Source organism: Pandoraea pnomenusa (genome assembly GCF_040391475.1).
In the GTDB taxonomy this organism is placed as follows: domain Bacteria; phylum Pseudomonadota; class Gammaproteobacteria; order Burkholderiales; family Burkholderiaceae; genus Pandoraea; species Pandoraea pnomenusa_C.
In genome coordinates this window covers 115078-211099 of record NZ_JBEBXS010000010.1, presented here as the reverse complement: position 1 = coordinate 211099, position 96022 = coordinate 115078, and the positions used below count along the sequence as shown (strand labels likewise).

Sequence of the window (96022 nt, the reverse complement as noted above, 5' to 3'; positions counted from 1 at the left end):
CGCCCAGAATCACGGCGCCGACGGAGTCGCGCTCGAGGTTCAGTGCCAGACCGAACGTGTTGCCCGGGAATTCCAGCATTTCGCCCTGCATCACGTCCGACAGACCGTGGATGCGGCAGATACCGTCAGTCACCGAGATCACGGTGCCTTCGTTACGGACTTCGGCGCCGCTCTCGAGACCTTGAATCCGGCTCTTGATCAGTTCGCTGATTTCAGAGGGATTGAGTTGCATATGTGCTCCTGATATTCAATTCTTGCCGTCGCAGGCGTATCGCGCCGGCCTCAGGCCGTCAGCGACGTCCGCATAGCCGCCAGGCGGGCGCGCACCGAAGTGTCCAGCACCTCGTCGCCAACCACCACACGCACGCCACCGATGAGCGACGGATCTACCGTCACCGTCGGGTTGAGCTTGCAGCCGAACTTGTGCTCGAGGCCCTTGACCAGCGAGGTCAGTTGCTCACCTTCGAGCGGGAAGGCGCTTTCGATCGTGGCATCTGCCGAACCGGCAGCAGCGTTCTTCAACGCTTCGAACTGTTCGGCGATTTCCGGCATGGCAGCCAGACGGCCGTTCTCGACCACAGCGGCGACGAAGTTGCGCACTTCGGCGTCGGTCGATTTCACGGCGGCAGTCAGCACGTCGACAACTTGCGACGGCACGACCTTCGGATCGTCGGCCAGGTTGGCCACTTCGGGCAGCGCTGCCACTTGCGCCAGTTCGCGCACGAGCTGCGACCAGCGATTCAGATCGCCGGACTTGGCCACGCGGAACAACGCTTCGGCATACGGACGAGCGATGGTTGCGAGTTCGGCCATGATCAGAGCTCTGCCTTGAGTTGGTTCAGCAGGTCGGCGTGGGCCTTGGCGTCAACTTCACGCTTCAGGATCTGTTCTGCGCCCTTCACTGCCAGACCGGCAACTTCCTCGCGCAGCGTCTCACGGACCTTGACTGCCTGGTTCTCGGCTTCTGCCTTGGCGTTGGCGATGATACGAGCCGCTTCGGCTTGCGCCTGCGTCTTGATCTCGTCGGCCACAGCCAGTGCGCGCTTCTCGGCGTCGGCAATGCGCTTCGCGCCTTCGTCGCGGGCTTCCGCGAGGGCTTGCGTGGAGCGCTTGTTGGCGGCATCCAGTTCAGCCTTGCCCTTGTCGGCGGCAGCCAGACCGTCAGCGATTTTCTTCGCGCGTTCGTCGATAGCCTTGATCAGCGGCGGCCACACGAACTTCATCGTGAACCACGCCAGGATCAGAAACACGACGGTTTGCGCGAACAGAGTTGCGTTGATGTTCACGGTGTTTCCTTTCGGTGATGCGAGTCGATTGGCAAAACAGCGCGCCCCATTGTGCCTGCTGGCTTGGGCGCGCCGTTCATGTCCAGTTGGTCGCGCGGATCATTGCGCGACCGGCCGAAAGTAACTTAAGCGAGCTTCGACAGCAGCGGGTTCGCGAAGGCGAACAGCATGGCAACGCCCACGCCGATCAGGAATGCAGCGTCGATCAGGCCGGCCAGCAGGAACATCTTCGTTTGCAGCGGGTTCATCAGCTCAGGCTGACGTGCGCATGCTTCGATGTACTTGCCACCCATCAGTGCGATACCCAGACAGGCACCGATAGCACCCAGACCGATGATGATACCGATACCGATAGCGGTCAGACCCTGGATGTTGGCGATGAAAGCTTGCATGATTACTCCTTATGGATAGAGACTTGAAACTTGAAAATTTGAAAAACTTGAAACTCGGAAAACTCGTAACTACCGCAACAACCGATCAGTGATGGTCGTGCGCCTGGCCGAGGTACACCAACGTCAGCATCATCATGATGAACGCCTGGAGCAACACGATCAGGATGTGGAAAATCGCCCATGCGGTGCCGGCAATGACGTGACCGACAAAACCCAGCACCGACGCATCTGCGCCAAAGCTCCAGATACCGCCCAGCAGCGCGATCAGCAGGAACACCAGCTCGCCGGCGTACATATTGCCGAACAGTCGCATACCGAGCGACACGGTCTTGGCACAGAATTCGATGAGGTTGAGCAGCAGGTTCGGGATCCACAGCAGGAAGTGATTACCGAACGGTGCGGTGAACAGCTCGTGCATGAAGCCGCCTGCGCCCTTGATCTTGAAGCTGTAATACAGCATCAGGATGAGCACGCCGACAGCGATACCGAGCGTGCCGTTGAGGTCGGCCGTCGGCACAATGCGGTGGTGCGTGATGATGGAATCGAGGCCGACCCAGCGGATGATCGTCGACGGCAGGTCGACGGGCAGCAGGTCAAGCGAGTTCATGAGCGCGACCCAGACAAACACGGTCAGCGCGAGCGGTGCGATGAAGGCACGGTTGCCGTGCACGATGCTCTTCGACTGGTCTTCCACCATTTCGACGAGCATCTCGACCGCGGCCTGGAAACGGCCCGGCACGCCCGAGGTCGCCTTACGGGCAGCCAACCACAGCAGGAAGCAGCCCAGAACGCCCATCGCGATCGACCAGAACATGGTGTCCCAGTTGATGATCGAAAAATCGACGATGCTAGTCTGATGCGAGCTCGCGAGGTTCTGCAGGTGGTGCGAAATGTACTCCGACGGGTTCGGAGCGTGGCCGGCTTCTACTGACATAGCGATCAAACACCCAATTATGAAAATCCGCACACGGTAGCGTGTCGACGCGTGAGCGGGTGTTTCACCGCTACTTCAGTGCCATCGCCAGCCAATAGGCTTTCAGCGTCAGCACAAAGGTGACCAGGAACGCTACCCAGTGAACATTTGGGTAACCGAACGCTACTGCCACCAACAACGCGATCGTCGTGACTACCTTGACCGCTTCTCCCATCACCAACGAACCGACGGAGAGGCGATCACCTGACATTCTTAACCGCAGCGCAAACAATGCGCCCGGGATCCATCCGATCATTCCGCCCAGCCATGCGGACACCGCCGCGTCTCGTGGCGATGCCGAGAGCAACCACCAGGCAAGTGTCGCTACCAGCGACAGTAGTACCTGGGCTCCCACCACCCTGAATGGAGTCACACGGGATGCGCGCCCCACATCGGGACCGAACAGGCGCTCGGCCTGCGCACGCGTGAGCGGAACGATTGTTTCTTGCTCCTGCTCGTCGTCCCAAACCTCTGATGATGCATGTGCCGGCGCTTGCGGTTTCGGTTCCAAGTTCGACCGTTTTTCGTCGGTCATCTCGTAGCCTCCCCGCCCGACTCGTGCAAAACGAATGGGCTCTTCAAGCAGATAAATCCGCGAGATTTTACGGGACATTACGAACGCCAGTCAATCTAAACGCACAACAAATTCGCCGAAATTGTGCAGTGCATGCTTCGATTTGGCGCCAACTCTCATGGAGCGCGATTTTACTCATGGTGCAGCGCGGCATTCCGCGTAAACGCCGCACGATCGCGCCACCTGAGAGACATTCCACGCGCGATCAGACCCATTTCAGGGCAACGAACCCCAACACGAGTGCCACCACGTAAAACGGGACGGAAAGGCAGTGAAAGTGCCACCAGATCTGTTTCGATTTCGCCATGCGCAACGCGATCAGATTGGCCAGCGAGCCGACGGCCAGACCGAACCCGCCCACGGCTACGCCGTGCGCGAGTGCAGGCCAGTTGTGGCTGTACTCGGCGAGCAGAATCGCCGCAGGCACGTTGCTGATGAACTGTGAGAGGACGGCAGCACCCGCATAGGCCATCGTCGCCCCGCCGAAGTCGAAGTGCCCCAGCGCGGCGCGCACCTCGGGCAAGCCCGCCAGCCCGCGAAGCACGACGAACATCAGCACGAAGATCGCGAGCAGCAGCCAGTCGATGCCGAGTACCGCGTTGCGTCGCACGGCGAGTAGCACGACCACCACGGCGGCACACGCCCAGGCGGCAAATCCGTGATCGGCAAGCGCGACGAAGCCCGCGAACAGCACCAGCGCGGTCCAAAGCAGCGGCCACCGCACGTTGTGCCTGGGGCCGTGTCGCTGGAAATGCAGCGCGCGCGAGTCGAAGGCAAACGCGCAAATCGCGAGCAGTACCGCCATGAGCGCCAGCGTGAGCGGCGTCATCATGACGACGAAGGCACCGAAGCTCATGCCGCTTTGCTGCCAGAGGAAGAGATTCTGAGGATTGCCAAACGGTGTCAGGCTCGATCCGGCATTCACCGCGAGGGCGAGGAAGATGATCAGTCGCTCGATACGTACGGGGGCAATACGGGCAAGCGATTGTGCGAGCGGCACCACGGCGAAGAGCGCGACATCGTTGGTCAGCAGCGTCGAGAGCGCGGCAGCGAACGTCACCATCAATAGCGCGAGACGTCGCTCCGTGCGAAACGCGCGCAGCAATCGTTGTGCGAGCCAATCGAGAAAGCCGCTCTGGTCGATGGCTCGCGTGAGCATCAGCAGCCCCGCGAGCGTGAGGATCGTGTGCTGGTCGACGCGAGCGAACAGCGCGCCCACGCTCGCCGGCCGCACGATCTGCAGCACCACGAACGCCGCGAGCAGGATGAGCAATACGGGATCGCCGCGCACGCGCTCGAACGTCGACCGTAGCGCACGTTTGACGCGCGCGCCGAACGTACCGTGAGCGGACGAGGTGTCAGCCGCCGGACGAGGCGTCGCAGTCGGCGCCGCCGCCGTCTCTTTGTCTACCGGGTCGCCGGTGGATTCGCTCACGACGAAACAATCAGGATACCGAACTTACTCGGCGCGAATGCGCGCGAGAATACCGTCGAGTGCATCGAGGCTGCCGAACTCGATGGTGAGTTGTCCGGCGCCCTTGCGGCCGACCTTGATCTTCACGCTCGAGGCGAGCAGATCCGACAGCTCTTCTTCGAGACGCGTGACATCGCGACCGCCCTCTTCCGCAGGACGACGGCGAATGCCATCTCCCTGCGGCTTGAGCGATGCGTTGACGATGCGCTCCGTGTCGCGCACCGACAGGCGCTTGTTCACCACCTGATTCGCCAGCGTGATCTGCGTGGCGGCGTCGACGGCGAGCAGCGCACGCGCGTGCCCCATGTCGAGATCGCCTGCGAGCAGCATCGTCTGCACCGGCTGTGCGAGATTGAGCAAACGCAGCAGGTTCGACACCGCGCTGCGCGAGCGACCCAGCGACTCGGCAGCCTGCTCGTGCGTGTAGCTGAATTCACCGAGCAAGCGTTGAATGCCCTGCGCTTCTTCGAGCGGATTCAGATCTTCGCGCTGAATGTTCTCGATGAGTGCCATCGCGGCCGCGGCTTCGTCGGCGACGTCTCGCACGAGCACCGGCACTTCGGACAGCCCCGCGATACGCGCCGCGCGAAAACGTCGCTCGCCCGCAATAATTTCGTACTTCTCACCATCGACACGTCGCACCAGAATCGGCTGCATGAGGCCCTGCGCGCGAATGCTTGCGGCGAGTTCCTGCAATGCGCCCTCATCCATGCGCGTTCGCGGTTGATACTTACCGGCCTGAAGACGCTCGAGCGCCATCACCGAAGGTGCTCCCTCGGCGCTCGTCTCGCCGGCCCCGTTATGGTTGTCGGCGTGCGCGCCGAGCAGCGCTTCGAGGCCGCGGCCCAGGCCCTTTTTTTTCAGTGCGTTGGTCTTGGTCGCCATGACAATGCGTTCCTGCGCGTATGCGCCTTACATAGTTTGAATGCGCGCGATCATTTCCGCGCCGAATTGCAGATACGCTTTCGCGCCGCGTGAAGCGGGATCGAAAACGACACCCGGCATGCCGTAGCTCGGCGCTTCGGCGAGCCGCACGTTACGCGGAATGATCGCGTTGAAAACCTTGTCGCCGAAGTGCTCCTTGAGCTGCTCCGAGACTTGCTGTTGCAGCGTGATACGCGGGTCGAACATGACACGCAGCAATCCGATGACCTTCAGGTCGCGGTTCAGATTCGCGTGCACCTGCTTGATCGTGTTGACGAGGTCCGACAGCCCCTCGAGCGCGAAGTACTCGCATTGCATCGGGATGATCACGCCATGCGCGGCACACAGGCCGTTGAGCGTGAGCAGCGAGAGTGTCGGCGGGCAGTCGATGAGGACGAAATCATAGGCGTCGTCGACTTTGGCGAGCGCCTGCTTGAGGCGGGTGTCGCGGTTCTCCAGCGAAACGAGCTCCACGTCCGCCCCCGCCAGTTCGCGGTTCGCGGGCAGCAGGTCGTAGTTGCCCGACTCCGAGCGTTGGCACGTCGTCGCCACGTCGACGCCGTCGACCAGCACTTCGTACACGCTCGCTTCGAGCGACCCTTTGTCGATACCGCTGCCCATGGTCGCATTGCCCTGCGGATCGAGGTCGACCAACAGGACTCGCTGCCCGTGCGACGCCAGCCCGGCAGCGAGGTTCACCGTGGTGGTCGTCTTGCCGACGCCGCCCTTCTGATTGGCCACGCAGAAAATTTTCGCCATGCCGATGTAGTCCTCCGAATGCTGCCTTGTTGATGCGGTTGATGCGGTTGGTGCGATTGATTCAGATGCTGCCGGGATGAAACCCGGTCCTGCAAACAGGTATTGCCGCACGCCGAACGGGGTGTCCCGTCAAATCGATTACCTGAGCAAAGCTCAGTTTTTCGCTTGCTGGCCTTTCTGGCCTTGGCCGGCGTCAGACACGCCGGCGCGTAGTGCTTACGGCGCGCTCGCCTTCTGGGGCGTCAACACCAGCTTGTCGGTGTCATAGCCTTGCTTGCGGAGCTGAGCACGCATTTGATTCATGGTGTCGACGTCGATCGTCGGTGTGCGCGAGAGAATCCACAGATACTCGCGGCCCGGCTCTCCAACGGCGGCATACTGGTAGTCGCCGTCGAGCACGATAACCCAGTAGTTCGCCCAAAGCCAGGGAATCCAGCGCAGCCAGTCGGGTGCAAACGTGACCTTGAAGCGCGCCGTGCCGGTGCCCTGCCCATCCGTACGCGCGAGACCGGCATCGCTGACCCAGGTCCCGTCTTCCTTGCGACACTTGTTCGTGACTTCGATCTTGCCGTCGGCGCGTGCCTTGTACTCTGCGGTCACGTCCGACACACATTTTCGCTCGAAGAAATTCGGATAGCGTGCTATTTCGTACCACGTGCCGACATAACGCGTCTTGTCGATCTTTTGTACGGGACGCACGCGGGTCGTGAGCGATTCCTGCCCGGATTGCGCCCAGGCGACGGCGGCCATCACCGAAAAACCGACCATGACGGCCCCGGCCCAGCGGGTCATCTTGTTCATGCGCTCACCTTCACGCGGAGCAAATGGCGCTCGGCGTCGAGAAACGGTACGTTCAGCGCCAGGCGCTCGACCAGCGAGAAGCCGTCGGGCAAGGCCAGCTCGCCTTCGGCGGCCACGCCCTTCATCGCCCAGAAGCTGCCGCCAGGGGCGAGCAGGTTGTGGGCAAGCGACACGAAATCGGTCAACTCGGCGAAAGCACGCGAGACGATCGCGTCGAATGCGGCAGGCACTTCCTTGCCCACGACAAGCGACTCGACCCGGCCGGTGACGACCGTCAGGTTGGTCAGCTTGAAGGTGGCACGCGCCTGGGTAAGGAACGCCGTCTTCTTATGGACGATGTCGTTGACCGTCACCTGCCAGTCGGGACGCACGATGGCGAGCACCACGCCGGGCAGGCCGCCGCCTGAGCCAACGTCAAGGACACGTGAAATCGGCTCACGGTCGAGGCGCGGCAGAATGGACAGCGAATCGAGCAGATGCTTGACGACCATCTGCTTCGGGTCACGAATGGAGGTCATCTGCAACGAAGCGTTCCACTTCGCCAGCAGTGCCTGATAGTCGAGCAGACACGCCTGTTGTTCGGCATCGAGCGAAAGCCCGAGCTGCCGGATACCGTCAGCCAATAGCGCAGCGAGTTCGTTGCCGCCGTGACCGGCGGTATGGCGCGAAGACGTCATCGAGTCTCCGCGTCAGGCTGCGTGCTGGTCACCGCCGTCGGCGGGACCTGCATCGGGAGTCGTATTCTCCGGCGCGCGACGGCGTCCGAGCCCTTTCTTGAGGTGAATCATCAACAGCGAAATCGCGGCAGGCGTCACGCCGGAGATGCGCGAGGCCTGTCCCAAGGTTTCGGGACGCTGCGCGTTGAGCTTCTGGCGGACCTCGATCGACAGCCCACGAACATCGTTGTAGTCGATGTTGGCAGGCAGCACGGTGTTTTCGTTGGCTTCCTTGCGGACGATCTCATCGGCCTGACGGTCGATGTAGCCCTGATACTTCACCGCGATCTCGATCTGCTCGCGAATCTGGTTGGCCTGAATCGGATCGTCGGAGAGCACGCCTTCGGGCGCCAGGCGACCGCCCTGCACGGCCATCAGTGCGTCGTACCCGACTTCCGGGCGGCGCAACAGATCGGCCAGCGAATACTCGTGATCAATGGCCTTACCGAGCAACGGCTCGGCGTCTTCCGCCGGGAACGTCTTCGGATTCACCCACGTGGTTTTGAGACGTTCTGTTTCACGTGAAACAGCATCGCGTTTGCGGCAGAACGCCTCCCAACGGATATCGTCCACCACACCAAGCTCGCGACCGATTTCGGTCAAGCGCATATCGGCATTGTCTTCCCGCAGCGACAGGCGATACTCCGCGCGGCTGGTGAACATGCGATACGGCTCGGACACGCCACGCGTAATCAGGTCATCGACGAGCACGCCGAGGTAGGCTTGATCGCGGCGCGGGCACCAGGCGTCGCGTCCCTGCACTTGCAGCGCAGCGTTGATCCCTGCAAGCAGGCCCTGTGCGGCGGCTTCTTCATAGCCGGTCGTGCCGTTGATCTGTCCGGCGAAGAACAGGCCGGAAATGACGCGGGTTTCAAGCGAGCTACGCAGGCCACGCGGATCGAAGTAGTCGTACTCGATGGCGTAACCCGGGCGCAGGATGTAGGCATTTTCCATGCCCTTCATCGAGCGAACCAGTTCGAGCTGCACGTCGAAAGGCAGGCTCGTAGAAATGCCGTTGGGGTAGAACTCGTTGGTCGTGAGGCCTTCGGGTTCGAGGTAGATCTGGTGCGACGTCTTGTCCGCGAACCGATGAATCTTGTCTTCGATGGACGGGCAATAGCGCGGCCCTACCCCCTCGATGACGCCGGTGTACATGGGCGAGCGGTCGAGCCCGGCGCGGATGATATCGTGCGTGCGTTCGTTGGTATGCGTCACCCAGCACGGCACTTGGTGCGGATGCTGTTCGGGGCGGCCAAGGAACGAGAAGACGGGCACCGGATCAAGGTCACCGGGTTGCGCTTCGAGCACGGAGAAGTCGATGGATCGGCCGTCGATACGCGGTGGCGTACCGGTTTTCAACCGACCTTGCGGCAACTTCAACTCTTTGAGGCGTGCGGACAGGCTGACAGCCGCCGGATCACCGGCGCGCCCGCCCACGTAGTTGTTGAGTCCAACGTGGATCTTGCCGTCGAGGAAGGTCCCGGCGGTCAGCACCACGGCACGGGCACGGAAGCGCAATCCGACCTGCGTAATGGCGCCAACGACCCGCTCTCCCTCAACCATCAGGTCTTCCACAGCCTGCTGGAACAGCCAGAGATTCGGCTGATTCTCGAGGCGATGACGGATGGCCTGCTTATAGAGAAGACGGTCGGCTTGGGCACGCGTCGCACGCACGGCCGGGCCTTTGGACGAATTGAGGATACGGAACTGGATGCCGCCCTCGTCCGTAGCCGCGGCCATGGCGCCACCCAATGCATCGACCTCTTTGACGAGATGCCCCTTGCCGATCCCGCCAATGGAGGGATTGCAGCTCATCTGGCCGAGCGTTTCGATGTTGTGGGTGAGCAGAAGTGTCTTACAGCCCATGCGGGCCGAGGCGAGCGCAGCCTCAGTGCCGGCATGGCCGCCACCTACCACGATCACGTCGAACTCGGTCGGATAAAGCATCTCAATTTTGCCGCGTGCGGCAAACTCTCTGGATTCGGTAATTGCGGAATTATAGCGGTATTGCGCTGCATCATTTGTAACCACGACGATGTTTCACGTGGAACGTGCGTGGAAAACGACGGTTTTGGGGACGGTTCCACGTGAAACATCTTCGTCACCGGTACTATTTCCATTAGCCGGAAGGATACGACCGAAGGATTGTCGGGGCCGTTTCACGTGAAACATGCGATGGCCTTCCGAACACTCGCTTCGTCCGCGGGTGATCGACGCGCTCCGCCGGCAACACTACACATCGATAAGCTCCAGCCTCTCTCGCTTCCGGGCTACGGAGATTGCCGGCACCCCGACTGCGCTCCAACTTAAAGTCGCTCCGTCAGAGCACCGCCAATCTCCGCCACGCAATCTTCCGGGGTGAAACCATCTAGGAATTCAGGGTCTCTGTTTCACGTGAAACGTACGATGTATTCCGGCCCTCGCTCCGTTCGGCGTTACCCGGTACGTTTCGACAGCTACACCCCATCCTTTCGATGCCCCTCGCCTTCTCCCACTTCCGAGCCGCGGAGATTGCCGGCACTCCGACTGCGCTCCGACTTAAAGTCGCTCCGGCGGAGCACCGCCAATCTCCGCCACGCAATCTTCCGGAGTGAAACCATCGGGAATTCAGGGCCTCTGTTTCACGTGAAACGTCCGATGTATTCCTGCCCTCGCTCCGTTCAGCGTAACTCGGCACGCTTCGACAGCTACACCCCATCCTTTCGATGCCCCCTCGCCTTCTCCCACTTCCGGGCCGAGGAGATTACCGGCACGCCGACTGCACCCCAACTTAAAGTCGCTCCGTCAGAGCACCGCCGATCTCCGCCACGCAATCTTCCGGGGGTGAAACCATCGAGGAAGTCAGGGTCTCTGTTTCACGTGAAACGTACGATGTATTCCGGCCCTCGCTCCGTTCGGCGTTACCCGGCGCGCTTCGACAGCTACACCCCATCCTTTCGATGCCCCCTCGCCTTCTCCCACTTCCGGGCCGAGGAGATTACCGGCACGCCGACTGCACCCCAACTTAAAGTCGCTCCGTCAGAGCACCGCCGATCTCCGCCACGCAATCTTCCGGGGGTGAAACCATCGAGGAAGTCAGGGTCTCTGTTTCACGTGAAACACCACCGCCTCACTCTGCCAATGGAGACGGACTAGTTACAAGCGAGGCGCACGGTCGAGAAGCGCACAACGGCAACACTTAAATGCCCCAGCGCGTACGACAGTCTCAACGTGTATTAGCTAACCGCAGAATTCCGATGCAGCCCGCCCGGATGAAATTCCGAGATCCCTGGTGAAACGATCGGTGCACGTGCGGGCGGCCTGTCTTGGCAAGGGAAAATCGATGAGTGGGGATTAGAAGTGCCCTGACGGAGCGACTTAAGAGTTGGCGCGCCGTCAGGGTGCCGCCAATCCCCACCCAGACGTTCGCAGAAGGATACTCCGGACGCAGCAGGTCGTAGTGTCCCCGCCCCGATACCGCCGCCAGAAAAATACCGCAAATGTCCTCAAAACCCCAAAAGCGAAACTGGCCCGCAGACATCGAAAGCACATCGCCCGAGCCGATCATCCGACGACTTTATCCACACCCGCAGCACGCCTGCAAAACTTCGATTCGTAATTTGCTTTTCTGTGGATAACCTGAAGTCGGTTTTGTCCGAGAATTTTCAAAAAATCTCGCAACCCCTTATTGCGGCAGTGCGCCATAGATTTCAGTTACCCACAACTATCCACAAGCAACTGTGAATAAGTGAGTTCGCGCAGTCTGGGGATAACGCGACAATCCGTGCCGGAATAAATGGGGACGGATACCGACTCACAGCGCATGCGTCGACGCTCGGGACGAAAAAAAACCCGCCGAATTGGCGGGCCTTTCTTCCAGCATTTCCAGTCATCAACGAAGTCGCATCATGCAGCCTTCTTCGCCAATCCCAGATAGGTCTCAATCACCTTGGGATTGTTCGCCAGCTCCTGTGCCGGGCCTTCCAACGCAAGCTCACCCGTTTCGATCACGTAGCCGTAGTCGGCCACCTGCAAAGCCGCACGAGCGTTCTGTTCAATGAGCAGCGTCGCCACGCCCGTCTTACGCAAGTCACTGATGATATGGAAGATTTCCTTCACGATCAGCGGTGCCAGGCCCAGGCTCGGCTCGTCGAGCATGAGCAGTTGCGGCTTGGCCATCAACGCGCGGCCCACCGCCAGCATCTGGCGCTCGCCACCGGAGAGCGTCCCCGCCTGTTGAACGCGACGCTCCTTGAGGCGCGGGAACAGCGCATAGACCACTTCCATCTGGTCCAGGAAGTTCTTCTCCCCCGCGCGCTTGCGACGGTAGGCGCCCAGCAGCAGGTTGTCCTCGACGGTCATGGTGGAGAACAGCTCGCGCTTTTCCGGCACGAGGCACATGCCGCGCGATACGCGGGCTTCGATGGTCAGCGCCGACATCTCGTGACCGAGATAGGCCACACTGCCCTTGCTCGATCCGTTGTGCGGCAGCGCGCCCATGATGGCGTTGAGCATCGACGACTTGCCTGCCCCGTTCGGACCGATCACGGTCACGATCTGGCCCGCTCCGACGCGCAAATGCGCCCCATGCACGGCCTCGACTTTGCCGTATGCGACAGCGAGGTCCTTGACCTCCAGAATTGCGTCTGCCATCACTCCACTCCTCCAAGGTACGCTTCGAGCACCGCCGGGTTTTTCTGCACGTCTTCCGGCAGCCCCTCGGCGATCTTGGTGCCGAACTCCATCACCACCAGGTGGTCGGTCAGATTCATCACGAAGTCCATGTCGTGCTCGACCAGCAGCACGCTCATGCCCTCGTCCTTGAGCTTCTTGAGCAAGTCACCGAGCGCCTGCTTCTCCTTGTAACGCAGGCCGGCTGCCGGTTCGTCGAGCAACAGCAGCGTCGGATCGCACGCCAACGCCCGTGCAATTTCCAGAATACGTTGCTGACCCAGCGCGAGACTGCCGGCTTCGTCGTACATGTGCGCCCCAAGACCCACACGCTCGATCTGCTTCTTGGCTTCGTGCAGCAGCATGGCCTCTTCGTGACGGTCCAGACGCAGCACGCTGGACCACACACCGCCTTGCGGACGACGACGCAGGCCGTTCTTGTCGCGCAGATACGCGCCAATGGCCACGTTCTCAAGCACACTCATCTGCGGCATGAGGCGCACGTGCTGGAATGTCCGACCGATGCCGCGCTTGACGATCTCGCGCGACGGCAGGCGATCGATGCGCTCACCCAGGAACGAAATCTCGCCGCGAGTGGCTTGCAACACGCCAGTCACGAGGTTGAAGGTGGTCGACTTGCCCGCACCGTTCGGACCGATCAGGCCGACGATTTCCCCCGCCTTCACCTGGAACGACACGTCGTTCACCGCCACGAGACCGCCGAATTCCTTGCGAGCCTTCTCGAGCTTGAGCACGACCTCGCCCACAGCCGGCTTGGGCCGATGGCCCAGCGGCTCGGCCTGCTCCGGCGCCTTGGCCACACGTCGCGCCGGGAAGATCTTCCCGAAGAACGGCCACACGCCATCACGAGCGTATTGCAGCAACAGCACCAGCAAGATACCGAAGACGATGGTCTCGAAGTTGCCGTTGGCACCCAGCAGCACCGGCAGAATGTTCTGCAGGTAGTCCTTGAGCACCGTCAGGATCGCTGCACCCAGCACGGCGCCCCAGACATGCGACACGCCGCCGACCACAGCCATGAACAGGTATTCGATACCGTGGTTGAGGTTGAACGGCGTGGGGTTCACGGCGCGCTGCAAGTGCGCGTACAACCAGCCGGAAATTGCGGCGAGCACGGCCGCGTAGACGAACACGACGACTTTCATCCACGCGGTGTTCACGCCCATCGCTTCGGCCATTACGCCGCCGCCCTTGAGCGCACGAATGGCACGGCCGGAGCGCGAGTCGAGCAGGTTCTTGACGGACACCACCGACAACACGACCACGACCCAGATGAGATAGAACATCTGACGGCCACTCGCCAGCTCGAGGCCGAAGAGGTTGATGGTCGGGATATCGTTCAGGCCGTCGTACTTGCCCAGGAACTCGAGGTTACCGAACAGGTAGTACAGCGAGAGGCCCCAGGCGATCGTGCCCAGCGGGAGGAAGTGGCCCGACAGGCGCATGGTGATGGCACCAATGACGAGCGCCGCGGCCGCCGTGATGACGATACCGACGATCAGGCCCAGCCACGGCGATGCGCCGAAGGCCGTCGTCAGATAGGCCGTCGCATAGGCGCCCAGACCGACGAACGCGGCCTGACCGAACGAGGTCATGCCGGCCACGCCCGTGAGCAGCACGAGGCCGATGGCCACAATGCTGTACAGGCCGATGTAGTTGAGCAGCGTCACCCAATACTCAGGCAAACGCACCGGTGCAGGCAGTACCGGCAACACGGCCAGCAATACCAGGAAAATCAGGAAGTATTTGTTTTTCATTCTGTGGTCCGCCCCGGCTTATTCCTCGTCTTCTTCCACATGCTTGCTCGTGAGCGACAGCCACAGCAGCACCGGAAGGATCAGCGTGAAGACGATGACCTCTTTGTACGCACTCGCCCAGAACGACGAGTACGACTCCAGCAGGCCCACGAGAATGGCGCCGAGCGCCGCGAGCGGGTAACTCACCAGACCGCCGATGATCGCGCCCACGAAGCCCTTGAGGCCGATCAGGAAGCCCGATTCGTAGTAAATGGTGGTGATCGGTGCGATGAGAATGCCGCACAGCACGCCCAGCACGGCCGCCAGCGTGAACGCCAGACGCCCTGCCTGCACGGTGCCGATACCCACCAGACGCGCGCCCAGTCGATTCACGGCCGTCGCGCGCAAGGCCTTGCCCGAAAGCGAACGATCGAAGTAGAAGTACAGCGCGATAATCATCACGACCGACACGCCCACGACCCACAGGCTCTGGCCGGAGACCATCACGGAGCCGATGTTGAAGCTCGCGTCGGAGAACGCCTGCGTGCGCGAACCTTCGGCCCCGAACATCACCAGACCCAGCCCCGTAAGGGCGAAATGCACACCGACCGAGACGATCAGCAGCAACAGCGTGCTGGCTTCGGCCAGGGGCTGATAGGCCAGGCGATAGAGCATCGGTCCCATCGGCACGACCAGCAGCAGCGTGATGGCGATCTGCACGAGCATCGGCAGCGTCATCGGTGCCAGCGCCTGGACGACGAAGAACACAGCGATCGGAAACACCAGATATTTGCCCGCAAACACCGGTACCAGCCGTCCGGCCAGCTTGCGGCGCTCACTGTGACGCAACACGCTCGCCGTCTCGACGATGAATGTGCATACGCCCATCGCAACGAGCAACCAGCTCGTCAGCGGAAACTTCTGGGTTTGCAGTGCCGCCAGCGTGAGCGCGCCATACGACACGAACTCGCCCTGCGGAATGAAAATGACGCGGGTAACGGAGAACACCAACACGAGCGCCAATGCCAACAAGGCATAAATCGCACCCGTGGTGATGCCGTCCTGCGCCAGGATGGCTGCAATCGAAAGATCCATGCTCCTCTCACTTCGTTTGAGTACTTCTTGAACCGGCTGGCGAGACAGCCGGTGTGATGCACGGTGCGGCGCGCTGCCGCCCCCGTTCCCCTTCAGTTCGACGCACCCCAACGTTTCCCTCTCGGGTCCCCGTGCGGCAGTGCAGCGAATTATGAATTGTATAAATCGTTATGCATTGGTAAAACCCGGGTGATTACTGAGGCGGCAACACGGAACTGTCTGGTGTCTCCTGAATCCCGATGCCCCACATCGTCGTAATCACCCGCCTTTTCGCGGGCTTCGCTCGATTTCAGCCCGCTTTCGCCCGATTTCGTCCCGCTTACGCGGCCGGCTTGCGGCGACGGCGCGGCTTGGTCGGCAGCGAAGGCGCTTCCGCGAGCACTTCCGGCGGCAAGGCTTCGCGCACGACGTCGAGCAACCGGTAGATGTCGGCGAGCGTGTCGCGCCCGACCTTGTCTTCCAGATAGCGGTAGCGCTCCTCGACCAACGGGCCGAGCTTCTTGCACAGCGCCCGGCTCGACGGCGTAAGCGACACCATCACCCGGCGCTGGTCGGCGGCCACGCGGCGACGCATGATGAGGCCGGACGCCTCCATGCGCTCGAGCATGCCCGACAGACTGGGACTGAGAATGCAGCACTCGCGTGCGACCTGCCCGATCTCCATCTCCCCGGAATCGCTATCGTTGACGGCCCGTATGACACGCCATTGTTGTTCCGTGATGTCGTAACAATTGAGCAAGGGCCGGAACAGCCCCATCACCGCCTCACGCGTCTGTAGCAACACCAGAGATAGATTGCGGTGTTCGAATTCACCCGTCATGGATTTACGCTCGAAAGGATCGCGCTCAGCCCCCCGGCTGCGCGATCAGGTTGGGACAATGCGGCCTCTCATGTGCCGCTCGTGTCGCATGTCCTGCCGTCTCTTTGCGATGCGCGAAACTACCACGCTCAAAAAAAACGGGCGCGAACGCCCGTTCTTTCGGCCCGAACGGTCAGTCCGGGCCGTGATTCCGCAATACTTCGGATACGACAACGGGGCATGCCTGCGTGCTATAGGCAGCCCCGACGCGTATCAGTTCGCCAATTTCCACTTGCCGTCGACGATTTGCACCATCACGCGCGAGCGTTGATCCAGACCGTTGTGGTCGTTCTTGCTCATGTTGAAGATACCGGCGGTGCCCGGCATGTCCTTCACGTTCTCCAGCGCTTCGCGCAGGGCGGCACGGAATTCCGGCGTGCCCGGCTTGGCCTTCTTCAGCGCAACCGGAATGGTGGCTTGCAGCAGCAGGCCGCCGTCCCAGGCGTGACCGCCGAAGGTCGAGATCGAGCCGGCGCCGTAGGCCTTCTCATACGCAGCCTTGTACGCAGCGGCCGACTTCTTCACCGGGTTGTCGTTCGGCAGTTGCTCGACCACGAGCAGCGGGCCGGCCGGCAGATACGTGCCTTCGCAGTCCTTGCCGCAAACGCGCAGGAAGTCGTTGTTGGCCACGCCGTGCGTCTGGTACATCTTGCCCTTGTAGCCGCGCTCCTTGAGCGTGCGCTGCGGCAGTGCCGCCGGCGTGCCCGAACCGGCGATCAGCACGGCATCCGGATTCGCGCCCATGACCTTCAGCGCCTGGCCGGTCACCGAGGTGTCGGCACGGTTGAAGCGCTCGTTGGCCACGATCTTGATCTTGTTCAGATCGGCGGCCTTCTGGAATTCCTTGTACCAGCCCTCACCGTACGCATCCGCGAAGCCGATGAACGCGGCCGTCTTCACGCCGTTGTCGGCCATGTGCTTGGCAATGGCGGTGGCCATCAGAATGTCGTTCTGCGGCGTCTTGAACGCCCACGTGCGCTTGGCGTCGACCGGTTCGACGATCGCGGCACCGGCGGCCATCGAGATCACCGGGGTCTGCGTCTCGGCAGCCACGTCGACCATGGCCAGCGAGTTCGGCGTGACGGTCGAGCCGAGCACGGCGTCAACGTGATCTTCGCTGATCAGCTTGCGCATGTTCTTGACGGCGGTCGTGGTGTCGGTTGCGTCGTCGAGCACGATGTATTGCACGGTCTGGCCGGCAATCGTCTTCGGCATGAGCGAGATGGTGTTCTTCTCGGGAATGCCCAGCGAAGCCGCCGGACCGGTCGCCGACAGCGACACACCAATCTTCACCTGGGCGTTTGCAACGCCCGCGACCAGCATCATCGCCGATGCCATGCACAGCAACTTCAGTTTCATTTGGGTCTCCTCACAAAAATTTCGAATTCGTTTTTTTAGCCGCGATGCGACCGCTTTTGTGTGCGGTTGCGCGTCGCTTGTGCGTCGCTCTTGCGTCGCTCTTGCGTCATTAACCGACCGCGCAGTCGGCAAATCGTCGCCCATCTTACGGGCACCTTTGCCGTTTCGTAAAGTGCGGTTTCCCCACATGTGGCATCGAGCACAGCTGTCGCTCGACGCCCGCAGGCATGTCACGGACATCGTCAGGCGCGCAAAAACGCGTCGTAGCCGGTCTTCACGATCAGCACGGCGAGCACGAACAGGAACATGCGCCGTACGAAGCCCACACCGTGCCTGAGCGCGAGACGGGTGCCCACCTGACTGCCCAGCACGTTCATGACAGCCATGCCCGCCCCGACCTGCCACCACACGTGCCCACCCATGCCGAAGAGCCAGAGCGCGGCGAGATTGGTCGCCACGTTCACGATCTTCGACGACGCCGACGCGTTGACGAAGTCCTGACCGAACAGGCGGACAAACAGGAATACCAGGAAGCTGCCCGTGCCCGGGCCGAAGAAACCGTCGTAGAAGCCGATGGCGCCGCCCACGACGATCGCCATGAGGGTCACCCTTGTCCCGCCCTTCACAGGGGCGTGAACGGTGCCGAAATCCTTTTTGCGCAGCGTGTAGATCGCCACACCCACGAGCACGAACGGCAAGAGCTTGCGCAGCACGTCGGCGGGAATGTGCGTGACCGCGTAGGCACCGCAGAACGAGAAGACGAATGCCGCCACGGTCGCGGGCACCAGAATGGCCCAGCGCAACTGCACACCGCGAGCGTAGCGCACGGCAGCTGAGGCCGTGCCCCAGACGCCCGCCATCTTGTTCGTGCCGAACAGCACCGGCGGCGCAGCATTCGGAAATACGGCAAAAAGCGTCGGCACCGAGATCAGTCCACCGCCACCGACCACGGCGTCGACCAGCCCGGCCAGAAACGCCCCACCCGCGAGCATCAGCAAGTCGCTCAGCGCCCAACTCGTCAACATACATTCCCCATACATTCGCGCCGGCATTGCCACGGCGACCCGGCGCCATTGGCGCGATCGGTGAAAGCAGCGAGCATAGCGTTTTTCGCTGGCGTTGCGCGCATTCAGGCGATGTGATTCTCGTACTACGGCGTGAAACGTGGGAAAGACGCGGAGAAACTGCGGGGAAGCCTTCGATAACGCGCGGAAGGTGGCGTTCGAGGTGGGGTACACATGTGTGCGAAGCAAGCGCACTCGGCTGTCGACACTGCGGCGGGCGCCGGCGGACGATGACGTCGCACGACGGCGACGCACAATATAAAAAGCGCTGTTGGAGTCTTCTCCAACAGCGCTTTCCTTTTTGGCGGTGCGCGTTTTCGCGCTTATTGTCTCCTCGTTCCTCGCCCCTATATCCTGCTGTGACGCGAACTGAGGGAGAGAATAAAGGAGCACCCGATGCACCACAAGTCAGCATTTACCCCTACAAATTAGGTTTTTTCCGACATACACGCGCCAGGGTGGCGATCGGACGCCCCACCGCGGTGCGCCCGTCCCCTGCCAACCCATCGCTTACGACGACTGCGACATTCCGCGGAAGAAGCGGCTGCGCGCCACCAGTTCGCCCACCAGGCCGCGCCGGAACGCCAGCACGCAGATGATGAAGATGGCACCGATCACGATCGTCACCGACTCGCCGAGCGTCTGGAACCACGTGACGCCGGTGGCCGTCGCCAGCCAGTTGCCGATGTCACCGAGCTTGTTCTCGAGCACGATGATGACCACCGCCCCCACGACCGGCCCGAGCATCGTGCCCAGCCCGCCCACGAGCGTCATCAGGATCACCATGCCCGACATCGTCCAGTGCACGTCGGTGAGCGTTTCGAAGCCCAGCACCACGGTCTTGGTCGACCCGGCCAGGGCCGCAAGCGTTGCCGACAGCACGAACGCCAGCAGCTTGAAGCGATCGACGTCATAGCCCAGCGAAATCGCACGCGGCTCGTTTTCCTTGATCGCCTTGAGCACCTGACCGAACGGCGAGTGCACGATACGCATGATCAACAGGAAGCCCAATGCGCAGATCGCCAGCACCACGTAGTAGAGCGTGAGATCCGAGTCGAGCGGCAGCACGCCGAACAGGCTGCCGCGCGGCACGCCTTGCAGACCGTCTTCCCCGCCCGTGAACGGCGCTTGCAGGCACAGGAAGTACAGCATCTGCGCGAGTGCGAGCGTAATCATGGCGAAGTAGATGCCCTGACGACGAATGGCCAGCAACCCGATCACCAGCCCCAACACCGCTCCGGCGATCACCCCTGCGAGAATGCCCACTTCCGGCGTGAAGCCCAGATTGCGAATCGCGTAGCCGGTCACATACCCCGCGCTGCCGAAGAAGGCGGCGTGACCGAACGACAGCAGCCCCGTGAAGCCGAGCAGCAGGTTGAACGCACAGGCGAAGAGTGCGAAGCAAAGCACCTTCATGACGAAGACCGGGTAGGCGCCGGCGAACGGCGCCACGATCAGCGCGAGCAGCAAAAGCGAATACAGCACCCGTTGTTGCATCTGTTGTTGCATGGTCTGCCCCTTACTTTTGTTTGCCGAACAGCCCAGCCGGGCGCAGCAGCAACACGATCACCATGATGACGAACACCACGGTCGCAGACGCTTCCGGGTAGAACACCTTGGTAAAGCCTTCGATCACGCCGAGCATCAGACCGGTGACGATCGAGCCCATGATCGAGCCCATGCCGCCGATCACGACCACCGCGAACACGGTGATGATCATCGACTGCCCCATGAGCGGCGAGATCTGGATGACCGGCGCGGCGAGCACACCGGCGAACGCCGCGAGCGCGACACCGAAGCCGTACGTGAGCGTGATCATGAGCGGCACGTTCACACCGAACGCTTCCACGAGCTTCGGGTTCTCCGTGCCGGCGCGCAGATAGGCGCCGATCTTCGTCTTCTCGATGACGAACCAGGTCGCGAAACACACGATCAGCGAGGCCACCACGACCCACGCGCGATAGTTCGGCATGAACATGAAGCCGAGGTTGGTCGCGCCCGAGAGCATGTCGGGGGCGTCGAACGGCTGGCCCGATACGCCATAGATCGAACGGAACACGCCTTCGAGTACGAGCGTGATCCCGAACGTCAGCAGCAGGCCGTAGAGGTGATCGAGCTTGTAGATCCAGCGCAGCATCGTGCGCTCGATCACAATCCCGACGAGGCCCACCACGATGGGGGCGAGAATCAGCATGACCCAGTAGTTCAGGCCGAGATAGTTGCCGCCCATCCAGGCGAGCATGGCACCCAGCATGAACAACGCGCCGTGCGCGAAGTTGATCACGTTGAGCAGACCGAAAATCACCGCCAGGCCGAGGCTCAGCATGGCGTAGAACGAGCCGTTCACCAGTCCCAGCAGCAGTTGGCTCAACAGCGCCGGCAGGGGGATGCCTAGAAAGTCCATCGAAATCGATTCTCGGGGAGAAAGGTCGCGACGGGACACACGTCCCGCCGCTTGGATTGCATCGCGTTCAGACTGCGCTTACTTGAGCTTGCAGGTCGACTCGGCTTCGGTCGTGAACGCCTTCTCGCCCGGGATCGTGGCGACCACCTTGTAGTAGTCCCAAGGTGCCTTCGATTCCTTCTTCGACTTCACCTGCATCAGGTACATGTCGTGGACCATCGTGCCGTCCTTGCGGATGTAGCCCTTGCTGAACATGTCGTCGATCTTGATCTTGTGAAGCTGATCCATGACCTTGTCGGCGTCGGTCGTGCCTGCCGCCTGCACTGCCTTCAGGTAGGTCATCGTGGCCGAATAGTCGCCGGCCTGCAGGCTCGACGGCATCTTCTTCATCTTCTCGAAGTAACGCTTGGCGAAGGCACGCGTCTTGTCGTCCTTGTCCCAGTACCAGCTGTCGGTCAGGTACATGCCTTCGGTGTTATCCAGACCCAGCGAGTGGATATCGTTGATGAACACGAGCAGACCGGCGATCTGCATCTTGCCCTTGATACCGAACTCCTTCGCGGCCTTGATCGCGTTGATCGTGTCGCCACCGGCGTTCGCCAGACCCAGCACCTGCGCACCCGACGACTGCGCCTGGAGCAGATACGACGAGAAGTCCGACGCCGAGAGCGGGTGACGCACGGCGCCCTTGACCGTACCGCCGTTGGCCTTGACCACGTCGGCCGTGGCCTTCTCGAGCGCGTGACCGAACGCGTAGTCGGCCGTCAGGAAGTACCACGACTTGCCGCCCGCCTTCACCACGGCCGAGCCCGTACCGCGGGCGAGCGCCACGGTGTCGTAGGCATAGTGCACGCCATACGGCTGGCACTGATCGTTGGTGAGGGCATCCGACCCGGCACCCACGTTGATGTAGACCTTCTTCTTCTCGGCCGAGACCTTGTTCATGGCGAGGCCCGTACCCGAGTTGGTACCGCCGATGAGCATGTCCACGCCGCCGCGGTCGAACCACTCACGTGCCTTCGACGCCGCCACGTCGGCCTTGTTCTGGTGATCGGCGGTGACCAGTTCGACCGGCTTGCCGAGCACCTTGCCGCCGAAGTCGGCGATGGCCATCTTGATGGCTTCCGCACCACCCTGGCCGTCGATGTCGGTGTACAGGCCCGACATGTCGGTAATGAAACCGATCTTCACCGTATTGCCATCGGCATGGGCCTGCGAGGCCATTGCCGCAAAACCGAACGCAGCCGCAACGGCCAACGCCTTCATCCGCATCGTCATCTTCGTCTCCTTCGTGGATTTGATCGCCTGGGTCCATCGCCCGACGCGCACACGCATCGGGTAGCTCACCTCATACCCCCAACAACTCGTGCAGCACCGGCATCTTCGTTTCCAGCTCCGGAGCGCCGAAGCGCTCCACGATCTTGCCGTGCTCCATCACATAGAAGCGATCGGCCAGCGGAGCCGCAAAACGGAAATTCTGTTCCACCATCACGATGGTGTAGCCCCGTGACTTGAGCGTGGTGATCATGCGCGCCAACGTCTGCACGATCACCGGCGCGAGGCCTTCGGAGATTTCGTCGAGCAGCAGCAGGTTCGCGCCCGTGCGCAGAATGCGCGCCACGGCCAGCATCTGCTGCTCACCGCCCGACAGGCGCGTGCCCTGACTGTGGCGCCGCTCCTTGAGGTTCGGGAACATGTCGTAGATCTCGTCGAGCGACATGCCACGCCCGCCGTCTTCGCGACGATTGCCGCTCATGCCGATATACGGCGGCAGCAAGAGGTTTTCCTCGCACGAGAGGCTCGCGAAAATGCCGCGCTCTTCCGGGCAGTAGCCCACGCCGTGGTGCGCGACCTTGTAGGTCGGCAGATGAATCGTCTCTTCACCGGCGATGCGGATCGAGCCCTGACGATTGCCCGTGAGGCCCATGATCGCGCGCAGCGTGGTCGTGCGTCCGGCGCCGTTGCGGCCGAGCAGCGTGACGACTTCGCCGCGTCCGACCGTCAGATCGACGCCGTGCAGGATGTGCGATTCGCCGTACCAGGCTTGCAGACCTTCGACTTCCAGCGCCGGCACATTTGCGCCAGCACTTCCGTTGCCATTACCGTAGGTAGACGTTTTCACGCGTGGGCTCCCTGCAATTCGCCGTCCGCGGTGCCCATGTAGGCCTCCATCACCTGCGGATTCTTCGAGACTTCGTGATACGGCCCTTCGGCGAGCACTTCGCCGCGCTGGAGCACGGTGATGGTGTCGGAAATACCCGCGATCACGTTCATGTTGTGCTCGACCATCAGGATCGTGCGTCCGGCCGACACTTTCTTGATGAGTGCCGTGACACGATCGACGTCTTCATGCCCCATGCCTTGCGTGGGCTCGTCGAGCAACATTAGTTCGGGTTCCATAGCAAGCGTGGTTGCGATTTCAAGTGCACGCTTGCGACCGTAGGGCAGCTCCACGGTGAGGGTGTGGGCGAACTCGGTGAGGCCGACCTCGGAGAGCAGTTCCATTGCGCGCGCATCGAGTTGACGCAGCGTGCGGCTGCTGCTCCAGAAATGGAACGCGGTGCCGAGATTGCGTTGCAGACCGATGCGCACGTTCTCGATCACGGTGAGGTGCGGGAACACGGCGGAGATCTGGAACGAGCGGATGATGCCGCGTCGGGCGATCTGCGCGGGAGCCTCGCGGGTGATGTCTTCACCGTTGAAAGTGATCGAGCCTGCACTGGGCACGAGGAATTTCGTGAGCAGGTTGAAGCAGGTGGTCTTGCCGGCGCCGTTCGGTCCGATGAGTGCGTGGATGGTGCCGCGCGCGACGCGCAGGTCGACGCCGTTCACCGCGGTGAAGCCACGGAACTCTTTCGTGAGTCCGCGGGTTTCGAGAATGTAATCGTTGTTCGCCATGTCTCCTGCCACATTCCTGGTTGGCGGTGCGAGGCGTGTGTGGGGCCCGGCACCATCGTCTGTGACAACCGCGAGGCAGCCGGATGACGTCACGTTATGTCGTCGTCGGCGAAGTGCCCCGCGTCCCGCATGCGGCGCCGAATTCTTGGTTCGGTCGCACATAGGGAAACGTTATTGTGTGTGGTTTGCTGCAACGCGATCATTGGGATTTGCACTAAGCATCTCTCCCTTCGAAACGCGCATGTTCACACGCATCGAAGAACGTTCGGTCACATGCTGCAACCGTGCGCAAAGCCCTTATGGCACAAGGCTTTTGCGGCACACGCAAATGCGCGTTCGATAGCTTGCGGCGATCAACGCGTGCCCCTTGCCGCGCGGACATTAGGTATTACTACGTAAGATTTTGGCGACTGTCTGGAAATCCGGAATCGCCGAAAAGCGGCGAGCGTGACAAAGCCGCCCGAGCCAAGGGCCTTGTATTGGGTCCATCCGTTGTTGCCCGGCTCGGGCTCGCTTTCGGGTCACTCACCGCCCGGCTTTGCGCGCCGCGCGAATCATGTCGCTCGCCCGTTCGGCAATCATGATGGTTGGCGAGTTCGTGTTGCCCGACGTAATCACCGGCATGACCGACGCGTCGACCACCCGCAGGTTCTGCACGCCGCGCACCCGCAGTTGCGCGTCGACCACCGCGTCAGGATCGTCCGCGCGTCCCATGCGGCAGGTGCCGACCGGATGGAAAATCGTCGTGCCGATGTCGCCCGCCGAACGCATCAGGTCTTCGTCGCTCTGGTACGACGGTCCCGGCAGATATTCGCGCGGCTCGTAACGCGCGAACGCCGGCGCGCCCACGATGCGACGCGTCAACTTGATCGCATCCGCCGCCACGCGCAAGTCCGACTCCGTCGACAGATAATGTGGCGCGATGCTCGGCGCAACACGCGCATCCGGCGACGTCAGATGCACGTTGCCGCGCGAGGTCGGGCGCAGGTTGCACACCGACGCCGTGAACGCATTGAACTTGTGCAGCGGATCGCCGAACTTGTCGAGCGACAACGGCTGCACGTGATACTCGAGATCAGGACGCGCCACGTCTTCGCGACTGCGCGCAAACGCGCCCATCTGCGACGGCGCCATGCTCATCGGCCCACGCTGTGCGAACGCGTACTGCATGCCGATCTTCAGCTTGCCGAGCAGACTGTTCGCCGTAGTGTTCAACGTCTTCACACCACGCAGCTTGTACACCGTGCGCAGTTGCAGATGGTCCTGCAGGTTCTCGCCCACGCCCGGAAGATCCGCCACGACATCGATGCCGAAACCGCGCAACCGTTCGCCGCTGCCGATGCCCGAGACTTCCAGCAAATGCGGTGAATTCACCGCGCCCGCCGCGAGGATGACTTCAGCGCGAGCCAGCGCGGTGAAGTCCTGATTCCCGCCGCGATAGGCCACACCGGTGCAGCGCGTGCCCTCGAACAACATGCGGCTCACGCTCGCGCCCGTGATCAGTGTCAGGTTCGGCCGTTGCGACGCCGGACGCAGAAACCCCTTCGCCGCGCTCCAGCGCACACCACGCCGCTGATTCACTTCGAAGTAGCCGATGCCGAAGTTGTCGCCACGATTGAAGTCGTCCGTCTTCGGAATGCCGATCTGCTCGGCGGCATCCGCAAACGAATCGAGCACACGCCACGACAGACGCTGCTTCTCCACCCGCCACTCGCCGCCGCTGCCGTGAAATTCCGTGCCGCCCTTGTAGTGGTCTTCGCTGCGCTTGAACAGCGGCAGCACGTTGTCCCAGCGCCAGCCGTCGTCGCCGGTCGCGTCGGCCCACACGTCGTAATCCTCGCGCTGCCCGCGCATATAGATCATGCCGTTGATCGACGAGCTACCGCCCAGCACCCGCCCGCGCGGATATGCGAGGGAGCGGCCGTTCAGGCCATCTTCCGCCTGCGTGCGATACAGCCAGTCGGTGCGCGGGTTGCCGATGCAATAGAGATAACCGACGGGGATGTGAATCCAGTGATAGTCGTCCTTGCCGCCCGCTTCGAGCAGCAACACGCTGACGTCGGGGTCCTGCGTGAGGCGATTGGCCAGCACACACCCGGCCGAGCCGGCACCCACGATGATGTAATCGAAGCTCTCGTGCTCCGCTGCCTGCTTGCTCATTCCCGCATGTCTCCGTCGGTGGCGCGACACTCGCCATGATGCGGTGCCGTCTCTGGTGCGGCACCCGAGTGGGGTGGACTGTCGCCACCCGCATCGGGTTCATTTTTGATTATTTCGCCACCGGCATGGTGAATTCCGCCCCCTTGGCGATGCTGTCCGGCCAGCGTTGCATCACGCTCTTGAAGCGCGTGTAGAAGCGAATGCCCTCCTCGCCGTAGGCATGATGGTCACCGAACAACGAGCGCTTCCACCCACCGAACGACTGCCACGCCATCGGCACCGGAATCGGCACGTTGATCCCCACCATGCCGATCTTCACCTGACGCGAGAATGCACGCGCCACGCCGCCGTCGCTCGTGAAACACGATACGCCATTGCCATACTCGTGCGCATTGATGAGGTCGATGGCGGCCGCCAGATCCGGCACACGCACCACCGCCAGCACCGGCCCGAAAATCTCCTCGCGGTAGATCGTCATTTCCGGCGTGACGTGATCGAAAAGCGTACCGCCAAGGAAGAAGCCCGCTTCGTGACCCGGCACCTTCAACCCGCGCCCGTCGACGAGCAGGCTGGCGCCCGCGCTCACGCCGTCCGCAATGTAGCCTTCGATCTTCGCCTTGTGCGCACCTGTCACGACCGGGCCCATCTCGGACGCATCGTCCACGCCCGGGCCGACGCGCAACGCCTTCACGCGGGGCACCAGCGCGTCGACGAGACGATCCGCCACCTGGCCCACGGCCACCGCCACGGAGATCGCCATGCAACGCTCCCCGGCCGAGCCGTACGCGGCACCGATCAAGGCGTCGACCGCCTGATCGAGATCGGCGTCGGGCATCACCACGAGGTGATTCTTCGCGCCGCCGAGCGCCTGCACGCGCTTGCCGCGCCGCGTGCCTTCCGTATAGATGTACTCGGCGATCGGCGTGGAGCCGACGAACGACAACGCCTCCACATCCGGGTGCGCCAACAGCGCGTCGACGGCCACCTTGTCGCCCTGCACCACGTTGAACACGCCGTCAGGCAAACCGGCTTCACGCAACAGGTCCGCGATCAGCAGACTGGCCGACGGATCACGTTCGGACGGCTTGAGCACGAACGTATTGCCGCACGCCAGCGCGATCGGGAACATCCACATCGGCACCATCACGGGGAAGTTGAACGGCGTGATGCCCGCACACACCCCGACGGGCTGGCGCAGGTGCCAGTTGTCGATCCCGCCGCCGATGTTGTCGCTGTGCTTGCCCATGAGCAGGGCCGGCGCGCCGCAGGCGTATTCGACCACCTCGATGCCGCGCGTGACTTCGCCGCGCGCGTCGGAGAACACCTTGCCGTGCTCTCGCGTGATGATGCGCGCGAGTTCGTCCTGATGCTCGTCGAGCAGCGCCTTGAACTTGAAGAGCACCCGCGCTCGCTTGAGCGGCGCCATCTCCGACCACGACGGCAACGCCGCCTTGGCTGCGGCGACGGCGGCATCCACTTCCTTCACGCTGGCCATCGCCACGCGGGCGCACACGCGACCTTCCGCCGGATTGAAGACATCGGCGAAGCGCTCGCCGTCGCCCGTCACCTGTCGTCCGCCAATGAAGTGCTGCACCGTCGGAATATCAGCATTGCTCATGTTCATCTCCCCGATCTCGCCTGATGTCGGCCGTATCAATGCGGCCTTTGGGTCTGCTTTGCCAGACGCCTGCCCTTCGGCGTGCGCCACGATAGGCCTCAAGCGTACTGCGGCGCCCCGTTGCAATCCAATGAGAAAAAATCAAAAGCAATATAAGCTCTGCTTATGTCACCTCCCGATTCGCGCGTGGGGAGGCGTCGCTCATGCTTGCCGCCGGGCTTGTTGGCCTCGTCGACTCGCTTATTCGCTCATTCCCTCATCCTCTTTCCCAGCCCCGGATGGCCGCCGCATGGAACTCGCCCACCTTCGCGCCTTTGTCGCCATCGCCCACGAAGGCAACCTCACCCGGGCGGCGCAGCGCCTGCATCTGACACAACCGGCCGTCAGCCTCCAGGTGAAAGGGCTTCAGGAGGCCCTGCGCCTGACGCTCTTCACCCGCACCGCGCAAGGCCTGGCGCTCACGCGCGACGGGCAGGCGCTGCTGCCGCTGGCCGAGCGCATGCTCGCGGCGCTCGCCGACCTTCAGCAGGCTGCCGGAGCGCTGCGCGATACCGTGCGCGGGCGGCTTCGCATCGGCACGATCCTCGACCCGGAGTTCACCCGACTGGGGGCGTTCCTCAAGCGTCTCGTGGAGTCGTACCCGCAAATCGAGACGGCGCTGCGCCACGGCATGTCGGGCTCGGTGCTGCAACAGTTGGGACGCGGCGAACTCGACGTCGGCTTCTATCTCGGGCGTCCCGATCCGGAGCGCTTTCACGCCATTACGCTCACACCGTTTTCGTATCAAGTGCTGGCCCCGGCGGGCTGGCGCGAACGGGTGGCCCGACGCGGCTGGCGCGAACTCGCCGCCCTGCCGTGGATATGGACACCGCCCGAGTCGGCACACAACCGGCTGCTTACCGAACTGTTCGGCGCACTGGGCGTGTCGCCCGCGAAAGTGGCGGAAGTGGATCAGGAGCCGTCGATGCTCGATCTGGTGAAGTCCGGCATCGGCCTGTCGCTGGTGCGCGACTCGATCGCGCTGCGCGAAGCCCGGGCGCACGGCCTGGTGATCGCCGACGGCGTGGCCGTGCCCACCGAACTCACCTTCATCACGCTCGCCGCCCGGCGCGAGGAGCCCGCCATCGCAGCCGCGCTGCAACTGGTCGCCGCCGTGTGGGCGTAGGACACGATTCCGGCGCATAATCCATGCCTGCCCAGGCTTGCGGCGTTGCGACATTCGAAACGTCAGAAGAAGCCGAAATCCCCGCAAATCATTCCCACGACATGGCAAGTCCCCCTTTGACCTGCCCTGCCGGATATTCACCAACGCTCTAGAATTTAAGTCTGTCTTCGAGGAGTCGATCATGTCTGATGTGCGAATGGAACGCGATACCTTCGGCGAGATTGCTGTACCCGCCGACCGCCTGTGGGGTGCCCAGACGCAGCGTTCGCTGCAAAACTTCAAGATTTCCAGCGAGAAGATGCCGCGCGAACTCGTGCGCGCGCTCGCTCGCGTGAAACGCGCCGCCGCCGAGGTCAACAAGGGCCTGGGCGTGCTCGACGCCAAGAAGGCCGACGCCATCATCAAGGCGGCCGACGAAGTCGTCGCCGGCCAGCATGACGACGAATTCCCGCTGGCCGTGTGGCAGACCGGCTCGGGCACGCAGTCGAACATGAACATGAACGAAGTGCTCGCAAACCGCGCCAGCGAACTGCTGGGCGGTGTGCGCGGTGAAGAGCGTCTCGTGCATCCGAACGACGACGTGAACAAGGGCCAGTCGTCGAACGACGTCTTCCCCACCGCCATGAGCGTGGCCGCCCTCGACGCCCTCATCAACCATCTCAAGCCGAGCGTGAGCCAGTTGCGCGACACGCTCGCCGCCAAGGCTCGCGCCTACGGCGACATCGTCAAGATCGGCCGCACCCACCTGCAGGACGCCACCCCGCTCACGCTCGGTCAGGAAATCTCCGGCTGGGTCGCGCAGATCGATCATGGCCTGAAGCACGTCGACGATGCCCTGCCGCACGTTGCCGAACTCGCGTTGGGCGGCACGGCCGTCGGCACGGGGCTGAACGCCCATCCCGAATTTGCGAAGCAGGTCGCCGACACGCTCGCGCGCGACACCGGCCTGCCGTTCGTCACCGCCCCGAACAAGTTCGAGGCGCTCGCTGCCAACGACGCCATCGTCAACGCCCACGGCACGCTGAAGACGCTCGCCGCCAGCCTGATGAAGATCGCCAACGACGTGCGCTGGCTCGCCAGCGGCCCGCGCTGCGGCATCGGCGAGTTGCAGATTCCGGAGAACGAACCGGGCAGCTCGATCATGCCGGGCAAGGTCAACCCGACCCAATGCGAAGCCATGACGATGCTGTGCTGTCAGGTGCTGGGCAACGACGTGGCCATCAACATCGGCGGCTCGATGGGTAACTTCGAGCTGAACGTGTTCAAGCCGATGCTCATCCACAACTTCCTGCAAAGCGTGCGCGTGCTCGCCGACGGCGCCGTGAGCTTCAACGACAACTGCGCGATCGGCATCGAGCCGAACCGCGCACGCATCAGCTCGCTGCTCGAAGAGTCGCTCATGCTCGTGACCGCGCTCAACCCGCATATCGGCTACGACAAGGCCGCGCAGATCGCGAAGAAGGCGCACAAGGAAGGCACCACGCTCAAGGCCGCCGCACTGGCCCTGGGGCATGTCACCGACGAGCAGTTCGACGCCTGGGTTCGCCCCGAGCAGATGGTCGGCAAACGCTAAGCCCTCGCTGCCTGCATGCCGATCTCTCCCCTGCCGCCGCTGCATTGTCTGATCGCGTTCGATGCCGCCGTGCGGCACGCGAGCTTCACCCGGGCGGCAGCGGAGCTCAATCTCACGCAAAGTGCCGTCAGCCGTCAGGTCGCGCAGCTCGAGGACTTTCTCGGGCGCGCGCTCTTTACGCGCGAACATCGCACGCTGCGTCTCACGGTCGCCGGGCAACGCTACGCCGAGCAGATCCAGCGTCTGCTCGGTGAATGCGCCGAAGCCACCGCCGATCTGATGAAACGACGCGGCGACCTCGAACTCACGGTCGCCTGCTCGTCCGGCGTGGCCGTGTTGTGGATGACGCCGCAACTGATGCGCTTTCGCGCCGCCCACCCGGACATCAAGATTCGCGTGATCGTCAAAGACGGCATCACGACGCTCGCCGCATCGGAATTCGATCTCGGCGTGTATTACGTGCGCAACGATCTCCCGCCGGATTTCGCCGGACGGCGTCTCTTCGACGAAGAAGTGTTCCCTGTCTGCTCGCCCGCCTATCTCGACGGACGCCAGCTCGCCCCGGCCGATCTCGTGAGCGAGACCCTGCTCTACATCGAGGACGGCCAGCGCAAGTGGATGTCGTGGCCCGACTGGTTCGAATTGCAGGGTGTGGCCGTGACGAAATTCCCGCGCATGGTGAGCGCCAATTACTACCCGCTGCTCGTGCAGATGGCCATCGAAGGCGGCGGTCTGGTCATGGGCTGGCGTCACATGATCGACCCATGCCTGGACGCAGGCCTGCTCGTGCCCGCGTGCGACGCCACCGCGAGCCTGGGCGGCGGCTACTATCTCGTGTGGCCTGCCGAGCGCCACGAGCATGCCGCAGCGCGCATTTTCCGCAACTGGATCTACTCGCAAACCCGTTTCCCATCATAGGGGTTACGGAAGATTCGGAAAGTTGCCATGCGCTGGACGCATGGCAACATGCAGAATTATCGTTTGGCCTGACATTTTGTCTGCACTACTTTGTGGTGCATCCGCGCACGTTCGTCCGCCCCCCGGGCAAGCGTGATCCGACAATAAAGCAGGCGTATTACCGGCATGACGTGATGTAGCGCACGCAACGGACGCCGCCCATCCTCCGGGAGACCCAGATGCAGGCGACCTTAGCCGTGCCTCAAGACAACCTGGCCCGCCAGCGCCGTCACGCCATCGTGGCGACGGTGATCGGTAACGGCCTAGAGTGGTTCGACTTCACTGTCTACAGCTTCTTCGCAGCCATCATCGCGAAGCAGTTCTTCCCCACCGGCGACGAGCTGTCGTCGTTCCTGCTCGCTGTGGCGACGTTCGGTGTGGGCTTCTTCATGCGCCCGGTCGGCGGCATCGTGCTCGGCATCTATTCCGACCGCGTGGGCCGCAAGGCAGCGCTCTCGCTCACCATTCTGCTCATGGCCGCCGGTACGGCGATGATCGGCCTGGCCCCGACGTATGACCAGATCGGCCTGGCCGCACCGCTGATCATCGTGCTCGCACGTCTGCTGCAAGGCTTCTCCGCCGGCGGCGAGATGGGTGGCGCAACGGCGTTCCTGACCGAATATGCGCCGCCCAACCAGCGCGCCTACTACTCGGCATGGATTCAGTCGAGCATCGGCTTCGCGGTGCTGCTGGGGGCCGCGGTGGGCACGTTCGTGACGACCGAGCTCGACAAGGCCTCGCTCGAATCGTGGGGCTGGCGCGTGCCGTTCATCGTCGGCATGCTGATCGGCCCGGTCGGCTTCTACATTCGTAACAAGATCGACGAGACGCCGACGTTCCAGAACGCCGAGAAGTCGGATACGCCGCTGCGCGACGTGTTCGCCCAGTACCCGCGCGAAACGCTGGCCAGCTTCTCCATGGTCGTGCTGTGGACGATCTGCACCTACGTGCTGCTGTTCTACATGCCGACGTATGCCCAGCGCGTGCTGCATCTGCCCGCCTCGTACGGCTTCACCGCCGGCATGGTCGGAGGCGCGATGATTCTGGTGTTCGCACCGGTGGTGGGACGTCTTGCAGATCGCTATGGCCGCCGTCCGTTCCTGTCGGGCTCGGCGCTGTTGATCCTGCTGCTCGCCTGGCCGATGTTCACGTATCTGAACGTGGCACCGGGTCTGTCGTCGCTGCTCACGTTCCAGATCGTGTTCGGCCTGCTGATCGCCTGCTACACCGGTCCGATTCTCGCCGCGTTCGCCGAGCTGTTCCCGGCGAAGGTGCTCTCGACGGGCCTGTCGGTCGCCTACAACTTCGCCGTGACGATCTTCGGCGGCTTCGCGGCGCTGATCATCACGTGGCTGATCGCCCGCACGGGCAGCAACATGGCCCCGGCGATCTACGTGATCGTGGCGGCCACCATCAGCCTGATCGGTACGCGCTTCGTCAAGCCACTGCCGAAGACCACGACCTGAGCCATTCCCCACGAAGGCGCGCCCCGTACCCACACTGCGGCGCGCCTTTTGTATTACATCAAGGAACTCCACCATGTCCGTTACCCTGCTTCGCGGCGGCAATGTGCTCGACGCGGCTGCCGGCCGCCTGCTCGAGCGTCACGACGTCGTCATTGAAGGCGCGCGCATCACGGCGCTCAGCGCCACGCCGCTCGACATTCCCGGCGCCACGGTGATCGACGTCACCGGCAAGACCGTCATGCCCGGCATGATCGATTGCCACGTGCACGTGCTCGCCTCGCATCCGAACCTCGGCACCAACGCCAGCCAGCCGAACGTGCTCACCGTGCTCAAGTCGCTGCCGATCATGCAGAGCATGCTCAACCGAGGCTTCACCACCGTGCGCGACGCGGGCGGTGCCGACTGGGCACTGCAACAGGCCATCGAGCAAGGCGTGATCCCGGGCCCGCGCATCTTCCCGTCGGGCAAGGCGCTCTCGCAGACCGGCGGTCATGGCGACTTCCGTCCGCGCAGCGACACGCTCGAGCCGTGCTCGTGCGCGTTCCGCGCCGGGGCCATCGGACGCGTGGTCGACGGCGTCGATCCGATCCGTCTCGCCGTGCGTGAGGAAATCCAGAAGGGGGCGACGCAGATCAAGCTGATGGCGTCGGGCGGTGTGGCATCGCCGGTCGATCCGATCGCGAACACGCAATATTCGGAAGACGAGATTCGCGCGGCTGTCGCGGAAGCGGAAGCGGCACAAACGTATGTGATGGCCCACGCCTACACGCCGAAAGCCATCGCGCGTGCCGTGCGATGCGGCGTACGCACCATCGAGCACGGCAATCTGTGCGACGCGGAAACGGCGAAGCTCATGGCCGAGAAGGGCGCGTATGTGGTGCCCACGCTCGTGACCTACGACGCGCTGGCCAAGGACGGTGCGTCGCTCGGTCTGCCGCCGGAATCGGTCGCCAAGGTCGAGAGCGTGCAACGCGCCGGACGCGAATCGCTCACGATCTATCGCGACGCGGGCGTGAAGATGGGCTTCGGCTCCGACCTGCTCGGCGACATGCACAAGTACCAGTCCGATGAGCTGACGATCCGTGCCGACGTGCTCGGTGCCGCCGACACGCTGCGCTCGGCCACGGTGATCGGTGCCGAGATTGTGAACCGCGCGGGCGAACTGGGCGTGATCGCCCCGGGCGCGCTGGCCGACGTGCTCGTGGTCGACGGGAATCCGCTCGAATCCATCGACGTGCTGACCGGTCAGGGTGAAGGCATCCAGTGGGTCTTCAAGGACGGCAAGGTCGCGAAGCGACCCGCCTGAGACCCGCTCCGTACTGCCGTCGGCTGCGGGCTGCAACTAGCGGTTCGGTGGTCTGAAAACGCCGCGACGATTTTGACGTCGCGGCGTTTTTTTTCGGCTTGCACGAGTGCCGGTGGCGCGCGCTCGTGTTCGATATTCGATAACCCACTCCCGCAAAACTCGACGGCGAAACCGATAGCGCGTCGCTCCAATCTCCCGAAGAATTTGCAAACGCCGCCGCAAGAAGCGAGCAATCTCCGGAACGAATCTGTCGCGACATCGAGAGCAACATCCCCGCACGGTACTCATCATGACTCAGGGCATTCCGAGACGCGCCAACAGCTATGCGGTAACACCGCTATCACCGACGTCCAGCGTCGAGTCCGTGGTCGGTCCGTCGCGTCGTGAGCTTGAAACGAGCATCGTCGCCAAGCTGGAGAGCGCCAAGAACATTGCATGGGACCTGGACGGCCGTCGCTTCGACGTGCTGCCGGTCGAGCAGATCAATCGCGCGCTCGAGCGCTTCACGGCGACCCTGGAGAAGGTCGACAGGACGGTTTGGGACATGGCCGTCGTCCCGGGGCGTCATAAGAATCCGCTCCACTGGTTCCGCCAGTACACGCGCACCGAACGGGACCTTCCCGGCACTGCGACGTTGTCACGATCGGCGCGCATTCTTCACGACAGTCTCACCCGCGTGGACAGCGCACTGGGCACGCTTCTGGAGGCCACCAGCGCACTCTCCGGTCGCAAGCCATCTGAAGCCGACATCCTCGCGCTCGCCGACCTGCAAAGCACGGTGAGAAGCCACCTCGACGCCATCCGCGAATCGCTCCCGACGTCAAAGAATCGTTTCAACCTTAAGACGCTGATGACCGGACTGTTGGTTGGCGTAGGCGTGGCGCTCGCCATCGGCGGGATCGTCGCGTCTGGCGGCACCCTCGGGATTGTGCTGGCGGTGATCGGCGTGGTGCTGACGATTGCCGGTGCGGTAAATACCACGCTCAACCAACGCTTCTATCAGCGAGATCGCGGCTGGGATACGTTCGAATCGCTCATCAACAAGCTGCACGACCTGACAATCAACCAACTGGACCAACGCATGCACTCAGTCAACAGCTACCACGTACAGGCCAGCCTCGGTCTAATCCAGCGAGATACGACCGAGATCAGAAGCGAACTTGCACAGTTCAGGGCCGAACAGGGGGCGGTGAACTCACTACTGGCTCAAGATACGGCCGGGCTCAGGAGCGAACTTGCGCAGTTCAGGGTCGAACAGGGGGCGGTGAACTCGCAACTGGCCAAACGCACGGACTCGTTCAGCACGAGTCTGGCCGACACAAACTTGTCGACGCGCGGCATCGACACCCGTGTGCTTGGCGTGCAGTCGTCCCTCGACGACCTGAACCGCAATTTCAGCGAGATGACGGCAGCGTTTGCCGAAATGCGACGGGACTTCGCAAACGCGCGGCCCACCGGCCAGTAACGCCACACACACTGCGGACAAAGAAAAAGGGCAGTCCCTCCGGACTGCCCTTCCCTGCTTGAGCGCAACGCGTTTATTTCGCCTTACTTCTTCCAGCCCGGCGTGACGAACACCGAGCGCACATCGTCGAGCGTTTGCGAAACGGTTTCGCGAGCGCGTTCCGTGCCGGCGCGCAGCATGTCCCACACGTAGTCCGGGTTCTTCGCAAATTCCTCGCGGCGCTCGCGCATGGGGCGCAGCATTTCCTGCAGACGCTCCTCGAGACGTGCCTTCACCTTCGAGTCGGCCAGACCACCGCGCACATAGTGATCCTTGAGGGCTTGCAGGCCTTCCTTGTCTTCGTCGAAGGCGTCGAGGTAGGCGAACGCCACGTTGCCTTCCAGATGGCCCGGATCTTCCACCTTCAGGTGCAGCGGGTCCGTGTAGCACTTCTTCACGGCGGCGCGAATCTCGTCGGGCGTCGACGAAATGTTGATCACGTTGCCGAGCGACTTGCTCATCTTGGCCTTGCCGTCGATGCCCGGCAGGCGTCCGATCGGCGGCACCAGCGCCTTCGTCTCGACGAGAATCTCGCGATCGGCCAGACGATTCAGGCGGCGCACGATTTCGTTCGTCTGCTCGATCATGGGCAACTGGTCTTCACCGACCGGCACGAGCGTGGCGCGGAACGCCGTGATGTCTGCGGCCTGGCTCACGGGATACGTGAGGAAGCCCGCCGGGATATCGCGCTCGAAGTTGCGCAGGCCGATTTCCTGCTTGACGGTCGGGTTGCGCTCGAGGCGGGCGACCGTAACGAGGTTCAGGTAATAGAACGTGAGTTCGGTCAGCTCCGGCAGCCATGTCTGCACGCAGATGGTGGTCACGTCCGGGTCGATGCCGACGGCCAGATAGTCGAGTGCGACTTCCGAGACGTTGCGGTGAACCTTGCCGCGATCGTCCGTGTTATCGGTGAGCGCCTGCGCGTCGGCCACGAGCACGAACTGCTTGTACTCGTTCTGATACGCCACGCGGTTCTTCAGACTGCCGACATAGTGACCCAGATGCAGCGGCCCCGTCGGGCGGTCGCCCGTGAGGATCACCTTGCGATCCGCAGGTGCCTTCGAAACACTCATTTTCCTCTCCGTAATCAAGCGCTTATGGTGATTCCTCTGCCCTTCGGTCGGCGAACGGTCTCCCGTTACTGCGCCGCGCCGTGCGTCCGTTTCACCCAGTTTGCGTTAACCATAACCCCCGAATGGTAGCGCGTCGGCAGGATGGCGGTGCGGAAACGCGCGGTCGAACGATGGTCCCGCGCAGATTCGTGCCGTTCGACGCGCCATGAAAAACGGGGGCCGAAGCCCCCGTGTCACGCATTAACGTGCCTTTCGTCGATACGCTTAACGCGACGTCACCACCGGAATACCCTTGAGCGACTTGCCGCTGCTGCGCGCGTGGGCGAGTGCCTGTTCGACGGCATCGCCCGTGGCGGGCGTCACGCCCAGACGGCCGGCAATCGTGGCCTCCACGCGTTTGGCCATCGCCAGGTTCGCCAGCTTCACGTGCCCGTAGCCACGGACCTTCGCCGGCGCCTCGGCCAGCGCAATCGCGTCGGCCATCGTCTCGGATGTCAGCCCCGCCAGCGCACGCTCCATCGTCGTGCGATAGTCCGCGATCAACTGGCGCTCCATACGGCGCTCCAGCGTGTAACCGAAGACGTCGAGCGCACCGCCACGCAGACCGCGCAGCTTCGCCATGCCGCGAAGCACCGGCCACAGCCACGGCCCGATCGTCACCTTCTTCGGCAACGCACCGTCCTTGCCGCGCGCGATCAGCGGCGGCGCCATGTGGAACTCCAGACGGAAATCGCGGCCCGGCTTGCCCTCGAATGTCTCGCCCAATGCGTCGGTAAAGTTGGTCTGCGCATACAGGCGCGCCACTTCGTACTCGTCCTTGTAAGCCATCAGACGCGAAAGCTGCTGTGCCACCGCACGCGTCAGACGTCCCGGCGCACCCGACACACGCGTCTCGGCGTCCGTCACCTGCTTCACGAACGCGGTGAACTGTGCGGCATACGCCGCGCTCTGGTACTGCGTGAGCAAATCCACGCGATGTGCGATGAGCGCATCCAACGTCATGTCGTCGGCGACCGGCGCATGCACCGGGGCATGCGCAGACTTGGCCGTGGTCTCCGTGAGCGCAGCCGGATCGCCCGCAGCCAGGCGGCCAATCGCGAGCGCAAGCTGGTTCATCGGCACAGCAACGTTGTTCAACTCGATGGCGCGTTGCAGCGCATCCAGCGACACCGGCACCAGCCCCAGTTGCCACGCGTAGCCGAGCATGATGATGTTCGAACCCATCGTGTCGCCGAGGAAGCGCTGCGCAAGCGCCTGCGCATCGCACGCGTCGAGCTTGTCGTTACCCGCCGCGTGACGCATCTTCTCGAGCAGCGCGCCAGCATGAAGATTGGCGTCAGGGTTCTGCACGAACGTCGCGTTCGGGATCGCATGCGTGTTGACCACGACGCGAGTGCGATCGCGACGCACGGTTTGTAGTGCATCGGCGCTCGCACCGACCACCATGTCGCAAGCGAGCAGCACATCGGCCTGCTGCGTATCGATACGCACCTGATTGAGCGCCTGCGGCGTGTTCGCGAATCGGACGAACGACAGCACCGCGCCACCCTTTTGCGCAAACCCCATGAAGTCGAGGACCGAAGCGCTCTTGCCTTCGAGGTGCGCCGCCATCGTGATCAGCGCACCGATCGTGACCACACCGGTTCCGCCCACGCCCGTGACCATGATGTCGAACGGTGCGTCGCCGGCCAGCGCGGTGGGCTGCGGCAAGGCGTTCAGACGTCCCTCGAACGCGGCCTGATCGAACGCCGCTGCCAGTGCCTTCTTCAACTGCGCGCCCTTGACCGACACGAAGCTCGGGCAGAAGCCGTTCACGCAGGAGAAATCCTTGTTGCACGACGACTGATCGATGCGACGCTTGCGGCCAAGCGCGGTTTCCACCGGCTCGACCGACAGACAGTTCGACGCCACGCCGCAATCGCCGCAGCCTTCGCACACGGCTTCGTTGATGAACAGGCGACGGTCCGGATTCGGGAATTCGTTTTTCTTGCGACGGCGACGCTTCTCGGCCGCGCACGTCTGATCGTAGATCAGCACGGTCGCGCCCGGGATCTCGCGCAGCTCGCGCTGTACGGCGTCGAGTTCGCTGCGGTGATGGAACGTGGTGCCCTTCGGGAACTGCCCCTCGTGACCGACGTACTTCTCCGGCTCGTCGCTCACCACGACAAGCTTAGCGATACCCTCCGCTTCGACCTGACGCGCAATCTGCGGCACCGAGATCGAGCCGTCGACCGGCTGGCCGCCCGTCATCGCCACGGCGTCGTTGTAGAGAATCTTGTAGGTGATGTTCGCCTTCGACGCCACCGCCTGACGAATCGCCAGCAGCCCCGAGTGGAAGTACGTGCCGTCGCCCAGATTCTGGAAGACGTGCGGACGTTTCGTGAAGTGCGAATGCGCCGCCCAGTCCACGCCCTCGCCACCCATCTGGATCAGGCCCGTGGTGTCGCGGTCCATCCACGACGCCATGAAGTGACAGCCGATCCCCGCCTGCGCGATGGAGCCCTCGGGCACCTTCGTCGACGTGTTGTGCGGACAGCCCGAGCAGAAGTACGGCACCCGACGCACGCCGTCGGCCGCGTTCGAGAGAATCTCATGCGCCACGAGATCGACCACGCGTTCGCGACGGTCGAGTGTCGGGCGGTGCTTCGCGAGCCACTCGGCAAACACCGGCAGCACACGCGACGGACGCAGTTCGCCGAGCGCCGAGAGCAGCGCGCGACCGTCGGCATCCGTCTTGCCGAGCACGACCGGACGAGCGCCCGTCGTGCGGTTGTAGAGGTACTGCTTGATCTGCTGCTCGACGACCGGGCCCTTCTCCTCGATCACGAGGATTTCCTTCAGGCCGCTGACGAAGGCGTCCAGACGCGACATGTCGAGCGGGAACGACAGGCCCACCTTGTAGATGCGCACGCCGGCGGCTTCGAGATCGTCGACAGTGATGTCCAGTCGGCGCAGCGTCTCCATCAGGTCCAGGTGCGCCTTGCCGCACGTCACGATGCCGATGTCGGCATGCGGCGCCGGAGCGATCCACTTGTCGATGCTGTTCACGCGCGAGAACGCACGCACGGCGTCGAGCTTGTCCGCCAGACGCGCTTCGAGCGCCAGGCTCGGCAGATCGGGCCAGCGGTTATGCAGGCCGCCTGCAGGAACCACGTAATCCTGCGGTTCCGCCCAGTCGGTGCGGATCTTGTCGAGATCGACCGTGCCGCGCGACTCGACCGTCTCCGAAATGGCCTTCAGCCCTGCCCATGCGCCCGAAAAGCGCGACAGCGCATAGCCGTACAGACCGAATTCGACAAGCTCGCCAATATCGGCCGGGTTCAGCACCGGCATGCTCCACGACATCATCGTGAAGTCGCTCTGGTGCGGCATCGATGACGACACGCAGCCGTGGTCGTCGCCCGCCACCACAAGCACGCCGCCATGACGCGACGCGCCATAAGCGTTGCCGTGCTTGAGCGCATCGCCCGCGCGATCGACGCCGGGCCCCTTCCCGTACCACATGCCGAACACGCCTTCGACGGTGCGATCCGGGTCGGCTTCCACGCGCTGCGTGCCCATGACCGCCGTGCCACCCAGCTCTTCGTTGATGGCAGGCAGGAACTTGACGTTGGCCGCATCGAGCAGCTTCTTGGCCTTCCACAACTGCTGATCCACGCCGCCAAGCGGCGAGCCGCGATAACCGCTGATGAAGCCCGCAGTGTTCAGGCCGCGTTGGGCGTCGAGCTGGTGCTGCATCAGCAAGATGCGCACGAGGGCCTGCGTGCCCGTCAGGAAGATCTGGCCACGACGCGCCGTGAGCGCATCGGAGAGCTGGTAATCGGGATGGGCCAGGGGGGTGGCCGTCGGCGTCGCCAACGCGGCGCGCATGGGGGCATTCATTGTGTATCTCCTGATCCCCGCAGCGCGCCGGACGGTCGGTGACCGCGGCGTTAGCCTGACTTCGGGGGCTTATGTTCTGTTCGTCTCAGCGCGATGTACGGATAGTGTGGACACGCGCCGGTATGCAAGCAGTGTATGGGGAGGCAGGAGAAAGATTTTTACTATTTCACTCGTTTCGGCGCACAATAAGAAACGTTCATTTCGCAAAAGGCGGATCTGAGAAATGGAATTACTCGATAACTTTGCGCGGCAGATTCTGCGTCTGCTGCAGATCGACTCGCGCCGCTCGGCGCAGGAACTGTCCGAAAACGTCGGCCTGTCGGCCACCCCCTGCTGGCGGCGTATCAAGGACATGGAGCAAAGCGGCGTGATTCAGCGTTATACGGTGCTGCTCGACCGCGAAAAGCTCGGCCTGCACGTCTGTGCACTGGCCCACGTGCAGCTCACGCGTCACACCGAAGGCGGCACGGAGCAGTTCGAGCGCGAGATCCGCACGTGTCCGGAAGTCACCGAGTGCTACAGCACCACGGGCGAAGCCGATTACATCCTCAAGATCGTGGCCCCCGACATCAAGGCCTACGACGCATTTCTGCACGAACACATCTTCCGGCTCCCGGCCGTGGCCAACGTCAAGACGAGCGTGGTGCTGCGCGAAATCAAGTTCGATACCAGCCTGCCGATCTGACGACCCCTCTCGCTTCGCCGCCTTACGGCGTGTTCCCAATTGTTGACATTGCGCGACAACGCCCTTGACGTATCGGGGCTTCTTCGTTAAAAATGCAAATGATTCTCATTTGAGTTTCAACAAAAGCACTTCGTCCCAAGGCCGAACATCTGCGGCCGGGTGGCACGAAATATTTCGCCAGCCGCGCCTGCCAGCGTGTTCACAAGCGTTCATTGCAACGCTGTTCACACGCCGATTGCCACGAGCGCTCGCCAGCCAGAAACGGGGTTTTCTAGCATTGGGAGCCAGCAGTGAAGCAGTCGTCGAGCGGCGGGGGCCGCGCATTTGTCATCACCACGCGCCAGGGATATGGCGCCAACGGTTGCGCCCGCACCGATCGCGATTCCGATCGCGGCGGCGTCACCGAAGCCTCGCAGCGCCGCAAGGCGTTTGCGACCCGCCGGCGTCTGCATCCGCTCGCAGGCGCGGTGTTTGCCGCGTTCTGGTTGCCTGCCGCCTTCGCGCAACAGGCACCTCAGGTAGCGGCTGACGGCCAGACCCCTTCGGTTCAGGCCGCCCAGCCGGTGGCAGCGTCGTCCCAGACGCTCCAGCTCGCGCAGGCATCGCCCAACGCACCGTTGCAGCTCGCCGAAGCCAATCTGCGTGAGGTGAACGTGACAGCGACGCGCACCCCCACCGAAGCGGAACGCACACCGGCTTCCATTTCGGTGATCACCGACCAGGATCTCGAAGAACAGCAGGCGCAGGACATCAAGGAAGCACTGCGCTACGAGCCCGGCGTGACCGTGCGCCGCGCGCCCTATCGTCCCGCGTCGGCTGCCGCCGGTGGCGGGCGCGACGGCAATTCGAGCATCAACATCCGGGGTCTCGAAGGCAATCGCGTGGCGCTGTTCGAAGACGGCATCCGCATGCCCTCCTCCTACGCCTTCGGCCCGCTCGAAGCCGGCCGGGGCGATTACATGAGCATGGACCTGCTGCGCCGCATCGAGATTCTGCGCGGCCCGGCCTCGTCGCTCTACGGCAGCGACGGCCTGACCGGTGTCGTCAACTTCCTCACCAAAGACCCGCAAGACCTGCTCGACGTGTTCGGCAAGTCGACCTATTTCTCGCTGCGTCCGTACTACAACTCGATGGACCGCAGCTTCGGCGCCACCGCGCAGGCCGCCTGGGGCGGCGAGCGCTGGCAGGGCATGGTGATCGTCGACGGCAACAAGGGGCACGAGCTCGACAACAAGGGCACGAACAACTCCGCCTCCACCGCGCGCACGACGGCCAACCCGCAGGACAGCAACGGCAACTCGGTGCTCGGCAAGCTGGTCTTCAAGGCCACGCCGTTCTCGACGTTCAAGCTCACGGGCGAAAACGTGCGTCGCCGCGTCGATACCAACGTGTTGTCCGCGATCAACCCGCCGACCACGCTGGGTCTGACCACGAGCGACCGTCTGGAGCGCAATCGCGTCAGCCTCGATTACGACTTCAAGGACGCGTCGCAGGCGTATGTGCAGAACCTTCACGCGCTGCTCTACTTCCAGGACGCGAAGAACAACCAGTACTCGTACGAGAAACGCACGGCGGGCGATCGCACGCGTGACAACACGTACAAGGAACGCACGGTTGGCGGCTCGCTCCAGGCCGAGAGCAACTTCATGACGGGCCCGCTCGCGCACAAGCTCGTGTACGGCACCGATGCGAGCCTCGCGTACATCACCAGCTATCGCAACGGCACGATCCCGGGCGTGGGCGAGTCGTTCCCGAACAAGGCGTTCCCGGACACCGACTACACCCTGTTCGGCGCCTATCTGCAGGACGAAATCCGCTACGGCGCGCTCACCGTCACGCCGGGTATCCGCTACGACGCGTACTGGCTCTCGCCGAAGCAGAACGATCCGCTGTATGTGTCGCAAACGGCGTCCGGCCAGCTCGTCCAGCCGACCTCGTCGAACGACTCCGCGTTCTCGCCGCGTCTGGCGATCATGTACGAAATCGCACCGTCGCTGATTCCGTACGTGCAGTACGCGCGCGGCTTCCGCACGCCGACGCCCGATCAGGTCAACAACGGCTTCTCGAACCCGGTGTTCGGCTACATGTCGATCGCGAATCCCGACCTGAAGCCGGAAACGAGCGACACGTTCGAACTCGGCCTGCGCGGCCGCCTCGCGACCACGCTGGGCCCGGTCACGTACAGCACGGCCGTCTTCGCGGGCAATTACCGCAACTTCATCTCGCAGCAGAACATCAGCGGCTCCGGTCGTCCGAACGATCCGCTCATCTATCAGTACGTGAACTTCAGCCGCGCCCGCATCCAGGGTTGGGAAGGCCGTGCCACGTGGGCGCTCAAGGGCGGTGTGACACTGCGCACGGCGATGGCCTACACGCACGGCACGACCGAAGACAACGGCGCCGCCAGCCAGCCGCTGAACACCATCAATCCGTTCTCGATGGTCGTGGGGGTGCGTTACGAGCCGAACAACACGTGGTTCGCGCAAGCCGACCTGCTCTTCCAGGCCGCGAAGTCGCAAAGCCAGATCGCGAAGTCCTGTACGTCGGGCACACAGCAGAACCAGAACTGCTGGGCACCGCCGTCGTCGTTCGTGCTCGATGTGTCGGGCGGCTATCACATCAACAAGTACGCCACGGTCTATGCGGGCATCTACAACGTGTTCGACCGCAAGTACTGGAACTGGTCGGACGTTCGCAACATCGCCGAGAACTCGACCGTCAAGGACGCCTACTCGGCACCGGGCCGCAGCGTGGCTGTGAGCCTGAAGCTTCAGTACTGATCGCCGTACCCCGTCAGAACCTGCGCCGGCGTGCGCGCCCTCGCTTTCCGGGCTCACACCGGCGCATGCCAGCCACTGCCAGCAAACACGCAATCAAGGAATCGCCATGATGAACGCTCAAAACGCCACCTCCGCCGCCCACCCGGCACTCCCCGCGCTCGCCGACGTCACCCGTCTGCGCAGCGAATTCCAACGAGTGAAGACCGAACAGAACCTGCGCGATCGCGACGCCGCCGCCGCACTTGGCGTGTCCGAATGCGAGACTGTCGCGGCGTTCGTTGGCGAGCATGTGGTGCGCCTGCGCCCCGAGTTCACCGAGATTGTCGAAGCCCTGCCCGCGCTGGGTCGCGTGATGGCGCTCACGCGCAACAACGCGGCCGTGCACGAGAAAGACGGGCAATACGAAAAGCTCTCGCATCAGGGCACCATCGGCCTCGGTCTCGGCAAGGATCTGGACCTGCGCATCTTCTATCACCAGTGGGCCTACGGTTACGCCGTACAAACGCCTTCGGAGAACGGTCCGCGCCGCTCGCTGCAATTCTTCGACAAGGCCGGCACGGCCGTGCACAAGATGTTCCTGCGCGATCACAGCGATGTGCCCGCGTATGACGCACTCGTCGCCCGTTTCCGTTCCGACGATCAGACGCCGGGCCAGCACGTCACGACCGCCGACGCACCGAAGGCCGAAACGCCGGACGCCGATATCGACGCCGCCGCCTTCCAGCGCGACTGGCTCGCCATGACGGACACGCACCAGTTCTTCGACATGCTCAAGCGTCATGGCGTGTCGCGCGCGCAGGCGTTGCGTCTCGCGCCGGAAGGCCATGCGCAACAGGTGAGTGCCGCATCGGTGCGCACGTTGCTCGAAGACGCTGCGGGCACGGATCTGCCGATCATGGTGTTCGTCGGTAACGCGGGCATGATCCAGATTCACACCGGCCCGGTGAAGAACATCCGCGTGATGGGCCCGTGGGTGAACGTGCTCGATCCGGGCTTCAATCTGCATCTGCGTGAAGACCTCGTCGACACCGCGTGGATCGTGCGCAAGCCGACGTCCGACGGCATCGTCTCGTCGCTCGAATTGCTCGACGCCTCGGGCATGGTCATCGCCATGTTCTTCGGCGAGCGCAAGCCGGGGCACGCCGAGCTCGAAGGCTGGCGCGAAACCCTGGTGCGCGTGGCACAGGCCGACGGCAAGCAAACGGCCGCGGGGGTCGACGCATGAACGCGCGCCGCGATGCCCATGGCGTGTCGCGACGCACCTTGCTGACCGGCGGCGCTGCGCTGGCGGCAGGGGCGTGCGTGGGCACGTTGCTCCCGGCGGCGCTCGCGCATGCGGCAGCGCCCGCGAAGGCCGCGCCGAAGCGTGTCGTCGTCGCGGGCGGCGCCCTGACCGAGATCGTCTACGCCCTCGGGGCGCAGGATCGTGTAATCGCCAACGATCTCACGAGCTTGTATCCGGAGGCGGCGACCAAACTGCCGAAGATCGGCTATCTGCGCACGCTGTCGGCCGAGGGCGTACTCTCGCTGCACCCCGATCTGCTGCTGGCCGGCGCGGAAGCCGGACCGCCCAACGTCCTGTCGCAGATCGCGGCGGCAGGCGTACCCGTGAAGCGCTTTACGCACGGCTATACCGCAGAACTCGTGCGCGACAACATTCGAGACGTCGCGCTCGCGCTGGGCATGTCCGAGTCGGGCAGTCGCGTGGCGGGCAACTTCATGTCTGACTGGCGCAGCGCGCGCGAACAGGTCGAGCAACGTTACGGCATCGCGCGCAGGCCCCGCGTGCTGTTCATCCTCGGTCATACGGGCAATCAGGTGATGGTCGCGGGACAGGACACGGCGGCCGACGCCATGCTCGCCTACGCCGGCGCCGATAACGCACTGCGCGGCTTCACGGGCTATCGCCCGCTGACCGCCGAAGCGGCGGTTGCCGCCCAACCGGATGTGCTGCTCACGACCACGACCGGACCGTCGCCCACCGATCCTGCCGCCACGCTGCTCGCGCAGCCGGGCCTTGCGAATACGCCCGCCGGGCGCGCGAAGCGCGTAGTGAGCTTCGACGCCCTGTATCTGCTCGGTTTCGGCCCGCGCCTGCCGCAGGCTGTCGCCGAACTCGCGCAGCGCGTGCACGCCACTTGAACGCGTCCCGGCACCGCCGCCCCGGCGCGGCGAACCGGGGCCCTGATCCGATCGCGCCCGCCTCCGAAAGACTTTGCCAGTGAACGAAGCCATGTCAGCCGCTCCCCCGCTTCCCAACCCGCTGCCGTCCGCCAAGCCTGACCCGGCGCGTACCCCGGCGCCCGCTGCCGGGCGCGCCGGTGCCGCACGCCGCCGTCCTCCCCGATGGATCGTCATGACGGTCCTCATCGGGCTGCTCGCGCTCGCCGTGCTGGCGGCGCTGTGCGGCGGGGCGTATCGCATTGCCCCGGGCGAGGCCATCGCGGCCCTGTTCCGCAGTGCGACGGGCGACTTCGTCCAGGATCAGGCGCGCAACGTGATGTTGCAGATCCGTCTGCCGCGCATCGTGCTCGGCATTCTGGTCGGCGCGGGCTTCGGCGCAGCCGGGGCCGCGCTACAGGCGCTCTTTCGCAACCCGCTGGCCGACCCCGGCCTCATCGGCGTGGCCAGTGGCGCCGCGCTGGGCGCTGCGGGGGTCATCGTGCTCGGCAGCGTCATGCTGCCGGCGGCGCTCGCCGCTTCGCTCGGCCTTTGGCTGTTGCCCGTGGCGGCATTCGTTGGCGCGCTCGGCGTAACAGCGCTCGTCTACCGTCTCGCGGCGGGACGCGGACGTCTGGCGCTCCCCCTGTTGTTGCTGGCCGGCATTGCCATCAATGCGGTCTCGGGCGCGGCCATTGGCTTGCTGACGTATCTCGCCAACGACACCCAATTGCGCACCCTCACCTTCTGGACACTCGGCAGTCTCGGCGGCGCCCAATGGTCGATGCTCGCGGTGATCGTCTGGCCGGTGGCGCTGGGCATCGTCGCGCTCGCGACGCAGTGCCGCTCGCTCAACGCGTTGTTGCTCGGCGAGGCGGAGGCGCTGCATCTCGGTGTGGCCGTGCAGTCCGTGAAACGGCGCGTGATGGTGGCGTGTGCCCTGTGCGTCGGCGCCCTGGTCGCGTCGAGCGGCATGATCGGATTCATCGGCCTGATCGCCCCACACATCGTGCGACTGGTCGTCGGTCCGGATCCGCGCGCGGTGTTGCCGACGGCGGCGTTGTTCGGCGCCATTCTCACGCTCATCGCCGACCTCGTGGCGCGCACGTGGGTCGCCCCGGCAGAGTTGCCGCTGGGCATTCTGACGGCGCTGCTCGGCGCACCGTTCTTCCTCATGCTGCTGTGGCGCCGCCGCGGTCAGTTCGGACTATGACGGCCTTGCCGGTGCCGTCGGAGACACCGGCCGACTCGACGGATCAGGACCTCGCCATGCTCAGTGCACACGACCTCACGATTGCCCATACCGATTCGCCCGTGCTCGACGGGTTGTCGCTCGACGTTCGTCCCGGCGAACTGCTCGTGCTCCTCGGCCGTAACGGCGCGGGCAAGAGCACGTTGCTCAAGGCACTGGCCGGCGAGCCGCTGCCGCCGCGCACACACGTGAGCGGTGCCATCACGCTCAACGGCGCGCTGCTCTCGCAATACACCACGGCGGCGCTGGCGCGTTTGCGCGCCGTGCTGCCGCAAACGGCGCAATTGTCGTTCCCGTTCAGTGCGTTGGAGATCGTGACCATGGGACGCCTGCCGTTCCCCCGATCCCGTGCGCGAGGCAACTCGGCGGGCCAGTCCGCGTTGAGCGACACCGAAATCGCCACGCTAGCGCTCGAACGCGCTGGTGCGTTGCCGTTGCTGCATCGCGACGTCATGACACTCTCGGGTGGCGAGTGGGCGCGTGTGCAATTCGCGCGCGTGCTGGCGCAACTGTGGCCGGACGACGACCCGCAGGCGCCATCGGTGCCTCGCTATTTGCTGCTCGACGAGCCAACCGCGGCGCTCGATCTCGCGCATCAGCATCACCTGCTCTCGCTGACGCGTGAACTCGCCAGGACATGGGGATTCGGCGCAATGGCCATCGTGCATGACGTCAACTTGGCGGCACGTCACGCCGACCGCATGGCGCTGCTTGCCAACGGCCGCATTCTCGCCACGGGCGCGCCGCGCGACGTCATGCGCGCCGATCTCATCGAAACCACACTGGGATTGCCGGTGCATGTGATCACACCCGATGCCATGCCCGGCAATGCGACGATCACCGGCGCCTCGGCGGGCATACCGTTCGCACTGCCCGCCTGAACGCGACGCGCAGTGCCCGTGCCCGACGCTTCAGGCTTCCGGCACGCCGTCCTTTGCGAGATTGGCGCGCGCGCATAGCACCGCCGCCAGATCCCACAGCGCGTAACCCACGCTCTTGAAGAGCACCGGTCCGCTCGACCGGAATCGATCGGGCGTGATGATGGCGTCCATGAGGGGTGCTGCGCGCGCCCAGTCGATGGCCGCATGCAGCAGATCGCCCGCCTCGTGCTTCACTTCCCATGTGTCGACGACAAGCGTGCCGCGCACGGCGGCGTCGCGGCACAACTGCGGCGGCAATTCGCGCATGTCGGGACGAAACGCGCCGACGCCCGCGACGAAGATGTCGTCGCGCCAGCGCATCGCATCGCTATCGGGCAACACGGGCTCGCTGCTGGTCGTGGCCGTGATCACGATGCTCACGGTGTTGAGCACTGGTTCGATGGCGTCGATGACGGTCGCTTCCACGCCCAGCGACGCGGCGTGATCCGCCAGCGCGTGCGCGCGCTCCGGGCTGCGGGAAAAGATCATGAAGTGACGCGTGCCCATGCCGGCGGCGAACGCCTCCAGATGCGCCCGCGCCTGCACGCCCGCACCGACAATCAGCACCGGCCCGTTCGGACGCGGCGCAAATTTGCGTGCAGCAAAGAGCGTGACCGCCGCCGTTCTGCGTCCAGTGACGGTCGGCCCGTCGAGCAACATCTGACGCTCGCCTGTGTGCGGATCGAACACCATCACTTCGCCGATGATCGACGGCTTTCCTGCACGGCAGTTTTCGGGATGGACGGTAATGTGCTTGGTCATCGCGACGTCGCGATTGACGGCCGGCATCACCAGCAGCACGCCGCCACGGCGGCCACGTTCGGGTTCGGTCAGGGGAAAATGCAGACGCTCCGGGGCGCGCGCGGTGCCCGAGCGCATCTCCATGAGCATGGCCTCGATGCCGTCGGCCAGTTGAGGATAGGGCAACAAGTGCGCGGTTTGCCGCGCATCCAGCGTGATCATCGATAGGTCTCCGCTTCGGGGCGTGCGCCATCGGCGGCAGGGGTCGCACTCGTCGCCGTCACATCGCGTCACGCTTTGCCAAGTCTGAATTCAGTGTAGCGCGCATCGCGTGAACGCGTCTGCAACATCAAAAATTATTCGCGACGCGTCGTGCGCATGTTGCGCACATGCGCTTAGCGACTCGCATTGCGCATGCGCTTGCCGTCGTTGATGGTCGCACCGCGTACCTCGAAGCGCACGCTGTCACGAACGGCGCCGGAGGCATCGACGAGTTCGAGCGTATGACGTCCGGGCCACGGCAACCAACCGACGCGAGCCGCGCCCGCCACAGGCTTGCCGTCCAGCCGCCATGCGGCGCCCTTGGGCCACGCCGCAGCCACCTGGAACCACAACCGCTGATTGGCAGGCGGGATGTCGGGATCCAGCGCCACGATGGTCCCGTCGGTCGGTCCCGCGATGCGCCACAGCGGCCCGCTTGGCGCTTTGGTCGCCAGTGCGGACAGTGCAATCGTGCTCTGCGACGTGCCGGGCAAAAACCATTCCTCGCGTGAGGGTTCTACGTGCTCGGCGTACTGCACCGCGACATGCTCCAGACCCGGCGGTGCCGGAGGCGGCAGACTCGCCGTGCGACGATGCAGATAGTCCATGACACGGTGCCAGATCGGCGCGGCGCCCGACACGCCGGAGACGTCCCACATCGGCGCACCGTCGGCGTTGCCGACCCACACGCCGACCGTGTAGCGACGCGAATAGCCGACCGCCCAGTTGTCGCGCATGTCCTTGCTCGTCCCGGTTTTCACCGCCGTCCAGTAACGCGTCGAGAGCGGGCTGTCGAGGCCGAACGTGCGCGTGCGCGCCTGGCGGTCCGCGATCATGTCCGACACGATGAAACTCACCTGCGGCGAGAACACGGTCGTGCGCTGTGCGTTGCGCGTGGCGTCCTTTGATTGCCCAGCGACGCGCGCGTTTGCGTTTTGAAGCGGCGGTGGCATCCGCTCGTTCACGCCACTGGCGACGCCACCATTGGCGAGCGCGCGATAGGCGTTCGCGAGCGACAGCAACGTCACGTCCGCACTGCCGAGCGCAAGGCTGAAGCCGTAGTAGTCGCCGCTTTGCGTGAGGGGTAGTCCCAGCGCGACAAGTGTCTGCGCGAAGCGGCGCGGCGTGACCATCACGAGCGTGCGCACGGCGGGCACATTCAGCGACGACCCTAGCGCCGTGCGCGCACTGACCCAACCCTTGAAATGCCGATCGTAGTTCTGCGGAATGTACAGACCGCCCCCCGTGGGCAGATCGATCGGGGAATCGTCGAGTAGCGACGCCGCCGTCAATCGCTGCTCGGCAATCGCCTGTGCGTAGAGGAATGGCTTGAGCGTCGAACCTGCCTGACGCGCAGACGTCACACTGTCCACCTGCGCAGCCGACGACAGCGGGCCCGAGGATCCGACCCATGCCAGGATGTCGCCGCTCGCATTGTCGATCACGACGATTGCGCCGTCCTGCACGTTGCGAGAGCGCCCCGGCGTGCCCAACTCCCGCAACGTCTGCTGCAACGTCGTCACGGCCATGCGCTGGAGATTCACGTCCAGCGTGCTGGTGATACGGGTCCCCGCAGGTGGACGGCTTTCGCCGAAGACACGACGGGCGAAATGCGGTGCGAGATTGACGGCGTCGCGCGTCGTCATCACGCTGGCCGGTCGAGAGAATACGAGTTGCGCGTAGCCCTTGAGACCGTTGCATTCCGACGCCTGCCCCATGTCGCGAAGCATGCCGCACGCGCGTTGCGAGACACGCGCCGCCGCCGCGTTGGGTGCGCGCAATAACGCGACCGCCAGTGCCGACTCGCGGGCATCCAGACCGATGGGCAACTTGCCGAAGAGCGTTTGCGAGACGGCGGAAATGCCTACGAGTTCGCCGCGAAACGGCACGAGGTTCAGATACGCCTCGAGAATCTGATCCTTGCGCCAGCGCTGTTCCAGCCACATGGCCGTCGCTGCCTGACCGATCTTTTGCGTCACGGAACGATTGCGTGCGCTGGGGCGCAGATCGTCGTCCAGCAGCCCCGCCAATTGCATCGTGAGTGTCGACGCACCCCGCGTGCGCGAATGCCAGAGATTGCCCCAGGCGGCAGCGGCCACGCCGCGCCAGTCGACGCCACTGTGCTCGTAGAAGCGCTTGTCCTCCGAGACGATCAACGCCTGACGAAATGCCGGGGAGACATCGGCAAGCGTGACCCAGTCGCCGCGTTGCGCCTGCATGTCGACTCGCAGGCGTTGTAACGGTTCACCGCGACGGTCGAGCAGAATCCAGTCCGACGCACGCCAGTCCCGACGCACCTCGTCAAACGACGGCACGGCCTCGGCGGGCGCCGTAGCCTGAAGCAGCCCCAATGCCAGCGCCACGCCGCACAGGGCGCGACGCACGACACCGGATCGGACGAACGAACAGCGGCGACGCATATCAGGCACTGCGCGCAGCCCCGTTGTTGTCCGGCGTCGGCGGCGCAGTTTCCGGTCGGATCGCCATGATGCCGGCCGTCAGCAGCAACTGCGCTAACGCGTAGAGAATCCAGATGGCGTACTCCTGTGCTGCAAACGTGCCCACGAAACGCGTGGTCCCGATGAGCGCGTCGGACACGGTGAAAAGCAACGCACCAACGGCCGCCCACTCGCCCGGCAGGTCCGCCAGCAGCGCCGCCGAGGCCATCGTCGCCAACACGATGACGTAACAGGCCACCGGCGCCTTCAGCTCACCCATGCCCGGCCAGTACATCGCATACGCGAGCGCCGCCGTCACCCACACCAGCACGATCGCAATCCGGTGCCAGCCGGGCACCTGCGTCCAGCGACGACGCAATCGCCAGAACAGCACGAAATACGCGAGGTGCGCCAACAGAAACGCACCCAGCCCGAGCACGAAGCCTTGTGCCACTGCGGGCAACGCCAGCAGGACATCGCCTGCGCCCGAGAAGACCAGCGCAGCACACAGCCACACGCGCTCGCGCGGGACTCGGTGATACATCGCCGCGAACAACAGCAACCCGCACAGGAGCGCCTTCGCGACGGCCTGGTCGGCATATGGTGCGCCGCGCAGTGCAAGGGCGTAAGCCGCGCCGGCGATGGCGGCCAGCCACCAGAAGCGGCGTGCCTCACGAGGCAGCGCCGCCGCCGGGGCAAAAAAGGTAGACGTCATGACTGTCCGGCTCCCGTAGTCATTGCTTCGCCGGCACCACCTGCACCGGCGGGTTTGGCGTCTCGCCATACATCGCAGGTTCGTACAAGGCCTCGACGCGCGTGGGCGGCGTCGCGAACTTGCCCACGTTGTTCAGACGGACCGTGTACTCGATGCGATGCTGTCCCTTGGGCAGGAAGTCGTAATACGCACGGTAAGCGTCCTGCGCCCGTTCCTCGAAGGCGGGAATGGCCCCTTCGGCCTTCTCGCCCTGCGTGGCGATGACGGAATCTCGGCCAAGGCCGCCACCCAGTACCGTCGCGCCGCCGGCCAACGGATCGCTCACCACCACCCAGCGCATGTCGGCCTGTGCGTCGATGTCGAGCCGTACACGCAGCACCGCCCCTCGCACGAAGCTCTCACCCGAGCGGTCCGCGGCGTCCTGTACCTGCACGGTTCGCGTCACACGGTAGCCTGCAGAGAACGGCGCCTTGAGCGGCACGGCGGCCAGACTCTGGATCGTCGCCCACGGCTTGCCCGCCCCGGCCTGCTCGAGACGCAGCACATCGCGCGCGTTGTCCGATCCTGCCGTTGCGTTGCCCAGCCACGGCAACGACACCGGCGGCGGCACGGTGCCCGCCTTGAGCTTGTCCCAGTCGACGGTCTGCACGCCGCCGCTCGTCTGGTTGTCGCGCTGCCACTGGACCGCCGTCTGCCCGGTCGGCGTGTCACGCTCGAAACGTGCGGAGAAGCGATCCACCGCGAGGCCGCCCCAGACATTCGCCGTCGTCGTCGACCAGGCGCCGCGCGACTGCAGCCCCAGCAGACCGATCACGAGTCGCGGCATTTCATCCTTCCACGCCGGATTCGCGTTCATCAGCAACGCCAGCCGGGCCGCGTTGGTCTCCGGCCCCACCATCAGCCACCAGAGGCCGTCGGTGCCTTGCGTCGAGAAGCCGACGCGCGTGCCCTGATACGACAGGCGCGCCCGTAGAATCTGCTCGGCCTGCGCGAGTCGCTCGGCACGCTGCGGCACATCGGGCAGACGCTGCAGAATTGCGTACCAGTCGATGACTGCCGATGTCGGCCAGTCGTTCGGCGCCAAGGTGAGCGAACTCAGCATGCGGGCATTGGCCCGGCCGTATCGCGACAGGGCCTCGATGGCGGCGAGCTTGCGCAGCGTCAGATCGTCGCGCGGCGCCCAGAAGCGGCGCGTGAGACGCCCTTCGACGAAGGCCGTCAGGCCATCCGACATGCGCGCCAGCGCGTCATCCGGCAGTGCATAGGCCGGGTCCAGCGCCTTCGCTTCGTTGCTCACGGCGAGCAGGTACGCGGTCAGGGTGTCACTCCCCTGATTCGCGAAGCCCTCCTGCGGCGGGAAATAGCTCGCCAGACCGTCTTCGTCGAGATACGACGGCAACATCCCCATCACGCGCTTCCATTGCGAGATGTCGCGCAACCCGAGCGCCTTCGATGCCTGCTGTTCCAGACAGGCATAGGGATAAAGCTCGAACCACCGCTTCACGCCGGGCAATCCTTGCGACAGACGTGGCTGCAGGTTGACGCGAACGCCGCCGCGCAGCTTGCCGGTGCTATCCGTCACGGCTCCGGCAGGCGGCGCCATCGGCAACGTGAGGCTCCCCTCGACCTGCATGAGCACCGACTGCTGGACGCTCGCGGGCAACGCCGGCTGAATGTCCTGACCGACCTTGATGGCATCGTTGGCAGCCGGTGCGTTACCGACCGCGGGTGCCTGCGCGCTGACTTCCCACAACAGGCGTTGCGCCCGCGTGTCCGCAGCGCCGGTCGGCGCCGTCACCTCCCAGAATACTTCGCGCGATTCGCCTGCCGGCACGTCGACCCGTTGTGGCGCAAGCGTCAGTTGCGTCGCCCGGCCGGTCAGTTGCACCTGCATGGCGTGCTGCGTCGTATTGCGTACGGTGAACTGGGCCCGGTAGTTGTCGCCTTCGCGCACCAGCGGTGGCAGTCCGGAAATCAGTTGCAGATCCTGTGTGGTGCGGATCTTCGCCGTCCCCGTGCCGAACCAGCCCAGCGCCTGCGCGCCGGGCTTGCCGGCATCGGCCACCGCCACGATGCGGAAGCTCGACAACGAGTCGTTGAGCGGTACGTCGATGCTCGCCTCGCCCTTGTCGTCGAGCACCACGCGCGGTTGCCAGAGCAACAGCGTGTCGAACAGCTCGCGCGTCGGGCTCTTGCCCCCGCCGCCGCCCGCCGGTACGGCCTTGCGCCCGTAGTGACGGCGTCCGATGATCTCCATCTGTGCGGTGGCCGTCGTCACGCTGTAGCTGCGGCGTTGCCACATCGCATCGAGCAAATTCCAGCTCGTATTGGGGGCGAGCTCCAGCAGTGCTTCGTCGACCGCCGCGACCGCCACCTCGGTGCCCGCCGCCATCGGTTTGCCGTCAGGTTGCGTGACCTTGATGCGCACTTTGGCATGGCCGCGTATCGGATACGTTGCCGCGTCGGGCTTGACCTCGACGCCCAGACGCTGCCCGGCGGTGCCGACACGCAGTTCGGTCACGCCGAAACGATAGGCCGGCTTGCCCAGATCGACCAACCCTGTCGGCGCCTGATATTCCCGCCCTTCGTACCAGAACGCGCGGAACCATTCGAGCGGCTGCTTCCACCCCCACTGGAAGAACGAATACCACGGCACCTCGTGAATGCGACCACGCACCGCAAGCACCGACACGTACACGTTCGGCCCCCAGGACGGATCGATCTTGAGGGAAACGTTCGGGTCCTTGCCCGAAATCTCCATCGTGCGCGTCTCCATCACGCCCTCGCGCTCGATCGCGACGAGTGCGGTGGCCGAACGGAACGGCATGCGCACCTGCAGCTTCGCCGTCTCGCCCGGTTCGTAGGCACGACGCTCCGGCAAGACATCCATGCGGTCGGTGTTGTCCCCGCCAAACCAGACCTCGCCGCGCCCGGTCACCCAGACGCTGGTCGTTGACGTGCTCAGGTTGTTCTTGTCATCCCTGGCCTGCGCCACCAGCGTGATTTCGCCCGGCTGCGTGAGCGAGACATCGCACGAGAGCAAGCCGCGATCGTCGGTCTTGCCACTGCATACGTTCCCGAGATCCTTGACCTCGGTGCGGTTGTCGTAGGCGTAGAAGCCGCCGACCATGCGTTTGCGGCTGCTCGTCGTGATACGCGCTTCGGCGCGCACGTCCATCGCCACGCCGGCCTTCGGCTTGCCCTGCAAATCGAGTGCCAGTGCCTTCACCGGCAGCTTGTTCGTCACCGAGACCCAGCTTTCGCTGCGCACGCCCGTGATCAGATTGGCAGGCCACAACGTGGCGTTGCCGCGAAGCGTCTGAATCTCGCCGTTCGGATCCGAGAAGCTCGCTTCGAGCACCAGATCGCTCGGACGATCGACCTTCGGCAAGTCCTTGAGCGTCAGGCTGCCTGCGCCATTGCGGTCCAGTACGAGCCGCTGCTTGTCGGCCACCAGCTTCTGATCGCTCGACCCCGAGCTTTCATCATTACCCTGATCGTCGTCGTCCGCGCCCGACTGCGCCTGCGGCGGCCGATATGGCGTGAAGCTGAAATCGTCGTAACCATCGAACGTGAGATCGCGCACGCGCAACAACGCCGAGACGCGTACCGGCAAGTTGCCTGCCGGGCCGCCCGCCACGAAGTTCACCTGCACGTTGACCGGTGCCTCGGTCTTGTTGATGAGCGGCGACTTGGCGGCGTCGCGCACGCCAATCGTTCCGGCCAGCACCGGCAATCGGAATGCCTCGACGCGGAAGCGCCCGCCGTCAAGCGATGTCGGATATGCCTTGGGCCGCGAATCGGCGTCCGTGTAATCGAGCGACACCGCATACTCGCCGAGCTTCGCGCCCTGCGGGATCTGGAAGGTGTTCTCGGCCAGACGCCCGTCGCGCCACTTGATGGGCTGCGTATAAGTCTGCCCGGACCCCTCGTGGGTGATCGTCAACTGCGACGGCAAACTCGCGGGCAGTGCCAGCCCCTGCATCGTCTCCTGTCGGATGAAATGCTTCATCGACACGGTCTCGCCAACGCGAAACAGCATGCGGTCGAACACCGTTTGTGCACGCACGGTCGGGCTGCTGCCGCCATCGGTCGGCACATGGAAGCGCCACGGCTCGATACCACGGTTCCAGTCGGACGACACGAACGCCATGTCGGGATCGCTGCCCTGCGTGCGCGCCACCACGAAGTAGCCCGAACGCATCGTCTTCTCGCAGTACCGGTACTTCTCGAACGACTTGTCGATCTTCGCCACGCCGGTCTTGTCCGTCACGGCGGTCGCCACTTCGGTGCCGTCGCAGTCGAGCACGCGAACCTTCGCGTTGGCTACCGGCTGCCCCTTGTCGAGCGTCGTCACCCAGGCGATCGCGTTTTCCCGGCCCATCTTGAAGTGCACGCCGAGATTGGTGACGAGCACCGTGGTGCGCACGTACATCGGCAACGACTTGCCGAGCAGCGCCGCCCCGAGCGAAGGCGAGGCGAGTTCCACCACATAGAAGCCGGGCTTCTGGAACGGAATGCCAACCACCTCGAACGGACGGAGGTCCTTCTCTTTCGGCACGGGCAACGTCAACGCCTGAACGCCCGGTAATCCGGAGAGCAACGACAGGCTGCGCGTGTCGTAGCGCGTGACCTTGTCCTCCACAATGACGGCGGCATTCGGACCGAAGGTGTCCTTCGCCGCCGGCGCCGTCAGAATCGACGGCATTTCCTGCGCGATCTGCTTGCGCGTCATCGACGTCTCGTCGAATCGGCGCACGCGCGACATCCAGTTCATGACTTCGTTGTCGTCGTCGACGCGCAGCTGCATCGTGCGCCCGTTCGGCGCACCGCCAGCCGCTTCGCCCGATACGCCCAGGCCATTCACCTGGAGCGCCGGCTCGACCTTGCGCAGCGTGACCGGCAGCATGGGCGGCATGCCCGGCTCGGCGAAACGCTCGACGATGCCGAACGGCGCCGCAGCGAACTTGGCCAGCGGCGGCATGGTCGCCGTCTTCGTCTTCAACGGGAATTCGCCAGCGTTGTCGAGCGCGCGGCCGCTGTCGTCGGTGAAGCCCTTCGGCAGCGCGATGGTCAATTCGGCCTTTTCAGGGAAAGGCGCGTCGAACGTCACGTCGCTCACGCTCGACGTGCGATCCGTATCACTGAACTTGGGCGAACGCTCCGCCCCGGCACCCTGCAGACGGATTTTTGCCGCCATGTCGCGTGCGACCGGCGAATTGAACGTCAGACGCAGGGGGCGCAACGGCGTGCACGGCGCATTCGCGTTCTCACGCTCGCAACTGAAACTGGCAGTGAACGGCTCTCGCACTTCGTATTCGAACCGGCGCGCCTGTTTTGTCGGGACCCCCGATGGCGTGGCGATACCTGCGCCCCAGACCAGATGCATCTTCACACCCGCGGCAAGCGTGCGATTGCACTGCAGCATGACGATGCGCGCCGCTTGCTTGTCCAGGTTGAAGCGTTTGAGCAGCGCCGTCCGGGTGTCGCCCTCGATCCATTTCACGCCGATGCGCTCGCCCACCCCTTCGGTCTCGCACCAGGCGTTCTTGCGCACGGTGTCAGGTGCTGCAGGGCCGTTGAGCGTGAGAATGAAGATCTGATTCTCGTCGATGGGACCGTAGGACGGGCGGATGGACGATACGGCGGGACCGCCGGTGTTGAAGGCATAGCGCGTCGTGCCCGACAGCGCCGTGCCGGAGACCGCCGCCAGACCGCTGCGCATCTCGACGGAACACTTCGCGCCCGGTGGCAGCGACTGTTTGAAATCGTAGACCCAGATCTTCGGTTCGAGCCAATGCCCGTCGCCGGTCAGCGACGCGTCGGAGCAACGCACTGCAGCAGGCGCCTGCGCGCGTGGGTCGCCCGCCGGCACCATCGCTTCGTCAAACTTGACGACAACCTGATCGACGGTCGCAACCTCACCCTGCGGGCTCACACTCACGACCCGCGCAGCCTGTGCAACCGGCGTCACGATCGTTCCAAGACAAAGTGCCACCCACGCCAATGGCGCGGCCGGCCAGACGCGTTGCGATCGGCTGTACATGCCGGACTCCTCCCGAGTTCTGGTGTGCCGATTCTAACCCGCAGTCTTTGGCATCTCGAACCGTTTCCCCGCGCTTTTCACGGCAGGACACGACATTTCGGATTCGTGGCACGTCCGGGTCGGAATTGTCCGGGTCGGGAACCGCCATTGCCGAGGGAGTCGGTGTGACTTCGAAATGGTTCTGCAGCGGGTATGACAAGCGCATCAGCAGGTTATGCGCCGGAATCGCCCTATGTCACACTGGCATCTTTCCGTGTCCACCCACGCGTGCCCATGTCCATCGCCTTTCTCCATCCCAAGAAGAACGCGCTGGTCTATCTGATCAAGATTCTCAGTGGATCGCTGATCGTCTGGTTCGGTCTTCGCGCCGCAGGTTTCCCCGAGCCGTATTGGGCAATGATCTCGCTCATCATCGTGACGGAGCCGGATCCGCTGCAGGCCCGCAGCAACTTCAAGGCGCGTTCGATCAACACGATTACGGGCGCAGTCGTGGCTTGTATCGTCTTGCTGGTGATGGGGCCGGGATTGGCAGCGATGCTCGTGGGCATCACGATTGCCACGCTCGCGGCGATGCTGGTGCAGAACTATCCGGCGAACTGGCGTCTGGGGCCGGCCACGGTGGTCATTCTGATGTCGGCGGCGTTGAGCGGTCAGGGACAGGGGCTGCACGAGGAGCTCAACCTCGCCATGCTGCGCGTCATCGAAGTGCTGATCGGCTCGACGGTTGCCCTGATCCAGTCGCTGATCTACGGGCGCTACGTCAAGCCATGGCTGATGCCCGCGGACTGACGTCTCGCCGGTGCCAGTGAGCCGATGAGCCAGTGACGGGCCGCCCGAGGGTTGCCAGGGCAAAGCGACCTGGCGCCGCCCGCGATCAGCGCCCTTGCCGGTTCGCCAGATAGTGCAACGGCAGCGCGTTGCTGCGCTTGAAGGCGCTCAGCACGATGTTCGAGCGCACGTTCTCCACGCCCGGCACCTGCATCAGCCGTTTCATCACGAACGCCGACAGCGCGTTCAGATCCGGCACCACGATACGCAGCAGGTAATCGGCCTCGCCGACCACAGCGTGGCATTCGAGCACTTCGGGCAACAGATCGATTTCCGCCTGAAAACGTTCGATGACCTGATCGCCGTGATGCTGCAGGCGCAGTGTCGTGAACGCCGTCACCGCCAGGCCCAACGCCTCGGGCCGCAACACCACGCGATATCCCTCGATCACCCCTGCGGCTTCGAGCCGTTGCAGGCGTCGGCCGATTTGCGACGCGGACAGCGCCACGTGTTCCGCCAACTGGTGATGGGTGGCTCGGCCCTCCTTCTGCAATGCGTCCAGAAGTGCCAAATCGAAGCTATCCAGATCAAGCATGACGAATCTCCGCAATAAATCGTATTTTTATGCGAAATTAATGCAAACGACTTTCACCACAGGCGCATTATGCGCCCATTTCGCATGCCATGCGCACTACACTTTCAATCAATGTCACCGCTTGATTGAGTCGTCCGTATCATGTCCCTTACTGCCATGCTCGAAGAGCAATTCGCCGCCGGTCTCACGACCCGCCCCGACTTCACCATCGATCAACCCGTCGATCAATACGGCGCGGTCGATCATGCGGTGTGGCAGCAACTTTACGAACGCCAGACGGCCATGCTGCCGGGCCGCGTCTGCGATGCCTTCATGGAGGGTATTCGCGCTCTCGACATGGACGCACGTCGCGTGCCGGAGTTCGAACACCTGAACGAAAAACTGATGGCCGCGACCGGCTGGCAGGTCGTGGCGGTGCCGGGACTCGTGCCCGACGACGTCTTCTTCGACCATCTCGCCCATCGCCGCTTCCCGGCCACGTGGTGGATGCGTCGCCCGGACCAGCTCGATTACCTGCAGGAACCCGACTGCTTCCACGACGTGTTCGGCCACGTGCCGCTGCTCGCCAATCCGGTGTTCGCCGACTTCATGCAGGCTTACGGCAAGGCCGGCAAGATCGCGCAATCGCTGGGCGCGTTGCCGTTGCTCGCTCGCCTGTACTGGTACACGGTCGAATTCGGTCTCATGCGTGACGGCGACGGGCTGCGCATCTACGGCGCGGGTATCGTCTCGAGCCGCGGCGAAACCGAGTTTTCGCTGACCTCGCGCGAGCCGAACCGCATTGGGTTTTCACTCGAACGGGTGCTGCGCACGCAATACCGCATCGACACTTTTCAGCAAACGTACTTCGTGATCGACGACTTCGCTCAACTGTTCGACGCCATGCGCGCCGACCTGCCCGCGCTGTTCGAGTCGCTCGCGCAAGCACCGGCGTTTGCTGCCGACGTCCGCCGCACGGAAGATACGCCGATCCTGCTCGCGGCATGATGGCACGGCCCGGGGCATGCGGGCCGAAAGCTTCCAGCGCTTCCCGAGCCCGCCTCCACCGGCCCGATGCGCCGCCCTTTTCCGGGCGGCTTTTCGCCTATGGGAGGGCGCTCACGCACACGCCGCGTCTGCCTGTGAAACAATAGATTGCATGAAACGGCATCCCTGCCGTTTCACCGGTACCGATGCGTACTCACGTACTGCATGCTTTGAAAGGAATGCCATGACAACACGACTCTCATCCGAGGCACGCGCCAGCCTGACCGAAGTGCTGCCCGAGTGGCACCAGGTGGTCGGACGCGACGCCATCCAGCGCAGCTTCACGTTTCACGACTTCAACGAGGCCTTCGGCTTCATGACGCAGGTCGCGCTCAAAGCCGAGAAAATGAACCATCACCCGGAGTGGTTCAACGTCTATAACCGTGTGGACATCACCCTCTCGACGCACGACGCAGATGGCCTGACCCAGCGCGACGTCGATCTCGCCCTGGAAATCGATCAGTTCGCCGGCGACCGCGCCTCCAGCTAAGCCCCGCCGGGCAACGTCACGCGCTCAGCGCTTCGGCGCGAGCAGCGTGCCGCGGCACGCCTTGCTGCCACAGTGACAGGCGTATTCGCGTTTGAGTTTTTTCGTGTACCGCGCGTCAATGACCAGACCGTAGTCGTAGAACAGTTCTTCGCCCGGCTCGATTTCGCGCGTGGCGTAGATGTAGACATGCTCCCCTTCCTCACGCGCTTCGCAATTCGGCGAGCAGGCGTGATTGATCCAGCGAGCGTTGTTACCGTCGACCTTCCCGTCGATGCAACGACCATCTTCCAGGCTGAAGTAGAACGTGTGGGTCGGATGCGCCGGATCATGCGGATGGCGGCGCAAGGCTTCGCGCCACGAAATGATCTCGCCCTTGTACTCGATCACGCGATCGCCCTTCTTGAGCCGCTTGACCGCGTACACCCCCTTCCCGTGGACGCCCGACTTTCTGACTTCGATTCTGCGCTTGGCTGCCATCTGTATGCGACGAGGTTTCGTGGATGCAAAAAAGCGCAGTGTACAGGCACGCGGCGGTCGTGTGCGTGACAAGTCTCGACGAAAAAAAACGTCACCCGGTACCGAATGACGTTCTCCCCCCTCGTTGGCGCCGCGTTCGCGTCACGATTGCCGGTCGCCCGCTCAGGTCTTGCTATAAAGCTTCCAGACCTTGCGCTGAGTGACGATGTCGGCGTCTTCATGCGCGTTGCAGTCGAGCGGCAGACGCGAATCGTCATAAGTTTCGTTGAAGTGATTGCAGTGGTATTGGGCCTTGCCCCGCGCCGACACTTCGAAATGGCTGCAGGTCAGACACATACGCTGGGGCGGCATGTCGCCGCGCTCCTGCATCGTGAAGATCATTTTGACGAGGGAGCGGTAGAGCTGTGCGCCCTCCTTCTCGCCGAGCGAATCCGAGGCGCTGGTAAGGAAGTTCGGCCATTGCGACGCCTTCTTGGCCGCCGTCTTGCCACGTGCCGTCAGACGCAGCGCCAGCGCGCGACCGTCGTTGGCATCGCGTCGTTTCTCGACAAGCCCCTTGCTTTCCAGTGTGCTCACGGCCTCGCTGACCGTGGCCGATGTGAGTGCGGCATCCTCCGCAATCTCGCCCAATCGCATCGGCACGCCGCGCATGAGCAGGAGCGTGAGAATCTCACCCTGCGTCGGCGTCAATCCAGCCAATGCCGCGCCCTCCCAGGCGTGGCTCCGTAACGCAGTTCCCATGCGCAACAAACCTGCTGTCACGCGCTTGGACAGCGCTTCATCTAGTGGGGTCGGAGTAGCCATGATTTTCGTTAGGATTTCTAAAAACTATACGTCGGTAAAACAGCTTGTCAAATATACTCACGGGCGGTGCATCACACGTCTCATCTAAATCTTTCCTAATCTTTCGGCGCCCCGCCCGGGGGAAACCCTAAGCCACTTCCGTGTCGATACGCGACGACAGGTCGCTGTTGAACTTGCCGTCCCACCACGATTCCATTGTGTGTTCTGAGTTGAATTTTGGCGTATCAGTTCTTGTACTGATCTCCCAAATCCTACTCACGATGTTTACAAAATATTGGTGTCCTGCTCACTGGCGGTGCGAAGCGTTGTATGGCCGGAAATATTTCGCATCCCATGCGAATCACGCAAGCGACTGAACAGATGTAACAAGCCACGTCGAGACAAACCTCCTCGCACCCCGCACCAAAATCGCATGCGTGCGGCAAAGCCTCGTCAGACATGGCTCGCAGGCCATAACGATCCTCCGCGCCAACCTCGCAGTCCCGGCCCCCTCGTCCGAAATATCTCTCGATCGCCAAGGCAATCCTGCCGCGCCCGACGCTTTTCACACGCGCACCACCTCTCCTGCGATTCGGATAGAACGCAAACGATTTGAAACACAACCGTCGATCGTCAAACGTCGATGACAGCGTTTCGCAAAAAAGTCGGATTCGCGTGTCCGCCGGCAACACCTTCGGGACACGCAATGAGAGGAATTTGACAGTGCCGCAGGATTCGCCCGTTACCACCAGCGAAACCAGCATTCATCGTGTCTTGCACCACGCTCGTTAAGTCGAAATTCGAAGTGGCGAGATTGTAGCCGCGAACCTGGCAGCCCAAGTAAAAACATCAAAATTATCCACAAAACCGGGTTTTCGAGGGTCTGATGCACAATATTTAGGCGCCTGTGGATAACTTTCTGGATAAGTCATCGGACTAGATGTGCATGGGTTCGGGATAAGTCGCGAATCTTTCCACAGGGGGCAAAAACTGTTCAGAGTTGTTCCCGGGATACCCGCTGTTTTTCCATCCAGTTCTCATTCCGGCAACTTGCTGTTTACACGACGTTAACTGTGGTTATCCACAGGAGTGGGCTGCCTTTGTTAACTACTACTATGTATACATACAGTAAACCTATTAAAACCTTAAAACCTTGCTACGAGCGCCGCAAAAACCGCAAAACCGGGTCATCCTGAACAGTGGAAAACGCAGCGCTCGCGATGCGTGATTCGGGCGTTTCCAGGGCATTCAGGCTCGCAGGCGGCACACAGCGGAAGCACTTCTTGCCGAGTGCCGCACAAATCGCCTGCTGCAAACCGTCCGGGCAATAAAAAACCCCGCCAAGGCGGGGTTTCGTGACACCGATCGCTTAACCACGGGTATCACCGGGGACAAGCACGCCGAGATCCGCATCGCGTGCCATGGTTACGTCACATCATGCCGCCCATCGCAGACACTGCTGACGCACCATCTCGTTAAGCGACTTCGCGTCGGCGTGGACTTCACGCAGCCACACGGCGTCGTTCTTGCCCGACGCGACCAGATCCGAAATCTCCTTGCAGGCAGCTTCGGCCTCCAGCGCCGCCGCATACGGTTTGATCACTTCCAGCGTTTGGGCGATGTGCTGCCCCAAAGTGGTGCGTTCACCGTTCTGCGGATTCACATAGGCGCCTTCCAGACCGAAACGGCACGCTTCGAAACGGTTGAACGTGTAGACCAGGTAATCGTCTTCGCTCAGCACGTACGGACGCTCGTCGAGCAAATACTTCGCCAGAGACTGGATGTAACAGGCGATAGCGGCCGCGCGACCGACCGAGAGGGGGGTATCCATCACCCGGACCTCGATCGTCCCAAAACCCGGTTTAGGCCGAATGTCCCAGTAGAAGTCCTTCATGCTCTCGACAACACCGGTCTTCACCATTTTGTCGAAGTACGTTTCGAAGTCTTCCCACTTCAGGACGAACGGCGCCCGACCCGACAGCGGGAACGCGAAAACCGAGTTCAGACGCGCCGAATGGAAACCTGTGTCGACCCCCTGCACGTACGGCGACGAGGCCGACAGCGCGATGAAATGGGGGATGTAACGGGACATGGCATGCAGCAGGTAGAGCGCGCTGTCCGGATCCGGGCAACCGATGTGCACGTGCTGACCGAACACGGTGAATTGCTTGGCGAGATAGCCGTACAACTCGGAGAGGAAGTGAAAACGCGGCGAGTCGTAAATCGTGCGCTCGCTCCAGCGCTGGAAGGCATGCGTGCCACCGCCGCACAGACCGACGTTCAACTGCTCGCTCGCCGCCACGAGCACATCGCGAATCCGGCTGAGCTGGGTGACGGCATCGCTGTGGTGATGGCAGATGTCGGTCGACAGCTCGATCATGCTTTCCGTCATTTCCGGCTTGATATCGCCCGGATGCGTCTCCTTGGCCACGAGCCGCATCAGATCGGCAGCCGCTTTCGTCAGATCGTAATCGTGGCGATTGACGATCTGCATCTCCAGCTCCACGCCAAACGTGCAGGGCTTCGAGGGAATGAATTCTTCTAATGACATGGCTTAATCCTTCCGTTCACCGACAAGGGCCAATGCCCAATAGACCACCAGCGGTCCCAGCAGTTGCAGCACGGCGATGGTGCACATCACCACGGCCTTGAGCATGGGATCGAACTGCGGGTAGATGTCGTACGTGTCGGCCACGAGTACGAATGCGAGACTGGCCATCGGGCAGAGCGACAACCCGAGCGCGACGGCCTGCTTGTAACTGATACCTGCCTGATGCGCCACGGCCACCGTGCCGACTACCTTGGCAATGCCCCGCACCACGATGATTGCCAGCGCCGCCAGTCCGCCGAGCACGAGGTACTGCCACTGGAACGCCAGCGACGTCAGCACGAACAACACCACCGCCAGCAACCAGCCGGCCGTGCCGAAGTACGCCGGCCAGAGTTGCGGACGCTCGTCCAGATTCCGGAAGATGATCCCGGCGAGCAGCAACGTGAGCGAATTCGGCAGTTTCAGCATATGCACGAGCGCGACCATCAGCATGATCAGGCCGATGAGCATGACGAAAGCGTGGTGGTCCTGGCTGCCGAACTTGCGGAAGACAAGATTGCAGGCCTTGGCCAGCACGAACGCCAGCACGATCGAGCCGATGAGCAGATACAGCGGGTGAAACAGCACGACCCAGACACTCGAGTGATAGGCCTGGTGCATCCAGCCGTAGACCAGCTTCACGGCCACCACGGCATACACGCTGTTCAGTGCCGCCAGCGCCAGCAAACGCTCCGTCACCTGACCCTCGGCCCGCAGTTCGTTCTTCAACTGGATGACCACGGCAGGCGACGTTGCCATGCTGATCGACGCAATCAATACGGCCGTGAGTGGCGTGATGTTGAACACCCGCAGTACCGCGTAGACCGCAATGAACGTGAGCAAAGCCTCGAGCGCGCTGGTGACGATGATCCAGGGATTCGCCCGCATCCATTTCAGGTTCAGGCGGCTGCCCAGCTCGAACAGCAGCAGGCCGAGCGCCAGGTCGATCAGTAGCCGGATGGCCGCGCTCGTTTGCGCGTCCAGCATCGATGAAAGACCCAGGGTGCCACCGACCAGCCCGACCACGGCGTAACCGGTGATGCGCGGCAGGCGCAATCTCCGGAAACAGATTTCCCCCGCGAGTCCGGCAAATACCAATGCAAGACCTGCGAAGAAAACGGGATCAGGCGCCGGCGGCCAGCCCGGGAAAAGGGACAGTTCCGACGTCATTAATGCTCGCTTTGCGCCGCTTGACGGCGCATCAAGTGGTGAAAAGGAAAGAAAGCCGCGCGCGGGGTTGCAGATAAGGACAAATGCGCGACGAACCCGAAGGGTTGGGTTCATTTTGCCACACTCGGTTTCGGCCGCCTTCAAACGGTCGGCAGACTGGCGGCGGGGCGCAGACTTGGGGAGCAGGCACGACAGACGGCAGCCCCTGCCTGCAGGCTGCGATGTCTGACGGGTCGATGTCCGTGGATGCAGGGACAGGCGAGGCAGTACGGGGGCGGCACCGAAGGTGCGACGCCCCCGCAGGGGGCGGGGCTTGCACCCCTATAGGGTCAGATTCGAATTTCTAGACTTTGCGTAGCGATTGCATCAGATAACGTGCGGGGTCGATGGCGTCGGCCAGGTCGCTGCCCAGCGGCCACGGTTCGCCCTCGATCTGGCTGGCGACCAGCTCCGCGCATAGCGACGCAAAGACCAGTCCACGTGACCCGAAAGCAAAGCTCGCATACAGGCCGTCCAGGCGCGGCAGATCCCGCAGATGCCCGCCTGCCAGTCGCTTGCGTTGCGACTCGATGGCCGTGACATCGGGCAACTGCCCCGCCATTGGCAGCCGATCCGTGGCGAGTGCCCGGAACGCCGTGCGCCCGCCCAGTTCGGCGGCGGCCGACGCGCTTGCCAGTCCCGAGTCGCCGAAGGCCTCCGCATGCGCAGGCAGCAGCGACGCGAGACGTCGCAGATTCGCCTGATGGTCGCCCACACGGACGGCCTCGGCAGGGTCGTCAAAGCCGTACGTGGCGCCGGTAATCGGCCCAGTGCCACCGAGCGGCGACGGCGCGACATAGCCATCGCCACAGACGGGCACGCGCAGACCGGGCAGTGTGTCGGGCGGCAGGAACGTCAATTGTCCGCGCACCCGTTTGACCGGCAGGTACTCCGGGGCGAGGTACGGCGTGAGAAGCTGCTGGGAGACGTCGGCGGCCGTCACGATGGCCACGTCCGCCTCGGCCAGCACATGCCCGGTCTCGTCGAGGGCGGCCCATCGGCCGGCGGTGTGCTCGAGGCGCGCCACGGTCACGCCGTAGCGTGCGTCGAGCGATGGCCCGGCCGCGACCAGTTCGGCGCGGCACAGCATCGCGGGCGCCAGCGAGCCACCCTCCGGATACCAGACGCCGCCGTGGGCCAATGCTTCCCCGGCGAGCGTCGACGCCTGTTCGGCATCGACCCACTTCGCATACGTGTCCGGGTACTCATGGGCGGCCACGAGCTGCTGCATGGCGCGCGCTTCGGTGTCGTTCATGGCCACCTGGAGCAGGCCGTCGGCGCGCCCGGGCAATCCGCCCGGCAGGGTTCGCCATTGCGAGAGCGCGTACAGAAAGCCTGCCCGGGAGAGTCGCGACAGTAGGTTGTCGTCGGCCGAGAGTTGCGGATGAAAGACGCCCGCGGGATTGCCCGAGGCGGCAGCGCCCGGCGCTTGTGCCCGCTCGAAGAGCCTCACCCGCCAGCCGCGCGCAACGAGGCGACGCACCATCGCCGCCCCCGCCATCCCGGCACCGACCACGATGGCTTCACGCGCCCGAGGCGCGGGAGCGTCGGGCGGGTCGTATCGACGCATCCGGTAAGGCGGTGCGTACCGCCCGGCGAGCATGTCGCGCTGGTGTCCGTAGCCGGGGCGCTGTGTCATCTCGAATCCGGCAGCCATCAGGTCGCGCCGCACTTCTCCGGCAGCGGTATAGGTCGCGAGCGTCGCGCCCTCGCGTGCCAGGCGGCCGAGGGCCTTGAAGACGTTGGCCGACCACATGTCGGGGTTCTTGGCCGGGGCAAAGCCGTCCAGATAGAACGCGTCCGCGCCCGCGCGCAACGTCGGCATCAGGTCGAAGAAGTCTCCGAAGCCCACGCTGAGCACCACGCCCGGTGCGAGTTCGAGACGGTGCCACCCGGCCAAGGGAGACGGCCACGCGTCGCAAAGCCGCTGCACCAGCGGGGCCAGCTCGGCCATGCCGGGCAGTACCAGCATCGGCTCGAGCATGCGGCGCAGGTCCTGTGCGCGAAAGGGAAACTTCTCGACCGACACGAAGTGCAGTCGCGCAGGCCGTTGCGGATCGTCTCGCCAGGCCGCCCACGTCGCGAGGAAATTCAGCCCGAGGCCGAAGCCGGTTTCGACGATGACGAATTGCTCCCGGCCGCGCCAGCGTTCCGGCAGATCGTTGCCACCGAGAAAGACGTGCCGTGCCTGACCGAGGGCGCCGTCGGTGGTGTGATAGACGTCGTCGAAGACCGTGGAGTAAGGGGTACCGTCGTCGGCAGTCGCCGGTTCGGCGGGGCGGATGGAGCGGATGGGGCTGGCGCCCGGGCGACGGTTCATTCGCCACCCCGCTCTTCCGTCACGATCTCGATGAGTCCGGGCAAGGACACGACGCCAATCCACTTGCCCTCCCCGTCGGCAACCGGGACCCAATCCGCATGCATCTTGCCCACGGATCGCAACGCACTGACGAGCGGCATGCTGCCGTCGAGCGCCTTGCACGGCGTGATGACATCCGTCCACCGCTCGGGCTCGCCCGTGGCCTGCCGGCGCCACCAACTGGCGGCATCGAGCGTGCCCACGAGCTGTCCGTCTTCCGCCCGAACGACTAGATTGCGGTAGCCCGACGCGATAAAGCGCTCGCCAACGCGTTCCGGGGTGTCGGCGGCGCTCACCACGGCGTCGTTGTCCACTGCGAGGGACGCCAGACGCATCTCGCTGGCATCGCCCGTCATCGACAGCCAGCGTCCGGCCACCTGATTGCGGCGCAGCGACTTGGCGTACACGGAGTCCGAACGCAGCGTATGCGCCGTGAGATAGGCCGTCACGCACGCCAGCATCAGCGGGAGCACGACCTGATAACTCAGCGTCATCTCGAAGATCATCAGAATCGACATCAGCGGTGCGTAAGTCGTGGCCGCCAGGAACGCCCCCATGCCGACCACCGCGTAGCTGCTGGCCACCGACGCCGTGGCCGGTGCGAGCGCGTTCATGGCGAGGCCGTACAGGCTGCCCAGCGCTGCGCCCACGAAAAGCGTTGGCGTGAACACCCCGCCCACAGCCCCCGAACCGGCAGACGACGCCGTGGCGAGCACCTTGAAGACGAGCACCATCGCCAGTGCTTCCCACGCCCAATGGGTATGCAGAATCGAATTCACGACGCTGTAACCGTTGCCCCAGACCTGAGGCACTTTCAGCGAGAGCACACCCACGACCAGCCCGCCGAGCGCCAGACGCATGAACAGCGGCACCGGCAGCGCACTGAAGCGCTGCTTCGAGGTATCGAGCAGGCGAAGAAACAGCGGCGCGAGCACCCCGGCGAGCACGCCGAGGCCGACGTAGAAGAACACTTCCCATCCCGAGACGAAGTCGAAGCGCGGCATCTGGTAGACCGCTTCGTAACCGAGGAACTGGCGGATGACGATGTTCGCGATGACCGAGGCCACGACCAGCGGCCCGAGCGTGGCCGTCGAAATGGAGCCGTAGACGATTTCGGAGATGAACAGGGCGCCGGCAATGGGCGCGTTATAGGCGGATGTAATACCGGCGGTCGCGCCGCAGGCCACGAGCAGGCGCAGCCGTTCGGGCGGAAACGCGAGGATGCGACCGACGAGCGAAGCGAACATGGCGGCCAACTGCACCATCGGCCCTTCCCGGCCGATCGACGCGCCCGACGCCACCGAGCACAGCGACGAGAGACTTTTGACGAGCGTCTGACGCAGGCTCAGCACGCCCGTACCGATCGCGATGGCCTCCATGTAATCGTCTGAGCCCTTCTTCGGCACCCATAGCGTGGCGTACTGGAGGATCAGCCCGGCGACCAGGCCGCCAGCGGTCGGCAACAGCAGCCGTTGCCACCAGTTGAGGTTCTGCGCCATCTCGACCATGCCGCTGCGATGACCGGCGAGCAGGAACTGGAGTCCGGAGAGTGCTTCACGGAACGCCACGGTGGCCAGGGCACCCAGCAGCCCGACGATGCCGGCAAGCAGCAGCGTGATTTGCAGGGTGTTCGGTGCGAACTGACGACGCACCCACACAACGACGGGCAACTTGGCCCAGGCGGACACTGCTGACACGGATAAAGGACGATCGTGATCGGAATTGGGTCTCATGGTATCGATCGACGCCTTTTTTTGAAAGCGTGCGGCCGGGAACCCGATTTGCGCTGCGGAATTCGCCCAATAACTGAGTAATGCTCAGGTAACGCATTTTTTGCCGCATTTTCTTGTTCGGCGCTCGTATGCGGTAGCACTTTCCCGGGGGCTTGCTTGCCGTGCCTCCACCGAATCGCGATCTTCCGGTTGGATCGATCGAATCGATCCTTTGGCGCCTGTGTCGATCCTTTGTGCAACCAACGCTCAGGGTGACGCCTTCGACACCGCGATGTCTCACAAAAAATGAGGATTGCTCAGATAAGCGTTTTTTTGAAGTCTTTCGAACGGAAGTGATCCAGTCTTGGCCAAGCCACTTGCACAGGATCGATCCCTTCGCCGGAACGTCTTGGCAGGGGCCGCGGCGCGCGTCATTTCCGCGACGCCACCAGACTTGCATGACCAAGACGGATTTTCTGAACGTTACTCAGATAACGGTAAATCTGGACACTTTCGAGCGGCGTGAATCCCGCATCAGCGGCCTTTTTTCAACGGTTCCGGGCGCGCCGGCGACCACTGCCGCCCACACTCTCCCTCCCCGTTCCTGGCCGCTCGCCAAAGCCTTTTTGCCAGGGCTACGCACCTTCGCGCTTCCGTTCGCGGTGGCTTTCTCGAGCGCTTCCACGGACCATGCACGCGATGTCCACTCCGTGTCGAAAGACGCCCCACACGACTGGTCACATTGCACGCGGTGAAATAGAATGGCGCGCAATCGAATTGGAATTGAGCCGCAATACCGGAATGGCAGTCAGTAAAAAAGCCGCACAAAAATCCCCTGTGCGTCTGGAAGAGCAGTTGGGGTTCGCGTTGTACTCGGCGTCGCTTGCCATGACCAAAGCGCACAAGCCGATGCTCGACAAGCTTGGTCTGACCTACTCGCAATACCTCGCGATGGTCGTGCTCTGGGAGCAGGACGATATTGCCGTCAATCAATTGGGTGCGCGTCTCGGGCTCGATTCCGGCACGCTCACCCCGTTGTTGAAAAGACTGGAATCCATGGGGCTTTTGACGCGTCGGCGGGGCGAGGCAGATGAGCGTCAGGTCTTCATCGATCTCACGCCGAGAGGCGTGACCCTGCGTCGTGAGGCGCGTCAGGTGCCTGCGCAAGTGCAAGCGGCCACGGGGCAATCCGATACCGCACAAAAGACCTTGCGTAACCTGCTGCTTCAGCTGCGTGACACCCTGAACGACGTCTGAAAAAGAAAACGCGCGCTTCCTCTCGGAAAAGCGCGCGTCATTCTGTTGTGCGCAATCGAATGCGATTGCAGAAAACTTTCAGTGCGCCGGAACCAGCATCTCCATGCCGTCCAGCTTCTCGACGGTGTACCCGGCGTCGCGCCATGCATCGAGGCCGCCGAGCAGCGGACGCACTTCCGCAAACCCCTGCTGACGCAGTTGCTGCGCCAGACGAGCGGCCGTCACTTCGTTCGGACAGGCGCAGAACACCACGATCCGCCGATCGCGCGGAATATCGCGCAGCTTCTCCGCGATTTCGTCCGGTTCGATCGCCATCGCGCCGGGAATGGTGAACGGATCGATGGCTCGCCGTGCCGCCGAGCGCACGTCGATCACCACGGGCGTGACTTCGTCCTTCATCCACCCTTCGAGCGTCTTCACGCCGATGCGCGCCATGCGCAGCGAGCGCAGCAGCCGATAGCGGTTGAGCCACCGATTGAGCAGATACAGCGCGAAGATCAGCACGACCAGCCACAGCACGCCGCGTCCGAGGGTGTCGAAGGCGTCGAGCACGGCCACGATGTGCGAGGCGAAGACCACGCCGAGGGCCACGGCCACGCCCGACCAGAGCGTCGCGCCAATGGCGTCGTACAGCAGGAACGTGCGCCACGACACGCCGAGCGCACCGGCCATCGGTACCGACAGCGCCGAGAGGCCCGGCACGAAGCGGGCGAACATGAGCACGCGCACGCCGTGGCGTCCCATCGCGCCCTCGGTACGGCTCACGCAGGTGTCGGGCGACATCGACAGGCGGCACATGAGACGCAGGATGTGATGGCCGTAGCGGCGACCGGCTAGGAACCAGAGGGCGTCGCCCAGCAGGGCCGCAAAGACGGCGAGCGCGACGATCAGCGCCGCCGGAAAGAGCGACGTCGAGGCCGTGACAATGAGTGTGGGATACGCCGGCAGTGGCAACCCCAGCGCCTGTCCGAAGATGTTCAGAAAGACGAGCCAGAGGCCGTAACGGGCGATCAGATCGAACAACATACCGGTACCTGTTGCAAATGTGCGCGATACCGCATGGTAGCGCCGAGCCGTGACAGCCAGAAGCCGAAAAGCCGAAACGTACTGTTGCTTTTCTGGAACGATTGGCCCGGTCGACTCGGGCCAATGTCATGGCCATCGCCATCGCCAGCGGTCGTCGGCGGCAGGCGTCAGTGGCCCACGGCCGCCTTGGTGCCTCGCTTCGGCTTGGTCAGCCAGACCACGACCGCCATCGCCAAAAAGACATAGCCGGACAGATGGAAGATGTCGTTCGTCGCCAGCATGAACGACTGGCGCGTGACGAGATCGTTGAGCATGCCGACGTCGGCCCCGTTCGTGAGCCCCAGCCCCTGACGCAACTGGTCGAGATAGCTCGTGGTGGCGTCCGAAAACGGCGTGACCTGTTCGGCGAGTCGAGCGTGGTGGTAGATCGCGCGGTCTTCCCACAGGGTCGTGCTCACGGCCGTACCGATGGCGCCCGAGAGCGTGCGGAAGAAGTTCGAGAGCCCGGACGCCGCCGCGAGCCGGTCGTCGGAAATACTCGAGAGCGTGATCGTCGTCACCGGGACGAAGAAGCAGGCAATGCCGATGCCCTGCACCAGTCGCGGCTCGATCACCTTCGCGAACGACAGATTCAGCGCGAAGTGGGAGTTCCAGAACGACACCCCGGCGAACACGATGAACGCGAACGACGCCACCGCCCGCAGGTTCAGCCGGTCCATGTTCTGGCCGATGATGGGCGAGAGCACCAGCGCGAGCAGCCCGACAGGCGCCGTCGCCAGCCCTGCCTTGCCGGCCGTGTAGTCCATGACCGTTTGCAGCCACAGGGGGAAGATCACCACCGAGGCAAAGAACGTCATGAAGCCAAACGAAATCACCACCACGCCCAGCGCGAAGTTGCGATCCTTGAAGAGGGTGAGGTCGACGATCGGTTTGTCGGACGTCAACTCCCAGACGATCAGGAAGGACAGGCAGATCGCCGCCGTGAGCGCGAGCGTGATGATGAGGCTGTTGTTGAACCAGTCGCGGTCCTTGCCGAGGTCGAGCATCATTTGCAGCGAACCTACGCCAATGGCAAGCAGCGCCAGACCGATCAGATCGATGGGCAGTTTCTGTGTCTTCGTCTCATGCCCGCGCAGCAGAATGAAGCACGAGACGGCGGAGAAGATCCCGACCGGCACGTTGATGTAGAAGATCCACGGCCAGGTGTAGTTATCGGTGATCCATCCGCCGACCACGGGGCCGAATATGGGCGCGACGATCACGGTCATCGCCCACAGGCCGAGCGCTAGACCGCGTTTCTTCTCCGGGAAGCTGCGCAGCAGAATGGTTTGGGAGAGCGGCACCATCGGGCCGGAGACGAGGCCCTGCAGCAACCGGAACAGCACCAGCGACTCCATGTTGGGCGCCAGGCCGCAGAGCATCGACGCCACCGTGAAGGCCGCGACCGACATCACGAACAGCTTCGCCTCGCCCACGCGACGCGCGAGCCATCCGGTCAGCGGTACGGCGATGGCCGCCGCCACCGCGTACGAACTGATGACCCACGTGCCCTGACTGTTCGAGACGCCGACGCTCCCCGCGATGGTGGGAACGGCGACGTTCGCGATGGACGTGTCGAGCACTTCCATGAAGGTGCCCAGCGCGAGACCGATCGTGAGAATCGCAAGTCGCCCGCCGGTGAGCGGTGCCCCTTGCGGGGCGGCGTTGGCATTCGCGGCGGCAGCATCTGCCATGTGACGTCTCTCCCTGAAATGACGGCCAGGCCTCGACGTGCCCGGTTCTTGTCTTCCCCGGATGGTGCCGCAGAACGGCGATGATGTGCGACGCAGGTTTGGAACCTGCGCTCTAATCGGTGCAGCAACGCCTTGAGCGCTCGTCCGTCACCCCACGTAACGCGCCGTTTGCGCGCTGTATAAGGGTTTGCGTCGAAACTGCCTCCCGGGATGGAAATCCCGTGCGGCAAATTCACTTTGACTCGCGAACCAAAGACGTTTTTTCCCCTTGACGCCGATAGACCACCGGGATTGAATCGCGCTGACGCCCGACGTGCTCGATGCCACGTCGCTCTCCTCTTTGGGTGTCGTCGTGAAGGCGCAAATAAGAAACGCTCGTCCGTGCGCTCCGGTGCTCCGGCGAAAGCAAAATCACAGGATAAGCCCATGCAGCCAGGTAGCGTCGTTCCCCTTCAGTACAGTGAGTTCCTTGTTCTGCTTTCGTTCGTGATATCGGCGCTGGGAGCCTATGTCGCGTTGGTGGCCGCGTCTCGCATTCGCGACGACGACGGACGCATCAGCCTCGGTTACCTCTTCGTGGCGGCGCTCGCCCTGGGCGGTATCGGCATCTGGGGCATGCACTTCATCGGCATGGCCGCGCAGCGCATGCCGTTCCCCGTGTCGTATTCCTTATGGCCGACGCTCGGCAGTCTGGTGCTTGCCGTAGTCGTGTCCGGGGCGGCGCTCTGGTATGTCGCCCGCACCCCGTTTCGCAGCGCCATGCAGTGTGTCATTGCGGGGGTGGCGGGCGGGCTGGGTGTCGCGGGCATGCATTACCTCGGCATGAGCGCAGTGCGCACGCAAGCGTACTTCGAATGGGACACGACGATCATTGCGTTGTCGGTCCTCATCGCGATCGTTGCGGCGAGCGTGGCACTTTGGCTGGCGTTTCATCTCGAGACGACCCTGCAGCGGGCGCTGGCGGCGCTGGTCATGGCCGTAGCCGTGTGCGGCATGCACTACACGGGCATGCGCGCGGGCACGATCATCTGTACGGCCGAAACGCGTGCGCAGGTCAGCATGCGTCTGCACGGCGACACGCTGCCGTACGGCGTGTTCGCGATTGCATGCGTGGTCTTGCTGGCCATGGGCGTGCTGCTCTATCGCACGTCGCGGCGGCGACGCGAGCGCATGGCGGCGCGACTCGATGCGGTGATGCGCCAGCGAACGGGACACGTCTGACACCTTTCCCCGGACTCCAAATGCAGAACGCCGGCCCGTCTTGCGATGGGCCGGCGTTCTGCTATCCGGGCGCCCAGCGGCGCCGCGCGATGTTCAGTGAAGGATAGGACTCGCGCTGATGGGCATGACATCGCCCGTTTCGATCAGGTCGACGATAAAGAACGGTTCGGTGTTGAGTTCCTTCGATGCCCCGGGTTGGCCGGAATACCAGCGCACCATCGCCATATCGCCGAGCACACGGGTCACGATCCCCAGGGCGCCTTGCGGCACTGCGATGTGATTGGATTTGACGATCGAACCGATTTGCACTTGAACCTCCCGCGAATGACAAAAAACCGATGCGCGTGGCGCCTGGCCCGCACATCGTCATCCGACTATACCGTATTGCGTAGCGGGGGTTGCCGATTTCTCGGCCGGTGCGGTGAAAAAGCCATCGGGCGCGTTGCCGCGATGCTCGGCCAGCACGCGGTAGTGCGGCCCGCGCGGCGTGCGCACCGAATGCACCAGCACGTAGCCATCGCAATGCCAGTGGAGCGGTCGCGGATACGGATCGGACGGTGCGCGTCGTGCGTGACGCAAGAGCGTGACGTGCGGGCGAAACGACTGTGTGATCACGCGGGCGCCGGTAGCGCGCCACTGCGAGAGCAGCGTATCGCGTGTGACGACGAGGCTTTCGGGTACCGACGGCGCGCCAGCCCAGACGATCTTGCGATCCGACCAGTAACCGAGATGGTCGAACGAGAACGTGAGGGGGGCGAGCGGCGTGCGCTGCATGAGCGCGAGCAGGACAGGCAGACGAGCGGGATCGACTTCATCGAGGAAGGCGAGGGTCAGATGCAGGGTTTGGGCGCGCAGCACGCGTCCGCCGCATTCGGAATGCGCCGACACGGCCCATTCGTGGAGCTGCGCGCGGACGACCGGCCCCGGCCACAGGGCAAGGAAGAGTCGCATGAGAACACCGAAGGTTGGAACCTGCTGATGATTCTCATAGTAGGCGCGCGGTTGCGCGAATGCCAGTCGCTCAGCGCTCCGGCATCGACGTCGATGCGGCGGTATCAGTTCGTCGAGACGCCAGGCGTGATGCCGCGGCGTGCGCGTCGCGGCGTTTCGGCCGGCTTGTCTTCGGGCTTGGCCTGCACGGGCGGGCGCATGATGCTGTTCCAGTTGCTCTGGATCGCCGCGTCGGTACTGTCGCGCGAGACGGCGCGCGAAATGTCGGCGCTCGGATTGAACGCGGGCGCCGAACCCGCCGATCCGCTACCTGCCGCCGCGCCCGCACCACCGCCGGCATTCGTCGGCGCCGGGGTGTTTTGCGCGTGCGCATGCGGCGCGAGCACGAGCGATGTCACGACGGTGATGGCGGCGGCGGGCAGCATCGCCCACAGCCATTTGTGCAGCGAAGACGGGAGTGTTGCGGTGCGTTCGGTCGAAGGATGGGCCATGAAATGTCTCGGGCGAAGCGACGCCATTTCGCCGTCAGGGGTGCTGCCGGCGTGGCGTCTTATGTGGAATCAGTAGCTGCCGGGTGGCGGCTTCCAGCCCGGAGGCGGAGGCGGCGGTGGCGCATAGCGTTGCACCGGCGGCTGCGACGACACCATGTCGCCGCGCACGGGCACGCGATTGCCGGTCGCATACATGCACTGAACGTAGGCCTGATCATAGCGGCTTTGTGTCACGTATGCAGACGACTGTGCGTTGCTCACGCCCACGGCGCTGCCTGCGAGCAGGCCCGCCCCGGCACCGATCGCGGCGCCCGAGCCGCCACCGAATGCCGCACCGGCGGCTGCGCCGAGCGCGGTGCCGACCACGGCGCTGCCGATGGCGGTGGTGTTGGCCGCAGACGCCGTGTCCATGCCGCCATTCTGGCCCAGGGCGAATTGGCGGCAGTTGTAGTCGTCCTGCCGGAACTGATCGAATGTTTTGTTGGTACCGGGCAGCGCCATCACGTTCGGGCCGGCGGGCACTACCGCGCAGCCCGCCAGCGCGGCTGCGGCAAGGGCCAAGGCGAGGGGGGCGGCGAGGCGTCGGGCGCGGGCGTTGATGAGCGTCTGACCGAGGCGGAATTCCAATGGCATGTCGCGTCTCCCGATCAGTTCGAAGCGGGTTGCGCGGGCACTTCGCGCCATCCGGACGGACACGTTTTCACGTAGGGGTAATAGGCCCCGGCCTTGTCACAGTAGTACCAGGTGTCGCTGTTGGTGCCGGGTTGGTTGCCCTGCACGCCGGGCTGCGGCTGCTCGACATACTGCTGCGGCTGACTCGGCACGACGACCACGGGCGGTGCGTAATACGCCGGGGGCGGATAGTACGGGTAGCTGTAGGGATAGGGGTAGTAGCCGGGGCCGACCCAGACACCCACACCGCCGCGCCAGGCGAAGGCACTGCCGCTCATGGCGGCGGCGGCCACGGCAACAAGGCCGAGAACAACAGGAAGACGTTTCACGACACAGGCCTCGAAGAACGAACTCCGGACGCGGTGGATTCCGCCTCGTGCGTACGCGCCGCGAATCGGGAAAACACGACCCAAACGTGACACTACGCCGCACAGGAGTTGATGCTCCCGAGTCTAGGCCCGCCGCCCGTCGCGGGCAATTACGCGGGCTGTTAGATGTGTTTCAAAGCATTACGTTTTTTACGCAAGCGTGTACGGCGGCGTGCACCGCGAATCAGCGCGGGATGTTCCCGTCATCAAGATCGGAGGCCGGGGAATCCGGTGACGACGTTGCGTTTCTCCCGCCATCGCCTTTGGTTGCCGCGCGCTTGCGCTCGACCTGGTATGCCGTCATCACGTGGCTCGCGACCATGTCGAGCGCGGGGCGGACATCGCCGTTGCGATCCGTCCAGACCTTGGGGGTGAGCGAGCCGGACAACGTCACGCTGTCGCCGTCATCGAGCGCCAGCAGCGCATCGCCTTCCGTCTGCCCGAAGGCGATCACGTTCACGAAGATCGTCTCGCCGTCGCCGCCTGCCGCGCGAACCTTGGCCGTCACGAACGTGCTTCCATTCTGCCCGGTGCGCTGGTTGGCGTTGCCGAACAATTTACCGCCTATCAATCCGTCAATCATGATGCTCCTCCCGAACGACGGCGTTCAGCGATGCCGCGCATGTGCATGGCATCGATCGTGGCGTCGCTTCGCAGTTCATTCAAGGTAATAAAAAGGGTCTGTCCAGTCCAGCGGGTCTGGCTGGATGACGCGTCAAACGTTGTTGCAGTCGGGGCGCCGGTCACTTCCCGATGCAGAACCGGCTGAAAATCACGCCGAGCAGATCGTCCGACGTGAATTCGCCGGTGATCGTGCTGAGCTGCTCCTGCGCGAGGCGAAGCTCTTCGGCAAAGAGGTCGAGCGCGCTCGCATTGCGACGCGCGTGGGCGTCGGCCATCTCGATGTGATCGCGCGCCGCACGTAGCGCCGACAGATGGCGTTCGCGTGCGAGAAACACGCCTTCGTTGCCTGCCTGCCATCCCGCAATCTTCAGTAATTCGGCGCGAAGCAGGTCGATCCCCTGCCCGCCTTTGGCCGACAAGCGCACGCCCATCGGCGCCGCGCCTTCCTTGGGCAGTACCGTCGCCGGTTCGCTCGCCAGATCCGTCTTGTTGTACACGCGCACGATCGGCACGTGCTTCGGCAACTGCTTGGCGATGTCTTCGTCTTCCGGCGTCATGCCGGTACGGGTGTCGAGCAGATGCAGCACGGCGTCGGCCTTCGCAATCTCGCTCCAGCTGCGCGCAATACCGATGCGCTCGACTTCGTCTTCCGTCTCGCGCAACCCCGCCGTGTCGATGATGTGCAGCGGAATGCCGTCGATCTGGATCGTCTGCTGCACCTTGTCGCGCGTGGTGCCGGCGATCGGGGTGACGATGGCCAGCTCGGCACCCGCCAGCGCGTTGAGCAGCGACGACTTGCCCACGTTCGGCTGGCCCGCCAGCACTACGTTGATACCCTCGCGCAGCAACGCGCCCTGGCGCGCCTGCGTCAGCACCTGCGCCAGTTGCGCGCGAATGCGTTCGAGCTGACCGAAGGCGTCGGCCGCCTCGAGGAAATCGATCTCCTCTTCCGGGAAGTCGAGCGTTGCTTCGACCAGCATGCGCAGATGGATCACCAGATCCACCAGCGAATGAATCTCGCGCGAGAATGCGCCGTCCAGCGAGCGGCTGGCCGAGCGTGCGGCCGCTTCCGTGCTCGCCTCGATCAGATCGGCGACCGCCTCGGCTTGTGCGAGGTCGAGCTTGTCGTTCAGGAAGGCGCGATGCGTGAATTCGCCCGGCTCGGCCAGACGCACGCCCAGTTCGGCGCCCTCGTCGATGCAGCGTTGCAGGAGCAGTTGCAGCACGATCGGGCCGCCGTGACCTTGCAGTTCGAGTACGTCTTCGCCGGTGTACGAATTCGGGCCCGGGAAGTACAGCGCGATGCCGCGGTCGAGCGCCTCGCCCGAGCCGTCGAGAAACGGCAGGTACGACGCGTGACGCGGCTTGAGCGGCTGTCCGACGAGACGCGCGATGACACGCTGCACGGCGTCGCCGCGATGCTTGCCGAAGGACACGCGCACCACCCCGATGCCGCCGCGTCCGGGGGCGGTGGCAATGGCGGCGATCGGGACAGTGGAGACGGTGGCGCTCATGGAACGATTCGTTGAAAAACAGTGGGTTATTTTGACACGCACCAAACAAAACCGCCCGCGAGAGACTCGCGGGCGGCAGTGTCAGACGCTATCGGACGTTCTGGACGCAATGCGTCAGGAAGTCGCCTTCTTGTCCTTCTTGTTACCGAGCATCCGGTTGATCGACCATTGCTGCGCGATCGACAACGTGTTGTTGACCACGTAGTACAGCACCAGGCCCGACGGCAGGAAGAGGAACATGACCGAGAAAATCAGCGGCATGAACATCATCATCTTGGCCTGCATCGGATCCGGCGGCGTCGGGTTCAGCTTGGTCTGGATGAACATCGACACGGCCATCAGCACCGGCAGGATGTAGTACGGGTCCGGTGCCGACAGATCCTGAATCCAGCCCAGCCACGGCGCGCCGCGCATTTCCACCGACGACAGCAGCACCCAGTACAGCGCGATGAACACCGGAATCTGGATCACGATCGGGATACAGCCGCCGAACGGGTTGACCTTCTCGGTCTTGTACAGCTCCATGAGCGCGGCGTTCATCTTCTGCGGATCGCTCTTGTAGCGTTCGCGAAGCGCCTGCATGCGCGGCGTGATTTCCTTCATGCGCGCCATCGACTTGTAGCTTGCGGCCGACAGCGGGAAGAAGATCAGCTTGATGATCACGGTCACGGCGATGATCGCCCAGCCCCAGTTGCCGAGCAGGCCATGCAGCTTCGAGAGCAACCAGAACAGCGGCTTGGCGAGGATCGTGAAGTAACCGTAGTCCTTCGTCAGCTCCAGGCCCGGCGCGATCTGCTCGAGCATGTGCTCTTCCTGCGGACCGGCGAACAGGCGTGCGTCCACCGCCAGGGTGCCGCCCGCCGGAATGCTCTCGAGCTGTTGCTTCACGCCAACGCGGTACAGGCCGTTGTCGAGCTTGCCGATGTAGTTGTCGCGCTGGGCGCCTTCCTTCGGAATCCAGGCCGTGGCGAAGTAATGCTGCACCATGCCGATCCAGCCGTCGGAGGACTGCTTGATGTACTTGGCCTTGTCCTTGTCGATGTCGCTGAAGGTGATCTTCTGGAACTTGTCTTCGCTGCTGTACACCGTCGGGCCGGTGAACGTGTGCGAGAACTTCGCGCCGCTGATCTCACGACCGTCACGCACCAGCTCCATGTACAGCGTGGGCTTGATGGCGGCGTCGGTCGTGTTGACGATGGTGTTCGTCACGTCGATCACGTAGCTGCCGCGATGGAACGTGTAGGCACGCACCAGCTTCAGGCCACCGCGGACCGGCGATTCGAACTTCACGGTCAGCGTGTCGCCCGTCATCGTGGTCGGACCCGGCACCAGCGTGAAGATGTCGTTGTGGTTCGGGAACTCGCCGCCGATCAGGCCCGTGCGGGCGAAATACTGATGGCTCGGCGTGTTGTCGAACAGCACGAGGTGCTTGCCGGCTTCTTCGGCGTCGGGATACTGCGTGAGCGCGAGGAACGACAGCGTGCCACCCTGCGTGCTGATGTCAGCCAGGTAGACGTCGGTCGTGATGCGCACTTGCTGTGCGGTGGCGGCAGCCGGCGCGTTGCCCGGTGCGTTACCCGCAGCGGTGCCCGCGTTGGCGCCTTGCGGCAGGTCGTTTGCCGGCGTCTGGTTCGTGCCCGTGGCGGCCGGGGTCGAGACCTCGGTTGTCGGGAAGAACAGCGACGAATGGCCATTGGCGCGTTGCCAGTTGTCGAAAAGCATCACGACAGACAGCGCGAAAATGACCCAGAGTACGGTGCGTTTGATGTCCATGCGGTAACTCGTGGTGGACGAAACTCAGGAATGGCCCGGCGCGCGGCGCGTTACTGCCGATGCGGCCGCGGGCCCGGTCGTGACCGTCCGCTTGGCTCGCGACGTGTCGCTTCCGGCGGCCTTGTCGGCGCCTTGGGCGGAGGTGTCGGGAACGTTACAGACGTGTCGAGCCGGCGGTACGGGATCCAAACCGCCGGGATGAAACGGATGACAGCGACATAGACGCCGGGCCGCGAGATAAGTGCCGTAACCGGCACCATGCTCGATGATGGCTTCGCGTGCGTAGTCGGAGCAGCTCGGATGAAAGCGGCAACGGTTCCCCAGCCAGGGACTGATCACCAGCTTGTAACCGCGCAAGAGCAACAACAGCACGCTTCGCATCTCGATTCCGCCTGTCAGTCCGGCCGAGGTGGCCGGGTGGGCGGCGCATGCCCGGGGTCGGGCGCTACCGTGTGAGGACTAACTACCTTCCGTCTTGTCGCCGGTCGTGCGGTGCTTGCGGGCGGCCTTCTCGGCAGCTTCGAAGAGCTGCGTGAATTCCGCGTGACACAGTGTGTTGAGCACTGGTGCCGCCGCCGCCGTGTACGTTCCCTTGTCGAAGCGTCGGGTCAGTCGCAGCACGAAATCCCAACCGGCCAGAGCGGCGCGGCGCTGGCGGAACATCTCGCGTGCCTGACGTTTGATCAGATTGCGAGTGACCGCGCGGGGTGCGTGCTTCTTGCCGACGACAATGCCGATGCGGCCCTCTTGAGGCGTGGCATCGACATCGGCAGGGGCGTCCGGCGTGTTCTCACGCCGGCGCATGTACAACACGAAGTGCGCGCTGCGACGCAGGGGGCGCAAACTAAAAACGGATGAGAACTCATCCGTTTTGAGAAGTCGCGCGGCTTTGGGGAACCCCAGCGCCGGGACTTCGCGCCTTGCGGATTTAACGCGCAAACCGCGGTACGACCGAGAACCGCGATTAAACGGCCAGGCGCTTACGGCCCTTGGCGCGACGAGCGGCGATGACCTTGCGGCCGCCACGGGTCTTCATGCGAACCAGGAAGCCATGGGTGCGCTTGCGGCGCGTCACGGAAGGCTGAAAAGTACGTTTCATGATGCACTCACTGTGTGAAAAAATTCCCGCGCAGCAGCATCGTGAAACGCCACATGGACACCGTGAAAACCTGCAAATTCAAGGACTTTCACGCGCGGCCCAGCCGTCGGGAGTTGGATAGGAATCCGGTTATCTTTCTAACGAACCCGCTATTTAATCGGCTTTTCCGTTGTGTGTCAATAGGTTAGCCATCACGCGCGATGCACTCGCGCACTATCGGTGCCGGCATTGTCGTGGATGCGCCATCGCACGGGCTTGTGGCTGTGGATAATGGCAAAAAACAGGCGAATCGTCATTTTCTGCCAGTGGATAAATCCCCGTCGAGAAGGGATATCCACGCCCTCGCGGCAAATTGACGCAATTGCCGGGCATTTGCGCACCGGTCGCGCGAAGTCAGGCGGGTTAACGCGGCGCGGCCGCCCGGAGATGCCGATGCTGTGGGCATTCCTGTGGATAACTCGCTTTGCCGACGCTTTGGCGTTAAAATCCCCCATCAATTTTTTTCCCAGCAGAGTACCGGTGACGCCGCCATGTGGACAGCGCGCCGGGTTTTGTCGTCTGCGCGCGCCGAAGCCGGCCGCACGCGCGAGACAAAGCCTGAGCGCAGCGCCGTGGACACGCGTTTCCGGACATCTGCATTGCGCCGCAGGTCCGACTCGTGTCCGGCCGGTTGGCCCGTCCAGAACTAGCTGGGGACGGGGCGACCGGCTTGGTTTTTGACGTTTTGCCCCCATCTCTGACGTAACGGATAGTGGGTGGCAAGCGCGTCAACCGAAGCTGTCGGATTCGCCCCGCGCCACCTGGATACACGCTGCATGAACGACTTCTGGCAACACTGCGCGACACGTCTCGAACAAGAGCTGACGCCCCAGCAATTCCGCACATGGATCAAACCGCTGGCGCCGCTCGACTTCGACGAACAGGCGCGCACGCTCAAGATCGGCGCACCCAACCGCTTCAAGCTGGATTGGGTGAGGAGCCAGTTCTCCGGGCGGATCCAGAGCATGGCGTCGGATTATTGGAATGCCCCGATCGAGGTGACGTTCGTCCTCGATCCGAAGGCCGGTTTGCGCGTACCGTCGTCGACGCCGGCCCCTGCGCCTGCGCCTGCACCGAGCGTGGCCCCTGCCCCGGTGCCTGCCAGCGTGGCGCGCCCGAATCCGGCCGCCGCTGCCGCGCAGGCCGCTGTCGCCGGCAACCACGCGGCGGATGCTGCCGCCCTCGACGGTGAGCGTCCCGATCTGGAGGCGAGCGAAGCCGAGGCAGTGCGCCGCAATTGGCGTGTCACGCCGCAGGAGCCTGCGCAGGTGGGCGAAGTCGAGTCGATTTACGAGCGCTCGAAGCTCAACCCCGTTCTGACCTTTGACAATTTCGTGACCGGCAAGTCGAATCAGCTGGCGCGCGCGGCGGCCATCCAGGTCGCGAACAACCCGGGCACGTCGTATAACCCGCTGTTTCTGTACGGCGGCGTCGGTCTGGGTAAGACTCACCTGATCCATGCCATCGGCAACCAGTTGCTGGCCGAGAAGCAGAACCCGCGCATTCGCTACATCCACGCCGAGCAGTACGTTTCCGACGTGGTCAAGGCCTATCAGCGCAAGGCGTTCGACGAATTCAAGCGTTATTACCATTCGCTCGATCTGCTGCTGATCGACGATATTCAGTTCTTCTCGGGCAAGAGCCGTACGCAGGAAGAATTCTTCTACGCGTTCGAAGCGCTGATCGCGAATCGCGCGCAGGTGATCATCACGAGCGATACGTACCCGAAGGAAATCACCGGTATCGACGACCGGTTGATTTCGCGGTTCGATTCCGGGCTGACGGTGGCCATCGAACCGCCCGAGCTGGAAATGCGCGTGGCGATCCTGATCAAGAAAGCGCAGGCCGAGGGCGTGGGGCTGTCGGAGGACGTGGCGTTCTTCGTCGGCAAGCACTTGCGCTCGAACGTCCGTGAGCTGGAAGGCGCCCTGCGCAAGATCCTCGCGTATTCGAAGTTCCACGGCCGCGAGATCACCATCGAGTTGACGAAGGAAGCGCTGAAAGATCTGTTGACGGTTCAGAATCGTCAGATTTCCGTCGAGAACATCCAGAAGACGGTCGCCGATTTTTACAATATCAAGGTCGCCGACATGTATTCGAAAAAGCGGCCTGCCAATATTGCACGGCCGCGTCAGATTGCGATGTATCTGGCGAAGGAACTGACGCAGAAGAGCCTGCCCGAAATCGGCGAGCTGTTCGGTGGACGCGACCACACGACGGTGCTGCATGCGGTACGCAAGATTGCGGAAGAGCGAGGCAAGGACGCGCAGCTCAATCACGAGTTGCACGTGCTCGAGCAGACGCTCAAGGGGTAACCCTGCGCAGACGCGGGAGCGTGAGGCGGGGTTGCCCGCGTCCCTGTGGATAAGCTGGGTGCGGTTTGGGGGAAACGGGGGTTTTCGGGCACAATAGCGGGTCGGCGCACAATGCGTCCCCGACTCGTCCACAGCGTTTTCCGCCCTGTTATCCCTACCGCAAGCAATTGATTGATAAGGGAATATTCGGGTTTTCAGCAGAAACTGGCGCCCGTTAACAGTTACTACGAAGGATAAATATGCAATTGGTCAAAACTCAACGAGACAATCTGCTGCGGCCGCTGCAAATTGTGAGTGGCATCGTCGAGCGTCGCCACACGTTGCCGATTCTGGCCAATTTGCTCATTCGCAAGCACGGACAGGACATTTCCTTCCTGTCGACCGACCTCGAGTTGCAGATCACGACCACCGCCGACTGCGGTGCCGGCGCCGACGATGTGGCGACGACCGTGGCGGCTCGCAAGTTGCTCGACATTCTGCGTAACATGCCGGACGCCGAAGTGGCGCTCTCGCTCACGGACAAGCGTCTGACGGTGGAGGCCGGCAAGAGCCGTTTCCATTTGCAGACGCTGGCCGCCGAGGAATTCCCGACGGTGGCGGAAGCCAAGGACTACGCCGCGAGCTTCGCGCTTCCGCAGCGCGCGTTCCGTCAGTTGCTGGGGATGGTGCACTTCGCGATGGCGCAGCAGGACATCCGTTACTACCTGAACGGCATGTTGCTCGTGGTCGAGGGCGAGAAGATCGAAGCGGTCGCAACGGACGGTCACCGTCTGGCGTACTGCAACACCACGATCGCGGGCGAGAAGTTTGCGCGTCAGGAAGTGATCATTCCGCGCAAGACGATCCTCGAGCTGCAGCGTCTGCTTGAAGACATCGACGATCCGGTGCAGATCGACGTGGCGCCGAACCAGGTCAAGTTCCGTTTCGCGAACGTCGAGCTTGTCTCGAAGCTGGTCGAGGGCAAGTTCCCCGACTTCAACCGTGTGATTCCGAAGGGTTACACCAAGAGCTTCGTGATCAGCCGTGAAGAGCTGCATCGTTCGTTGCAGCGTGCGGCGATCGTGACGTCGGACAAGTTCAAGGGTGTGCGTTTCCTGATGGAGACGAACCAATTGAAGATCAGCGCGCGGAACACCGAAAACGAAGAAGCGCAGGAAGAAATCGAGATCGATTATTCGGGCGAATCGGTGGATATCGGCTTTAACGTCACGTATTTGCTCGATGTGCTGTCGAACCTCAAGGTCGAGCAGGTGAAGGTGAGCCTTGGCGACGCGAACTCGAGCGCGCTGATCACCCTGCCGGACAACGACGAATTCAAATACGTCGTAATGCCGATGCGCATTTGAGCGGAAATTCCGCCATACGCGCCATCACATGCGCGAAGGGGCCGAGCGCCCCTTTGGCGTTTCTAGAGAATTATCCTTTTGCGGGATAAGCCGCCTTCGGGGCGCCAAAAGCGCCAGGAGGTGGCAGGTCATGAAGCAGTAATTCGTCAGTTAATGACGCAGTAACCGGAAGATTGTCATGAGCGAACAGCAAAAGCAGGCCGAAAGCGGCTATGGTGCAGCCTCCATCCAGATCCTTGAGGGTCTGGAGGCTGTGCGCAAGCGTCCCGGCATGTACATTGGCGACACGTCGGACGGCACGGGCCTGCATCACCTGGTGTTCGAGGTGCTGGACAACTCGATCGACGAGGCGCTTGCCGGTTACTGCGATGACATCCACGTGACCATTCACGCGGACAACTCGATTTCCGTTACCGACAACGGCCGTGGCATTCCCACGGGCATCAAGTTCGACGACAAGCACGAGCCGAAGCGCAGCGCGGCGGAAATCGTGATGACCGAACTGCACGCGGGCGGCAAGTTCGACCAGAACAGCTACAAGGTGTCGGGCGGTCTGCACGGCGTGGGCGTGTCGTGCGTGAACGCTCTCTCGTCGTACCTGAAGCTCACCGTGCGTCGCGACGGCAAGAAGCACTTCATGGAATTCCACCGTGGCGTGCCGCAGAACCGTGAGATCGACGTCGTGGACGGTGTCGAGACGTCGCCGCTGAAGGTACTCGGCGACACGGACAAGCGCGGTACCGAAGTGCATTTCCTGGCCGACGAGACGATCTTCGGCAACGTCGAATTCCATTACGACATTCTCGCCAAGCGCATGCGCGAGTTGTCTTTCCTGAACAACGGCGTTCGCATTCGTCTGACGGATCTGCGCACGGGCAAGGAAGACGATTTCGCATTTGGCGGCGGCGTGAAGGGCTTCGTCGAGTACATCAACAAGTCGAAGACGGTGCTTCACCCGACCGTGTTCCACGTGATGGGCGAGCGTGATGGTATTGGCGTGGAAGTCGCCATGCAGTGGAACGACAGCTACAACGAAACGGTGCTGTGCTTCACGAACAACATTCCGCAGCGCGACGGTGGTACCCACCTGACGGGTCTGCGCGCGGCGATGACGCGCGTGATCAACAAGTACATCGTCGAGAGCGAGCTGGCCAAGAAAGCCAAGGTCGAGACGACGGGCGACGACATGCGCGAAGGTCTGACCTGCGTGCTGTCGGTGAAGGTACCTGAGCCGAAGTTCTCGTCGCAGACGAAGGACAAGCTGGTGTCGTCCGAAGTGCGTGCGCCCGTGGAAGAGTATGTGGCGAAGGCGCTCGAAGACTTCCTGCAAGAGACGCCGAACGACGCAAAGATCATTTGCTCGAAGATCGTGGAAGCGGCGCGCGCGCGCGACGCAGCGCGCAAGGCACGCGAAATGACGCGCCGTAAAGGCGTGCTCGACGGCGTGGGCCTGCCGGGCAAGCTGGCGGACTGCCAGGAGAAGGATCCGGCGCTGTGCGAAATCTACGTGGTCGAGGGTGACTCGGCAGGTGGTTCTGCGAAGCAGGGCCGCGACCGTAAGTTCCAGGCGATTCTGCCGTTGCGTGGCAAGGTGCTGAACGTCGAGAAGGCGCGTTTCGACAAGCTGATCTCGAGCGAGCAGATCGTGACGCTGATTACCGCGTTGGGTTGCGGCATCGGCAAGGACGACTACAACATCGACAAGCTGCGCTATCACCGCATCATCATCATGACCGATGCTGACGTGGACGGTGCACACATCCGTACGCTGCTGCTGACGTTCTTCTATCGTCAGGTGCCGGAGCTGATCGAGCGTGGTTACGTGTATATCGCGCAGCCGCCGCTGTACAAGGTCAAGCACAACAAGGACGAGCGCTACATCAAGGACGAAGGCGAGCTGTCGCAGTACATGCTGAAGCTGGCGATGAACAATGCCGAGCTGACGCCGTCGACGGGCGCCGCGCCGATTTCGGGCGATGCGCTGGGCGAACTCACGCGCAGCTATCAACTGGCGGACAGTGTGATCGAGCGTCTGAGCCGCGTGTATGAAGCGTCGGTGCTGACGGCGGTGACCGAAGGTGTCGAGATCAATCTGGACGACGAAGCATCGGCGAAGAAGACGGCCGAGGCTTTGGAGGCAGCGCTGAGCGACGACCCGCTGGCACCGGAGATCACGATCACGGCGGTGATGGAAGAGGTCGAGAATGCCGACCCGTTGGTGTCGCTGCGCGTGGAGCGTCGTCACCATGGCAACGTGAAGGTCAGCGTGATCGACCAGAACTTCCTGCAATCGGCGGACTATGCGCAACTGCAGAAGACAGCCGAGACGTTCAAGGGACTGATCGGCGCGGGCGCGACGATCAAGCGCGGCGAGCGTTCGCAACCGGTGTCGAACTTCAAGACGGCGATGAAGTGGCTGATGGCCGATGCCGAGAGCAAGGTCTCGAAGCAACGCTATAAGGGCCTGGGCGAAATGAACGCGGAACAGCTGTGGGAAACCACGATGGATCCGACGGTCCGTCGCCTGCTTCGTGTGCAGATCGAAGACGCGATCGCTGCCGATGGCATCTTCACGACGCTGATGGGCGACGACGTCGAACCGCGTCGCGCGTTTATTGAGACGAATGCGCTGCGTGCTGGGAATATTGACGTTTGAGGTGTCTGTAGCCGTAGGGCGCCAGAGTAAGTGCGACTGGCGCCACAGTTTTGCGACTGGGCGACGAAATTGATGCCACTAACCTACCCGTTGAGCGCCACGTTTTATGAAAGCTCAGCCGCGGAATCATAATTCGCAGGTCCGGGGTTCGAATCCCTGATTCGCCACCAAATGCAAAAGCCCTGTATGTCTTTGACTTACAGGGCTTTTTCAATAAGGGCTCTACGGGTGATCCGCGAGCCTTTTCTTTTACCGGCCCCTCGCGGTGCAAATTCGGTGCAATACGCGGTGCAGACCTCGAGGAAGGAGCACCTGGCAACACTGACAAAACCCCCCTCTGGCACCTGGAAAGCGACCATTCGGCGCGTTGGTTGGCTGACAATCGCCAAGACGTTCCGCACGAAGCGCGACGCAGAGGATTGGGCCCGCCGGACCGAGGACGAGATGGTGCGCGGCGTGTTCATCCAGCGCGCGCCCTCGGAAAAGACCTCCGTAGCTGATGCGCTAGACCGTTATGAACGCGAGATCGTCCCCGCCAAGAAAGCCAGCACGCAGCGTCGGGAACCCGATTCGCCCTATTGACACCGACCTCGTCTTTTTCGGCGAACCCGGCCGCGACAGGAAACGGCGAGCGTACCAATTCACAAAGGTCTGGCACGCCATCAAAAAGCAGACAGGCCTGATCGACTTCCGCTTTCACGACCGCCGCCACGAAGTGGTTAGCCGGCTGGTCGAGGCGGGCTGAGCGATCAGGAAGTGGCTTCGATCAGCGGGCACAAGTCGATGCAGATGCTCCGCCGGTCATGCACTTGCGTGCCGAGGACCTTGTCGGCAAGCTTGATGCCATCAAAACGGCCTCGCTGACCTAACGGAGTTCACGACCTATGCCCGCTAACGAGCAATGGGAACAATTGCTGACGCCAGCGGTGATGCAAGAAAAGCTCATCTCGGCGTCGCTCTACATCACAGCCTTTGAACTTCTGAGGCAATCAATCGTCGGGCGTATTCGCGATTTCTACAACATTGAAAGCATTGGTCTCGAGCCGGGTACGTATCAGCTCGACGTCCCCCGTCTTCAGTAGCACTGAGCTTTAGAGTCCGAGGGTTAATGTAACTGCATTCCTGCCAGTTTTCGGGCGTAGGATGCCGGCGTTAATCCGCCCAGTGACTTCTTCGGTCGCTCCTCGTTGTACTCCCGTCGCCATGCCTCGATCACCACCTTGGCGTGCGGCAGGCTGGTGAACCAGTGTTCGTTCAGGCATTTATCCCGGAAGCGTCCGTTAAACGATTCGATGTAGGCATTCTGGTTGGGTTTGCCCGGCTCGATCAGGAACAGTTTGACGCCTCGCCCGTGTGCCCAGCTCAGCATCGCACGACCGCAAAATTCCTTGCCGTTATCGGTACGGATCGCTTGTGGCAAACCTCGATGCAACGCCACACGATCCAGAATGCGCGTTAGCGCCAGGCCGCCAATCGCTCGCTCCGGCACAATGGCCACGGCCTCATGCGTGGCGTCATCGACCACCGTCAGGCTCTTGATGACACGGCCCTCCGCCGTTCGGTCGAACACAAAATCCATCGACCAAGCCTGATTCGCCGCCGACGGCCGCCCCAGCGGCTGACGATCCGATACCGGCACCTTCTTGCGCTTGCGACGAGGCACTTGCAACTTTTCTTCGGCATACAGCCGCTCAACCCGCTTGTGGTTGACTGTCACGCCTGACTGCCGCAACTTCAGATAGATCATGCCCGAGCCATAGCGACGATGCCGCTGAGCCAAGGCGACGATCTGCGCCCGCAGGGCCTGATTGCGATCCGGCGCCGGTTGATAACGGTAGGCGCTGGCGCTCATGCCGATTACCCGCAGGGCTCGGCGCTCGCTTAAGCCACTATCGGTCATATGGCGCACCAGCTCTCGGCGGGACGGTGCGCTCACCACTTCTTTCGCAACGCCTCGCGCGTCACCTCATTCTCCAGCAGCGATTCCGCTAGCAGTTTCTTCAACCGAGCGTTTTCGGTCTCCAGATCCTTCAGCCGCTTCGCGTCAGAGACATTCATGCAGCCGAACTTACTGCGCCATAGGTAATAGCTGGCCTCTGAGAAGTCGTGCTGACGGCATAGTTCCTTGACCGGTATGCCCGTCTCGGCTTCCCTCAGGAAGCCGATGATTTGCTCGTCGGTGAATCTCTTCTTCATGTCCAATCTCCTGACTACGTGATTGGACTCTAAATCGTCGCGCTACTCAAATCGGGGGTGACGTCGGCAGAAGAAAAACTTAACGCAGTGTCCGGGATGGGTTGACCGCTACAATCAGATAGCATCGTTCGCCACCTAACCCGCATCATCTATTGATGACACGGACAATTGACAACACATTTAAACAGAATCCCACTCAAGTGAAAGATAAAAATCTCGACCTGACTTCCGATACCGCGTTGGCCGAAGCCGTCACAGCCTCGATGCCCGCAGCAACCGCTGCGGCGAAGTCATGGTATCCGGGACTCAGGGCTCACTTGGACCGAATGAGGGCCGCAACGCGCGCCGACTTTGAAAACCGCGAATTCCTTGAAGAGTTGTGGAGCGACGAGTCGGTGTCTTCCACGGGAATGGGGAGTGTGAAAGTGGGCCCCGCGCTCGATGACCCGGAGTTCCGCAAATGGTTCAGCGAAGCATTCACCGAGCCTTTGCCAGAAAACGCGGCGCAGGCAGAGGCGCAGCTAACAGTTCTCTATAAAGAACTCGTGCGTCGACTCGGGGAAAGGTGCGGACGCGTCGCACGCCTGAAACTCAATCGAGTGATGTGCGCAAGATTCCCACAATATTTCACAACCCTAGCGGACGTTGGCAAACTCAAGTTCCTCCATCGAGCGTTGGGAGGCCTCGCAAGCGACCATCCCGTCCACGCACATATCGCGATTAAGCGCCGCCTTGACGCCCTTCTTGGACCTGTCGTCCCTGAGAGTTCAACGGGTGAACTAGACAGACTATCGTTGCCGTGGTTTCTTTATGAACACATTGTGGACGAGCCTGCTTCGGTTGCCGAACCATCCTCTACAAACCAGATAGCTCCTTCCACGGACGTGCTAAATCCATTACCGGCGTCTCTGAGGCGGAAAGGGCTGACGGCCATCAAGGGCAATTTCGGAACACTTCTGGAATTCGTGCAGGTACTGCAGGACGGTCTGACCCGAGAAGAGTTTGTCGACGAAGTGCGACGAAGCAACCCCGCCCTTTCGGAAAATAGTCTTGGTACGGTTATCAATACGGTCGCCAGGGAGTTCGACCTGTGCGTCCGAGACGGTGACATGTATCGCCTGAACGCTCGCGGCCTCAACCTCTTGGAGACCAGGGACCCGGACGAATTCGCTGACCATTTGCTAACCAAGATTCTTGGTGTCGACCACGTCATAAAGGCTCTCGAGGGTGGACCTCGCGCTCTGGTGGACATCACAGAGACCCTGATGAGGGTGAACCCCGGTTGGACGTCAGATTTCATGCCACGCTCAATAATTGCATGGCTAACGAGTCTTGAGGTCATTCAGCAGAGCCATGCTCGCAAATGTTCTCTTACGGACCGTGGAAGAACTTGGGCGAACAAAATCACGTGGTCCCCTGAAATAATAAAAATCGTCGACGCGCCAGCACAACCACCTCTCGACACAGTTAGCGCGACGGCCGAAGCACCTCTCGACACAGCTAGCGCGACGGCCGAAGCACCTAGTTTTGCCGAGGTCATACAGAGCCTCGAACTCGTCAATCAAGGAAAACTGCTTTTGCCGATAGATTTAGTTCGGCAACTGCACGTTGGATTGTGGTCACATCCTGTCCGCCACTTCGCGGTGTTAACCGGTATATCCGGGTCTGGAAAGACGCAACTCGCCTGGAACTATGGCCTTGCTGCTTGCCGAGCCGAGGATGGTCAATCAGAACGTGTGCGCATCGTTCCCGTACAACCCGGCTGGTTCGACCCAACGCCTCTTTTCGGTTACGTCAGTCCGTTAGGTCAGCAATACTGCTCGGCGCCGTTTCTCGAACTAATGCTGCGCGCAGCGCGTGACCCCGAGCGCCCATACGTCATCATCCTCGACGAAATGAACCTGTCACATCCGGAGCAGTATCTAGCGCCGCTGTTGTCGGCAATGGAGACCCGTGGCTGGATTGACCTGCACGAGCTGCCGGAGGGCGTAACCGAGGTTCCGCGTCGAGTCCAGTACCCGTCTAATCTCGCCATCATAGGAACACTTAATATGGACGAAACTACCCATGGGCTATCGGACAAGGTACTCGACCGCGCATTCACGCTTGAATTTTGGAACGTCAGCGTCGAAGATTTTCCCGGATGGGACAAATTCCAGCTATCGCCCGATTTACAGACATCTGCGAAAAGTCTGCTTGCGGATTTGAGTAAGGCACTCGCGCCGGTCAGACTTCACTTTGGGTGGCGAACGATAGAAGATGTTTTGAGATACCTGCGACTGGCCATGGACGCGGGCGACACAGCAACCAGCGCGCTTGACGCGGTTGTCTACGCGAAAATACTTCCCAAGCTGCGCGGCGAGAGTACAGAGCGGTTTCATCTCGCCCTTAGTTCTACCCATGCGGCCCTGGTCAAGCGTGAGCTCATGCGGTCAGCTGAAAAAATTTCGACACTAATTGCTGACCTTAAGGAAACTGGGACAGCGAGATTCTGGCGATGACGTTAGTCAAACAGCGGAGTACTGGACCAAAGTTAGTCGTCAATTTGCCTTGCGAAGACGACACCTCCACAACGTACCGAGCGGGCGACACCATCTATGGCCTACGGGAAGGCGAGAAGTGCCGCTTCGAGGTTGAAGGGGGCGACCACGCGCGAGTATTTGTCGACGATGTGGAAGTTCGACAGGGCGATGATGGTCGATATGAGTGGACGGCATCCTTCTTTGCCGGCCGTGTGCAGATTGTCGTGGCTTCCTCGGCAGCAAGCGAGGACGTGTATTTCGCATTCGTCGGACCATCAACTGAAAAGGTGGCCGACGAGCAGTTTGACGAAATGGTTGATGAGATTCAGAGATTTCGTGCGACTCTCCTACTAGGAAGTTCAAGTGCAGCTAAGGAGTTTGGCGATGACGCGGGACGCAGCACGCTTGAAAATCTCGTCCGATTGGCTAGACTGCAGCTTCATGCTCGGGCGTTCGTGCATGAAGTCCAGAAAATATGCCGTGCACCACACAGGTCTCTGCTCCAAGCGGAACGCCGGGTTTCACTCGCGCGCGTTAAGCGCCTTCATCCACGTGCTCTGCGTGAACCATTGATAGCCGCTGCTGTCGCGGGACTTACAGCGGAGTCTATGCCGCTTGATTTGCTGCACGTCGCGACGTCGACGGCCATGCCGACGTTTGACACGCCCTCCAATCGTGCGCTAAAGGCGCTGGTGACGAGATTGGCAGCGCAGGCGTCGGTGTTGCTCGACGCCGTAGGACAAGGTCAGCTCGGCGGGGACCAAGAGGAGCAGAAAGCTCGACGTCCAAGACGAGAGCATTTCCTTCGCAGTCTTGTGACTGAGACGAAGGCTCTACTAACCAGAGAACCGTTCCGCAGCGTGTCGCGATTGGAGACGTCTGCAGCAAGTCTGACGCAGATTTCCGCACAACCGGCCTACAGTAGTGCCTTCAGGCGCGGCACCCGGGCCCTGATTCGTGGCGTGGAAGGCGGAACTTACCAAGACCATTTGTACGTCAGTCCGACTTGGGGGGTATATGAAACATGGTGTTTCGTCCATATTCTCTCGAAGCTTGCAGAGAGGTTTGACCACTCCGGCTGGACGGCTATCAGCCACGGCGTCGTAAGTGCCGCCGAATCCTACGAACTCGTGTTGGGTAACGGGATTCGAATCGAGGCACACTTCCAGGCAAACTTCACGGCTGGCGGGCCACCATCCAATCGTGTCGGTTGGAGCCTCTCGCGCTTCCGCATTCCGGATATCGTCATCGTCGTCCGAAGTGCGAGTAGGTTGGATTTCCTTGTGCTCGATGCGAAATTTCGAAGTAAAAGGGACAACGTACTCGAGGCCATGGAGTCGGCTCACATTTACCACGACTCCTTGCGGGTCAGACACCAGAAGCCGTCTTTGTGCGCGCTTCTACTACCAGCGAGGGCGGATGTTCCGCACTTAGACGCTGACGCGTTCCTTCACGAGCACGGAGTGGGCACAATTTGTCACTTCTCGCCAGGAGGAGCCGGCGTATCACGTTGCGTGGACTTA

Annotated in this window: 75 protein-coding genes and 2 pseudogenes (1 of these 77 cut by a window edge); 24 read left to right on the top strand and 53 right to left on the bottom strand. The window is 63.0% G+C overall.

All coding sequences use genetic code 11. The annotated features are described in order from the left end of the window. From ABWO90_RS13290 to ABWO90_RS13170, 25 genes and pseudogenes are all read right to left on the bottom strand, one after another. A pseudogene (locus ABWO90_RS13290) lies at positions 1-232 on the bottom strand (F0F1 ATP synthase subunit alpha); the annotation flags it as partial. A gap of 50 nt (positions 233-282) precedes the next feature. Continuing rightward, a complete protein-coding gene (locus ABWO90_RS13285; protein WP_353191699.1) occupies positions 283-813 on the bottom strand; it encodes a F0F1 ATP synthase subunit delta in 531 nt (176 codons plus the stop codon). Positions 814-815: 2 nt separating this feature from the next. Further along, positions 816-1286, bottom strand: coding sequence for a F0F1 ATP synthase subunit B (locus ABWO90_RS13280; protein WP_353191698.1), 471 nt, complete (start codon positions 1284-1286; stop codon positions 816-818). Between the two features lie 125 nt (positions 1287-1411). Continuing rightward, a complete protein-coding gene (atpE, locus tag ABWO90_RS13275; RefSeq protein ID WP_010807762.1) occupies positions 1412-1678 on the bottom strand; it encodes a F0F1 ATP synthase subunit C in 267 nt (88 codons plus the stop codon). An 85-nt stretch (positions 1679-1763) separates the two neighbouring features. Continuing rightward, positions 1764-2612 carry a F0F1 ATP synthase subunit A gene (atpB, locus tag ABWO90_RS13270; RefSeq protein WP_353191697.1) on the bottom strand — a complete coding sequence of 283 codons (849 nt, stop codon included), beginning with the start codon at positions 2610-2612 and terminating at the stop codon, positions 1764-1766. A 70-nt stretch (positions 2613-2682) separates the two neighbouring features. Continuing rightward, complete coding sequence (locus ABWO90_RS13265) at positions 2683-3186, bottom strand: ATP synthase subunit I (RefSeq protein WP_502922606.1); 504 nt, start codon at positions 3184-3186, stop codon at positions 2683-2685. Between the two features lie 244 nt (positions 3187-3430). Further along, positions 3431-4516: an SLC13 family permease gene (locus tag ABWO90_RS13260; protein ID WP_353191710.1), complete on the bottom strand. Its 1086-nt coding sequence runs from the start codon at positions 4514-4516 to the stop codon at positions 3431-3433. A 168-nt stretch (positions 4517-4684) separates the two neighbouring features. Next, positions 4685-5584, bottom strand: coding sequence for a ParB/RepB/Spo0J family partition protein (locus ABWO90_RS13255; RefSeq protein WP_353191695.1), 900 nt, complete (start codon positions 5582-5584; stop codon positions 4685-4687). A 27-nt stretch (positions 5585-5611) separates the two neighbouring features. Next, entirely contained in the window at positions 5612-6382 is a 771-nt protein-coding gene (locus ABWO90_RS13250) for a ParA family protein (protein ID WP_353191694.1), read from the bottom strand. A gap of 216 nt (positions 6383-6598) precedes the next feature. Then, complete coding sequence (locus tag ABWO90_RS13245; RefSeq protein WP_353191693.1) at positions 6599-7183, bottom strand: lipocalin family protein; 585 nt, start codon at positions 7181-7183, stop codon at positions 6599-6601. After that, positions 7180-7860 (bottom strand): 16S rRNA (guanine(527)-N(7))-methyltransferase RsmG, encoded by a 681-nt coding sequence (gene rsmG / locus ABWO90_RS13240; RefSeq protein WP_353191692.1) that lies wholly within the window; start codon positions 7858-7860, stop codon positions 7180-7182. Before rsmG ends, ABWO90_RS13245 begins: the two co-directional genes overlap by 4 nt. Positions 7861-7872: 12 nt before the next feature. Continuing rightward, a complete protein-coding gene (gene mnmG / locus ABWO90_RS13235) occupies positions 7873-9846 on the bottom strand; it encodes a tRNA uridine-5-carboxymethylaminomethyl(34) synthesis enzyme MnmG (protein WP_353191691.1) in 1974 nt (657 codons plus the stop codon). A 1938-nt stretch (positions 9847-11784) separates the two neighbouring features. Further along, the gene (locus ABWO90_RS13230; RefSeq protein WP_353191690.1) at positions 11785-12531 is read right to left on the bottom strand and encodes an ABC transporter ATP-binding protein; all 747 of its coding nucleotides are present in this window, start codon (positions 12529-12531) and stop codon (positions 11785-11787) included. After that, entirely contained in the window at positions 12531-14327 is a 1797-nt protein-coding gene (locus tag ABWO90_RS13225) for a branched-chain amino acid ABC transporter ATP-binding protein/permease (protein ID WP_353191689.1), read from the bottom strand. The genes ABWO90_RS13230 and ABWO90_RS13225 overlap by 1 nt, the downstream gene beginning before the upstream one ends. Positions 14328-14345: 18 nt before the next feature. Continuing rightward, on the bottom strand, positions 14346-15401 hold the full coding sequence (locus tag ABWO90_RS13220) for a branched-chain amino acid ABC transporter permease (protein ID WP_353191688.1): 1056 nt from the start codon (positions 15399-15401) through the stop codon (positions 14346-14348). 319 nt (positions 15402-15720) lie between these two features. Beyond that, positions 15721-16221, bottom strand: a complete 501-nt coding sequence (hpaR, locus tag ABWO90_RS13215; RefSeq protein ID WP_353191687.1) for a homoprotocatechuate degradation operon regulator HpaR — start codon at positions 16219-16221, stop codon at positions 15721-15723. Positions 16222-16473: 252 nt separating this feature from the next. Continuing rightward, positions 16474-17619, bottom strand: coding sequence for an ABC transporter substrate-binding protein (locus tag ABWO90_RS13210; RefSeq protein ID WP_353191686.1), 1146 nt, complete (start codon positions 17617-17619; stop codon positions 16474-16476). A 242-nt stretch (positions 17620-17861) separates the two neighbouring features. Beyond that, on the bottom strand, positions 17862-18644 hold the full coding sequence (locus ABWO90_RS13205; RefSeq protein WP_353191685.1) for a sulfite exporter TauE/SafE family protein: 783 nt from the start codon (positions 18642-18644) through the stop codon (positions 17862-17864). A gap of 549 nt (positions 18645-19193) precedes the next feature. Next, entirely contained in the window at positions 19194-20192 is a 999-nt protein-coding gene (locus ABWO90_RS13200) for a branched-chain amino acid ABC transporter permease (RefSeq protein WP_353191684.1), read from the bottom strand. A gap of 10 nt (positions 20193-20202) precedes the next feature. Further along, positions 20203-21087, bottom strand: coding sequence for a branched-chain amino acid ABC transporter permease (locus ABWO90_RS13195; RefSeq protein WP_353191683.1), 885 nt, complete (start codon positions 21085-21087; stop codon positions 20203-20205). Positions 21088-21165: 78 nt separating this feature from the next. Then, positions 21166-22359: an ABC transporter substrate-binding protein gene (locus ABWO90_RS13190; protein WP_353191709.1), complete on the bottom strand. Its 1194-nt coding sequence runs from the start codon at positions 22357-22359 to the stop codon at positions 21166-21168. Between the two features lie 76 nt (positions 22360-22435). Then, positions 22436-23209 (bottom strand): ABC transporter ATP-binding protein, encoded by a 774-nt coding sequence (locus tag ABWO90_RS13185; RefSeq protein ID WP_353191682.1) that lies wholly within the window; start codon positions 23207-23209, stop codon positions 22436-22438. Further along, positions 23206-23985: an ABC transporter ATP-binding protein gene (locus ABWO90_RS13180; protein ID WP_353191681.1), complete on the bottom strand. Its 780-nt coding sequence runs from the start codon at positions 23983-23985 to the stop codon at positions 23206-23208. Before ABWO90_RS13180 ends, ABWO90_RS13185 begins: the two co-directional genes overlap by 4 nt. Positions 23986-24510: 525 nt before the next feature. Beyond that, positions 24511-26145: a GMC family oxidoreductase gene (locus ABWO90_RS13175; protein ID WP_353191680.1), complete on the bottom strand. Its 1635-nt coding sequence runs from the start codon at positions 26143-26145 to the stop codon at positions 24511-24513. 109 nt (positions 26146-26254) lie between these two features. Continuing rightward, complete coding sequence (locus tag ABWO90_RS13170; RefSeq protein ID WP_502922603.1) at positions 26255-27763, bottom strand: CoA-acylating methylmalonate-semialdehyde dehydrogenase; 1509 nt, start codon at positions 27761-27763, stop codon at positions 26255-26257. Positions 27764-28052: 289 nt separating this feature from the next. Between ABWO90_RS13170 and ABWO90_RS13165 the strand changes: the two genes are divergently transcribed. From ABWO90_RS13165 to ABWO90_RS13140, 6 genes are all read left to right on the top strand, one after another. Beyond that, complete coding sequence (locus tag ABWO90_RS13165; RefSeq protein WP_353191678.1) at positions 28053-28928, top strand: LysR family transcriptional regulator; 876 nt, start codon at positions 28053-28055, stop codon at positions 28926-28928. A 178-nt stretch (positions 28929-29106) separates the two neighbouring features. Beyond that, positions 29107-30501: a class II fumarate hydratase gene (gene fumC, locus ABWO90_RS13160; protein ID WP_353191708.1), complete on the top strand. Its 1395-nt coding sequence runs from the start codon at positions 29107-29109 to the stop codon at positions 30499-30501. Between the two features lie 15 nt (positions 30502-30516). Further along, entirely contained in the window at positions 30517-31419 is a 903-nt protein-coding gene (locus ABWO90_RS13155; RefSeq protein ID WP_353191677.1) for a LysR substrate-binding domain-containing protein, read from the top strand. Positions 31420-31637: 218 nt separating this feature from the next. Then, a complete protein-coding gene (locus tag ABWO90_RS13150; protein ID WP_353191676.1) occupies positions 31638-32924 on the top strand; it encodes an MFS transporter in 1287 nt (428 codons plus the stop codon). Positions 32925-32997: 73 nt separating this feature from the next. After that, positions 32998-34230: a metal-dependent hydrolase family protein gene (locus ABWO90_RS13145; protein WP_353191675.1), complete on the top strand. Its 1233-nt coding sequence runs from the start codon at positions 32998-33000 to the stop codon at positions 34228-34230. 289 nt (positions 34231-34519) lie between these two features. Further along, entirely contained in the window at positions 34520-35695 is a 1176-nt protein-coding gene (locus tag ABWO90_RS13140) for a hypothetical protein (protein ID WP_353191674.1), read from the top strand. Positions 35696-35778: 83 nt separating this feature from the next. Here the strand turns inward: ABWO90_RS13140 and trpS are convergent, their stop codons facing one another. Together trpS and ABWO90_RS13130 are read right to left on the bottom strand one after the other, a co-directional pair. Then, positions 35779-36807 carry a tryptophan--tRNA ligase gene (gene trpS, locus ABWO90_RS13135; protein ID WP_353191673.1) on the bottom strand — a complete coding sequence of 343 codons (1029 nt, stop codon included), beginning with the start codon at positions 36805-36807 and terminating at the stop codon, positions 35779-35781. A gap of 264 nt (positions 36808-37071) precedes the next feature. Next, a complete protein-coding gene (locus tag ABWO90_RS13130; protein ID WP_502922605.1) occupies positions 37072-40677 on the bottom strand; it encodes an indolepyruvate ferredoxin oxidoreductase family protein in 3606 nt (1201 codons plus the stop codon). A gap of 235 nt (positions 40678-40912) precedes the next feature. Here ABWO90_RS13130 and ABWO90_RS13125 point away from each other — a divergent pair, with 235 nt between their 5' ends. The 6 genes from ABWO90_RS13125 to ABWO90_RS13100 all read left to right on the top strand — a co-directional run bounded on the left by ABWO90_RS13125 (position 40913) and on the right by ABWO90_RS13100 (position 48447). Continuing rightward, positions 40913-41374 carry an Lrp/AsnC family transcriptional regulator gene (locus tag ABWO90_RS13125; protein WP_010806630.1) on the top strand — a complete coding sequence of 154 codons (462 nt, stop codon included), beginning with the start codon at positions 40913-40915 and terminating at the stop codon, positions 41372-41374. Between the two features lie 446 nt (positions 41375-41820). Continuing rightward, the gene (locus ABWO90_RS13120) at positions 41821-44154 is read left to right on the top strand and encodes a TonB-dependent hemoglobin/transferrin/lactoferrin family receptor (RefSeq protein ID WP_353191707.1); all 2334 of its coding nucleotides are present in this window, start codon (positions 41821-41823) and stop codon (positions 44152-44154) included. Positions 44155-44260: 106 nt separating this feature from the next. After that, positions 44261-45379, top strand: a complete 1119-nt coding sequence (locus ABWO90_RS13115) for a hemin-degrading factor (protein ID WP_353191671.1) — start codon at positions 44261-44263, stop codon at positions 45377-45379. Continuing rightward, positions 45376-46296: a heme/hemin ABC transporter substrate-binding protein gene (locus ABWO90_RS13110; RefSeq protein ID WP_353191670.1), complete on the top strand. Its 921-nt coding sequence runs from the start codon at positions 45376-45378 to the stop codon at positions 46294-46296. The genes ABWO90_RS13115 and ABWO90_RS13110 overlap by 4 nt, the downstream gene beginning before the upstream one ends. 91 nt (positions 46297-46387) lie before the next feature. Next, a complete protein-coding gene (locus ABWO90_RS13105) occupies positions 46388-47527 on the top strand; it encodes a FecCD family ABC transporter permease (RefSeq protein ID WP_353191669.1) in 1140 nt (379 codons plus the stop codon). 56 nt (positions 47528-47583) lie between these two features. After that, the gene (locus tag ABWO90_RS13100) at positions 47584-48447 is read left to right on the top strand and encodes a heme ABC transporter ATP-binding protein (RefSeq protein ID WP_353191706.1); all 864 of its coding nucleotides are present in this window, start codon (positions 47584-47586) and stop codon (positions 48445-48447) included. A 30-nt stretch (positions 48448-48477) separates the two neighbouring features. On the opposite strand, the gene ABWO90_RS13095 is transcribed toward ABWO90_RS13100, so the two are convergent. The 4 genes from ABWO90_RS13095 to ABWO90_RS13080 form a co-directional block, all read right to left on the bottom strand. After that, entirely contained in the window at positions 48478-49449 is a 972-nt protein-coding gene (locus tag ABWO90_RS13095; protein ID WP_353191668.1) for a delta(1)-pyrroline-2-carboxylate reductase family protein, read from the bottom strand. 173 nt (positions 49450-49622) lie between these two features. Beyond that, entirely contained in the window at positions 49623-51908 is a 2286-nt protein-coding gene (gene pbpC / locus ABWO90_RS13090; protein WP_353191667.1) for a penicillin-binding protein 1C, read from the bottom strand. A gap of 1 nt (position 51909) precedes the next feature. Further along, positions 51910-52641, bottom strand: a complete 732-nt coding sequence (locus ABWO90_RS13085; protein ID WP_353191666.1) for a lysoplasmalogenase — start codon at positions 52639-52641, stop codon at positions 51910-51912. A 19-nt stretch (positions 52642-52660) separates the two neighbouring features. Further along, positions 52661-58687, bottom strand: a complete 6027-nt coding sequence (locus ABWO90_RS13080; RefSeq protein WP_353191665.1) for an alpha-2-macroglobulin family protein — start codon at positions 58685-58687, stop codon at positions 52661-52663. A 273-nt stretch (positions 58688-58960) separates the two neighbouring features. Between ABWO90_RS13080 and ABWO90_RS13075 the strand changes: the two genes are divergently transcribed. Next, complete coding sequence (locus ABWO90_RS13075; RefSeq protein WP_353191664.1) at positions 58961-59476, top strand: FUSC family protein; 516 nt, start codon at positions 58961-58963, stop codon at positions 59474-59476. An 85-nt stretch (positions 59477-59561) separates the two neighbouring features. Here ABWO90_RS13075 and ABWO90_RS13070 read toward each other — a convergent pair whose 3' ends face one another. Continuing rightward, a complete protein-coding gene (locus ABWO90_RS13070; protein ID WP_353191663.1) occupies positions 59562-60050 on the bottom strand; it encodes an Lrp/AsnC family transcriptional regulator in 489 nt (162 codons plus the stop codon). 141 nt (positions 60051-60191) lie between these two features. On the opposite strand from ABWO90_RS13070, the gene phhA reads away from it, so the two are divergent. Both phhA and ABWO90_RS13060 read left to right on the top strand, forming a co-directional pair. Then, positions 60192-61037, top strand: coding sequence for a phenylalanine 4-monooxygenase (phhA, locus tag ABWO90_RS13065; RefSeq protein WP_353191662.1), 846 nt, complete (start codon positions 60192-60194; stop codon positions 61035-61037). Between the two features lie 223 nt (positions 61038-61260). Next, positions 61261-61566: a 4a-hydroxytetrahydrobiopterin dehydratase gene (locus tag ABWO90_RS13060; RefSeq protein WP_353191661.1), complete on the top strand. Its 306-nt coding sequence runs from the start codon at positions 61261-61263 to the stop codon at positions 61564-61566. A gap of 24 nt (positions 61567-61590) precedes the next feature. Here ABWO90_RS13060 and ABWO90_RS13055 read toward each other — a convergent pair whose 3' ends face one another. The 6 genes from ABWO90_RS13055 to ABWO90_RS13030 all read right to left on the bottom strand — a co-directional run bounded on the left by ABWO90_RS13055 (position 61591) and on the right by ABWO90_RS13030 (position 70642). Beyond that, entirely contained in the window at positions 61591-62043 is a 453-nt protein-coding gene (locus ABWO90_RS13055; protein ID WP_353191660.1) for an SET domain-containing protein, read from the bottom strand. 162 nt (positions 62044-62205) lie between these two features. Continuing rightward, positions 62206-62847, bottom strand: a complete 642-nt coding sequence (locus tag ABWO90_RS13050; RefSeq protein ID WP_353191659.1) for a MarR family winged helix-turn-helix transcriptional regulator — start codon at positions 62845-62847, stop codon at positions 62206-62208. Positions 62848-64261: 1414 nt separating this feature from the next. Then, on the bottom strand, positions 64262-65377 hold the full coding sequence (locus ABWO90_RS13045; RefSeq protein ID WP_353191658.1) for a YbdK family carboxylate-amine ligase: 1116 nt from the start codon (positions 65375-65377) through the stop codon (positions 64262-64264). Positions 65378-65380: 3 nt separating this feature from the next. Continuing rightward, positions 65381-66586: a cation:proton antiporter gene (locus ABWO90_RS13040; RefSeq protein ID WP_353191657.1), complete on the bottom strand. Its 1206-nt coding sequence runs from the start codon at positions 66584-66586 to the stop codon at positions 65381-65383. 343 nt (positions 66587-66929) lie between these two features. Beyond that, positions 66930-68945 (bottom strand): bifunctional tRNA (5-methylaminomethyl-2-thiouridine)(34)-methyltransferase MnmC2/FAD-dependent 5-carboxymethylaminomethyl-2-thiouridine(34) oxidoreductase MnmC1, encoded by a 2016-nt coding sequence (gene mnmC / locus ABWO90_RS13035; protein ID WP_353191656.1) that lies wholly within the window; start codon positions 68943-68945, stop codon positions 66930-66932. Continuing rightward, a complete protein-coding gene (locus ABWO90_RS13030; RefSeq protein ID WP_353191705.1) occupies positions 68942-70642 on the bottom strand; it encodes a ClcB-like voltage-gated chloride channel protein in 1701 nt (566 codons plus the stop codon). Before ABWO90_RS13030 ends, mnmC begins: the two co-directional genes overlap by 4 nt. Positions 70643-71497: 855 nt before the next feature. Between ABWO90_RS13030 and ABWO90_RS13025 the strand changes: the two genes are divergently transcribed. After that, the gene (locus ABWO90_RS13025; RefSeq protein WP_353191655.1) at positions 71498-71953 is read left to right on the top strand and encodes a MarR family winged helix-turn-helix transcriptional regulator; all 456 of its coding nucleotides are present in this window, start codon (positions 71498-71500) and stop codon (positions 71951-71953) included. 78 nt (positions 71954-72031) lie between these two features. On the opposite strand, the gene ABWO90_RS13020 is transcribed toward ABWO90_RS13025, so the two are convergent. Together ABWO90_RS13020 and ABWO90_RS13015 are read right to left on the bottom strand one after the other, a co-directional pair. Next, a complete protein-coding gene (locus ABWO90_RS13020; RefSeq protein ID WP_353191654.1) occupies positions 72032-72979 on the bottom strand; it encodes a DedA family protein/thiosulfate sulfurtransferase GlpE in 948 nt (315 codons plus the stop codon). Positions 72980-73146: 167 nt separating this feature from the next. Beyond that, positions 73147-74712: a DHA2 family efflux MFS transporter permease subunit gene (locus ABWO90_RS13015; protein WP_353191653.1), complete on the bottom strand. Its 1566-nt coding sequence runs from the start codon at positions 74710-74712 to the stop codon at positions 73147-73149. Positions 74713-75138: 426 nt separating this feature from the next. Here ABWO90_RS13015 and ABWO90_RS13010 point away from each other — a divergent pair, with 426 nt between their 5' ends. Beyond that, complete coding sequence (locus tag ABWO90_RS13010; RefSeq protein ID WP_353191652.1) at positions 75139-75933, top strand: MHYT domain-containing protein; 795 nt, start codon at positions 75139-75141, stop codon at positions 75931-75933. Positions 75934-76026: 93 nt separating this feature from the next. Here ABWO90_RS13010 and ABWO90_RS13005 read toward each other — a convergent pair whose 3' ends face one another. From ABWO90_RS13005 to ABWO90_RS12950, 12 genes are all read right to left on the bottom strand, one after another. Then, positions 76027-76242, bottom strand: a complete 216-nt coding sequence (locus ABWO90_RS13005; protein WP_353191651.1) for a hypothetical protein — start codon at positions 76240-76242, stop codon at positions 76027-76029. 57 nt (positions 76243-76299) lie between these two features. Next, positions 76300-76884: an RNA 2',3'-cyclic phosphodiesterase gene (gene thpR / locus ABWO90_RS13000; protein ID WP_353191650.1), complete on the bottom strand. Its 585-nt coding sequence runs from the start codon at positions 76882-76884 to the stop codon at positions 76300-76302. A 104-nt stretch (positions 76885-76988) separates the two neighbouring features. Continuing rightward, the gene (locus ABWO90_RS12995; protein ID WP_353191649.1) at positions 76989-77375 is read right to left on the bottom strand and encodes a hypothetical protein; all 387 of its coding nucleotides are present in this window, start codon (positions 77373-77375) and stop codon (positions 76989-76991) included. A gap of 69 nt (positions 77376-77444) precedes the next feature. Next, entirely contained in the window at positions 77445-78008 is a 564-nt protein-coding gene (locus ABWO90_RS12990) for a YMGG-like glycine zipper-containing protein (protein WP_353191648.1), read from the bottom strand. Between the two features lie 14 nt (positions 78009-78022). Then, on the bottom strand, positions 78023-78376 hold the full coding sequence (locus ABWO90_RS12985; RefSeq protein ID WP_502922602.1) for a hypothetical protein: 354 nt from the start codon (positions 78374-78376) through the stop codon (positions 78023-78025). A gap of 223 nt (positions 78377-78599) precedes the next feature. Beyond that, positions 78600-78998 carry a single-stranded DNA-binding protein gene (locus ABWO90_RS12980; protein WP_353191647.1) on the bottom strand — a complete coding sequence of 133 codons (399 nt, stop codon included), beginning with the start codon at positions 78996-78998 and terminating at the stop codon, positions 78600-78602. 160 nt (positions 78999-79158) lie between these two features. Beyond that, the gene (gene mnmE / locus ABWO90_RS12975; protein WP_353191646.1) at positions 79159-80553 is read right to left on the bottom strand and encodes a tRNA uridine-5-carboxymethylaminomethyl(34) synthesis GTPase MnmE; all 1395 of its coding nucleotides are present in this window, start codon (positions 80551-80553) and stop codon (positions 79159-79161) included. A gap of 114 nt (positions 80554-80667) precedes the next feature. Next, positions 80668-82326, bottom strand: a complete 1659-nt coding sequence (yidC, locus tag ABWO90_RS12970; protein ID WP_353191645.1) for a membrane protein insertase YidC — start codon at positions 82324-82326, stop codon at positions 80668-80670. A 24-nt stretch (positions 82327-82350) separates the two neighbouring features. Next, positions 82351-82707, bottom strand: a complete 357-nt coding sequence (gene yidD / locus ABWO90_RS12965; protein ID WP_353191644.1) for a membrane protein insertion efficiency factor YidD — start codon at positions 82705-82707, stop codon at positions 82351-82353. A 78-nt stretch (positions 82708-82785) separates the two neighbouring features. Beyond that, complete coding sequence (gene rnpA, locus ABWO90_RS12960) at positions 82786-83229, bottom strand: ribonuclease P protein component (protein ID WP_353191703.1); 444 nt, start codon at positions 83227-83229, stop codon at positions 82786-82788. Between the two features lie 61 nt (positions 83230-83290). After that, on the bottom strand, positions 83291-83425 hold the full coding sequence (rpmH, locus tag ABWO90_RS12955; RefSeq protein WP_010806664.1) for a 50S ribosomal protein L34: 135 nt from the start codon (positions 83423-83425) through the stop codon (positions 83291-83293). Between the two features lie 191 nt (positions 83426-83616). Then, positions 83617-83919, bottom strand: coding sequence for a hypothetical protein (locus tag ABWO90_RS12950; protein ID WP_353191643.1), 303 nt, complete (start codon positions 83917-83919; stop codon positions 83617-83619). A 321-nt stretch (positions 83920-84240) separates the two neighbouring features. Between ABWO90_RS12950 and dnaA the strand changes: the two genes are divergently transcribed. From dnaA to ABWO90_RS12925, 5 genes and pseudogenes are all read left to right on the top strand, one after another. Next, positions 84241-85779, top strand: a complete 1539-nt coding sequence (gene dnaA / locus ABWO90_RS12945) for a chromosomal replication initiator protein DnaA (protein WP_353191642.1) — start codon at positions 84241-84243, stop codon at positions 85777-85779. A 239-nt stretch (positions 85780-86018) separates the two neighbouring features. Next, entirely contained in the window at positions 86019-87125 is a 1107-nt protein-coding gene (dnaN, locus tag ABWO90_RS12940; protein ID WP_353191641.1) for a DNA polymerase III subunit beta, read from the top strand. A 178-nt stretch (positions 87126-87303) separates the two neighbouring features. Further along, positions 87304-89781 carry a DNA topoisomerase (ATP-hydrolyzing) subunit B gene (gene gyrB / locus ABWO90_RS12935; protein ID WP_353191640.1) on the top strand — a complete coding sequence of 826 codons (2478 nt, stop codon included), beginning with the start codon at positions 87304-87306 and terminating at the stop codon, positions 89779-89781. A 312-nt stretch (positions 89782-90093) separates the two neighbouring features. After that, a pseudogene (locus ABWO90_RS12930) lies at positions 90094-90650 on the top strand (tyrosine-type recombinase/integrase). Between the two features lie 15 nt (positions 90651-90665). Then, positions 90666-90863: a hypothetical protein gene (locus ABWO90_RS12925; RefSeq protein ID WP_353191639.1), complete on the top strand. Its 198-nt coding sequence runs from the start codon at positions 90666-90668 to the stop codon at positions 90861-90863. Positions 90864-90886: 23 nt separating this feature from the next. Here the strand turns inward: ABWO90_RS12925 and ABWO90_RS12920 are convergent. Next, positions 90887-91977 (bottom strand): IS3 family transposase gene (locus ABWO90_RS12920; protein WP_353191638.1). Its coding sequence is split into 2 segments (ribosomal slippage): positions 90887-91719 and positions 91719-91977, totalling 1092 coding nucleotides; the frame shifts between segments, so codons are not numbered across the junction. Positions 91978-92177: 200 nt separating this feature from the next. Between ABWO90_RS12920 and ABWO90_RS12915 the strand changes: the two genes are divergently transcribed. Next, a complete protein-coding gene (locus ABWO90_RS12915; RefSeq protein ID WP_353191637.1) occupies positions 92178-94478 on the top strand; it encodes an McrB family protein in 2301 nt (766 codons plus the stop codon). Beyond that, positions 94475-96022: the 5' portion of a DUF2357 domain-containing protein gene (locus ABWO90_RS12910; protein WP_353191636.1), read on the top strand. The gene runs 33 nt beyond the window's last position; 1548 of the gene's 1581 nt are visible here — the first part of the coding sequence; the start codon lies at positions 94475-94477; its stop codon lies beyond the right edge, outside the window. Before ABWO90_RS12915 ends, ABWO90_RS12910 begins: the two co-directional genes overlap by 4 nt.

What these genes read in the sequence shown, in the direction of transcription:
- ABWO90_RS12990 (WP_353191648.1), bottom strand. Translation starts at nt 78,008, where the DNA reads ATGCCATTGGAATTCCGCCTCGGTCAGACGCTCATCAACGCCCGCGCC.
- ABWO90_RS13155 (WP_353191677.1), top strand. Translation starts at nt 30,517, where the DNA reads ATGCCGATCTCTCCCCTGCCGCCGCTGCATTGTCTGATCGCGTTCGAT.
- gyrB (WP_353191640.1), top strand. Translation starts at nt 87,304, where the DNA reads ATGAGCGAACAGCAAAAGCAGGCCGAAAGCGGCTATGGTGCAGCCTCC.
- dnaA (WP_353191642.1), top strand. Translation starts at nt 84,241, where the DNA reads ATGAACGACTTCTGGCAACACTGCGCGACACGTCTCGAACAAGAGCTG.
- ABWO90_RS13190 (WP_353191709.1), bottom strand. Translation starts at nt 22,359, where the DNA reads ATGCGGATGAAGGCGTTGGCCGTTGCGGCTGCGTTCGGTTTTGCGGCA.
- hpaR (WP_353191687.1), bottom strand. Translation starts at nt 16,221, where the DNA reads ATGACGGGTGAATTCGAACACCGCAATCTATCTCTGGTGTTGCTACAG.
- ABWO90_RS13095 (WP_353191668.1), bottom strand. Translation starts at nt 49,449, where the DNA reads ATGATCACGCTGGATGCGCGGCAAACCGCGCACTTGTTGCCCTATCCT.
- trpS (WP_353191673.1), bottom strand. Translation starts at nt 36,807, where the DNA reads ATGAGTGTTTCGAAGGCACCTGCGGATCGCAAGGTGATCCTCACGGGC.
- ABWO90_RS13165 (WP_353191678.1), top strand. Translation starts at nt 28,053, where the DNA reads ATGGAACTCGCCCACCTTCGCGCCTTTGTCGCCATCGCCCACGAAGGC.
- ABWO90_RS13045 (WP_353191658.1), bottom strand. Translation starts at nt 65,377, where the DNA reads ATGTCATTAGAAGAATTCATTCCCTCGAAGCCCTGCACGTTTGGCGTG.
- ABWO90_RS13180 (WP_353191681.1), bottom strand. Translation starts at nt 23,985, where the DNA reads ATGGCGAACAACGATTACATTCTCGAAACCCGCGGACTCACGAAAGAG.
- ABWO90_RS13110 (WP_353191670.1), top strand. Translation starts at nt 45,376, where the DNA reads ATGAACGCGCGCCGCGATGCCCATGGCGTGTCGCGACGCACCTTGCTG.
- ABWO90_RS12950 (WP_353191643.1), bottom strand. Translation starts at nt 83,919, where the DNA reads ATGGGGGATTTTAACGCCAAAGCGTCGGCAAAGCGAGTTATCCACAGG.
- ABWO90_RS13125 (WP_010806630.1), top strand. Translation starts at nt 40,913, where the DNA reads ATGGAATTACTCGATAACTTTGCGCGGCAGATTCTGCGTCTGCTGCAG.
- ABWO90_RS13220 (WP_353191688.1), bottom strand. Translation starts at nt 15,401, where the DNA reads ATGGATCTTTCGATTGCAGCCATCCTGGCGCAGGACGGCATCACCACG.
- yidC (WP_353191645.1), bottom strand. Translation starts at nt 82,326, where the DNA reads ATGGACATCAAACGCACCGTACTCTGGGTCATTTTCGCGCTGTCTGTC.
- rsmG (WP_353191692.1), bottom strand. Translation starts at nt 7,860, where the DNA reads ATGACGTCTTCGCGCCATACCGCCGGTCACGGCGGCAACGAACTCGCT.
- phhA (WP_353191662.1), top strand. Translation starts at nt 60,192, where the DNA reads ATGTCCCTTACTGCCATGCTCGAAGAGCAATTCGCCGCCGGTCTCACG.
- ABWO90_RS13255 (WP_353191695.1), bottom strand. Translation starts at nt 5,584, where the DNA reads ATGGCGACCAAGACCAACGCACTGAAAAAAAAGGGCCTGGGCCGCGGC.
- mnmE (WP_353191646.1), bottom strand. Translation starts at nt 80,553, where the DNA reads ATGAGCGCCACCGTCTCCACTGTCCCGATCGCCGCCATTGCCACCGCC.
- ABWO90_RS12995 (WP_353191649.1), bottom strand. Translation starts at nt 77,375, where the DNA reads ATGGCCCATCCTTCGACCGAACGCACCGCAACACTCCCGTCTTCGCTG.
- pbpC (WP_353191667.1), bottom strand. Translation starts at nt 51,908, where the DNA reads ATGCGTCGCCGCTGTTCGTTCGTCCGATCCGGTGTCGTGCGTCGCGCC.
- ABWO90_RS13075 (WP_353191664.1), top strand. Translation starts at nt 58,961, where the DNA reads ATGTCCATCGCCTTTCTCCATCCCAAGAAGAACGCGCTGGTCTATCTG.
- ABWO90_RS13225 (WP_353191689.1), bottom strand. Translation starts at nt 14,327, where the DNA reads ATGAAAAACAAATACTTCCTGATTTTCCTGGTATTGCTGGCCGTGTTG.
- mnmG (WP_353191691.1), bottom strand. Translation starts at nt 9,846, where the DNA reads ATGCTTTATCCGACCGAGTTCGACGTGATCGTGGTAGGTGGCGGCCAT.
- dnaN (WP_353191641.1), top strand. Translation starts at nt 86,019, where the DNA reads ATGCAATTGGTCAAAACTCAACGAGACAATCTGCTGCGGCCGCTGCAA.
- ABWO90_RS13060 (WP_353191661.1), top strand. Translation starts at nt 61,261, where the DNA reads ATGACAACACGACTCTCATCCGAGGCACGCGCCAGCCTGACCGAAGTG.
- ABWO90_RS13195 (WP_353191683.1), bottom strand. Translation starts at nt 21,087, where the DNA reads ATGGACTTTCTAGGCATCCCCCTGCCGGCGCTGTTGAGCCAACTGCTG.
- ABWO90_RS13010 (WP_353191652.1), top strand. Translation starts at nt 75,139, where the DNA reads ATGCAGCCAGGTAGCGTCGTTCCCCTTCAGTACAGTGAGTTCCTTGTT.
- rpmH (WP_010806664.1), bottom strand. Translation starts at nt 83,425, where the DNA reads ATGAAACGTACTTTTCAGCCTTCCGTGACGCGCCGCAAGCGCACCCAT.
- ABWO90_RS13105 (WP_353191669.1), top strand. Translation starts at nt 46,388, where the DNA reads ATGTCAGCCGCTCCCCCGCTTCCCAACCCGCTGCCGTCCGCCAAGCCT.
- ABWO90_RS13150 (WP_353191676.1), top strand. Translation starts at nt 31,638, where the DNA reads ATGCAGGCGACCTTAGCCGTGCCTCAAGACAACCTGGCCCGCCAGCGC.
- ABWO90_RS13015 (WP_353191653.1), bottom strand. Translation starts at nt 74,712, where the DNA reads ATGGCAGATGCTGCCGCCGCGAATGCCAACGCCGCCCCGCAAGGGGCA.
- ABWO90_RS12925 (WP_353191639.1), top strand. Translation starts at nt 90,666, where the DNA reads ATGCCCGCTAACGAGCAATGGGAACAATTGCTGACGCCAGCGGTGATG.
- yidD (WP_353191644.1), bottom strand. Translation starts at nt 82,707, where the DNA reads ATGCGAAGCGTGCTGTTGTTGCTCTTGCGCGGTTACAAGCTGGTGATC.
- ABWO90_RS13205 (WP_353191685.1), bottom strand. Translation starts at nt 18,644, where the DNA reads ATGTTGACGAGTTGGGCGCTGAGCGACTTGCTGATGCTCGCGGGTGGG.
- ABWO90_RS13175 (WP_353191680.1), bottom strand. Translation starts at nt 26,145, where the DNA reads ATGAGCAAGCAGGCAGCGGAGCACGAGAGCTTCGATTACATCATCGTG.
- ABWO90_RS13085 (WP_353191666.1), bottom strand. Translation starts at nt 52,641, where the DNA reads ATGACGTCTACCTTTTTTGCCCCGGCGGCGGCGCTGCCTCGTGAGGCA.
- ABWO90_RS13040 (WP_353191657.1), bottom strand. Translation starts at nt 66,586, where the DNA reads ATGACGTCGGAACTGTCCCTTTTCCCGGGCTGGCCGCCGGCGCCTGAT.
- atpB (WP_353191697.1), bottom strand. Translation starts at nt 2,612, where the DNA reads ATGTCAGTAGAAGCCGGCCACGCTCCGAACCCGTCGGAGTACATTTCG.
- ABWO90_RS13230 (WP_353191690.1), bottom strand. Translation starts at nt 12,531, where the DNA reads ATGGCAGACGCAATTCTGGAGGTCAAGGACCTCGCTGTCGCATACGGC.
- thpR (WP_353191650.1), bottom strand. Translation starts at nt 76,884, where the DNA reads ATGCGACTCTTCCTTGCCCTGTGGCCGGGGCCGGTCGTCCGCGCGCAG.
- ABWO90_RS13210 (WP_353191686.1), bottom strand. Translation starts at nt 17,619, where the DNA reads ATGAAACTGAAGTTGCTGTGCATGGCATCGGCGATGATGCTGGTCGCG.
- ABWO90_RS13285 (WP_353191699.1), bottom strand. Translation starts at nt 813, where the DNA reads ATGGCCGAACTCGCAACCATCGCTCGTCCGTATGCCGAAGCGTTGTTC.
- ABWO90_RS13250 (WP_353191694.1), bottom strand. Translation starts at nt 6,382, where the DNA reads ATGGCGAAAATTTTCTGCGTGGCCAATCAGAAGGGCGGCGTCGGCAAG.
- ABWO90_RS13170 (WP_502922603.1), bottom strand. Translation starts at nt 27,763, where the DNA reads ATGAGCAATGCTGATATTCCGACGGTGCAGCACTTCATTGGCGGACGA.
- ABWO90_RS12980 (WP_353191647.1), bottom strand. Translation starts at nt 78,998, where the DNA reads ATGATTGACGGATTGATAGGCGGTAAATTGTTCGGCAACGCCAACCAG.
- ABWO90_RS13145 (WP_353191675.1), top strand. Translation starts at nt 32,998, where the DNA reads ATGTCCGTTACCCTGCTTCGCGGCGGCAATGTGCTCGACGCGGCTGCC.
- ABWO90_RS13080 (WP_353191665.1), bottom strand. Translation starts at nt 58,687, where the DNA reads ATGTACAGCCGATCGCAACGCGTCTGGCCGGCCGCGCCATTGGCGTGG.
- ABWO90_RS13025 (WP_353191655.1), top strand. Translation starts at nt 71,498, where the DNA reads ATGGCAGTCAGTAAAAAAGCCGCACAAAAATCCCCTGTGCGTCTGGAA.
- ABWO90_RS13050 (WP_353191659.1), bottom strand. Translation starts at nt 62,847, where the DNA reads ATGGCTACTCCGACCCCACTAGATGAAGCGCTGTCCAAGCGCGTGACA.
- ABWO90_RS13130 (WP_502922605.1), bottom strand. Translation starts at nt 40,677, where the DNA reads ATGCGCGCCGCGTTGGCGACGCCGACGGCCACCCCCCTGGCCCATCCC.
- ABWO90_RS13100 (WP_353191706.1), top strand. Translation starts at nt 47,584, where the DNA reads ATGCTCAGTGCACACGACCTCACGATTGCCCATACCGATTCGCCCGTG.
- ABWO90_RS13265 (WP_502922606.1), bottom strand. Translation starts at nt 3,186, where the DNA reads ATGACCGACGAAAAACGGTCGAACTTGGAACCGAAACCGCAAGCGCCG.
- atpE (WP_010807762.1), bottom strand. Translation starts at nt 1,678, where the DNA reads ATGCAAGCTTTCATCGCCAACATCCAGGGTCTGACCGCTATCGGTATC.
- ABWO90_RS13115 (WP_353191671.1), top strand. Translation starts at nt 44,261, where the DNA reads ATGATGAACGCTCAAAACGCCACCTCCGCCGCCCACCCGGCACTCCCC.
- ABWO90_RS13200 (WP_353191684.1), bottom strand. Translation starts at nt 20,192, where the DNA reads ATGCAACAACAGATGCAACAACGGGTGCTGTATTCGCTTTTGCTGCTC.
- ABWO90_RS13055 (WP_353191660.1), bottom strand. Translation starts at nt 62,043, where the DNA reads ATGGCAGCCAAGCGCAGAATCGAAGTCAGAAAGTCGGGCGTCCACGGG.
- ABWO90_RS13140 (WP_353191674.1), top strand. Translation starts at nt 34,520, where the DNA reads ATGACTCAGGGCATTCCGAGACGCGCCAACAGCTATGCGGTAACACCG.
- ABWO90_RS13020 (WP_353191654.1), bottom strand. Translation starts at nt 72,979, where the DNA reads ATGTTGTTCGATCTGATCGCCCGTTACGGCCTCTGGCTCGTCTTTCTG.
- mnmC (WP_353191656.1), bottom strand. Translation starts at nt 68,945, where the DNA reads ATGAACCGTCGCCCGGGCGCCAGCCCCATCCGCTCCATCCGCCCCGCC.
- ABWO90_RS13245 (WP_353191693.1), bottom strand. Translation starts at nt 7,183, where the DNA reads ATGAACAAGATGACCCGCTGGGCCGGGGCCGTCATGGTCGGTTTTTCG.
- ABWO90_RS13070 (WP_353191663.1), bottom strand. Translation starts at nt 60,050, where the DNA reads ATGCTTGATCTGGATAGCTTCGATTTGGCACTTCTGGACGCATTGCAG.